Annotated in this window: 92 protein-coding genes and 1 tRNA gene (2 of these 93 cut by a window edge); 56 read left to right on the top strand and 37 right to left on the bottom strand. The window is 45.6% G+C overall.

Annotation, left to right across the window (positions count from 1 at the left end; genetic code table 11):
* From FHS57_RS15720 to FHS57_RS15670, 12 genes are all read left to right on the top strand, one after another.
* On the top strand, positions 1-499 hold the end of the coding sequence (locus FHS57_RS15720; RefSeq protein ID WP_183975249.1) for a porin. Its footprint begins 893 nt before the window's first position; the window shows 499 of its 1392 coding nt (coding positions 894-1392); the start codon falls outside the window, past its left edge; it ends in the stop codon at positions 497-499.
* Between the two features lie 47 nt (positions 500-546).
* The gene (locus FHS57_RS15715; RefSeq protein ID WP_183975247.1) at positions 547-2106 is read left to right on the top strand and encodes an MFS transporter; all 1560 of its coding nucleotides are present in this window, start codon (positions 547-549) and stop codon (positions 2104-2106) included.
* A gap of 28 nt (positions 2107-2134) precedes the next feature.
* Positions 2135-2353, top strand: a complete 219-nt coding sequence (locus FHS57_RS15710) for a DUF6814 family protein (protein ID WP_028522184.1) — start codon at positions 2135-2137, stop codon at positions 2351-2353.
* An 87-nt stretch (positions 2354-2440) separates the two neighbouring features.
* Complete coding sequence (locus tag FHS57_RS15705) at positions 2441-2650, top strand: hypothetical protein (RefSeq protein ID WP_122933860.1); 210 nt, start codon at positions 2441-2443, stop codon at positions 2648-2650.
* A complete protein-coding gene (locus FHS57_RS15700; RefSeq protein ID WP_183975245.1) occupies positions 2643-5342 on the top strand; it encodes a sensor histidine kinase in 2700 nt (899 codons plus the stop codon). Before FHS57_RS15705 ends, FHS57_RS15700 begins: the two co-directional genes overlap by 8 nt.
* A gap of 16 nt (positions 5343-5358) precedes the next feature.
* Positions 5359-5739, top strand: coding sequence for a response regulator transcription factor (locus FHS57_RS15695; RefSeq protein ID WP_183975243.1), 381 nt, complete (start codon positions 5359-5361; stop codon positions 5737-5739).
* Between the two features lie 126 nt (positions 5740-5865).
* Positions 5866-6000, top strand: coding sequence for a hypothetical protein (locus tag FHS57_RS31985; protein WP_255417943.1), 135 nt, complete (start codon positions 5866-5868; stop codon positions 5998-6000).
* A 24-nt stretch (positions 6001-6024) separates the two neighbouring features.
* The gene (locus FHS57_RS15690; RefSeq protein WP_310587002.1) at positions 6025-7968 is read left to right on the top strand and encodes a propionyl-CoA synthetase; all 1944 of its coding nucleotides are present in this window, start codon (positions 6025-6027) and stop codon (positions 7966-7968) included.
* 129 nt (positions 7969-8097) lie between these two features.
* A complete protein-coding gene (locus FHS57_RS15685; RefSeq protein WP_183975239.1) occupies positions 8098-9102 on the top strand; it encodes an Rpn family recombination-promoting nuclease/putative transposase in 1005 nt (334 codons plus the stop codon).
* Between the two features lie 179 nt (positions 9103-9281).
* Positions 9282-9767 carry a hypothetical protein gene (locus tag FHS57_RS15680; protein ID WP_183975237.1) on the top strand — a complete coding sequence of 162 codons (486 nt, stop codon included), beginning with the start codon at positions 9282-9284 and terminating at the stop codon, positions 9765-9767.
* A gap of 311 nt (positions 9768-10078) precedes the next feature.
* Entirely contained in the window at positions 10079-11968 is a 1890-nt protein-coding gene (acs, locus tag FHS57_RS15675) for an acetate--CoA ligase (protein ID WP_183975235.1), read from the top strand.
* A gap of 180 nt (positions 11969-12148) precedes the next feature.
* Positions 12149-13639, top strand: a complete 1491-nt coding sequence (locus tag FHS57_RS15670) for a DUF1501 domain-containing protein (RefSeq protein ID WP_183975234.1) — start codon at positions 12149-12151, stop codon at positions 13637-13639.
* Here FHS57_RS15670 and FHS57_RS15665 read toward each other — a convergent pair.
* The 3 genes from FHS57_RS15665 to FHS57_RS15655 are packed head-to-tail and all read right to left on the bottom strand — an operon-like array spanning position 13636 to position 17076.
* Positions 13636-15033, bottom strand: coding sequence for a M28 family peptidase (locus FHS57_RS15665; protein ID WP_183975232.1), 1398 nt, complete (start codon positions 15031-15033; stop codon positions 13636-13638). The two genes, FHS57_RS15670 and FHS57_RS15665, sit on opposite strands and share 4 nt — an antisense overlap.
* Positions 15034-15047: 14 nt before the next feature.
* A complete protein-coding gene (locus tag FHS57_RS15660; RefSeq protein ID WP_183975231.1) occupies positions 15048-16064 on the bottom strand; it encodes a glycosyltransferase family 2 protein in 1017 nt (338 codons plus the stop codon).
* 34 nt (positions 16065-16098) lie between these two features.
* Positions 16099-17076: a glycosyltransferase family protein gene (locus FHS57_RS15655; RefSeq protein ID WP_183975229.1), complete on the bottom strand. Its 978-nt coding sequence runs from the start codon at positions 17074-17076 to the stop codon at positions 16099-16101.
* 202 nt (positions 17077-17278) lie between these two features.
* Here FHS57_RS15655 and FHS57_RS15650 point away from each other — a divergent pair, with 202 nt between their 5' ends.
* The 3 genes from FHS57_RS15650 (at position 17279) to FHS57_RS15640 (ending at position 20936) form a co-directional block, all read left to right on the top strand.
* The gene (locus tag FHS57_RS15650; RefSeq protein ID WP_183975227.1) at positions 17279-18346 is read left to right on the top strand and encodes an NHL repeat-containing protein; all 1068 of its coding nucleotides are present in this window, start codon (positions 17279-17281) and stop codon (positions 18344-18346) included.
* A gap of 230 nt (positions 18347-18576) precedes the next feature.
* Positions 18577-18801: a hypothetical protein gene (locus FHS57_RS15645; protein ID WP_183975225.1), complete on the top strand. Its 225-nt coding sequence runs from the start codon at positions 18577-18579 to the stop codon at positions 18799-18801.
* Between the two features lie 80 nt (positions 18802-18881).
* The gene (locus FHS57_RS15640; protein WP_183975223.1) at positions 18882-20936 is read left to right on the top strand and encodes a putative phage tail protein; all 2055 of its coding nucleotides are present in this window, start codon (positions 18882-18884) and stop codon (positions 20934-20936) included.
* A 92-nt stretch (positions 20937-21028) separates the two neighbouring features.
* Here the strand turns inward: FHS57_RS15640 and FHS57_RS15635 are convergent, their stop codons facing one another.
* Both FHS57_RS15635 and FHS57_RS15630 read right to left on the bottom strand, forming a co-directional pair.
* A complete protein-coding gene (locus FHS57_RS15635; protein ID WP_183975221.1) occupies positions 21029-22591 on the bottom strand; it encodes a RagB/SusD family nutrient uptake outer membrane protein in 1563 nt (520 codons plus the stop codon).
* A 32-nt stretch (positions 22592-22623) separates the two neighbouring features.
* Positions 22624-25803 carry a SusC/RagA family TonB-linked outer membrane protein gene (locus tag FHS57_RS15630; RefSeq protein ID WP_229601362.1) on the bottom strand — a complete coding sequence of 1060 codons (3180 nt, stop codon included), beginning with the start codon at positions 25801-25803 and terminating at the stop codon, positions 22624-22626.
* Positions 25804-26641: 838 nt separating this feature from the next.
* On the opposite strand from FHS57_RS15630, the gene FHS57_RS32070 reads away from it, so the two are divergent.
* Positions 26642-28030 carry a TlpA family protein disulfide reductase gene (locus FHS57_RS32070; protein ID WP_221225642.1) on the top strand — a complete coding sequence of 463 codons (1389 nt, stop codon included), beginning with the start codon at positions 26642-26644 and terminating at the stop codon, positions 28028-28030.
* A 46-nt stretch (positions 28031-28076) separates the two neighbouring features.
* Here the strand turns inward: FHS57_RS32070 and FHS57_RS15620 are convergent, their stop codons facing one another.
* On the bottom strand, positions 28077-30182 hold the full coding sequence (locus FHS57_RS15620) for a S9 family peptidase (RefSeq protein WP_183975215.1): 2106 nt from the start codon (positions 30180-30182) through the stop codon (positions 28077-28079).
* Between the two features lie 148 nt (positions 30183-30330).
* On the opposite strand from FHS57_RS15620, the gene FHS57_RS15615 reads away from it, so the two are divergent.
* The 6 genes from FHS57_RS15615 to FHS57_RS15590 all read left to right on the top strand — a co-directional run bounded on the left by FHS57_RS15615 (position 30331) and on the right by FHS57_RS15590 (position 36266).
* On the top strand, positions 30331-31725 hold the full coding sequence (locus FHS57_RS15615) for an aldehyde dehydrogenase family protein (protein WP_183975213.1): 1395 nt from the start codon (positions 30331-30333) through the stop codon (positions 31723-31725).
* A 181-nt stretch (positions 31726-31906) separates the two neighbouring features.
* Positions 31907-32521, top strand: coding sequence for a hypothetical protein (locus FHS57_RS15610; RefSeq protein ID WP_183975211.1), 615 nt, complete (start codon positions 31907-31909; stop codon positions 32519-32521).
* Positions 32522-32533: 12 nt separating this feature from the next.
* Positions 32534-33271 carry a glutamine amidotransferase-related protein gene (locus FHS57_RS15605; protein ID WP_310586996.1) on the top strand — a complete coding sequence of 246 codons (738 nt, stop codon included), beginning with the start codon at positions 32534-32536 and terminating at the stop codon, positions 33269-33271.
* 55 nt (positions 33272-33326) lie between these two features.
* Complete coding sequence (locus FHS57_RS15600; protein ID WP_183975209.1) at positions 33327-33929, top strand: hypothetical protein; 603 nt, start codon at positions 33327-33329, stop codon at positions 33927-33929.
* Positions 33930-34021: 92 nt separating this feature from the next.
* Complete coding sequence (locus FHS57_RS15595) at positions 34022-34798, top strand: 3-keto-disaccharide hydrolase (protein WP_183975744.1); 777 nt, start codon at positions 34022-34024, stop codon at positions 34796-34798.
* A 91-nt stretch (positions 34799-34889) separates the two neighbouring features.
* Positions 34890-36266, top strand: a complete 1377-nt coding sequence (locus FHS57_RS15590; RefSeq protein WP_374758001.1) for a glycoside hydrolase family 30 protein — start codon at positions 34890-34892, stop codon at positions 36264-36266.
* A 49-nt stretch (positions 36267-36315) separates the two neighbouring features.
* Here the strand turns inward: FHS57_RS15590 and FHS57_RS15585 are convergent, their stop codons facing one another.
* From FHS57_RS15585 to FHS57_RS15570, 4 genes are all read right to left on the bottom strand, one after another.
* Positions 36316-36897 (bottom strand): helix-turn-helix transcriptional regulator, encoded by a 582-nt coding sequence (locus FHS57_RS15585; RefSeq protein ID WP_183975205.1) that lies wholly within the window; start codon positions 36895-36897, stop codon positions 36316-36318.
* 259 nt (positions 36898-37156) lie between these two features.
* Positions 37157-38122, bottom strand: coding sequence for a glycosyl hydrolase family 18 protein (locus FHS57_RS15580; RefSeq protein WP_183975203.1), 966 nt, complete (start codon positions 38120-38122; stop codon positions 37157-37159).
* Between the two features lie 90 nt (positions 38123-38212).
* Positions 38213-40777, bottom strand: a complete 2565-nt coding sequence (locus tag FHS57_RS15575; protein WP_183975201.1) for a GH116 family glycosyl-hydrolase — start codon at positions 40775-40777, stop codon at positions 38213-38215.
* Between the two features lie 23 nt (positions 40778-40800).
* Positions 40801-42564: an SGNH/GDSL hydrolase family protein gene (locus tag FHS57_RS15570; RefSeq protein ID WP_183975199.1), complete on the bottom strand. Its 1764-nt coding sequence runs from the start codon at positions 42562-42564 to the stop codon at positions 40801-40803.
* Positions 42565-42699: 135 nt separating this feature from the next.
* Between FHS57_RS15570 and FHS57_RS15565 the strand changes: the two genes are divergently transcribed.
* Positions 42700-43938: an MFS transporter gene (locus FHS57_RS15565; RefSeq protein WP_183975197.1), complete on the top strand. Its 1239-nt coding sequence runs from the start codon at positions 42700-42702 to the stop codon at positions 43936-43938.
* A 130-nt stretch (positions 43939-44068) separates the two neighbouring features.
* Positions 44069-45238 (top strand): cytochrome-c peroxidase, encoded by a 1170-nt coding sequence (locus FHS57_RS15560; RefSeq protein ID WP_221225641.1) that lies wholly within the window; start codon positions 44069-44071, stop codon positions 45236-45238.
* 141 nt (positions 45239-45379) lie between these two features.
* Here FHS57_RS15560 and FHS57_RS15555 read toward each other — a convergent pair whose 3' ends face one another.
* The 4 genes from FHS57_RS15555 to FHS57_RS15540 form a co-directional block, all read right to left on the bottom strand.
* The gene (locus tag FHS57_RS15555) at positions 45380-46744 is read right to left on the bottom strand and encodes an alpha-L-fucosidase (RefSeq protein WP_183975195.1); all 1365 of its coding nucleotides are present in this window, start codon (positions 46742-46744) and stop codon (positions 45380-45382) included.
* A gap of 160 nt (positions 46745-46904) precedes the next feature.
* Positions 46905-47963 carry an isoaspartyl peptidase/L-asparaginase family protein gene (locus FHS57_RS15550; RefSeq protein ID WP_183975193.1) on the bottom strand — a complete coding sequence of 353 codons (1059 nt, stop codon included), beginning with the start codon at positions 47961-47963 and terminating at the stop codon, positions 46905-46907.
* 69 nt (positions 47964-48032) lie between these two features.
* The gene (locus tag FHS57_RS15545) at positions 48033-49469 is read right to left on the bottom strand and encodes an alpha-L-fucosidase (RefSeq protein WP_183975191.1); all 1437 of its coding nucleotides are present in this window, start codon (positions 49467-49469) and stop codon (positions 48033-48035) included.
* A 95-nt stretch (positions 49470-49564) separates the two neighbouring features.
* A complete protein-coding gene (locus FHS57_RS15540) occupies positions 49565-50983 on the bottom strand; it encodes a glycoside hydrolase family 125 protein (protein ID WP_183975189.1) in 1419 nt (472 codons plus the stop codon).
* A 361-nt stretch (positions 50984-51344) separates the two neighbouring features.
* On the opposite strand from FHS57_RS15540, the gene sov reads away from it, so the two are divergent.
* Complete coding sequence (gene sov / locus FHS57_RS15535; protein WP_183975187.1) at positions 51345-58745, top strand: T9SS outer membrane translocon Sov/SprA; 7401 nt, start codon at positions 51345-51347, stop codon at positions 58743-58745.
* Between the two features lie 267 nt (positions 58746-59012).
* On the opposite strand, the gene FHS57_RS15530 is transcribed toward sov, so the two are convergent.
* Together FHS57_RS15530 and argB are read right to left on the bottom strand one after the other, a co-directional pair.
* Positions 59013-59477, bottom strand: coding sequence for a RidA family protein (locus FHS57_RS15530; protein ID WP_028522147.1), 465 nt, complete (start codon positions 59475-59477; stop codon positions 59013-59015).
* Positions 59478-59511: 34 nt separating this feature from the next.
* A complete protein-coding gene (argB, locus tag FHS57_RS15525) occupies positions 59512-60303 on the bottom strand; it encodes an acetylglutamate kinase (RefSeq protein ID WP_183975185.1) in 792 nt (263 codons plus the stop codon).
* 78 nt (positions 60304-60381) lie between these two features.
* Here argB and recO point away from each other — a divergent pair, with 78 nt between their 5' ends.
* On the top strand, positions 60382-61077 hold the full coding sequence (recO, locus tag FHS57_RS15520) for a DNA repair protein RecO (RefSeq protein WP_183975183.1): 696 nt from the start codon (positions 60382-60384) through the stop codon (positions 61075-61077).
* A 91-nt stretch (positions 61078-61168) separates the two neighbouring features.
* On the opposite strand, the gene FHS57_RS15515 is transcribed toward recO, so the two are convergent.
* Entirely contained in the window at positions 61169-61897 is a 729-nt protein-coding gene (locus FHS57_RS15515) for a metallophosphoesterase family protein (RefSeq protein WP_183975181.1), read from the bottom strand.
* 11 nt (positions 61898-61908) lie between these two features.
* Positions 61909-62547: a DUF4190 domain-containing protein gene (locus FHS57_RS15510; protein ID WP_183975179.1), complete on the bottom strand. Its 639-nt coding sequence runs from the start codon at positions 62545-62547 to the stop codon at positions 61909-61911.
* A 353-nt stretch (positions 62548-62900) separates the two neighbouring features.
* On the opposite strand from FHS57_RS15510, the gene FHS57_RS15505 reads away from it, so the two are divergent.
* The 5 genes from FHS57_RS15505 to FHS57_RS15485 all read left to right on the top strand — a co-directional run bounded on the left by FHS57_RS15505 (position 62901) and on the right by FHS57_RS15485 (position 67800).
* Positions 62901-63083: a hypothetical protein gene (locus tag FHS57_RS15505; protein WP_028522143.1), complete on the top strand. Its 183-nt coding sequence runs from the start codon at positions 62901-62903 to the stop codon at positions 63081-63083.
* Between the two features lie 74 nt (positions 63084-63157).
* On the top strand, positions 63158-63532 hold the full coding sequence (locus FHS57_RS15500) for a helix-turn-helix domain-containing protein (protein WP_183975177.1): 375 nt from the start codon (positions 63158-63160) through the stop codon (positions 63530-63532).
* Positions 63533-63615: 83 nt separating this feature from the next.
* Complete coding sequence (locus FHS57_RS15495) at positions 63616-65574, top strand: alpha-1,4-glucan--maltose-1-phosphate maltosyltransferase (RefSeq protein ID WP_183975175.1); 1959 nt, start codon at positions 63616-63618, stop codon at positions 65572-65574.
* A gap of 18 nt (positions 65575-65592) precedes the next feature.
* Positions 65593-67011: a pyridoxal phosphate-dependent decarboxylase family protein gene (locus tag FHS57_RS15490; protein ID WP_183975173.1), complete on the top strand. Its 1419-nt coding sequence runs from the start codon at positions 65593-65595 to the stop codon at positions 67009-67011.
* Between the two features lie 54 nt (positions 67012-67065).
* Positions 67066-67800, top strand: a complete 735-nt coding sequence (locus FHS57_RS15485; RefSeq protein WP_183975171.1) for a class I SAM-dependent methyltransferase — start codon at positions 67066-67068, stop codon at positions 67798-67800.
* 187 nt (positions 67801-67987) lie between these two features.
* On the opposite strand, the gene FHS57_RS15480 is transcribed toward FHS57_RS15485, so the two are convergent.
* The 4 genes from FHS57_RS15480 to FHS57_RS15465 all read right to left on the bottom strand — a co-directional run bounded on the left by FHS57_RS15480 (position 67988) and on the right by FHS57_RS15465 (position 70304).
* Positions 67988-68061, bottom strand: a tRNA-Asn gene (locus FHS57_RS15480).
* 129 nt (positions 68062-68190) lie between these two features.
* On the bottom strand, positions 68191-68466 hold the full coding sequence (locus tag FHS57_RS15475) for a PH domain-containing protein (RefSeq protein ID WP_028522138.1): 276 nt from the start codon (positions 68464-68466) through the stop codon (positions 68191-68193).
* 30 nt (positions 68467-68496) lie between these two features.
* Positions 68497-69117: a 16S rRNA (guanine(527)-N(7))-methyltransferase RsmG gene (gene rsmG, locus FHS57_RS15470; protein WP_183975169.1), complete on the bottom strand. Its 621-nt coding sequence runs from the start codon at positions 69115-69117 to the stop codon at positions 68497-68499.
* An 11-nt stretch (positions 69118-69128) separates the two neighbouring features.
* Entirely contained in the window at positions 69129-70304 is a 1176-nt protein-coding gene (locus FHS57_RS15465; protein ID WP_183975166.1) for a glycosyltransferase, read from the bottom strand.
* Between the two features lie 137 nt (positions 70305-70441).
* On the opposite strand from FHS57_RS15465, the gene tgt reads away from it, so the two are divergent.
* The 4 genes from tgt to glf all read left to right on the top strand — a co-directional run bounded on the left by tgt (position 70442) and on the right by glf (position 75900).
* A complete protein-coding gene (tgt, locus tag FHS57_RS15460) occupies positions 70442-71575 on the top strand; it encodes a tRNA guanosine(34) transglycosylase Tgt (RefSeq protein WP_183975164.1) in 1134 nt (377 codons plus the stop codon).
* A gap of 171 nt (positions 71576-71746) precedes the next feature.
* Positions 71747-73258 carry an OmpA family protein gene (locus FHS57_RS15455; RefSeq protein WP_122933911.1) on the top strand — a complete coding sequence of 504 codons (1512 nt, stop codon included), beginning with the start codon at positions 71747-71749 and terminating at the stop codon, positions 73256-73258.
* Between the two features lie 110 nt (positions 73259-73368).
* Entirely contained in the window at positions 73369-74658 is a 1290-nt protein-coding gene (locus tag FHS57_RS15450; protein ID WP_183975162.1) for a nucleotide sugar dehydrogenase, read from the top strand.
* 141 nt (positions 74659-74799) lie between these two features.
* Entirely contained in the window at positions 74800-75900 is a 1101-nt protein-coding gene (glf, locus tag FHS57_RS15445; protein WP_183975152.1) for a UDP-galactopyranose mutase, read from the top strand.
* A 72-nt stretch (positions 75901-75972) separates the two neighbouring features.
* On the opposite strand, the gene FHS57_RS15440 is transcribed toward glf, so the two are convergent.
* Positions 75973-76254 carry a GNAT family N-acetyltransferase gene (locus tag FHS57_RS15440; protein WP_183975150.1) on the bottom strand — a complete coding sequence of 94 codons (282 nt, stop codon included), beginning with the start codon at positions 76252-76254 and terminating at the stop codon, positions 75973-75975.
* A 6-nt stretch (positions 76255-76260) separates the two neighbouring features.
* Positions 76261-77592 carry a 4Fe-4S dicluster domain-containing protein gene (locus FHS57_RS15435; RefSeq protein ID WP_183975148.1) on the bottom strand — a complete coding sequence of 444 codons (1332 nt, stop codon included), beginning with the start codon at positions 77590-77592 and terminating at the stop codon, positions 76261-76263.
* Between the two features lie 137 nt (positions 77593-77729).
* Between FHS57_RS15435 and FHS57_RS15430 the strand changes: the two genes are divergently transcribed.
* The 3 genes from FHS57_RS15430 to FHS57_RS15420 all read left to right on the top strand — a co-directional run bounded on the left by FHS57_RS15430 (position 77730) and on the right by FHS57_RS15420 (position 83634).
* The gene (locus FHS57_RS15430) at positions 77730-81644 is read left to right on the top strand and encodes an AAA domain-containing protein (protein ID WP_183975146.1); all 3915 of its coding nucleotides are present in this window, start codon (positions 77730-77732) and stop codon (positions 81642-81644) included.
* A 77-nt stretch (positions 81645-81721) separates the two neighbouring features.
* Entirely contained in the window at positions 81722-83005 is a 1284-nt protein-coding gene (locus FHS57_RS15425; RefSeq protein ID WP_183975144.1) for an LVIVD repeat-containing protein, read from the top strand.
* An 11-nt stretch (positions 83006-83016) separates the two neighbouring features.
* Positions 83017-83634, top strand: coding sequence for a hypothetical protein (locus FHS57_RS15420; RefSeq protein ID WP_183975142.1), 618 nt, complete (start codon positions 83017-83019; stop codon positions 83632-83634).
* A 114-nt stretch (positions 83635-83748) separates the two neighbouring features.
* Here FHS57_RS15420 and FHS57_RS15415 read toward each other — a convergent pair whose 3' ends face one another.
* The 5 genes from FHS57_RS15415 to nadD form a co-directional block, all read right to left on the bottom strand.
* Entirely contained in the window at positions 83749-84090 is a 342-nt protein-coding gene (locus FHS57_RS15415; protein ID WP_183975140.1) for a hypothetical protein, read from the bottom strand.
* A gap of 812 nt (positions 84091-84902) precedes the next feature.
* Positions 84903-85649 (bottom strand): ribonuclease III, encoded by a 747-nt coding sequence (rnc, locus tag FHS57_RS15410; protein WP_028522124.1) that lies wholly within the window; start codon positions 85647-85649, stop codon positions 84903-84905.
* A 12-nt stretch (positions 85650-85661) separates the two neighbouring features.
* Positions 85662-86915, bottom strand: coding sequence for a beta-ketoacyl-ACP synthase II (fabF, locus tag FHS57_RS15405; protein WP_028522123.1), 1254 nt, complete (start codon positions 86913-86915; stop codon positions 85662-85664).
* A gap of 31 nt (positions 86916-86946) precedes the next feature.
* Positions 86947-87183, bottom strand: coding sequence for an acyl carrier protein (locus FHS57_RS15400; RefSeq protein ID WP_028522122.1), 237 nt, complete (start codon positions 87181-87183; stop codon positions 86947-86949).
* Between the two features lie 57 nt (positions 87184-87240).
* Positions 87241-87813, bottom strand: coding sequence for a nicotinate (nicotinamide) nucleotide adenylyltransferase (gene nadD / locus FHS57_RS15395; RefSeq protein WP_122933924.1), 573 nt, complete (start codon positions 87811-87813; stop codon positions 87241-87243).
* Between the two features lie 107 nt (positions 87814-87920).
* Here nadD and FHS57_RS15390 point away from each other — a divergent pair, with 107 nt between their 5' ends.
* From FHS57_RS15390 to FHS57_RS15380, 3 genes are read left to right on the top strand one after another with little or no spacing between them, the layout of a single operon-like run.
* Complete coding sequence (locus FHS57_RS15390; RefSeq protein WP_183975138.1) at positions 87921-89108, top strand: M20 metallopeptidase family protein; 1188 nt, start codon at positions 87921-87923, stop codon at positions 89106-89108.
* A gap of 4 nt (positions 89109-89112) precedes the next feature.
* Entirely contained in the window at positions 89113-89577 is a 465-nt protein-coding gene (locus FHS57_RS15385; protein ID WP_183975136.1) for a hypothetical protein, read from the top strand.
* Between the two features lie 38 nt (positions 89578-89615).
* Positions 89616-90389: a glucose 1-dehydrogenase gene (locus tag FHS57_RS15380; protein ID WP_183975134.1), complete on the top strand. Its 774-nt coding sequence runs from the start codon at positions 89616-89618 to the stop codon at positions 90387-90389.
* 42 nt (positions 90390-90431) lie between these two features.
* Here FHS57_RS15380 and FHS57_RS15375 read toward each other — a convergent pair whose 3' ends face one another.
* Positions 90432-91436, bottom strand: a complete 1005-nt coding sequence (locus FHS57_RS15375; RefSeq protein ID WP_183975132.1) for a 4-hydroxyproline epimerase — start codon at positions 91434-91436, stop codon at positions 90432-90434.
* A 187-nt stretch (positions 91437-91623) separates the two neighbouring features.
* On the opposite strand from FHS57_RS15375, the gene FHS57_RS15370 reads away from it, so the two are divergent.
* Entirely contained in the window at positions 91624-93141 is a 1518-nt protein-coding gene (locus FHS57_RS15370) for a P-loop NTPase family protein (RefSeq protein WP_183975130.1), read from the top strand.
* A 208-nt stretch (positions 93142-93349) separates the two neighbouring features.
* Here the strand turns inward: FHS57_RS15370 and FHS57_RS15365 are convergent, their stop codons facing one another.
* Positions 93350-94339: a hypothetical protein gene (locus FHS57_RS15365; protein ID WP_183975128.1), complete on the bottom strand. Its 990-nt coding sequence runs from the start codon at positions 94337-94339 to the stop codon at positions 93350-93352.
* Positions 94340-94626: 287 nt separating this feature from the next.
* On the opposite strand from FHS57_RS15365, the gene FHS57_RS15360 reads away from it, so the two are divergent.
* Both FHS57_RS15360 and FHS57_RS15355 read left to right on the top strand, forming a co-directional pair.
* Entirely contained in the window at positions 94627-95661 is a 1035-nt protein-coding gene (locus tag FHS57_RS15360) for a tetratricopeptide repeat protein (RefSeq protein WP_221225640.1), read from the top strand.
* A gap of 54 nt (positions 95662-95715) precedes the next feature.
* Positions 95716-96633 carry a DMT family transporter gene (locus FHS57_RS15355; protein ID WP_183975124.1) on the top strand — a complete coding sequence of 306 codons (918 nt, stop codon included), beginning with the start codon at positions 95716-95718 and terminating at the stop codon, positions 96631-96633.
* 17 nt (positions 96634-96650) lie between these two features.
* On the opposite strand, the gene FHS57_RS15350 is transcribed toward FHS57_RS15355, so the two are convergent.
* A complete protein-coding gene (locus FHS57_RS15350; protein ID WP_183975122.1) occupies positions 96651-97178 on the bottom strand; it encodes a hypothetical protein in 528 nt (175 codons plus the stop codon).
* Positions 97179-97226: 48 nt separating this feature from the next.
* On the opposite strand from FHS57_RS15350, the gene FHS57_RS15345 reads away from it, so the two are divergent.
* A complete protein-coding gene (locus FHS57_RS15345; protein ID WP_183975120.1) occupies positions 97227-98045 on the top strand; it encodes an endonuclease/exonuclease/phosphatase family protein in 819 nt (272 codons plus the stop codon).
* Positions 98042-98917, top strand: a complete 876-nt coding sequence (locus tag FHS57_RS15340; RefSeq protein ID WP_183975118.1) for an AraC family transcriptional regulator — start codon at positions 98042-98044, stop codon at positions 98915-98917. Before FHS57_RS15345 ends, FHS57_RS15340 begins: the two co-directional genes overlap by 4 nt.
* Here FHS57_RS15340 and FHS57_RS15335 read toward each other — a convergent pair.
* From FHS57_RS15335 to FHS57_RS15320, 4 genes are read right to left on the bottom strand one after another with little or no spacing between them, the layout of a single operon-like run.
* Positions 98911-99285, bottom strand: a complete 375-nt coding sequence (locus tag FHS57_RS15335; protein WP_183975116.1) for a DoxX family protein — start codon at positions 99283-99285, stop codon at positions 98911-98913. The two genes, FHS57_RS15340 and FHS57_RS15335, sit on opposite strands and share 7 nt — an antisense overlap.
* Positions 99282-99701 (bottom strand): VOC family protein, encoded by a 420-nt coding sequence (locus tag FHS57_RS15330; RefSeq protein ID WP_183975114.1) that lies wholly within the window; start codon positions 99699-99701, stop codon positions 99282-99284. The genes FHS57_RS15335 and FHS57_RS15330 overlap by 4 nt, the downstream gene beginning before the upstream one ends.
* The gene (locus FHS57_RS15325) at positions 99698-100114 is read right to left on the bottom strand and encodes a transcriptional regulator (protein ID WP_183975112.1); all 417 of its coding nucleotides are present in this window, start codon (positions 100112-100114) and stop codon (positions 99698-99700) included. The genes FHS57_RS15330 and FHS57_RS15325 overlap by 4 nt, the downstream gene beginning before the upstream one ends.
* A 12-nt stretch (positions 100115-100126) precedes the next feature.
* A complete protein-coding gene (locus FHS57_RS15320; RefSeq protein ID WP_183975111.1) occupies positions 100127-100588 on the bottom strand; it encodes a VOC family protein in 462 nt (153 codons plus the stop codon).
* Positions 100589-100716: 128 nt separating this feature from the next.
* Between FHS57_RS15320 and FHS57_RS15315 the strand changes: the two genes are divergently transcribed.
* Positions 100717-101691 carry a GlxA family transcriptional regulator gene (locus FHS57_RS15315; protein ID WP_183975110.1) on the top strand — a complete coding sequence of 325 codons (975 nt, stop codon included), beginning with the start codon at positions 100717-100719 and terminating at the stop codon, positions 101689-101691.
* A 112-nt stretch (positions 101692-101803) separates the two neighbouring features.
* Positions 101804-102709, top strand: coding sequence for a dihydrodipicolinate synthase family protein (locus FHS57_RS15310; RefSeq protein WP_183975109.1), 906 nt, complete (start codon positions 101804-101806; stop codon positions 102707-102709).
* Between the two features lie 141 nt (positions 102710-102850).
* On the opposite strand, the gene FHS57_RS15305 is transcribed toward FHS57_RS15310, so the two are convergent.
* Positions 102851-103861, bottom strand: a complete 1011-nt coding sequence (locus FHS57_RS15305) for a helix-turn-helix transcriptional regulator (protein ID WP_183975108.1) — start codon at positions 103859-103861, stop codon at positions 102851-102853.
* 571 nt (positions 103862-104432) lie between these two features.
* On the opposite strand from FHS57_RS15305, the gene FHS57_RS15300 reads away from it, so the two are divergent.
* The 8 genes from FHS57_RS15300 to FHS57_RS15265 form a co-directional block, all read left to right on the top strand.
* Positions 104433-105533 carry a slipin family protein gene (locus tag FHS57_RS15300; RefSeq protein WP_183975107.1) on the top strand — a complete coding sequence of 367 codons (1101 nt, stop codon included), beginning with the start codon at positions 104433-104435 and terminating at the stop codon, positions 105531-105533.
* Between the two features lie 179 nt (positions 105534-105712).
* Positions 105713-107152: a sulfatase family protein gene (locus FHS57_RS15295; protein WP_183975106.1), complete on the top strand. Its 1440-nt coding sequence runs from the start codon at positions 105713-105715 to the stop codon at positions 107150-107152.
* 149 nt (positions 107153-107301) lie between these two features.
* On the top strand, positions 107302-108159 hold the full coding sequence (locus FHS57_RS15290; protein ID WP_183975740.1) for a sugar phosphate isomerase/epimerase family protein: 858 nt from the start codon (positions 107302-107304) through the stop codon (positions 108157-108159).
* 279 nt (positions 108160-108438) lie between these two features.
* Positions 108439-111453, top strand: coding sequence for a SusC/RagA family TonB-linked outer membrane protein (locus FHS57_RS15285; protein WP_229601361.1), 3015 nt, complete (start codon positions 108439-108441; stop codon positions 111451-111453).
* Between the two features lie 15 nt (positions 111454-111468).
* Positions 111469-112842 carry a RagB/SusD family nutrient uptake outer membrane protein gene (locus tag FHS57_RS15280; RefSeq protein WP_183975104.1) on the top strand — a complete coding sequence of 458 codons (1374 nt, stop codon included), beginning with the start codon at positions 111469-111471 and terminating at the stop codon, positions 112840-112842.
* 159 nt (positions 112843-113001) lie between these two features.
* Complete coding sequence (locus FHS57_RS15275) at positions 113002-113559, top strand: RNA polymerase sigma-70 factor (protein ID WP_183975102.1); 558 nt, start codon at positions 113002-113004, stop codon at positions 113557-113559.
* Between the two features lie 31 nt (positions 113560-113590).
* Positions 113591-114601 (top strand): FecR family protein, encoded by a 1011-nt coding sequence (locus tag FHS57_RS15270; RefSeq protein WP_183975100.1) that lies wholly within the window; start codon positions 113591-113593, stop codon positions 114599-114601.
* Between the two features lie 184 nt (positions 114602-114785).
* On the top strand, positions 114786-115343 hold the beginning of the coding sequence (locus FHS57_RS15265) for a TonB-dependent receptor (protein WP_229601360.1). It continues 2787 nt past the right edge of the window; the window shows 558 of its 3345 coding nt (coding positions 1-558); its start codon is at positions 114786-114788; the stop codon falls past the right edge of the window.

The raw sequence follows: 115343 nt of genomic DNA, 5'->3' as shown, positions 1-115343 counted from the left end.
CAAACACAACGTAAACCTAATGTCAGTAGATGCTTTCTTGGATATGCCCATTGGTAAAAAAGAAAAAAACACGGCTATTACCGTTTATTCGGGCTTTTTCAAGTATAATTTCGGTCCAAACTACTTGAGAAATATCGGCATCATGAACATCGGTGCCATTGATCCTAACTACACAGGAACTGATAAACTCTTGGCTGGCGCTGGAAATGCTCAACCTATGATTGGAACTGGAAAAATCTTCTATACACAGGTAGGCTTATTGTTGCCTAAAGCCACCGACAAACCTAAAATGCGCGTACAACCCTTCATGGCATATACCAGCAAGAACTTTGATGCGCTGTCAAAAACAGTTTCAAACTTTGATACGGGCATCAACTGGCTCATCGACGGCCACCATGCCAAAATTACCACGCAGTATTCGCTTCGCCCAGGCCTGACGGCGGCGGGTGTAAGTAAGAAATATGGAGAGTTTATTGCCCAACTTCAAATTTACCTCTAATACCTTTTAACCTAATCAAATTTAAAAAACTTACAACCTTTTCAATCATGTCTGAGAAAAAACAAAGTTTAGCGTACATCATCGGAGCCTCGTCGGTTGGTACGCTCATCGAATGGTACGATTTCTACATATTCGGAAGTTTGGCGACCGTAATCGCTACCAAATTTTTCCCGCCCGATAACCCAACAGCGGCTTTCCTTTCGACCTTGGCGACGTTTGCGGCAGGTTTTGTGGTTCGTCCCTTTGGAGCTTTGTTCTTTGGCCGCCTGGGCGACCTCATTGGTCGTAAATATACCTTCATGGTGACCCTTATTTTGATGGGTGGAGCGACGTTTTTGATTGGGTGTATCCCGAGCTACGAAACCATCGGCTTTTTTGCTCCCCTTTTGGTATTGCTACTTCGTTTTTTGCAAGGACTTGCCTTGGGTGGAGAATACGGCGGTGCGGCGACCTACGTAGCGGAGCACTCACCCGCCGAAAAACGCGGATTCTGGACATCATGGATTCAGACGACAGCAACGATTGGCTTGTTTGTGTCGTTGTTGGTTATCATGGTCACTCGCAACACGCTTGGTACCGAAGCTTTCAACGATTGGGGATGGCGTATTCCGTTTTGGGTATCATTGATTATGGTGGGGGTATCGTTTATTATCCGTCGTAATATGCACGAGTCGCCACTTTTTGCTAAAGCGAAAGCCGAAGGGAAAACATCAGCGAACCCATTGAAAGAGTCGTTTGGCAATAAATATAACTTCAAATTTGTATTGTTGGCGCTTTTTGGAGCCACGATGGGTCAAGGGGTAGTTTGGTACACGGGTCAGTTTTATGCCTTGAGTTTCTTGCAAAAAATCTGTAACGTCGATGACAACCAAGTGAACGTTATCATTGCTTTGGGGTTATTGTTGGGTACGCCGTTCTTCGTGATTTTTGCTTCATTGTCCGACAAAATCGGCCGCAAAGGCATTATGTTGGCAGGTATGTTGTTAGCGATTATTTGCTATCGCCCGATTTTTGAGAAAATTTACCAAACGACCAACCTCAAGAACAAAGAAGAGATTGTGGCCAATACCAAAGTGGAAGTAAAGCGTGCGCTTGCTTCTGGGTCTGAAGTCGATTCGCTCATTACGACAACCACAACCAAGGAGTTTACGGATGGAACAAAATACAAAGAGGTAAAGAAAGTGACGATTTTGGCCGATGCGAGCAAAGAAGCTCCTAAGCCCGACGTGAAAAAAATAACTACAATCAACAACAGCGACCGCAACACGCTTGTCTTGATGGTCTTTATCTTGTTGCTTTTTGTAACGATGGCGTATGGCCCTATCGCGGCCTTCTTGGTCGAAATGTTCCCAACCCGTATTCGTTATTCGTCGATGTCGTTGCCGTATCACATTGGTAACGGGGTGTTTGGTGGATTGATGCCTGCGATTGCTACCTATTTAGCAACTCGTGCGAAGGACATCAACGATGCAGCTGAAAAAGCAGGAGAAGCGATTGTGAATACCCAACCGTACTTGGAAGGGCTTTGGTATCCAATTATCCTTGCTGGGGTAAGTTTTGTGATTGGTTTACTTTACATCAAGGAAGACAAAAACGCTAACGACTAATCTTTAACCTTTTAAAAGACAACGAATTATGAACGCAATAAAAAGAATATTAGGAATTGTTTGGATAGGTATTGGTCTATACGCAGGCTACTATCTCTTCATCAACCAAGCATTGCCAATGTGGGATAAAGGGGGTACAGACCTCGTACCTGCCATCATCTATACCTTCATTTTGGCACCAATCATCGCTGGCGGGATGTCGATACTCGGGTATTATGCGCTCTCTGGCGAATACGACGAAAAATAAATAAGGTTAGGTTTAGGGTTTATAATTAGGAATGGTTGTCGAGCGTGTTAGAAACCCTCGGCAGCCATTTTTCACATGCTTAATTATATGTCAAAAACGCGAGAATTGGCCTTGGTGGCTTTGAGTTTACTGGCTTGGGCGTTGTACAACAACCCCATTTTGAGCATTTTCAACCGCTTGAGTTTCAAGTGGCGCACGCCTGTGTTGTACATGGGGATTTTTGGAATCTGGTTTTTGATTATTGTTGTCACTTTTTTGATTGTTAATAATACCAACAACCACCATTCTGATGAATAGCTTTTGGTTGATTTTCTGGTCTATATCGTACTTGTTGGTCTTGTTTTTTGTGGCCAACTGGGCCGAACAGCGCTCGGCCAAAGGGCGGAGTTTGGTCAGTAATTCGTACGTGTATGCGTTGTCACTGGCGGTTTATTGTACGGCATGGACGTTTTACGGGAGCGTCGGGCGGGCAGCAGAGTCGGGAGTGGATTTTATTGCCGTTTTTATTGGGCCTACCATTACGATGCCGCTTTGGTGGGTTATTTTTCGGAAAATCATCCGTATTTGTCAAGTTCAGCGCATTACCAATATCGCCGATTTTGTGTCGGCACGTTACGGAAAAAGCCAAGCGTTGGGCGTCATTGCGACGATTTTGTGCGTTGTTGGGACGATTCCCTACATCTCGATTCAACTCAAAGCAATCTCTAGCGGGTTTGGTATTTTGACCACGGCCAACGACGCAGGCAATTCGCTTTGGCTGGATAAAGCCTTCTATATCTCAATCGTCCTGACGATTTTTACCATTCTATTTGGGGCGCGCAAACTCGATGCCAACGAACGCCACGAAGGAATGGTGGCCGCCATTGCATTTGAATCGTTGTTTAAGCTATTTGCCTTTTTGGCCGTGGGTGTTTTTGTGACATTCATCGTCTTTGATGGATTCGATGATATTGTTCAGAAAGCATCGAAACTCGTTGATTTACAGCGGATATTTACCATCAAAGAAGAAAAAACAAGCGATTGGTTTTGGTATTGCTTATTGGCTTCTTTGGCCATTATGTTTTTGCCAAGGCAATTTCAGGTAACGGTGGTGGAGAATGTAAACGAAAATCACCTTCGTAAAGCGCTCTGGATTTTTCCACTTTACTTATTGGTTATCAACATTTTCGTCGTTCCGATTGCGTTGGGAGGGAAAATTTTGTTGGGTACAGCCGTGAAAGCCGACCAATTTGTGTTGTCGATACCTTTGCATTTTAACGAAAAAGCACTGGCTTTTGTGGCTTATTTGGGAGGGTTTGCGGCTTCTACGAGTATGATTATTGTGGAATGCACGGCCTTGACGGTGATGTTGACCAACAACTTGGTTATGCCTTGGCTGGTCAGTCGCACCGATTTTCAGCGGCGTTTTGGCGGAGACATGGGGCAGGTCGTCATTACGTTGCGGCGTTTGTTTATTGTCCTGCTGATGGCAGGGTCTTATTTATACTATAAAAACGTCAGCGATAAATACAGTTTGGTGTCGGTCGGGATGGTGTCGTTTGCGGCGGTAGCGCAGTTTGCGCCTGTGGTACTAGGTGGAATTTTTTGGAAACGTGGGTCGTTAGCGGGAGCCGTGGGCGGACTTTTGGTTGGAGGAGGCGTTTGGTTTTATACCCTGATTATTCCGTCGATGGTGTCGGCGGGGTACATGTCGTCCGATATGCTCAGTAAAGGCCCTTGGGGGATGGATTTGTTACGGCCTGAATCGTTGCTGGGAGTAACGGGACTCGATAATATTTCTCACGGAACGTTTTGGTCGTTGTTGTTGAACTTGCTTTTTTACGTGGGAGGGTCGTTGTTGTCGCAGCCTACGGCGTTGGAACACAACCAAGCGGTATTGTTCGTGGATGTTTTTAAATACTCAAAAACCTACGAAAGTGCGGTAGCTTGGAAGGGGAAAGCGCTGGTGACGGATATTAAGTCCCTGTTGACCATTTTCTTTGGGAAAAGCCATACGGAAGAAACGCTGCAGTTGTACGCCAAACAGAATAAGCTGGATTTGAATACGAGGTACGCCGACTCCCAAGTGGTAAACTATGCCGAAAAGATGCTGGGCGGAGCCATTGGTGCCGCTTCGGCGCGTATTTTGGTGTCGTCGGTGGCAAAAGAAGAGCAAATCAGCGTCGAAGAAGTGATTGATATTCTGAAAACATCGCAAGAGTTGAAGACGGTGAATGAAGAATTAACGCGAAAGTCGGAAGAATTAGAACAACTGACGCAGCAGCTAAAACAAGCCAATGAACTGTTGCAAATTGCTGATATTCAAAAAGATGACTTTTTGTCAACGGTCACGCACGAAATACGTACGCCATTGACGTCGATACGAGCTTTGTCGGAAATTGTACACGATAATCCCGATATGGAAGAAGACCAACGGTCGCATTTTGTCAATACCATTACCAAAGAATCCGAACGTTTGACCCGACTCATTAACCAAGTGTTGGCCCTTGAACGTTTTGAAACTGGAAAACAAGAGTTGGACATCGACGAATTTTTGATGGAAGACATTGTGGAAGAATCCTTGGAAGCGCTCGACCAACTGGCGAAAGAAAAAAACATCAAAATTGACGTAGCTTACGAAGGTATTTACGGCCCTATCCGCGCCGACCGCGACCGACTTATTCAGGTGATTATCAATTTGGTATCAAATGCGATTAAGTTTTGCCCCGCTGATACGGGAAAAATTCAAATCAATACCCTTCAAACCGAAGCATCTCTATCATTTAGCATATCAGATAATGGCCAAGGCATAGATAATAAATATCAAGAGCTTATATTTGAAAAATTTTACCAAACTCGCGACCAATCGGTGCGAAAACCAAAAGGCAGCGGACTTGGACTAGCTATCTGTAAGAAAATCATAGAACTGCACCAAGGAACTATCAAGGTAGAAAGCGAGCTAGGTAAAGGAAGTGTATTTACGTGCGAAATCCCACTGGGTAAAAACTAAAAATAAAATGACGGGCATGAAAATTTTGATTGTTGATGATGAGCCTAACATCTTAATGTCTTTGGAGTTTTTGATGAAAAAAGAAGGACATAAAGTGTTTATTGCTCGCGACGGTGCCGAGGCATTTGACATCATCGAGGCGAACATCCCTGATATTGTACTACTTGATATTATGATGCCCAGGGTAGATGGGTACCAAGTCTGCGAATTTATTAAAAAACACGATGCTTATAAACATGCTAAAGTGGTGTTTATGAGCGCAAAAAGCAAAGAAGCCGATATGGCCAAAGGGCTAGAGTTAGGAGCAAGCTTGTACGTTCCGAAGCCATTTTCTACCCGCGATTTGATGGCCAAAGTAAACGGATTGATACGGGATATTTCGGAAGCAGCAGCCTAAAAATCAGGACGTTATATTGTAAAATAGTAGCTATACCAACTTAGCGAAAAATATTACTATTCCTCGAATATTTTAGATTACTTTTGGATGAAAATTCAGTTATCCCAAACTTTAATCTTATTCGTCATGGAAGAAAGTAAGTCGTCATCAGGTATTGTTACCAAGGTAATCATTGCGGTTGTAGTGCTAGTATTTATTTATGGTATTTACTGGCTTTTGAACGGTGGTATGGACGGAGCTTCCCTCGAAGGAAGCCACTAAGGTTGTCTCAATTTCACCCTTTCAATTGCCTTTGCCATGTCTAGCAATACACAATCAACAAACTATACTTCCCTTTTTGAAGCGAGTTTAGCCAATCCCGAAACCTTTTGGGCCGAGCAAGCTGAGCAAATTGCGTGGTTCAAGAAACCCGAAACCGTGCTTGGAAAAGACGCCAACGGGCTTGACCGCTGGTATGCTGGGGGACAGCTCAATACGTGCTATTTAGCGATAGACTACCACGTTCAGCATGGGCGAGGAGCGCAAGTAGCGATGATTTATGACTCTCCTGTCACAAATACCATCCAGAAATACACATTTGCTGAGTTACAACACAAAGTGGCCAAATGTGCAGGGGCATTGCGGGCATTGGGGGTTGAAAAGGGCGACCGAGTGGTGATTTATATGCCCATGATTCCTGAAACGGCCTTTGCCATGCTGGCTTGTGCCCGTTTGGGAGCGGTGCATTCGGTTGTTTTTGGAGGTTTTGCACCACATGAGTTGGCCATACGTATAGAAGATGCCGAACCTAAAGTTGTGATTTCGGCTTCGTGTGGAATTGAGTTTGACCGCGTATTGCCTTACAAACCGCTGTTGGACGAAGCCATCGAATTGGCCGCTTTCAAGCCGAAACATTGCCTAATTTACCAGCGTTCGATGTGTCACGCCCCAATGCTAGAAGGGCGTGATGTGGATTATGAGGACGCCGTCGCAAAAGCCGACCCGACCGAATGTGTGCCCGTGGACGCAACTCATCCACTGTACATTTTATATACTTCAGGAACGACAGGAAAACCCAAAGGTGTCGTGCGCGACAATGGTGGGCACGCAGTGGCACTTAAATTTAGTATGCACCACGTTTATGATGCCCACGCAGGAGATGTTTTTTGGGCCGCCTCCGATTTTGGCTGGGTAGTAGGGCACAGCTATATTTTGTACGGGCCGTTGATTGCGGGTTGTACAACTATTTTGTTTGAAGGGAAACCCGTACGGACGCCTGATGCAGGTACGTTTTGGCGGGTGATTGCTGACCACCAAGTAAAGACGTTTTTTACGGCTCCAACGGCGTTTCGGGCAATAAAAAAAGAAGACCCTGAGGCGTTGTTGAAGGACAAGTACGATACATCAAGTTTGCAAAATATTTTTGTGGCAGGCGAGCGTTGTGACCCCCCAACGTTGGAATGGCTCCAAAAAATAGCCCAACTTCCCATCACCGACCACTGGTGGCAAACCGAGTCAGGCTGGCCGATGGTGGCTAATATGATGGGATTAGAAGCTTTTCCTGTCAAAGCAGGTTCGGCGACCAAGCCTGTGTGTGGGTATAATCTTAAAATTGTGGGAGAAAATGGGCAGGAACTGGAAGCCAACCATGAAGGCTATGTGTGTTTGAAATTGCCGCTTCCTCCTGGATTTACGCCCACGCTTTGGAACGACGACGCTCGTTTTAAAAGTTCGTACCTCAAAAAATTTGCAGGGTATTATCTGTCGGGCGACGGGGGCTATGTCGATGAAGATGGTTACGTGTTTATCATGGGACGCGTGGACGATGTCATCAACGTTGCGGGGCATCGCCTTTCGACGGGAGAAATGGAAGAGTTTGTGGCGTCGCATCCTGCCGTGGCCGAATGTGCCGTGGTCGGAATCGCCGACGAACTTCGTGGGCAGCGTCCTGTTGGTTTTGTGGTTTTAAAAGACGGTATTGGTATTGACGAAACGGCGTTGGAATCGGAGTTGGTGGGTATTGTGCGTGATCAGATTGGGGCAGTGGCGTTTTTTCGAACGGCTATTTTGGTGAAGCGTTTGCCAAAAACGCGTTCAGGAAAAATTTTGCGAAAAACGATTCGCCAAATTGCCGATGGAGAATCTTACACCGTGCCATCAACGATAGACGACCCTGTTATTTTGGAGGAAATTGCTCAAACGCTACAACGTAGAGCAGTTGGGCAAGCTTTTGAAAATCAGAGAATATGAATTGATAGTACCATCATAATGTTAGGTTAGTTTTCGAACGCCAGACTTGAGTCAAGTCTGGCGTTTTTGTTAGAGGGTGACTTTGCGTCGTGTTGTTCGTCTTTTGGATAGAACAAGCGTTTGGAGCTTATGAAACGAGACGACAGTTTGTGGAAGGCAATTTTGGAGGATGTTTTCGACGATTTTTTACGATTTTTCATTCCCAATGCGGAAGAATTATTCGATTTTTCACGACCATTTGAGTTTTTGGACAAAGAATTGGAGCAGATTTTGTTGGTTGAACGTGATGATTTTTCTCCTAGATATGTTGATAAACTGGTGAAAGTGTTCACGAAAGTAGGTGAAGAGCAGTGGATTTTGGTTCACATAGAGGTTCAAGGGAGCACCGACAAAGCGTTTTCACACCGTATGTTTCAATATTTTTACCGCATTTATGATCGGTATCAGAGGCCGATTACTGCTTTTGCGATTTTGACGGACCGCAATCGACGATTTAAGCCTGAGAAGTTTTCCCAAGTTTATTTGGGAACGAGTATTGATTATAAGTTCAATGTGTACAAAGTTTTTGAACAAGATGCTGAAGCTTTAGCGGCGAGTACGAATCCTTTTGCGATGATTGTATTGACGGTATTGGTCGCATTGCAGAAGGGAAAAGTAACGGAAGAAGAGCTTTTGCAACAAAAAGTAGAATTGCTCAAACGGTTGGTTAGTAAGGGATTTAGTCGGGGAAAGATAGAGGCATTGATGGGCTTTTTGAAGCTGTATGTACGTTTTGGAAAACGGGAAAATGATGTTAAATTTGACGAAGCGATAGAGTTATTGTTAAACAAACCGAAAGAAACGATGGGGATTGTTGAATTTGTGTTGGAGCGCGAACGTCGCTTGGGAGAAAAGCGAGGTTTAGCCAAAGGGGAGAAAAAGGGTATAGAGAAAGGCATTGAAAAAGGTATAGAGAAAGGTATCGAAAAGGGAGTTGAAAGAGGAATTGAGAAAGGCATAGAAACCCAAAAACTGCATTTTGTAACTACCCTGCTATCGGAAACGGACTTTGATGATGCTAAAATTGCGTCGTTGGCTGATGTGACTATTGAAACGGTACAGAAGCTTCGGAAGGAGAAAGGCAATGTTAGCTAATTTAGCAGTAGTTTACATTTGATTGATGCCAGACTTGAGTTAAGTCTGGCGTTTTTGTTAGAGGGTGACTTTGCGTTGTGTTGTTCGTCTTTTGGATAGAACAAGCGTTTGGAGCTTATGAAACGAGACGACAGTTTGTGGAAGGCAATTTTGGAGGATGTTTTCGATGATTTTTTGCGATGATTGTTTTAACGGTATTGGTCGCATTGCAGAAGGGAAAAGTAACGGAAGAAGAGCTTTTGCAACAAAAAGTAGAATTGCTCAAACGGTTGGTTAGTAAGGGTTTTAGTCGGGGAAAGATAGAGGCATTGATGGGCTTTTTGAAGCTTTACGTACGTTTTGGAAAACGGGAAAATGATGTTAAATTTGACGAAGCGATAGAGTTATTGTTAAACAAACCGAAAGAAACGATGGGGATTGTTGAATTTGTGTTGGAGCGCGAACGTCGCTTGGGAGAAAAGCGAGGTTTGGTTAAAGGGGAGAAAAAGGGCATAGAGAAAGGTATTGAAAAGGGGGTAGAAAGAGGTATTGAACAAGGCATAGAAACCCAAAAACTGCATTTTGTAACTACCCTACTATCGGAAACAGACTTTGATGATGCTAAAATTGCGTCGTTGGCTGATGTGACTGTTGAAACGGTACAAAAGCTTCGGAAGGAGAAATAGGATGTAGCTTAGTGCAGAAGGAATAAATAAAATTTTTTAACGGTAAAATTTCTAGAAAAATCGTTGAAAATCAGTGAGAATAAGGCTTAATAGGCATTGTTCGGTGGGTATCTTTTCAGACGCCAGACTTGACTCAAGTCTGGCGTTTTTGGTAGGTTTGAAGCATGATTTTTGTCACTTTCTATATTGAATTAGCAATTTTGTGATAATAATTTCACCTAAACGGGAAAATGTTTTGCTATTTTTATACCCACAATTCAGCAACGGACTTTCCTTTTAATAACCTTAATCAATCAAACACCTTTGAAATCATGCTTATCCGTACATTTGAAGAGTATCAGGCTGCTTACCAGCATAGTGTAGAAGACCCGGAAGGTTTTTGGGCAGAAGTGGCTCAGGAGTTTAAGTGGCATAAGCCTTGGAAGAAAGTATTAGACTGGAATTTCACTGGCCCTGATGTAAAATGGTTTGTGAATGGTAAAACAAATATTACCGAAAACGCACTTGACCGACACTTACGTGAACTAGGAAATCACCCAGCCATTATTTGGGAACCTAACGACCCACACGAACCAAGTGTGACGCTTACGTACAAAATGCTGCATGACCAAGTATGCCGTTTTTCTAACGTATTGAAACGCAATGGTGTTCAAAAAGGAGACCGTGTTTGTATTTATCTGCCAATGGTACCTGAGGCCGCGATTGCGATGTTAGCTTGTGCGCGTATCGGGGCGATTCACTCGGTGGTGTTTGGTGGTTTCTCGGCACAATCATTGACCGATCGTATTAATGACTCTGATTGTAAGGTGATTATTACCTCAGATGGTGCGGCACGTGGCCCGAAAAACATTCCAATGAAAGATACCGTGGATGATGCCTTGATAGGTTGTCGTTCGGTCGAAAAAGTGATTGTATTGACGCATACTCGTACACCAATTTCGATGATTAAGGGACGTGACGTATGGTGGGAAAGCGAAATGAAACAAGTGACGTCTGACTGCCCTCCCGAAATCATGGATTCGGAAGATCCCTTATTTATCTTATATACTTCAGGGTCAACGGGTAAACCCAAAGGGGTGGTTCACAGTACGGGTGGTTATATGGTCTATTCGGCTTATACATTCCAGAACGTTTTCCAATACGAATCAGGGCAAATTCACTTTTGTACCGCCGACGTAGGTTGGATTACAGGACATAGCTATATCGTTTATGGCCCCTTATTGAGTGGTGCTACTACCTTGATGTTTGAGGGAGTGCCAACGTACCCCGATGCTGGGCGTTTTTGGGACATTGTTGATAAGCACAAAGTAGATATTTTATACACGGCTCCAACCGCGATTCGTTCGTTGATGGGTTTTGGTTTAAAATATGTTGAAGGTAAAGACCTGAGCTCACTCAAAGTGTTGGGGTCGGTAGGGGAGCCTATCAATGAGGAAGCGTGGAATTGGTACAACGAAAACATTGGAAAAGGCCGTTGTCCGATTGTAGATACCTGGTGGCAGACCGAAACTGGGGGGATTTTGATTTCACCGATTGCGGGGGTAACAAAAACCAAACCTACTTATGCAACGCTGCCATTGCCAGGCGTACAACCAATCTTGGTGGACGAAAATGGCGTTGAGATTGAAGGGAATGGCGTGAGTGGTAACTTGTGTATTAAGTATCCGTGGCCATCAATTATTCGTACGACTTGGGGCGATCACGAGCGTTGCCGTCAGACATATTTCTCAACGTATCCTGGGCGTTATTTTACAGGAGACGGATGTTTGCGTGACGAGGATGGGTATTACCGTATCACAGGACGGGTGGATGATGTATTGAACGTATCGGGTCACCGTATCGGAACGGCCGAAGTAGAAAATGCTATCAACATGCACGCCGACGTCATCGAAAGTGCCGTGGTTGGTTATCCGCACGACATCAAAGGGCAAGGAATTTATGCCTTTGTGATTTGTGATAATGTTCTTGATGATGAAGATTTGTCTCGTCGGGATATTTTGGCTACCGTAACGCGCATCATTGGGCCTATTGCTAAACCAGACAAGATTCAGTTTGTGAGAGGATTGCCTAAGACGCGTTCGGGTAAAATCATGCGCCGTATTTTGCGTAAAATTGCCGAAGGAGATACGTCAAACTTAGGCGATACCACCACGTTGCTCGACCCAACGGTGGTAGAAGACATCAAAGAAGGGGCTTTGTAGATAAGTTGAATAGATAATTGAAAAGGGCTTGAAGCAATTTGTTTCGAGCCCTTTTTTGTTGGATTTGTAAAAAACGATAGCGCGATACTAACCACGAGAAGTAAGGGGTATATTTTCTGATTTTTTTTCTTTTTAAGTAGAAAAGCGAAGTTTTACAACGAATTGTATAGCACCTAGTTCATGGAAAAGTTATTGAAAGAACTTCAACAGGCAGAATTGGAACGTCAGACGCGTCGGTACTTCTTGCAAACGCTCGGCGCGGGTGTAGGTGGACTAGGCTTAGGGTCGTTGCTTGGAAGCTGTGGATATAGCTCAAAAGAGAAAATAGCCGCAGCTCCACTGGTATCTGCCGACCCAATGAACGTTCGGATGCCTCAGTTTGCCCCCAAAGTAAAACAGGTGATTTATATTCACATGGCGGGGGCACCTTCGCAGTTGGAATTGTTTGATTATAAACCAGAACTAGAAAAGTACCACGGAAAAGATTGCCCTGCTGAATTTTTAGAGGGAAAGAAATTTGCCTTTATCAAAGGTGTTCCTAAAATGTTGGGACCCAAAGGGCAGTTTGCCCAGCACGGACAATCGGGGGCGTGGGTTTCGGATTATTTGCCCTATTTGCAAACGGCGGTTGATGATGTCTCGTTTTTGAAAGCCATGTACACCGACCAGTTTAATCACGCTCCCGCTCAGTTGCTCATGCACACGGGTAGTGCGCGATTGGGGCGTCCTAGCTTGGGGGCGTGGACGGTCTATGGCTTAGGCTCAGAAAATCGAAATTTACCAGGATTTATCGTATTGGCGTCGGGCGGAAAGCAGCCTGATGCGGGGAAATCAGTATGGGGAAGTGGTTTTTTACCAACGGTGTATCAAGGAGTGCAGTGCCGTACGGGGGGCGACCCTGTTTTGTACGTATCAGACCCACAAGGGATGAACCGCGACATTCGTAAGCAGACGATTGAAGCCATCAACGAAATCAATAAACAAACCTACGAGGAAGTACGTGACCCCGAAATTTTGACCCGGATTAGTCAGTACGAAATGGCGTTTCGGATGCAAATGTCGGTACCCGAAGTAATGGATGTCAGCAAAGAACCGCGGTATATTTTGGATATGTACGGTGTGCAAGCGGGCGAAGGGTCTTTTGCGATGAACTGCCTGTTAGCCCGAAAATTAGTCGAAAATGGCGTACGCTTTGTTCAGCTTTTTGACTGGGGCTGGGACACCCACGGTACGAGCGAAGACGGTTCGGTAGAAGTAGGGCTTCGGAATAAATGTTTGGCATCTGACCAAGCAGTAACGGCCTTGTTGAAAGACTTAAAAATGCGTGGATTATTGGATGAAACGCTAGTGGTATGGGGAGGTGAATTTGGCCGAACACCCATGCAAGAAAACCGCGACGGACAAGTGCTCCCCTATTCAGGGCGCGACCACCACCTCGAAGCATTTACGGTATGGATGGCAGGCGGTGGAGTCAAAAAAGGGTTTTCAATGGGAGAAACCGACCCGCTAGGGTATGCTGGGGTCAAAGACCGTACGCACGTCCACGACCTGCAAGCGACGATTTTGCACTTAATGGGTTTCAACCACGAAAAATTCACGTATCCGTTTCAGGGGCGTAACTTTCGCTTAACGGATACCGCTGGCAAAATTATTACGCCCGTGTTGGCCTAAATCCCGTATTTATCCAATAAATAAATAATGGCTGCCATAGAAGCACTACCAAGGTCTAGCTCGCGTTTGTTTACGTTTTCAAAGTTATCGTTGGGAGCGTGGTGTACATCAAAATACCGCTGAGAATCAGGTTTATAGCCAAATAATACAGTTCCTGATTGTGCCAATGGACCAATGTCTGCGCCACCGCCTCCTGGGCCAATTTCGTGCAAACTATAGGGCGCAAGCAACTCTTTCCACGTTTGGATTTTAGCTTTTTGGTCTGGACGGCCTACGACCCCAAAACCTTTTGGCGTAAAGCCTCCGTTGTCAGACTCTACCGCCGCAATGTGCTTTTCATTGTTTTGTTTGGCCAAATCCGCGTATTTTACTCCTCCGCGTAGGCCATTTTCTTCGTTCATAAACATCACCGCGCGAATCGTGCGTTTGGGCTTGTAACCAATGGCTTTCAATACTCGCAGCACTTCAATGGATTGTACGCAGCCTGCGCCGTCGTCGTGGGCGCCTTCGGCCAAATCCCACGAATCTAAATGGCCGCCTACGACGATAATTTCATCGGGAAACTCACTCCCTTTTATTTCACCTACCACGTTGTGAGAGTCAGCATCGGGTAACGTTTCGCAATTTTGACGGAAATAAAACGTCAGCGTTGGGCTCTCTTTGAGCTTGTCACTGAGCAGGTTAGCGGCATTTGTGCTGATTGCCGCCGTTGGAATAAGGGGAGCGCCTGTGGCATAACGCATACTTCCCGTGTGCGGAAAATCGTCTTGCACAGTACTCACAGAACGGACAATTGCACCTACAGCCCCCAAATTCCCCGCTTCGCTGGCTCCGTTGGCGCGTTGTTCAACCGCACTTCCGTAAGCTTCAAACGTGTTGAGTTTGGTTGGATCCATCGGGCGATTAAAAAAGACAATCTTTCCTTTGACTTTTTCTTTGCCCAATTCCCGTAATTGCTGAAAGCTTTTCACTTCAATTACTTCGGCTTCAACGCCTTTCGCCGAAGTCGCAATCGACCCGCCGAGGGCAGCAATGGGAACGCTAATTTTTTGTTTACCTACGTGAATGTACGCTTCTTCTTTTTTGCCGCGTACCCAATGAGGGACTTTGACATCCTGCAAAAACACGCGGTCAAACCCCTGCTTTTGCATAAGCTGTTGGGTATAAACCACCGCTTTTTTAGCCCCTTCGGAACCACTGAGGCGGGGGCCTACTTGCTTACAGAGGTAGCGGAGCCATTCGTAGCCTTGGCCGTTGGTGAGTGTTTCGTTGTAAATTTTGCGAATGATGACCGAATCTTCGCGGGTTTGAGCTAGTGAACTACCAGCCAAAAGCAGGAGTAAAACAAGTTTTTTCAATGGGTGGTTGGTTAGAAGGTTGATGATGTGATTCATCACAAAAATACATTCTATTCCAATATGTCTCCTAGCGCTGTCAAAAGAATTCCCGTCGTAGTCGCATCTTGGTCGGCAAAACGATGGTAATTCCCTTTCTTCCATTGCTGTAACGTCGGCCAAATTCGTCGAAAACGATTGTCGGGTAAATGGGCGCGTACGTTGAGAAAATGCAATTTTGCGGCAACCACTTGCAGGTTAGGATGCGTAGCTGGAATGATTCGAGCCAAATGAGCATACACCTTCTGAAGTTCTTCGGCTTGTTTTTGAAGCGGAGCGAGTTTAGTGCTATGCGGGCGAGAAAAACGATTGCTCAACGTAACCGATTGGCCATTCTTCTGTTGGGTGCCTACTTGCTGAGAATTGTGTTGCCGATAATGGATAAGGACTTCTGGAATGAATTGAATTTGATTCAGGATAGAGGCGATGAAAGCCATCCAAGTATCGTGTAAAAACGCTGAAATATCGGTAGGGAAGGGTAAAATCATGTCCACGAACGATTTGCGTACGGCCATCGTACAACCCGCAACGCGGTTGCCGACGAGCAATACCTCGATACTTCGTCCCTGTTTCCATTGTTCCTGTTGAGGGGTGCCAAAGCGAACAACTTCCCAAAAGTGCTTTTGGAGGGAATGAGTATATTCATCTACCAAAAGAGCATCCGAAAAAACAACATTTACGGAAGGGTTTTCACTGAAGACTTTTGATAAATGGGCTACTTTTTCGGGTGTCCAACAATCGTCTTGATCGGCTAAAAAAAGAAGATTACCTTGGCAATGGGTCAATGCCTTTTCAAAGTTTTTGGTTACGCCTAGTTGATGTTCGTTTTGGAAAATACGGACGGGAAAGGGGGCTTTTTTTGCAAATTGTTCGACCAAGGCAAGGGTGTTGTCCGTCGAACCATCATCACAAACGACAAGTTCGTTGGGAAGTAAAGTCTGATTTTGAATGCTTTCCAGCTGTTCCGTTACAAATCTTGCACCGTTGTATGTACACATTGCAACCGAAATCAGCTGTTGATGGCTGGGCATAAAGTCGAATATCGAGGGTTAGAACAGAGTTTAATTAGGCGTCGAGTAAACGCAACAAACGTCGGCAGCCATTAATGAGCACTCTCCGAAGCGCTTTATTTTTTTGGTAAAAATACGAAGGTTTATGATATGCGTTTGGTAAACTTTTAAAATGAGCATCATTATTAGCTGTTAGTTCCTTTTGGTATATGTCAAAAAGCGGTTTTACGTCGGGACGAGCATTAAAAGAGAACCTATCTTGGTGAACAGACAAGTTGTCTGGACTCGAAAGCCGATAGCCACTAAAATGAAAAAATACCAAAGGAAAGGTGTCGTTTACCCAAAAGCCAGCATTTTTCTGTGACACTTTTCGCTCGTGCATGTTCCAGTAAGCCAAATTATAACCTAAATGTTGACTAACGAGAGCATTGGGATAAAACAACGGAACATAATTGAGCCATAGCTGGTCGCAGTTCATTCCTTCGGCAAAGTTGAAATAGCCTTCGTGCCAAACGCGGTCTTCCCACCATGCTAAAAAACGAGCGGTTTCTTCGGAGCGGCGAAGCGCAAAAAAGCCACCGTTGTACAAGCCCGCATTCAAAAAACTGCGCAGATGCGGAACCCCCTCGCCAGTGATGGGAGTGACCACGTGTGGAGTAATGACAATGCTGTGATTATCAAGGTCTTTTTCGATGGGAGCAACATCTCCAAAAAGGCGAATGTCAGCATCAAAATAGAGTAGTTTTTCAACGTCGGGATAAGTTTTGAAAAGCCAACTAGCCATAAAAGGTTTGGCCAAACAACTCAGCTCGAAAACAGTATATCGGTTAAAAAGATTGTGAAAATCGGGAACTTGCTGTTCATTAATTTCAACGATTGTATGCGCACTGACGGACGAAACATCACGGTCGTTGATTTTGTCAAAAAGGCCAATCACCACACGGTAGTCGGGGTTGTATTTTACCAAACTATCGGCCATCGTTTTGGCCAGTGCTAAATGACTTAGGGTACAGATTGTAAATGCAAGACGCATTAGAAAAGAAATAGTTTTGAGGCAAAAATACGCACTTCTTCTGAGTTTCAGTCGGAGAAGGTCGTTTTTTGATTTTATGGTAATGCTTCCTTTCGTTTTTTATAGATATTCGACACCTCTTTGAAAAAGACCTAGTAAAAACGAAAACGAAACCACTTATAGGACAAAACCCTTTGATAACTATTTAAGAGACGTTACACACATGAACCTTTCTAGCTCACGTCGCGATTTTATGAAAGCAACAGCCACTACGCTGCTCGCTCCTTCGATTTTATCAACTTCTTCTATGGCCAGTGCCGCCGACGGTGACATTGTTGGCCACGGTAGCCACCGCTACAAAATTCAGGCAGGCTGGGGCAAACTTGATGCCGCGCAATTTCCCGTTAAAAACTGCCATGAAATGGTCATGGACAGCAAAGGAAGGCTTATTATGGTAACGGACGAGACCAAAAATAATATTTTGGTGTATGACCGTTCGGGTAAATTACTAGAAAGCTGGGGGCACGAATACCCTGGCGGGCACGGCCTTACGCTCTGGAATGCCAACGGTGAAGAATTTTTGTTTATCTGTGATCCTAACTCTGGAAAAGTGACCAAAACCGACTTGAAAGGGAAAGTTTTGATGACGATTGAACACCCATCCAAAGTAGGGGCTTACAAGCCCGAAGATAAGTTTTTGCCTACTGAAACCGCCGTTGGCCCAACGGGCGACATCTACGTGGCAGACGGATATGGCTCGCAGTGGATTTTGCAATACACTTCAAAAGGGGAGTTTATTCGGAAATTTGGTGGCTCGGGCGACGAAGATGGACAATTTTCGACCGCTCACGGAATCACCGTCGATTACCGCAATAAATCGAACCCGACGTTATTGATTACTTCGCGCGCGCACAATGCCTTCAAACGCTTTACATTAGATGGGAAATACTTGTCAACCATCTTTTTGCCAGGAGCCTATGTGTGTCGCCCCGTAATTCATGGCGATACATTGTATGCAGGGGTATGTTGGTCGCGTTTGCGGTATTTAAACCAGACTCCTAACTCAGGTTTTGTGACAATTTTGGATAAAAATGACAAAGTCATCTCAAATCCAGGAGGAACCAAACCCGAATACCGTAACGGGCAACTGCAATTGATGGTGCAAGACAAAGCTGCGGTTGACGGGATTTTGATGCACTGCCACGATGTGTGTATCGACAACGACGAAAATATCTACATCTGTCAGTGGAATGCCAAACAGACGTATCCAGTGAAGCTTGCAAGAATCTGATAATAGAGTGTCGAGTGGAGAGTGTAGAATGTCGAATGGGATTTTTATTCGACATCGCACGGGCGACCCCGTCTGCACTCTCCACTCAACACTAAAAATAGCCCATTTTTATCGCAGGGCTCTTCGTAAGAGGCGTTAACACCGCCATTTCGACGAGTAATGGAATTGACATAAATCATTTTATTTGTACAATAATTGGATTTAATTGTATATTTCTAAACCTGTTTACGATGAAAACCTTTAATTCTTCTACCGAAAAAGAAGCGTATTACGCCAAACGCCGAAAGAAAGGCTTTGTCATTGGCGGAGTCGGAGCCGCGATTTTGGGCGGCGGATTTATTCTTCAGTACATTTTGTATATGACGGGCCACTCGTTTAATGGCGTCATGTATTCGCTCACTACCATTGGAATATGCCTCGTCATGTACGCTGCTGTTGAAATATTTGGGTGGTAAATTAGTCCATTGCTCCCTTTTTTTTGCTTTTACAGATAATTTTTTGGCATTTTGGAGTTCTAAAAGAAAAGACTACCGTGATGCCAAAAAGTTATATTGTTGTGGGGTGGATGTTGGGATGGATGCTGTTTTGTACCCCTGCGTGGGCACAGACCGAACGAACTACGTTACGGGCTATGCTTGCGCTGAAGACTCCCTCGTCTCAAAAAACATATTTAGTGACCGATGTGGGCAAAGAAGGAGAATGGCGCTACGACCCTAGCGACAAAGACTCTCCCGCCAACGGTGGAACGGTGCTGGAAAGCGCTAACCGAGCGGTGCAGGGACGATTCAAACGCCAATTTGACCCCAGCGCAGGAGTGCACCTTGATTGGTTTTTGGACAAGTCGATGGTGACAATCAACGGCGCTTTGCTGGAGGCCGTGAAAGTGAGCGAACGGGTAAATTTTGGGCCTAAAGTCTATGTCATTGCCCCAATGGTGTTAACCCCCGATGCGCTATGGTCGCCGCAGCGATTACGGTTGCATTTTCAAAATACGACCCTGCAAGCACAAAGTGGGGTGAAAGTCGTCAAAATCTTAGAACTGCAAGATATTACTGAGCTTACGCTTTCAGGGGGTGTGTTTTTGGATGGAAATGTCAAAAAAGCACAAATTACACAACCTTTGAACGAAGGAGGAAATGCGTTTTTGACCATTGTAGCGCCGTCTAATCGTGCGACTTCTCGTTTGGAAATTGGCTCGTTGACCATCCAAAATATGCCGATGTGCGGTGTGAACATTGTCACACATAACGATGAAATGGACGAAGGATACCGCCGTGTTTTGGTAAAAGCATTTCGAGAAATCAATGGTTATAACGGGCTCAATATCCAGAATGATGGATTTGCGGTGTGGGGTTTCAACGTCAAAGGAGCACATCGTTCGGTGGTGATAGACTCGCTGTATGCCCTGCAAGATAATGAACCTTGGGGCGACGCGCCGATTGAAAAATCGTTTTATACCTTCACGTTTGAGAACCAAGTAGATCCGCAAGTTCATAAGCGAAAAGATACCCTCTACATTAAAAACCTGTATGCCAAATACCCTTGTTCGTTGATTTTATACACCCAGGCAGTCAATAACGTACTGATTGACAACTACGTGATGGATGGGGTTCTTAGAAAGCCTGCGGTGACCGATGAAAAAGCGTACCCAACCATGCTACGAAAAAACTTGTCGTGGGTTGGTTCCAAACATACGTGGACATCGTTTAAAAGCCCGAAGAGTAGTTTTCGAGTCAAAAAATTGCGGATTCAGAACACCAATAAAGTGTTTATGAGCGAATCTTCCATCAGCGATATAACAGGTTTATGGCTCAACAAAGGCATTACGGGAGCCCTATTTGATTCCATCGAAACGGACGTTCGCATCAAACTCCACGGCGATGGCTATTACTTTGGCTTTCCCAATGTACCCGATGGTCGGCACCGAGTGGGGACGTTCATTAGTCATATTCCTGCCAAACGTAATTATGTTCAGCCATTGAGTGCCGATTTGACGATTGATAAATTACACATTGGAAATGGCTCAGGAGTAATTTTTGCGATGGGAAATGCTAAAATTGGAAGTATTACGCAAGACAACGATAGCCGTGGAATTTTTGAAAGTCGAGAAAATAGGTTTAAAAATACCGATATGTTGTACAATGGGTTTATTGTTGATAAGTGCCAAGCGACGGATATTCTGTGGCGTTTTAATTGGTTCGTTAACCAAAAACAATTGACGGATGAAGCGACCGTTCAGGCGGGAGAACGGTATGAGTTTAAGAATTTTACGGGCAACAATTACCTAGAATCACACACGACATTTACGGCTGCCAACGAAACTTCATCGTACGTAACTGCGTACCGCTACGATGGCGATGCGACGATTCAGCGCAACGTAGAGCAGTTTTTACAGTTTGTTGAATTTAATTGGACCAACGTCAAAATGAAATTGATTGATGGGGCGCCTAGCAATTTTGCACGGCGTTTTATGCCCACCAAATACACCGAAAAACCACTGCTTCTGAACCTGTCTCGTAAGCCTAGACCTGTGAAAGGCTGGAAGATGGATTGGAAAACCAGCGTGTTTACGCAATGCGTTATTGAATAACTGCCCATAAAAAAAGCTCCAATCGTTTTGGCGATTGGAGCTTTTTAACAACTTCCCGAAAGTTTTCAACTTTCGGGAAGTTTGCCAGATTCCTAGTTAGGATAACCTGGGTTTTGTGGTTTCAAGTTAGGGTTGTTAAGCATTTCTTGCTTTCCTAACGGCAACAACAAGTGTTTTTCTTGCAAAGCTTGGTTCGAGCTTAGGTTTACGTGACCAACGAAGTTGTCGAAACCGTTTGTCTTCTCGTTATATACTTTACGAAGACGTACCATGTCAAACCATGTGATTTGCTCATAGCACAACTCGTGCCAACGCTCTCTCCAAACCGCCTCGCGGAAAGTAGTTTGCGTATAAGTACCAAGTGCAGGAGTCGTAAGTTGGGCACGATCTCTGATGCGTTTGAAGGCATCGTAAGCCGCTTGTGTAGGCGCTCCTAGTTCGTTTTGAGCCTCAGCAAAAATCAACAATACTTCGGCGTAGCGGATTTGAGGCACGTTCAAGTTGTTTTGACGAGTACCTGCTGTACCAGAAGTTCCGTTTGCTGTCCGGTTGAAGTGCTTGAAGATATAAGGGGCACCCAAGTCGAAACGAGCACCGTTTCCGTTGGTAAAATACGTAGTGTAGAAATACCCGTCTTGGTCTTTGGCACGCAAGTCACCTGCTTCATACGACTTGTAGAAGAACGAAGTAGGTACCGTACTTCCTGTTCCTGATGGACCGTTGTAGGTTACAGGTTTGAAGTTGGGGAACATATTGTCCATTGGGTTACCAGCTACCGACGTGTTGTATTGAAGCATGAAAAGGTGCTCAATACGGTTCTTTGTGCTTTCCTTGTGAACGTCCTCGTAGGTTGTGAAGAGGTTAATCGTTCCAGGGTTTGCATTAGCGTAAGTGATTACTTCCAACGCTTTGTCTGCCGCTAGTTTATAGTGAGACGCACCTTTGCTAAGTGGGAAGCCAGCCATTGTTAGATATACGCGAGACAACTGTGCTTTTACCGCCGCCAAGTTAGCGCGTCCGCTGGCATCCATCCAAGCCAAACCAGCACCTTCTGCTGCTACAAGGTCATCTACAATAAGCTTGTAAATTTCTTCTTGTGGTGCACGGCCTGGTTGGAAATCTTCCGAGCTTGCTGTTTGAGGTTTTGTTACCAATGGAATATCACCCCACAAACGTACCGCCGTGAAGTAAGCAGTCGCTCTCAAGAAGCGAGCTTCTCCCAATACCTTCTTTTTCTGCGCATCTGGCATCGTCGTGATACCAGGTACTTTATCAATTACTTGGTTAGCTTGCGCAATTACTTTGTACAAACCATTCCAATAGTTGACAACGTGCGCAGTGTTTCCGTCGTGAACCAACCCGTAAAGGTTGTTCAAGTCAGAGTTTTGCGCCGTTTCGGTAGTTGAAGTTCCCGTAAGAGCTTCCAACAACTGCCAGTTTGATGAGAAAATCCCTGCTCCATCGCCCATGAAACGCAAGTCAGCATAGACAGAGGCCAAAGCCGCTTCTGCGTGGTCTGGAATGGTATAGAAGTTATCAGGAGTAAGGTTTGAAGGGGCTTGTTCGCTCAAGAAATCCGAACAGCTCGAAGGCCCGATGAGAACGGCTCCGATAAGTGCGGCTTTTCCTAGGTTCTTTATAATGTTTAGTTGCATGATAATGTTCAATTTAAGTGAAAGAGTGTGAATTAGAACCCAACCTGAATACCCAACATGTAAGTAGTAGGTTTAGGGTAGTTGTGCCAAATCATCCCTTGTGAGAAAGCACTGTTACCGTCTCCTTGGTTGGTTGGAGTAACTTCTGGGTCACCAACAATCTTGTCTTTCAATGCCAAGAAGAAGTTTTGGGTAGTAGCATACACTCTTAGACGGCTCAACTTCAATTTGCTTGTTACGTGGCTAGGAACTGTGTAGCCCAACAAGAGGTTTCTACCACGAAGGAACGAACCATCTTTGATCCACCATGAGTCAACGTTAGTTACGTAACCTGCACGTGTGTCACGGATTTCAGCAATCATCGAGTTTTGGTTTTGTGGAGTCCATGCGCCCAATACCGAAGTATAGCTGTTTGCCAATGCCTGACGGTCTTCACTTGCGTGAAGGTTCATCATCATAACGTCGTTACCGTACGAGAATTGAAGTTCAAGGGTAAGGTCGAAGTTATTGTAACGGAATGTGTTTGTCATTGCACCCCATGATTTAGGGCTACCATTTCCGATGATGCTACGGTCAGCGTCAGTAATGGCTTTGTCACCGTTTACGTCAAGGTACTTGATGTCACCAGGAAGAATTGTCAAACCGTTACGGTAGCTAGTGTATTTAGCCGCTTCTTCGCGCTCAGACTCGCTCCATACGCCCAAACGAGTAAGTCCCCAGAACGAACCTACTGGCTCGCCAATACGGATGACGTTGGTTGGGTTGGTAAAGTTAGGACCACCTACGTTGAAGATGTCAGAAGGCGTTGCCAACGAAAGTACTTTGTTACGGTTAAATGAAATGTTGAAAGTTGTATTCCACTGGAACCCACCACGGTCGATGTTTACAGTGTTGATACCAAGTTCAAATCCTTTGTTTTGCATCGAACCAACGTTTTTACGGATAGTTCCGTAACCGCTTGTACGTGGTACTGGAGCATCCAAAAGCATGTCAGTTGTCTTACGATAGTAGTAGTCAGCTTCGATTGATACTTTTCCTTTGAAAAGAGAAATTTCTGCACCTACGTCAGCTTGAGCTGTTTTTTCCCAACGCAAGTCTGGGTTTGCCAAACGAGAAATACCTGTACCCGACACACGTGAGTCGTTATAGATAGTAGCATAGTTAGAGCTCAAAAGAGACAAAGAAGAGTAAGCTGGGATTTCTGAGTTACCTGTCAAACCGAAGCTAGTACGTAATTTCAAATTAGAAATAAACGAGTTGTTTTTCAAGAACTCTTCTTCAGACACACGCCATGCCAACGCTCCTGATGGGAAGAAGGCAAATTTGTGGTTTTCCCCGAATTTCGACGAACCGTCGGCACGTCCAGTCACTGTTACCAAGTATTTGTTGGCCAATGAGTAGTTGATACGTCCAAAGTATGAGTTAAACGCAAAACGAGATGCTCCTGAGCCTACAGCAGGGTTGGTAGCACCCGCACCCAAGTTATTAAATTCAAAATAATCGGTTGCGAAGTTGTTGATGCTGGCACTCATAGAGAAGAGGTTCGTTTCTTGCCACGAAATCCCCAAAAGGGCTGTCAACGAGTGCTTGTCACCAAACTGTTTGTTGTACGTCAAGTAGTTTTCCAATGACCAGAAGCTCTCTTTACGGTTGCTAGTAGAGGCGTTACCGTTACCACCGATGTTGAGCGTACGCGTTTGTGACTGGTTGTTTTCTTGTGTTTGTACGTTGACACCAAACACCGTACGCATTTCAAGACCTTTAGCAAGGTTGATGTTTGAGTACATGCTTCCTACCGTAGTTTGGGTATTTAGGATATACTTACGACCCATCAAACGGTGCAACGAACTCATGGTTCCTTCGGCGTATGGATAATCGCGGTTGTTGGCATAGGTTCCGTCAGCGTATTTAGTAGGCATGAACGGGAAGTCTTCCACAATCTGACGAGCTACGGCATCACCTTGATCGACAATGTTTTCGCTTTGGTTATTGTAGCTCAATGTACCTCCAACTTTCAACCATTTTTTGATTTGATCGTCGATGGTAAAACGTCCAGAATAACGCTTCATGTACGAAGTTTTGAGGAGCCCTTGGTCGTCGCGGTAGCCCAATGAGAATGAGTACTGCGTGCGCTCGTTACCACCGCTGAAACCCAACTGATGGTTTTGAGAAAGGCTATTTTGTGACGTTTCTTTGAACCAATCGGTATCGTAAAGTGGGTTACCGTTGCTGTCAAAGATACGTGGGTCAGTGCGGCGGAGTTTAGGGTTTAAGTACGCCCATTTACCCGCTGCCCAACCTGTTGGGTCATACTTAGCCATGTTTGCCCATGCCAAATCTTCAACGGCAAGGTATTCTTTGGCGTTGAGTACTTGCGGACGGTTTGGCCCGATGGTGTTTACACTGAAATCGGCATTGTAGGTAACAGTACCTTCACCTGCTTTTCCTTTTTTGGTAGTTACCAAGATAACCCCGTTGGCGCCACGTGCCCCGTAAATCGCCGTAGAAGAAGCATCTTTCAATACTTCTACCGACACGATGTCGTTCGGGTTGATGTAGTCAATCGCTGAGCTAAATTGGTTTTGGTTTCCTTGTGGAAGCATCACCCCGTCCACTACATAAAGTGGGTTGTTTGACGAGTTGATAGAGCTAAAACCACGAACACGAATCGTAGTACGACCACCTGGGCGACCAGAGTTAGTGTTTACTTGTACCCCTGGCATACGTCCCGAAAGGGCTTGAGTCAACGAAGGCGCAGGACGCTCCATGAGTTGCTCGGCTTTTACCGAACCTACGGCACCTGTTAAGTCAGATTTCTTCAACGTACCGTAACCGATAACGACGATTTCTTCAAGTACTTTGCTGTCCACTTTCATGGTCAGGTTAAGCACATTTTGGTTGCCCACTAGTACCTCTTGTGGCTCATAACCAACAAAAGAGAGCACCAATGTTGCTTTTTCAGGTACATCAAGACGGAACTGACCGTTTGCGTCAGTTACAGTTCCTTTTTGAGTTCCTTTGATGACGATACTAACCCCTGGAAGAGGACTGTTGGTTTCATCCACAATTTTACCTGTGATGGCCTTGTCCACAGCAGTGGCTTCAACAAGAATGGCGTGATTCCGCGTTGGCACTCCTGCTACAGGAGCTGCATAAGCGAAATGGAGGCAGGAGAGAGATAATAGGAGGGGCGCCGAAGAATTTCGTGCCATCCTAACCACCCGCCGGTGTGGTTGTAGTTTTCTTTTCATACAAGTTAGAATTCTGTGCTGGTGTGAGCAGCGTTTAGGGTGGAAAATAGGTTAAAGATATAAACTATCACCTCATACAAGGGACAAAACTAGGCAAACTACTCTATTGTTTTATAAAAAAAGTGTTAATAGATATAGGTATAATTTAATAATTTTATTAACTGTATGTCTTTTTATTTTCACCCTACTTTACCTATTTTAAAATTTTATGGTTTAATAGATATGAGGGTGTTTTGGTATAAATAGTATAAGAAAAGAAGATAATGGGTTAAGAAAGTACATTGATATACCTTATTTTGATAGTGTTTTGAGTGTATTGGTTCTGTATTGCTCAAAAGGCAACAAGCAAAGTCTAGTGCTGGGTGTAATATTCTGAATTTTATTCGTCAAAATATGTCTTTTAGTAAGTAAAATTAGATAGCATTTTTTGCAAAAAAAGGTTGCATATTTTGCAAAGTGTAAGGGTAGATTGATTAATTAGTAGTTAAAGTATAGAATATTGTACAAAATGAAGCTAAGGCAGGTGAAATAGGAAGTAGAAGAGATTTATAAGAGAGTAAATTTTGCTAAAATTGGAAATAGCACTAAATAATATATGTCTTATAATTGGAGTTTGTGTAGAATAATAACCTATTCAAAAAATACTGTTATATTGATTTTTAATGAAAAATTAGAGGAAAAGCCAGTAGTCATTTATCGTTTCTTAACTAAACACAGGTTTTATATGAGGGTGAGGTTTGTCTTGTTGGCGGTTTTAATGGCATTTTTGAGGGCGGAACTAAAAGCCCAAGTGTCAATAGTGAAAATTCAATTAGAAACGCCCGAAAAAAATGGGAGAATGGTGAGTCTTCCTAATAGCCAAGGGGTTCAGAGAATTGTTGTGGTACAGGAAGGGAAAACGGCCGTTGTCCTCCGAACAGTGGATTCGACGGGGTATTTAGTAACGTATCAGTTTCAACAGATGAAGAAGGCTAGTTTGGTGTTCATCAGTTATTTTAAAAGTGAAACGACTCTAACAATGCAAAATATATTTCTGACCCCTAATGATACACTTGTATGTTTGGAAAGAAAAGGGCGGTTGGTTTTTGAAGGCAAAGGGTCAACGGTTGTGATCAATCGTTTTCTGCAAAAATACCAACTGTTGGAGCGGGATTCGTTGCAGCGGCGGCCATTGATGCGGAATGTTTCGGAAGAAATATACAGGAGCCTTATGCGAGATATTGCCGACCGACAGTGGGCGGAGTATCAGGGCCTCCAACGTAGTATAGGCGATGCTCAAAATGCGTTTGTTCAAGCAGCTATCGAAAGCCAGTATTATCATCGAGCCGCTTTTTACAATGCAACCAAAGATTGGACAGACGATATGTTTGATGACTTGCAAAGCATACGACAAGTGGAGAGTAGTCCCAAAAAATACAGAGAAGGTCTCTCTCCACGATTGAAATTATACATTGTTCCACATGAAGATGCGTGGATGTCATCCAACTACCGAAGCGCACTGTTGTCATTTTTGGGAGAAAAGTATGTGGTAGATGAACTTGCGCCTAAAGAGCCCTCAAAAATGATGGATTTTTATAATGATGCAGACAAAGCCCTCGCTAACTTACCCAAGACGCGGGAGGAAATTCTGAATTTGGCTTTAGCAGAAAAAGGTTTTTGGACATCGGAGTCAGAGAAAGGGCCTTTCATTGAACGTTTTGAGCGAGACTTTCCGCAGTCAAACCATTTGCCCAGTATTAAAATGAGGTATTGGAAGAATATACGAATGGTAGTAGGAACTCAAATTCCTTCCTTACCTGTCTTTGAACAAGACAGCACATCGACGACGCTTCAACGTCTTGTTGGGAAGAAAACCCTTTTACTACTTTGGAATACGTGGGAAGATAGCTGCCAAGCGGCACTTGCTGCATTCGGAACTTTAGGGCAAAAAATAAAACAAACAAATGTTCAGTTGGCTACGCTTTGTTCCAAAAATCGTTTTGAAAGTTGGAAGGATGCTTTGCGTAGCTATCCAATCAATAAGGCCAGTGAACATCATTTTTATGCTGATTATCTACTAGGAGATGTGCTAGAGGCAGTTTTTACGACTAAACGCCCATTGATGGTTCTATTGGATAAAGAAGGGCGATACTTAGATGCTGGAAGCCCCTTTGATGGTCAAAAAATAAGCCGATGGCTGAAAGAGTAATTGACTTACCAAGTTTTCAAATACTTGGTAAGTCGGTTACGCTAGGTTATAATTTCTTCAAAAAGAAGGCTGCAATGGCTTTGTTGACGTTGACCTGATTTTGGTGTTTCATAAAATGGTGGGTATCATCGACAATCACCAGGGTTTCGTGGTAAATGTCTTTGTCTTCTAATCGGCGAACAAGGTCGGTGCTTTGGCTAAAGCGTACATTGCGGTCGTCGTCGCCGTGAATGATAAGTACGGGCGATTTCCACGTATCCATATAAGCAATGGGTGATGATTTCCACGCCACTTCGAGGGCATATTGGGCATCGGGCGCGCGGTCGTATTGGTCGGGAAGTACTAGGTTACGCGTACGCTCAATGGTGCGGTCATGTACGCCGTGGACATCCACGCCCGCGGCAAAAAGCTGTGAATCTTTACCCAACGCCATTGCCGTCAGAAATCCACCGTAAGAACCACCATACACCCCAATTCGCTTAGAATCGACTTGGCTTTGTTTCGCAAGCCATTCGCCAGCAGTCTTGATGTCAGTGTATTCCGAAGCACCATAACCGCCTCCATTTTTGGGGTTATGAAACTCAAATCCGTACCCAATTCCCAAACGATAATTGACCGAAAGAACCACAAATCCCAAACTCGCCAAGTACTGATTCATGGCGTAGGCATTGGCATAGTAGTCGGAATAGTGCCAACCAAGCAGCATTTGGCGAGGTGGCCCGCCGTGAACATAAACAATGGCTGGTTTTTTGGAAGGCCCTCCTGCTTTTTCAAAAAGCTGTGCATGAACGGTAAAGCCATCGGGGGTTTTGAAGGTAACTTGTTTGGGCGTCACCAATGCCGAAGCTGGATATTGAGCAGGAAGTTTATCGGCCGCGAGGAGCTGAGGAGTGGCTGAGGGAGAGGTAGCAAGTACGTGGGGCATGGGGGGGCGTTGGGAAGTAGCGCCAATGAATGCTATCGCTGCGCCATCGCCAGTTAAAACAGGCGACCATTCCAAGCCTGAGCCTGGGGTAACGACTTGCATATCGGCGCGGTCAACGGATACTTTTACCACGTGGCGGCGGTCGATGTCGAGCGGGTCAGTACCTGCATTGGCCGTAAATAACAGCGTTTTTTTGTCAGAACTCAGTTGAATGTGTTCACACATAAAATTGCCAGGAGTGAGTAAAAGGGGCGCACCTCCTGACTCGGCCAACGAGTACAAATGTGGCCAACCGTCGTGGTACGATAAAAAAACAATGCGGTTGGCCGCCCAGTGCAAATTGGTAGTACCGTGGGTGGTGGGAAAGGTACCGTTCAGGCGCTTGGGCGATGTCCAGAGGGGCGTAGCTTTTCCCGTAGTTAAGTCAAAGGTAAGAATCGACCACAGATTCGGGCGGCGGGCCAAAATAGAATCTGGTTTTCCTCCTGAACCATTGGTGCGAACAAAGGCCAATTTCTGTCCGTCGGGCGACCAGCGTGGCGATTGGTCACGCTTGAATTGCGGGTCAATCCACCGAATAGGCGTTTGGGCATCGGTATAGACACCAATAAACTGGTGATCGGTACGGTTGGATTGGAAGGCAATGCGGCTACCGTCGGGCGACCAAACGGGCGAACTATTGGTGCCACGGGCCGTAAAAAGAACCGTGGCAGGTGCGGTGCCGTCGATGGGTACGGTGTAAATCTGCCCCCCTTTACTATAGGCTACTTTATCACTTTTGGGCGAAATGACGGGGTTTTCGCCTTCGCCTAGCGATTTGGGTTCCCCTCCCCCAAAAGGAATACTCCATACTTGGACTTTGGTAGGGACGGGATGAAAGCTAGGGTTGACGGGGAGGTCGTCGTTCCAGTTGGAACCGTGGTCGCCCCCGCGAACATAAATAACCCATTTCCCGTCGGGCGAAATCGCCACACTACTAAGTTCTTGCCCATCGTCTTGGAGATAATTAGTGAGACGGCGAGCGGTAAACGTTGGTCCTTCGGCGACGTAAATGTTGCGTTGACCTTGTTCGTTAAAGGCCCAAGCAATGCGAGCACCTGTGGCGGCAGCGGTGAGTTCGTTGGGAAACGGATACGCTTTGAGGGCGTCCATGTCAAGTTGTTGGGCAAAAAGGGCCATCCAGCCACCCAAAATGAGGTGAATAAAGAGGGTGTAGAAAAATTTCATACGATTAGGTTTGCGATGTTTTCAAATGTACAAAATAAAGTAGTACCATCGGAGGTAAATTCAACCCTTTGGGAGGTAGTATGCGTAGCGGCTTTGCTGTATTTTAAAAATTAAGCCGTATTTTTCGGACTTATATGTCACCAAACTGATGAAAACGTTTCAAGTCATTTCTCCTGTCGATGGCTCGGTTTATTTAGAACGCGAGTACGTTACAGCTTCCCACATCGAAACAGTATTAACTACTGCCAAAGCTGCCCAAAAAGTATGGAAAGCCGTTCCTCTGTCGGAACGAATTGCCATTTGTGAACGAGCAGTTGCTTATTTTATCGAACACGCCGACGCCATCGGTACTGAGCTAACGTGGCAGATGGGGCGCCCCATTGCTTACACGCCCAACGAAATCCGTCGAGGTTTTCAGGAGCGAGCGCGTTATATGATGCAAGCCGCTATAGGGGCTCTGTCTGACGTATCGGTCTCTGAAAGAGACGGTTTTCAGCGTTTTATTCGCCGCGAAGCCCTCGGGACAGTCTTTGTTGTCGCTCCTTGGAACTACCCTTATTTGACCTCGGTCAATGTGGTTATTCCTGCTTTGTTGTCTGGAAATACCGTTATCCTGAAACACGCGCAACAAACACCCCTTTGCGCCGAGCGCTACGCCGAAGCCTTCAAAGCGGCGGGCTTGCCAGAAGGCGTGTTCCAATATATTCATACGACTCACGACTACGTAGCACGAATCATTGCCGATTCTCGCGTTGATTTTGTGGCGTTTACGGGTTCGGTATCAGGTGGTCACGCAGTGCAGCGAGCGGCAGCCGAGCGTTTTATTGCAACAGGCTTGGAGCTTGGTGGAAAAGATCCTGCCTACGTTCGAGCGGATGGTAATGTGGCATTTGCGGTTGAGAACCTTGTGGACGGAGCGTTGTTCAATTCTGGGCAATCGTGCTGCGGAATTGAGCGTATTTATGTTCATGAAAAAGTCTATGACGAGTTTGTACACGGTGCGGTGGACTTGGTCAACAAATACATTTTAGGTAATCCGTTTGACGCAGGCACCCACCTTGGTCCAATGGTGCGTACGTCGGCGGCGGAGTTTGTGCGTGAGCAAATCCGCGAAGCGGTAAGCCAAGGAGCTGATGCACTGATTGATCCTTCGTTGTTCCCAAGCAATCAGGTAGGGACTCCTTATTTAGCACCTCAGTTGTTGGTCAATGTCAATCACTCGATGCGTATTATGACGGAAGAAACGTTTGGCCCTGCCGTCGGAATCATGAAAGTAAGCAGCGACGAAGAGGCGATTGCGTTGATGAACGACAGTGACTACGGGCTTACGGCGTCGGTGTGGACAGGGGATGCTGAAGCGGCACTTTTCATTGGCAATCAGATAGAAACAGGTACGTGGTTTATGAATCGTTGTGATTATCTCGACCCAGAATTGGCGTGGACAGGGGTGAAGGATTCGGGGCGTGGTTGTACTTTGTCGGCCTTAGGTTACGAAGCGCTTACACGACCAAAGTCTTTCCATTTGCGCGTGGGAGGGTTTTAGTGGTAGGTAAATGAGCAGCAGCAGCATGCCACGAACGTATAGCATCTTTAGCCCTGATTTTGAGTATATTGATATGAAAAAGTCAGGGCTGAAGCCTCGTTGAGATTCCTTTTTTAGCGACCCCAGTCTAAAGACATGGGGTTAAAAGAGGATTAGTGATAAAATGTCAAAAACAACTTCTATGAAACGGCTTTTGTTACTTTTCTGGATAATTGTCTTGGCGGAAGTGGGGCAGGCTCAACAGCGCACCACCCTGTTTTTTGAAGGTTTAGGAACTGGGGTACTTACGTCGATTGGGGTTGACCAGTTGGTAAAAATCACTCCTTCTTACAAAATAGCCGTCAATGGAGCGCTTGGCTTTTTTCCACTCAATGGACGAAAAATGTATTCTGTTCCTGTTTCGGGGAGTTTATTGTTTGGAAGAGCATCTCATTTCTTTGAGCTGGGAATTGGAATGGCATATGCGCAATTTAGACAGCATTGGAAAAACCCAATGATATTGTTGAATGATGCAGGCATGTATCCTACATCCGAGAAGTATCATGTGAATAAACTTGTAGAACGAGAACAGTATCTCTTCGTTACCACCCGTGTGGGGTATCGTTTTCAAAAGCCAGAAGGTGGATGGTTCTTTAAGGTTGGGATTACTCCATTAAGTTCTATTTTTTGGGAAGATAAAAGTATTTACAAGGGAGACAACCCATACCCTTCGATAACACATCGTAAAAGTTGGGGGAAAATCGACCGCACTTTTTTGCTGTGGGGTGGAGTGGGGGTAGGTTATACATTGAAATAAGTGATATACAAAGTGAAAAACACCATAAAAATCGGCCTTTTAGAGTGCGACCACGTTCGCGATGAATTTCGACACATTGCGGGAGACTATCGAAATATGTTCCCTGCTTTGTTTCTACCCCTTGCTCCCGAATGGGAGTTTACTTTTTATGACGTTTCCAACGGGCATTTTCCAGCATCGGTCGATGAGTGCGATGCGTACTTGAGCACAGGTTCTAAGTTTTCGGTCTATGACGACGAACCGTGGATTCATACCCTAAAGGCATTTGTAGCAGATTTGTATGCGCACCAAAAAATCTACGTAGGCGTTTGTTTTGGGCACCAACTTCTGGCGGAAGCATTGGGAGGAAAAGTACAAAAATCGTCGGTGGGTTGGTGCGTGGGTGTGCATCGGTTTACGGTTGACGGGTTACCTTTGGAGGGAAGTTATCCACAATGGATGCAGCCTTTTCAACAAAACGTCAATTTATTGATGATGTGCCAAGACCAAGTACAGGTGTTGCCTCCCGACGCACAGGTACTTGCTACTGCTGCCGACTGCCCAGTGGCGATGTTTCAAGTAGGCCAACGGATGCTCGGAGTGCAAGCACATCCCGAATTTACGGTTCCTTACGAAGAAGCGTTGATGCGGTCGCGGGTAGAGCGAATTGGCGAAACCAAGACCCAACAAGGAATAGAAAGCTTATCCCAGCCCTTAGATAGTGCCTTGGTGGCGCGTTGGATTGTTGAGTTTGTGGCGTCAAGGTTGTAAAAAAAGCGCGAAAGCGCGTTATTTGCCGCTTTAATTTGTCATAACACCCCACTACATGGTTTTTGCGCAATTTCAAGTCAGCGAGCTGGCAGAGTTTCTCAAGTACGGTATTTCAGGATTGAGCGCGATTGCGTTTATTTTATCGTTTTTTTTGCTCAATCGTGAAAGTAGCCGTCCTAAGCCACGCCCCGAAATGCTGCGTTCGATTCGGATGTTTATGGGACTGACGTTGGTGCTGGGGCTGGTGTCGGGCGTTGCGGCCATTATGAACCCCGAAAGCTCACCCAAACCAGAAAAAACAAAAACGACGACAACACCGACGAAAAAAGCCTCATTGATTAGTAAAATTACGAGTCCGCGCAAAGAGTGGGTCGTTGAAGTTTTTTATGATGCAGGAGCGAAACCCTTGGCCGATCAACTGGCTGAGGAGCTGGCGGCTTATAAAGAATATGAGGTGAAAACAACGCAGTTGTCGTCATCACGAAAAAAAGAATTAAAAATAACCCGTAGTCAAATTCGTTACGAACTCGTTGAAAAAGAGACGGCTACGCAGTTGCAAAAACGTTTGGTTAAAATACTTCCCCAAGACGTAAGCCTCAGTCTAAAACAGATTACTTCATCATCGCCCGATTATTTAAGCATCTTTGTATGCGATTAATGCGTAGAGAACGTTAAAAAGACCAACCGTTTGACTTTGTAGAAAAAAAGGTTGTTTGATTCGTAAAACTTTTAATTTTTAATACACCCATGATGAAAAAAACGCTCCTTACTGCGTCGCTCGTCGCTTGTGCTGCTGCTGCTTTTGCACAAGGTTATCCAAGTACTCCTCCTGCGGTTTCGCCCATGCCGATGAAACCCGAAATGACCGAAATTTGGGAGCCCGAAGTAGCGACTGTTACTCCAGCTAAAAACCTTGGCGAAGCACCTTCGGATGCTATCATCCTTTTTAATGGTAAAGACTTATCTCAGTGGGTTTCTGCCAAAGATGGTGGCCCTGCCCCTTGGAAAATTGTCAACGGCGATTACCTCGAAGTCGTGCCTAAAAGTGGTGACATCAAAACCAAAATGAAATTTGGTGATTGCCAGTTACACCTTGAGTTTAGCGCGCCTGATAAAGTAGAAGGCGTTGGACAAGGCCGTGGTAACAGTGGGGTTTTCTTCCAAGACCGTTATGAGTTGCAAATTTTGGATTCGTACCAAAACCGTACCTACCGTAACGGACAAGCAGGAAGTATTTACAAAGACCACGCGCCGCTTGTAAATCCAATGCGTAGCCCGTCGGAGTGGAACGTATATGATGTGGTATATACAGCACCGCGTTTCAAGCCAGATGGCCGTTTGGATTCACCTGCTCGCATCACCGTATTTTTGAATGGTGTGTTAGTACAAAATAATACCACCATCAACGGTTTGACGCTTTACATTGGCCTTCACCACTACCCAGAGGCGCATGGTGAAGATGTGATTCACCTCCAAGATCACAATAACGCGACTCAGTTCCGTAATATCTGGATTCGCAGACTGTAATCGTTACAAAAAAATACCTATGCAGCCCCGAAAAACGCATTTTTCGGGGCTGTCTTGTTTCATAACCTATCAATTTTAACCAACGATCATGATGAAAAAAATGCAGAGTATTGTGCTTTTATTGTGGGCACTAACTAGCCAAGCCCAACAAGCGGAATATTGGCTTACAAAGGCAGATAAATCGGTTCTTTTTCAAAAACAACCCGAGAAGTTGTCGTTTGTTACGACGACTAACACGCTTCCCAGTATTTACGTTGACGACACCAAGACGTTTCAACAAATGGACGGTTTTGGCTATACGCTTACGGGAGGGAGTGCTCAGTTGCTGGCGGCGATGAAGCCTACTGAGCGTGCAAAATTGTTGAAAGAAATTTTTGCCACGGATCAAAACAACATTGGCGTGAGCTACTTACGCATTAGCATTGGAGCATCCGACCTGAGCGATCATGTGTTTACGTACAACGACCTACCAGCGGGCCAAACCGACCCAACACTGACGAAGTTTACGTTGGCAGAAGAAAAAAAGGAACTGATTCCTGTGTTGAAAGAAATACTTGCAATAGCACCCTCGCTCAAAATTTTGGGCTCACCTTGGACGCCGCCCGCCTGGATGAAAACCAACGCGGCCTCGAAAGGAGGAAGTTTGAAGCCTGAATTTTACGATGTGTATGCCGGCTATTTGGTGAAGTATATTCAAGAAATGCAAAAAGAGGGGATTCGGATAGACGCAATGACGGTGCAAAATGAACCCCTCCACCCAGGCAACAATCCAAGCCTATTAATGCCGCAAGACGAACAAGCGGCATTCATTAAAAAGAGCCTTGGGCCAGTGTTTAGGAAGGCTAAAATTGCTACAAAAATCTTGATTTATGACCACAACGCCGACCGCCCTGATTATCCCATCAGCATTTTAAACGACCCAGAAGCGCGTCAGTACATCGATGGTTCGGCGTTTCATTTGTATGGAGGAAGCGTTGAAAGTTTACGCGATGTCCACGAAGCCCACCCTGATAAAAACCTGTATTTCACAGAACAATGGATAGGGGCACCTGCCAATTTTGGAGGTGACTTGATGTGGCACCTTAAAAATTTGGTCATTGGCGCTCCTCGCAATTGGTGTAAGACGGTCTTAGAGTGGAATTTAGCGGCCGACACACAGCAAAAACCCTATACCGAAGGTGGATGTACCGCTTGTTTGGGCGCCCTTACTATTGGCGAAACGATTGTTCGTAATCCAGCTTACTATATCATTGCGCACGCGTCAAAATTTGTCCGACCCAATTCTGTGCGTATAGCATCAAACGTCACAATGAGCCTATCAAATGTCGCATTTAAGACACCAGATGGCAAAACGGTACTCATTGTTATCAATGAAAGTGATAAACCAATGACGTTTAATGTTCGTCATAAAAACAAGCAAATAATGCCTACGTTGGAAGGTAAATCAGTGGCTACGTTTGTTTGGTAAATAATCAATAACTAATAACGGTGTGTGTAAGAGGAACGCTTAAAAGTGATTAGCTGGCGTATTGGAGCTGGTACTTTTTAGGCGTCATACCAAAGTGTTTTTGAAACATTTTGTTAAACTTGATGGCCGAATTACTACCATAGCCAACCATTTTGGCCACTTCATTGCACTTGAGCCCTTTACGGAGAAGTTTGCTGGCGTACTCCATGCGTTTTTCAAGGTAAAGTTGATAAAACCCTTTGCCGTAGATTTTCTTAAAAAGACTGCGGAATTGACTGGTCGCTATTTCTAACTGTGAAGCAATCTCCGTTTCCGCAGGGACGTTTTGGGTATGTTTTCGTTGAATATAATAGTCGTAAGCCCACTCAATTTTTTCACGTGTACTTAGGTGAGAAGATGGGATGGCGGATACTGATTCTTCCTTTGGTACATAACTAGCGGATGGAAATACAGAAGCTCCTCCTTTAAGGGACGACGAAAGTACAGGATGATAGACTAACTCAAACGAAATTTGTTTGGACAACAAGAATGAAAGAAGGGTCTGCGTGTCTTGTTGCTCAATCTGTAAACACACGGTTAAATCTTGATTTTTAGGAAGCTCATGGACTGATGTGATAGGGTGAGAGTTCATGGTTTTCAAAGTTTGGTGAAAAATAAGGCATAATCTATAATAGGTAGATGGATGACGTGGATTAGTATCTTTGGTCACATGAAACCAAAACTTTTTTTTACTATTTGTAAAAAAACTGATCTTGACATACCAAAAGAAATATGCCTATTATCTTGTCGTCCAATTAGATTTGAGGATATAAAAAACAAAAAGTCCCCAACAGGAAAATTTCGTTGGGGACTGAATAAGAGGGGGATAGTATAATTGAAGACAGGTAAGTTTATTTTTTTGACCCTCGTTTAATGGCCTGTAGCAGCGCGAACTCATCGTTGGTATCGCACGAAATTTCCCAAATCATGACACCGCCGCATCCTCGGTCTTTGGCCAGCTTGGTTTTAAGTTCAATCGTATGAATACCGTTATAAAAAGCGCCTTTCCAGTAGTCATCGTAAGGACTTGCGCCGTCTTTTAACAAACCTTTGTAGTCGGGGCCATAATTTCCCATTCCTTTTTTAGAATAAAATGGTAGTCCCAGAATGGCTTTTTGGGCGGAAACTCCGCGTTCTTTTGTCCAATAATCTAAGCTTTTAACGGCCAAAGAATAAGGAGAATGGGCACGGATGTAGTTGGGGCCGTAGTCGTCGTCGTAAGCCATCACGTTGACCCAATCCATTTTATCAAGGGCTTCTTTTTTCATTCCATAGCCTTTTTTGCCGTATGAAATCACCGCCGCCGTCAATTTTTTGCCTTGAGCGTGGAGTGCATCTCCCAGCTCGCTCATGAGTGCTACGTAGTGGTCGGCTGAGGGGGAGTCTTCGTCGGGGTATTCCCAGTCCAAATCCACGCCATCTACTTTATAAGTACGAACAAATTTCATGACGTGCTGAACAAACGTATGACGACCTTCGGCGCGTTCGGCCATTTTGTGAAAGCGGGTGTCATCGCCACCGCCGTCGCCAATACCCCAACCACCGATGGAGATAAACACTTGGATGTTGTGTTTGTGCAAATACCGTACTAAGCTGTGAAGTGCCTCGGGATTTCGGAGTGGTTCGAGGGAATCGCCCGTTTTGGCAGGAATTGCAAACGAAAAATTGACGTGGGTCAGAACATCCACGGGAATTTGTTCAGCAGGGATGTTGGGGACGTAATAGCCAATAACTTTAAAATCATTTGATTTTTTTTGAGCAAAAACGCCCAAACTTAGCGCTACCAAAGCGCTCGAAATAAAGGGTTTGATTTTCATAGAAACGGGATTTGTGAGAGGATAGTTGAAGATGAAATGGGTTTATACGCTCAAATTTAGCCTTTTTGGACGGAATTGGCTATTTCTTTCCTATTTCAATTGCATCGTCAACGTTTGTCCTTCTTTAAGCTGATGGTTTGCTTCAAAAGTTTTGGTTAGTTTACCAATTGAAAACTTTTCTAACGCAACGTCTCCGTTTAAACTGGAGAGTTTGATGCTAAAGCCATTTCCCATTTTTTTGCACTGAACGGTTCCGTAGGCATACCCATTTGACCAAAAGAAGGTCCCTTCTTGAGAATGAAAAGCCATCGTTTTTTTTACTCCCGAATACTGAAACCCTGAAAGAGCTAATACGGCCCCCCAGCTTGTCATGGCTCGTGCGTAGTGGTGACCACATTCGGCTTCATCAAAAGGGCTACGCTTAGCTCCGTCGTAACGGTCCCGTATATTTTTGATGCAGAGCAAACCCGACTCAGTCTGACCTTCGTAGAGCATTCCGATGGCAGCCGTATATTCAAATCCTGTCATGACTTCTGAAAAATAGGGAAATGGGATTTGCGGACGCTCACCACGCGGATAACTCGCCATCAACAAGGCGGCCTCGTCACCCAAGGCGTACGAACGCATATTGTTAAAATGATTCAGCATACTGGAGCGATAATTGTATTTGAGGATGCTTTGAAGCGTTTTTTGAGCATTTTCGGGCTTTATCAGATACCCAAGCCCATAGACGTGAGCCATGTATTGCCCAATGAGCTGGTCAACCAAACAGCCTTTTCCTAATTGATAGGGTGGGTCTTGGGTATAAGCGCGGCCGCTGGCTACAGTTGCCATCAAGATTTGGTCTTTATGAGCTGCTGTCTGAACGATTTGTTCGTAATATTCTCCATTGAATAGATGTTCATCGGCAAACTTTTTTCCTCGTTCAAAAAGCTGCCGACATTCTGCGGCAAACATAGGTTCGTTCATCGCATTAGCCATTTCTTCCATCGCACGTAAGGCTCCCAAGTACCAAATTTGCATTTGAGGATTAGGACCATAATATTCTACGTCCATCGTATTGTGTTGACACCCTTCCATGACGCCATCTTTGTCGCCGTCCCAACCTCCTTTAAGCCACGCAAATTGTAAGCTGCGTTTAACTGCGGGATAAAATTGTCGGAGAAATGACGTGTCGCCAGATAGCTGCCAATCGCGATAGAAGCGCATGATGGTGCCCATTTGCCCATCGGCGGCGGCGGCTTTGTAGCGTTGGGCGTTGGTGGCTAGCGGTAACCCCACCCGAAAACTCATAAAACCAGTTTCATCGAGGGCGGGTCCAAACTCCGTTTTGCGCATAGTTTGGGCCAATTGGCCAAATAAAAAACCCGTTGCCTGTTCGTAATTCCATACGTGAGTGCAGGAGCCCTGACACGAGCCGTAGTTGTCCATGCAGCCTTCCCAGCCCATCATGGTGCCATCTTTGATTCGGAAAACAGTTTGTGAACGTAGCGTGCTGAGGTTGAAGAGAGCGGCTTCTTTCACTACCTCAGGTAGCTTGCTTTGCATAAAAGCCCTGACAAACTCAACGGTTTTTTGCTCCAGTTGGGGTAATCGTTCGGCGGCTTTTTGGGCTACGTCCCAAGCGTCGGTGTATTGGGTAGCATAGTAGTTGCCTATATTCTCAGCCGACCAAGCAAAGCGGTTGGGGAAATGCCAAGTAATGTAAAATGTATAAACACGGCTTTGATTAGCAGGGATTTGCATCTTTACTGCTAGTGATGCCTGAGGGTCATTATCTACCAGTTTTTCCTTGTCAGTGAGTTCGCCATCAGCACTGAAATCATCCCAAAAATCCAGTAGGGCGTTTTCCCAGTCGTTGCTTCTGGACGAGCGTCGGTACGTGACTCCTGTTTGAGCGGGAGTTACCAGTGCCATTGTGCCCCATTGTTCTGCTGTTTTCTTGACGCTGTCAGAGTACATGAAAATTCCTTGCACTTGACCAGATGTACGGAAGCTATTTTGGTTGTTTTTGGCGCCAATCGGAATCAAATCACCTTTCCAATCCATCCGTGTTTTTGAGCCATCATTACCAATAAAATTACGCATCAAACCACATACCGATACCGTAATGGGCTGATTCGTGGTGTTTTTTACTTCGTATTTTAGTACGGCTAACGGCATTCCGCTGGCATCGGCATCGGTAGGAATCAAAGGGTTAAATGCTTTGAGCCGAACGCTGACGGGGAGGTTAGGGTCAGATAGATTGACTTGACCAAAAGGGTAAGTAGCATCAAACGAAGCGTTACGAAAACGCGGAATACCGTGGTTATCCACTGGGCGCCCCTCTTTGTCCTGATAATCGACGGGGTCGAGTGGACCCATTAGCCCTTTGGTATGCGTTTTACCGTTGGTTTCTCTAATAAAAATAGAAAAAAAAGGCACTCCATTTCCCATCTGCCCCCCACTAAATCCTTTGGCGGGTCGATTCATAATTTCCCAATCTCGGAGTTCGCCTTTGCCCGAAAGAGACACCGTTCCTGTGCCAATACCTCCGAGGGGAAGAGCGATTCGGTACAGGTGATTTTGGTCATAATGCTTCAAAATAGGTACATCTTGTGCGCATACTTGTGGAATAAAACTCCCCAAGAAAGCAATCAGAAAATAAGATTTCATTAGTGAAATGGGGGTATAAAATGTTACTTCTTCAACAACTCCTGCTCCAAACGTTTGCCTGCTTCTTCATAGCCCGCCGCATTGGGATGAAGTCCATCGGAGAAGAGGCTTTCATTGATTTTTCCATCTTTTTGTAAAAACACTTTACCAATGTCCGAAAAGCCTACTTTTTCGGCTTTCGTCATAGCTTGGATAGCTTTGTTAAGCGTTGCCACGCGGGCCTCTTGTTCGCGACGAGGATAAATGCCCAAGAGCGTAATCTTGGCTTGGGGTTGACGTGTATGAATGGCTTGTACCAAAAAACGAAGACCTTGCACAATCTCGTCGTCGGTATTGAGCTGGAGGTTGTTGGTACCAATGTTGATGATAATTTTTTCGGGGGTAATGCCGTCAAACTCATCGTGATAGACCCGCCACAGCACGTTTTCGACGCGGTCCCAGCCAAAACCAAAGTTGCGAACTTGGTAGGGTTCTACGTATTTCTGCCACGAATCAGCCCCTTTGATGCGGTTGTTGAGCGGTTTTCCACCCCAATTGTGGGTAATTGAGTTGCCTATCAACACCACTTTAGGGGCGTCAGTTTGGTTCAATCGGAGCATATCATAATGGCGGTCTTCCCACACGTAGCTGCCTGGTTCGCGGTTTTGGCGGGTGGGAATTTCTGTTTTGAGTTTTCCAGCGGGTTCCTGCATAATTTCCCGAAGTTTTTTCTCGTACGCCTCGGCGTAGCGCATCATCCCGATGTCGTTGGGGTGTGTCCCGTCCACCATTCCTTCGTGGTCGATGTTGATGTCGGAAATAGGCAACGAATACACGCCCGTAATTTTTTCGTTGGCTAATTGTGCCAAAGCTTCGCGCAGGTCTTTGTTGGCATCCTCAAACAATGGTTGGCGGTGAGGCATTAAATAACCTTCGGTGTAGCCGTCGTGGTCGGTGAGCAAAATCGGCGTGTTGGGGTGCTTGGCACGAAGGGCTTTTACCGATTCGACGATTCTTTTTTGAAGTTCTTGGTGGTCGACGATGGGGACAATCAAGTTCGGCAAACAATCCAACACAAATACTTTGGCGTCAAGCTCATTGATAAGGTCAATGACTTCTTTTTCCAAACGACCGTTGCCCGAAAATCCAAGATTGATGACCGTTCGGTCCAGCTTTCGAGACAAGATATTGGTCCATGCCATGCCTGGGCGGGTAGCGCAAGCGCCTTGGGCGATGGACGTTCCGTAAACCACAATCGGTTTTTCGAGGCGCTGAGGGAGTACTTTAAATAAACTGCCTTCGGGGACGCCGATCTCCAGATTGCGAACGCTGTTGTACAAAGGAAAAAAGAGGCGATATTCGCGGCCGAGCTTGTGGTAGTTGTCGTTGGGGCGAAGTTGGGCAAAAACGTACTGAACCGTGTCTTTGAAGCTGTATTTGCCATTGGCCCACTGCCAATTTCCATCGCTGTCGATGCCGTACAAATCGACGCCACTCACACCCGTCGAGGGCATGTGGGGCATATTGATAGCACCCGTCACTTTGTAGCGAACGACGATTTGGTCAGCATTACTTATAAAACGAATCGAAAGCCCTGCGCTGTTACGCGAGAGGTTCCAAACAGCCTTGCGGACGTTGGCTTCGGCGCGCGGTGGAAAACGTTGGATGGTGTCGCGCATTTCGCTAGACCAGGCTTGGCCGTCGATGACGGGAAAAATACTGTCGGAAGGTTTCCACCAAACCAATTTTGATTGGGCAGAGGCAAGAAAGGCGGTTAAACTGAATAGAAAGGTAATGAACAGGCGCATGGGCGGATGAATGAGGTAAGGGTTTAATTTCGGTAGCAATTTAAAGTAAAATACGCACTCAATAGTATTTACTAGGGGATGATGCGTATATTTTTAACGAACATCTTTTAACCTTCAACCTTTCTATTAAAACTAATGACGAAGTCTTCCCGTTACCCTTGGATTTTGGTCGGCCTGCTGTGGGTCGTTGCATTACTCAATTACATGGATCGCCAGATGTTGGCCACCATGCGGCCTTCCATGCAAATCGACATTGCAGAGCTTCAACAGGCAACTAATTTTGGCCGATTGATGGCCGTTTTTTTATGGGTATATGCGTTTATGAGCCCCGTAGCGGGAATGATCGGCGACCGATTGAATCGTAAGTGGTTGATTGTTGGAAGTTTGTTTGTTTGGTCGGGAGTGACATTTGCGATGGGGTATGCTACTTCTTTTTCGCAATTGTACGTTTTACGGGCCTTGATGGGGATTAGTGAGGCGCTTTACATGCCGACGGGCTTGGCCATGATTGCCGATTTTCACTCGTCACGTACCCGCTCAATGGCGATTGGAGTTCACCTTTCAGGAAACTACATGGGGCAAGCCTTAGGAGGTTTTGGGGCGACCATCGCCGATAAATTTTCGTGGAATACAGCATTTCAGGCTTTTGGGATGATTGGGATGGCGTATGCGGTGGTGTTGATTGTTTTTTTACGAGAAAAAAATAAAAGCGAACTAATCGAAGAAACGGCAAGCCTCAAAAATCAGGATAAAGTACCGTTGCTCAAAGGGCTCGGCGTATTGCTTGGGAACCCTGCTTTCTGGCTGATTTTGCTTCTTTTCTCGGTGCCAAGTTTACCAGGATGGGCGGTGAAAAACTGGTTGCCTACGCTCTTTGCCGATAAGTTACACATAGAAATGGGGCAGGCTGGCCCACTTTCCACGATAACTACCTCCTTGTCGTCGTTGATTGGGGTCATCATTGGAGGGTATTTATCCGACCGTTGGGTACAAAAGCATTTGCGAGGGCGTATTTATACAAGTATCATTGGTTTGGTGTTGACTATTCCTGCGTTGTTACTCATTGCCTATGGGACAACGATTACCCACGCGATTGCGGCAGGCATGTGTTTTGGGTTAGGTTTTGGGATGTTTGATGGCAACAACATGCCAATTTTGTGTCAATTTGTTTCGGCAAAATACCGTGCTACGGGCTATGGTTTTATGAACATGATGGGAATCATGGCGGGGGCACTTATCACCGAGTGGTTAGGCAAATCGACTGATTCAGGCGGCTTGGCAGGAGATTTTGCACTTTTGGCAGGGGTAGTGCTAGCGATTGTCGTGGTTCAACTTCTTTTCTTGCGCCCCAAAGTGCGTGATTTTGTGGATTAGATTAGATAGCTATTTTTCAAAGAGATAGGGTAGGAAGTTGGTTTTTGTAAAAAAAAATGCCTGAGGCCGCAAGTTTTTATATCGACTGGCATCTAAGGGTTAAGTGTTTACCTCAAACCAACTTCTATCTATGAAAACAAATGCCCTTGGAGTCGTCGTCGCGGCTGCGGTTTTTGGAGTAACCGTAGCTTGCCAACAAGAAAACGTCATGACCGAAGCGACTACTGGTATGAACGACCGTAACGCTCGGGCCGATGCTGTTCCTGTACTGCCAGCGACCCTTTTCAACTACGCGGCTCAAGTGCTGCCCGCTTACCTCACTAGTCCGCAAGTTGCTGGTCAAAACAACACCCCGCCTAACAACCCGATTACGGATCAGGGGGCTACACTCGGACGGGTGCTTTTTTATGATAAAAGCTTGAGCCTGAACAACACTACCTCGTGTGCCTCGTGTCACCAGCAGGCCAATTCGTTTTCGGACCCTGCTCGCTTTAGCCGAGGGTTTGCAGGAGGGCTTACTACCCGCAACTCCATGTCGCTCATCAATGCGCGCTATTATCCAAATGGACGCTTTTTTTGGGATGAGCGTTCGGCTTCGGCCGAAGCCCAAGCTTCACAGCCAATTATTCACCCCGTAGAAATGGGCATGACAATGCCAAGCGCCGTGGCAAAGCTCCGAACCTTGAATTATTACCCAAGCCTATTCCAAAATGCGTACGGAACACCGACCATCGACTCGGCTCGCGTCGTTAGGGCGTTGGCACAGTTTATCCGTTCGATGGTGTCGTACCGAACCAAATACGATACGGGTAGGGCGGCTTTAGCTCCTAATCAAAACCCGACAACGACGAATTTTGCCAACTTTACAGCTGAAGAAAATGAAGGGAAACAATTGTTTTTTGGGCCAGGCAACTGTGGTGCATGTCACGGAACGGAAACGTTTACGGCAGCAGGGGCTCGCAATAATGGCTTAGATGTAGTCTCAACCGACAATGGCGTTGGGGCAATTACCAAAAATGCCGCCCAAAATGGTTTATTCAAAGTGCCTTCGTTGCGTGGCATAGAAAAGTCAGCACCTTATATGCACGATGGACGCTTTGCAACCCTCGAACAAGTAGTTGAACACTATAATAGTCAAGTAAAACCTCACGCTAATTTGGCACCTCAGTTGCGCGGGCCAAACGGTCAGCCACGCCGTTTGAACCTGACGCAAGCCCAGAAAAACGCACTTGTTGCTTTTATGAAAACACTTACGGATACGGGCATTGCCTCCGACCCGAAATTCAGTAATCCATTCTAAGCTCAGGAGATGTCTGTTAAAAGTTATTTGTTATCCGTTAATAGGGTTGACGATTAGAGAGTATGGGGAAATACCTGTCTTAATTTTAACACGTACTTCCTATTAACGGTAAACAGATAAACTTACCAATAAGCAAAGCTTTTAGGGCGTTATTTCAAACGTCCAAGCGTATTGACAAGGGATGTTGCTTGGATTGACAGAAGGGGTTATAATCCGTAACACGTTGTTTTTGTAGCTATACTTCACCGCCCCTTTAAATCCTAACAATCGAATGTTAGATGGTTTGGCAACATTCTGAATCACAATTTCGTCTTGCCATTTTCGCGTGATGGCGTACAACGTAGTCCCTTTTTTGGTAAAATAAACCTGCGAATCTTTGGTGTACGGCGGGGCTTTTTCCCACTTGCGTGTTCCGTAAATGGCGTCTCCGTTTACATGTAACCAATTGCCTATTTCGTGCAGGCGTTCTTGCATAATCACGGGAATGCGACCGTCGGCGGTGGGGCCGATGTTGAGTAATAAATTGCCTCCACGGGCCACAATATCAATGAGTTGATGGACGAGCTGCTCGCCCGTTTGGTAGCTATCGAGATTTTCGTTGCGGTTGTATCCAAACGATTCGCCCATGCCTCGGCATTCTTCCCAAGGACGAACAAAGCCCGTTACCTCTTTGTTGTCAGCTCCGCCGTGCCCGTATTCGGAAGTGTAAAAACTCCCGTGTTGACTTTTGGTGTCATTGCCCCAGCGGTCGTTGACGACAATGCTGTTTTTAACGGGGGATTCGTTGTAGAGCCACGCCAAAAACTCCTCGCTACGCCACGTTTTAGCAGGATGATCCCACTCGCCATCGGTCCATAGAACATCGGGTTGATACCGCGACACCAGGTCTTTCATCTGCGGAATCATTCGCTCGTTGACGTACTGATTGACGTTCGACTTATAGACAGGGTTAAACCACTCGTACAGTGAATAATAATACCCCATCCGAAGATTACGGGCTTTGACCGACTTGGCCAAATCACCCGCTAAATCACGGTGAGGGCCTACATCAACGGCGTTCCAGTTCCACGACTGCGGGCTAGGCCACATCGTAAAACCTTCGTGGTGCTTGGAGGTGAGTACTACGTATTTGGCACCCGCTTGCTCAAACATCTTGGCCCAATCGTCGGGACTAAATAGCTCCGCTTTGAAGTCTTGGGAAAACTCTTGGTACGTTCGGTTGCCGTAGTTTTTTTTGTGAAACTCCACAAACTCAGGATGAATTTTGAGATTGGGCGCAAAAAGCCGTTGCCAGTACCATTCCGAGTAGCCGCTCCCAAAGCCATCGGCATTAGACTTGGTCGCCCAGGCAGGAACAGAAAAGACGCCCCAGTGAATAAATATCCCAAATTTAGCGTCTTCAAACCACGTAGGCGTAGGGCGCTGGTCGAGGCTTTGCCAGTTGGGTTGGTATTGGGCAAACGTAAATTGAGTAAGAAAAAGAGAGAAAATGAATAATTTTTTCATCGAAGAAACAGAAAAATTATGTGTTTTCTGTGAGACTCTATCTGTGGCTTTCTGTGTGGAAAGCTATTTCTCACAAATGCAGACAGAGATAGGGCACGCAGAGGGGGGCTAAAAATAAGCCGCCACTCATGCGAGACGAGCGACGGCTTTTGGGGTTTGATTAAGCTTTTGGAAAGTGGCTCTTGGCCATAAACACCTTGCCACCATCGTCGGCGAGAGTAACGGCATAGCTAAACCCGTGATGGAGAGAATAGGCACCGTATTCGCCTTGCTTATTGATAGCGATAAAACCTACCTGAAAATCTTTGGCTTTGGTGGGGTTGATACGTACAATCCGCTCTACTGCAATTTTACAGGCCTCTTCGGGGCTTTTGCCTTGGCGCATCATTTCAACAATCAAAAAAGCGCCTGCTACGCGAAGCACTTCTTCGCCTTGACCAGAACCCGTAGCAGCACCTACTTCATTGTCCACGTACAGACCTGCCCCAATAATGGGCGAATCGCCGACGCGACCGCGCATTTTGAAACCCATGCCGCTGGTCGTACAAGCTCCCGAGAGGTTGCCCGTGGCGTCCATTGCAATGGTACCCATGGTGTCGTGGTTAAAGCTGCCATCGTCGAAGAAATTAGGCGCAAAAGGCCCGTGGCCAGCTTTGGTTTTTTGGCCTTTACCCTGTTGCTGTTCGATGTTGATAACAGGCTTGTATTCCGATTTTTTAAGCCACTGTTTGTAGGTCTTTTCGGCGTCGGCCGACAGTTTACCTGATTCTTTCTGAAAACCACTTTCAAGGGCAAACTGAAGTGCTCCGTCGCCCACAAGCTGAACGTGAGGAGTCGTTTCCATCACTTTGCGAGCGACCGAAATCGGGTGCTTTATTTGCTCCAATGCCATTACCGACCCGCAGTTGAACTTGTCGTCCATGATGCTGGCGTCGAGCGTCACTTTGCCTTCGCGGTCGGGGTTGCCTCCCAAGCCAACGCAGCAATTGATGGTATCTTCAATCGAACGAGCACCTGCTTCAACCGCATCAAGGGCGCGGCTGTTGGGTTGTTTTAGTACTTTCCATGCCACGGCGTTGACGGGCAAGCCGCTGTCCCAAGTCGAAACGACGATGGGTTTGGTAACGACTGATGGCGATGATTTAGCAAATACTTTTCCCATTGATAAAAGGGGCATACTTAACGCCGACCAACGGAGGAAACTTCTTCTTGACTTCATGGTTTTAGGTTGATTTGGAACGTTTTACACCTGCAAGTTTTCAAAAACCTTACAGGTGTGCTTGTTTGCTTACTTTGTTATTTTTATTGTCCAAGCGTAACTGCCAGGCACTTTTTGAGCCAATTTTTGAGGAACTTGAACCGTAATTTTGCCGTCTTTCTGAACCCATTTTAAGTTGTCAGGAAAACCCAAAAGGCTAATTTTTGAAGTTTTGGTCAAGTTTATTTTTTCAAGGTCAAACGACAGCGGAAAGCTTTCTTTTTCGTCGGCGCAGTAAATGGCGTATGTCACATTGTCGCCTTTGTGCGTAAATACAAATTTCCCTTGTTTGCCAACCACATTGTCGCCGCGAGTTTCGTAAATCGCTTCCCCGTTTATCTTTATCCATTTGCCAATTTCTTCTAAACGCTGGTAGGCTTCGGCATCAAAATCACCTTCTGGACTAGGAGCGATATTGAGTAGCAAATTGCCATTTTTTGAAACAATATCCGCCAAAATGTGAATTAACTTTCGCGCTGATTTGTAATTTTCTTTTGGTACATAGCTCCAAGAGTCGCCCATGGTCATACAAGTTTCCCACGGAATGGGCATATAGCTGTCAGGAATCTGATGCTCAGGTGTTACGTAGTTTTCAAACTCACCTGATACCGTTCTATCCACAACCAAAAGCCCAGGTTGTAACTCACGGCCACGTTTGGCGATTTTGGCCATGTCGATGTCTTGGTCAAAAGGAATGGTTTTTTGCCACGAAATGGTCGTGTCAATCGTGCTAAACGGACGAACCCAGCCGCCGTCGAGCCAAAGAATATCCACCTTTCCGTAGTCACTCATTAATTCCTCAATCTGGTTGTAGGTAAACTTCTTAAAGCTTTCCCACTTCTGAGGATACTTTTTGGGATGGTACGATGGGTTACGGTCTTTAGGCGGGAAATACGACCACCAATAATCATCGGTATGCCAATCGGGTTTTGAAAAATAAGCCCCCACCATAAAGCCTTCGTTGCGAAACGCCCCGAAAACTTCCTTGGCTACGTTGCTACGAGGGTTGGTGCTAAACGGTGATTTGGTAATTTTATAATCGGTGTATTTAGAATCAAACATACAGAACCCGTCGTGGTGTTTGGTGGTAAAAACCACGTACTTCATCCCCGCATTTTTGGCGGCAGTCGCCCATTTTTCAGGAGCAAATTGGGTAGGATTAAACGTGTATTGGAGTCTTTCGTATGCTTTTTTGTACTCGTACCAATTGTCTTTGTACGGCCCACGGCGTTCGCACCATCCTTCGTCTTCGGGGCATAAGCTCCAGCTTTCCACGATGCCCCACTGACTGTACGTTCCCCAGTGCATGAGTAAGCCAAACTTTACATTTTGCCACTGTGCCAGTTTGGTTTTTACTTGAGGGTCAGAGGGTGCAATGTACTTGCTGTGGTTTTGTTCTGAGTGCTGCTGGGCCAAGGCGGTAAGGCTCAATACCGCGATTCCAATCGAGAAAAGTGATTTTTTCATAGGGCATAAAAGTCCCCAAGCCCCCAGAGGAGGCTTGAGAGATTGGGTGTTTATAAGTTAGGTATTGGGTGCATAAATGGCTAAAATTGAGCGGACTATGCTTTGAGTAAATGCGGGCGTTCTCGTTCAATTTTCAGGAGAAGTTCCCCAAAAAGTGTGTTGGCCCACGCAAACCACTTACGGGTAAACTTCGAGGCATCGTCTTTGTCGAACGACTCGTGCATGAAGCCAGTTCCTGCGTGGGTCGATTTTAAGAAACGTAGTTGGGCGGCTATTTCTTGGTCGTTGGTAGAGGTCATGGCTCGCATGATAATACTCATCGGCCAAATCTGATTCACCAGCGTGTGTGGACTGCCGATGCCTTCGGCTGCTTTTCCACGGAAGAAATAAGGGTTGGAGTCACTCAATATAAACCGCCGCGTATTTTGGTAAATCTTGTCATTGGCATTGACTGCCCCCAAGTAAGGCAAACCGAGTAAATTGGGAACGTTGGCATCGTCTTGGAAAAGGCAGTTGCCAAATCCGTCCACTTCCATCGCGTACATTGGCCCAAAAGTTGGGTGGTTGATAATAGCGTATTTTTTGATGGCCTGTTCGACTTCGTTGGCAAACGCACGGCATTCTTGGGCAAATGCAGCATTTTTATAAACGGTCTCCGCAATTTCGCCCAGTTGGCGGAACGAAACGACGGCAAATAGATTCGATGGAATCAGAAATGGGTACAGTGTCGCGTCATCCGATGGCCTGAAGATACTGTGGATGAGTCCGTTGGGTTTGGTGTTGTTGCCATAGCCATTACCTGGGACAGTATCCGTTGACCACGAGGTGGTTCGTCCAAAACTGTAGCGGCCACGTCCTTTTAAGCGTTGTTGTTCGCGGCAGGTAGCAATGATAAGCTGAGCGGCTTTGAGCCATTTTTCGTCAAAAATACTCGTGTCTTGGGCGGTTTTCCAATAGTGATAGGCGAGCCGAACCGTATAACAAAGTGAGTCCAATTCCCACTTACGTTCGTGCAATTCGGGCTTCATATCGGTGTGGTCTTTCAACCATTCGCTATGCCCTGGGCCATCGTTAAAAGCATTGGCATACGGGTCAATCAAAATGCACTCTGTTTGGCGATTGACTACCCCCGCAATGAGTTTTTTCAACGATTCATCTTGCTTAATTAACGGCAAATAAGGCCATACCTGAGCGGTGCTGTCGCGTAGCCACATGGCATGAATATCGCCCGTAATCACAAACGTGTCGGGGCGGCCGTCTTTTATTTTATGATGAACGGTGGTGTCGAGCGTGTTGGGAAAGCAGTTTTCAAAGAGCCATGCCAATTCGGGGTCTTTGATGACGTTTTTCATGCGACTGATGGTAGCCTCAATCGTCGAACTGTTGAACTTACGCTGGGCAGCTGGTACGCGAACCGTTGGGAAAGAGTTCGCAAAAAGAGCGGGAGCCATTAAAACTCCCGCGCCTGCCATTGAAGTGGTTTTAATAAAATGTCTTCGATTCAATGATGTCATGTGTGATAGGAACAGATCAATGGCATAAAAATAGTGCGAAACGCCGAAAAACGTGTGTAAAACTCGGAAAAATAAATGAAGTTTAAAAAAATATTTTAAAATATATGTTATTTTATTGTAAAAAAATCATTAAATAGTCATCTATGGCTAGTTTTTGAGCAGATGCTTATTTGTTAACCAAACTAATAGCCCAAATCTCTAATTAGACAGGCTTGAAATAGGGGCTTTTGACGAAGAATTTACTTTTTTCGACAGTTATATCTATCTTTAGCCCGCTTTCTTAAAAATATCCGTTTACTCAAAGACGATTGGCAAGGTTTTGGCCGTTAAGCTTTTGAGTACGTAAGACCGTTGAAGCATCGTGGGCATTATTACACAAAAATTCTATTCTAGTTCTGTTAAATCGTACGCTATCGCCAGTTTGTCAACCGCCTTGTGGCTGGGTGCCGAATCTGCTGAGGCTCAGACTTCTAACCAAAGTCGGAGAACAGCCGTTCAAGACACTAGCCGTGAGAACCGTCAAAGTCGGCGATTTCTGTACTCTCGTTGGGACGATCGCCCAAGCAATCGTTTCAATTATGTTCCTCCTCGTTCCTCACTTTTTTTACGTGAGCCTAAAAGCCTCACCAATGAGTTTCGATTAGACACCAACCGACGAATGTCGGTCTATGAGCGTATAGGTGATCCTAAAGCGCCGCCACTCAACTACCGTAATCCTCTGAGTATGACCTATGAGGATTTTCAGAAGTTGCAGGACCGTCGCGTTTTTAATTACCTCTGGCGTGATTATTCATCGAAGCAAGATGGAAAAGGGGCGTTGGGAGCCAAGGGCTTATTGCCTAAATTGGATTTGCCACCAGGGTTCGACCGAATCTTTGGTAGTAGTGGTATTGACTTTAAACCCAACGGGTTTGTGTTGTTGGATTTTGGCGTCATGCACCAAGAAACCGATAACCCGCTTATTCCCATTCGTCAGCGTCGGGCTACTAACTTTATTTTTAACGAACAAATCAACGTCAACTTCAATGGGAAGATTGGCGATAAATTGGGTTTGTTGACCAACTTCGATACCAAGTCGAGTTTCAATTTTGAAAATCAGCTGAAACTCGATTACCGTCCAGGGAAAGTGAACCAAAACCTGCCTAATGTGCCTAACATGCCCAACGGGGCGGGTTTGGGCCAAGGGGTACAGAATGGCTTAAATCAACAAGGGATGGGTGTCGGTCAAATGGGAACTGGCCCACTTGATTATATTCCCGAAAACGAAAGTATTATTCAAGGTATTCAGGCAGGGAATGTCAACTGGCAAATTCCTTCTCAGTTGATTCCTGGGGTACAGAATTTGTTTGGAGCAAAAGTTGACCTTCGTTTTGGACGTTTAACCGCGACGGTCGTAGCTTCACAACAACGCTCTCGTCAGCAGTGTATTACATTGCGGGGAGGAGCCCAAAACCGTCAGTTTGAAATTCGTGCCGATGCTTACGACGAAAATCGCCACTTTTTCTTAGGACAATATTTCCGCGAGAACTACGAGCGTTGGTTGGGTAACTTGCCAATGATTATGTCGGGAGTAACAGTTACGCGTTTGGAAGTATATGTGACCAACCGTACCAACAACACCGAAACCCTGCGTAACCTTGTCGGTTTGTCTGATTTGGGTGAACCTAAGCCGTTTAATACCGCCAACCCGAACGTTCAACCGATTGCGGCAACGCGCCCGTTGGACAATAAATCGAATGGGTTGTACCAAAAAATTACGACAGATGCCAACGTACGCCAAGCCGACCAAACAAGTACGGCCATGGAGCAGTCGTACAACCTTCGCCGTGGCGATGACTATGATGTGTTGCGAGGAGCACGGCGTTTGAGTGAGCGGGAGTTTAAGTTTCATCCCGAACTGGGCTATATGTCGCTTTTGACACCCCTTCGGAACGATGAAATTTTGGCCGTTGCTTATGAATATACCCTTAACGGACAAAAATATAAAGTAGGGGAGTTGACCGAAGATTACCAGGCTCGTCCTGAAGACCAAATATTGGTATTGAAATTGTTGAAGTCATCGACGATTCGTAACAATACCAATCATCCCATGTGGAATTTGATGATGAAAAACATCTATTCGCTCAATACCACACAATTGGGGAAACAGAATTTTCAACTTCGGGTCATTTATAAGGATGATATAACGGGGATGGATATTCCTAACTTACAGGAAGGGCCTATTGCCAATATCCCGTTGCTACGCGTGATGGGGCTTGATAAATTGAACCCCCTCAATGACCCCGTTTTGGACAATAACCGCAAACCTATTGGGGACGGAAACTTTGACTTTATCGACGGTACCACCGTTGATAGCCGTTACGGACGGATTATTTTTCCAGTGTTGGAGCCATTTGGAACAAATTTAGCCAAACAATTTACGGGCGATGAAGTGCTTGCCAACAAGTACGTTTTTAATGAACTCTATCGCTCTACCCAGATTGATGCACAGCAGATTACGGAGAAAAACAAGTATTTCTTGAAAGGTTCGTACCAAGGTTCGATGGGAGGGGCAACGGTGCCTTTGCCATTCGGGGTGTCCGAAAAATCGGTGATTGTGCGGGCGGGCGGCGTTCAACTTACGCCAGGCGTCGATTACATGGTCGAAGGACAGTCGGCGGTGCGAATTATGAACGAAAGTGTAATTAACTCAGGCCGTGATATTGAAGTTTGCTACGAACAGCCCGATTTGTTCCAAAACCAGATTCGTACCTTGTTAGGAACTCGTCTCAATTATACCATCAATCGCCACGTGCAAGTAGGGATGACGGCCATGCGCTTACGCGAAACGCCCGCAGGGTTTTTGACGCGCGCCGCTTTGGGTAACGACCCCGTCAGCAACAGCATTATTGGGGCCGACTTTACGTTCCGCAAAGACGCGCCGTTCTTGACAAAATTACTGGATAAACTGCCGTTGATTCAGACCAAAGAAATGTCAAGTATTCAGTTTCAGGGCGAGGTTGCGCAGTCATTTGCAGGTTTGCACCCACAGGTACGAAACCGTATTGTGGTCGATGACTTTGAGTCGGCACGTACTCAGTACGACCTTACCCGCCAGCCAACCCGCTGGCGGATGGGAGGAACTCCTCAACAATTTCCTCAGGGAACACTCGCTAATCCGCTAGAATATGGGCACAATCGGGCAAAAATTTCTGCCTATTCCATTGATATTTCGTTTTCTCCCAATGCCCAGATTGGCCTTCCGCAACGACCCAATATTGTTCAAGAAGATTTTAACAACGTGTATGAGCGCTTGTTTACACCGCAAGAAATCTTCACAGGACGGGGCTTGTACTTAGTGAATTTGCCAGAAAATATTCTCGACGTTGCCTACTTCCCAAGCGAGCGTGGGCAGTACAACTATAACCCAGACCTTGATCCTGACGGGCGCTTGCGCAATCCCCGTAAGAACTTTGGGGCTATTACTCGTGCCATTGGATCTGATGTGGACTTTGACAATGCCAACGTCGAAATCTTGGAATTTTGGATGATGGATCCATTCAAAGAAGGGGTGAATGGGGTTGTAAAAGATGGCTTTGTTAACAAAAATAACGTAACGGGAGGTAAGCTGTTTTTTAACTTGGGAGAAATTTCGGAAGACGTAATGAAAAACGGACGTTACGACTTCGAGAACGGCTTGCCTGTTGGAGAGAAGACGACGACTCCTACGGCAACTCAACCAACTGCAACGGTAGCTCAGACTCCTTGGGGATACAGCACTCGTCAACAGTTTATTATTAATGCCTTTACCAATCAGCCTGGCGCGCGAGAAAAGCAAGATATTGGGCTAGATGGTTTGAATAACGCCGAAGAACGTACCTTCTTTAATAATTATCTTCAAAGTTTGCCCGCTAATCTAAAGACAGAAGCCCGTCAAAGAATTGCGGCTGACCCCTCTGGTGACGACTTTGAGTTTTATTTTAGTGCCAAAGCCGATAGCGCCAATAAGAAAATTGTAGAGCGTTATAAAAACTACATGGGGACGGAAAACAATACCCCTGAGTTTGAACGTACTAACGCGATTACCGAAGCGGCTACTAACTTACCCGACGGAGAAGACCTCAATACCGACAATACCATCAACGACCAAGAAGCGTATTATGAGTATGAAGTTGATCTAAAACCTGGCCAACTCGACGTTGGGAAGCCATATATCGTTGATAAAGTAACCGCTTCCAACGGGGCAGGAGACAACGTTAACTGGTATTTGTTCCGTATTCCCGTACGCGAGTTTACGCGCAAGGTGGGTAATATCAACGGGTTTAAATCCATTCGATTTATTCGTCTGTACATGACAGATTGGGATAATCCTGTGGTACTTCGCTTTGCTCAACTTCAAATGGTGGCAACGCAATACCGTAAATATACAGGCGACCTCAATGCCAAAGGTTTGCAAGAAGTGCCTGAACCTTACGATGCTCAATTTAAGATTGCGACCGTAAGTGCCGAAGAAAACAGCTCGAAGGTAGTCGCAGGCTCAGATACGAAGAAACAAATCTATGCTGTGCCTCCAGGTTGGCAGCGTGACGTTGATTATACCACGCCAAACCAACGCCCATTGAACGAACAAGCCATGAGCTTGTGCGTGACCAACCTTCGTGATGGTGATTCTCGTGCGGCGTTCAAAAACGTGACAAGTCAAAACATGCTTTTCCGTGAGCGTTTGAAAATGTTTGTCCACATGCACAATGATCAAGACGAAGACGGTCAAGTGTCGGCTTTCTTGCGTTTGGGAACGGATGTGACGGAGCATTATTATGAAGTTGAAGTAACGAAATTACGCGCGACTCGCCCGAATACTGATATTCCAGAGCAAGTATGGCCCGAGCAAAACGAGATTGACATAGAAATGAAATGGCTCATTGAAGCCAAACAAGAGCGTGACAGACAAACGGCTCCTTCGCTGACCGTACCTTATACCATTACCAAAACCGATGCGTTAGGACGAATCTATCGAATTACGGTAGTAGGACGTCCCGATTTGAGTAATATCATGGTGACCATGATTGGCTTGCGAAACCCGCGTTCGGATGACCAGGCGGCGAAAAGTTTCTGTATTTGGGTGAATGAATTGCACGTGCAAGGGTTTGAAAACCAATCGGGAACGGCGGCTATCGCTAGGGCCGATATTAAACTGGCAGATTTGGGTACGATTCAAGTAGCTGGAAAATGGACAACTTTTGGTTTTGGTGGGGTTCAGCAAAAACTCGCCGACCGCTCTCGTGACAACACCACGGAGTTTAGCTTGTCGTCGGCGTTGGCTTTGGATAAGTTTTTACCACAGCAATGGGGCTTTAAAATTCCTGTGTATGTCAACTACGACCTGCGCGAAGTACGTCCTCATTTTAACCCTTACGACCCTGATACGCCTCTGGCGACTTCGTTGGCCAATTATGCCGAGAATGACCCCCGCAGGATGCAGCTAGAAAATTCGGCAGTCGAAAAAATGGAACGACGGGGTATCAACTTCTCAAACGTCCGAAAGACAAAAGTAGGGCCGAATGCCAAACGGCATCTCTGGGACATTGAAAACTTCTCGTTTACCTATGCTTTCAATGAGCAAACGCGCCGCAGTAGTTTGTTGGCAGATTATACCCAACGCCAATACCGAGGTGGAATAGTGTACCAATACAGCTTCCCGCAAAAACCTTGGGCGCCGTTTAAGACCGTCAAAAGCCTCGAACGTCCTTACCTAGAGTTGTTGAAAGAGTTTAATCTTTCGTTGTTGCCAACCCAAGTGGCAGTGCGTTTCGATGCCGACCGTAGTTTTGTTCGGACGTTGTACCGAACAGGTGATTTGACGTCATTGGGGCAGTCTCCGTTGTACGAAAAATACTTCTTGTTCAATCGTTCGTACGATGTGTCGTGGAACTTGACCAAGAGCATCATGTTATCCTACAGTGCGTTGGCCAATGCCGTGGTGGATGAGCCTCAAGGTGATATTGATACGCGAGCAAAGCAAGATTCAATTTGGAACAATTTGCGCCGATTTGGACGGACTAAAAACTTTGACCAAAAACTACGTCTGACTTACCGCTTACCGTTGGATAAAATCCCGTTGCTCGACTGGATGACGGCGGATTATAGCCATAATATTGGTTATCAATACCAAGCCAATTCACTCGGAATCAGCGATACACTAGGTGTTTTTTACGGAAATACCATTCGGAATAGCTTAGACCGAAGCATTCGTGGGAAAGTCGATTTTGTGATGTTGTACAACAAACTTCGCTACTTACGTTTTGCCAATACACCGTCGCCTAAGCGGAAAAACTTTGCGCGTAGCCCAGGGGATGATGAAGAAATAAATCGTGAACCGAGCAAATTGCTGAAAAACATTACGCGCTTGTTGATGACGGTGCGTGGTATCGATGTGGATTATTCGCGCCAGGAAACGACGACATTACCAGGGTTTTTGCCCGATGACCCTAACCGATTTGGGTTAGATGCGGCGATGAATGCCCCTGGATTACCTTTTGTATTGGGAAGTCAAGACCGCAATTTCCACCGAGAAGCTGCCGATAGAGGTTGGTTGACAAAAAGTACGATGCTCAACTTACCGTTTATGCAGACGCTCAATCGGACGTTCCGAATGAACACCCGTTTGGAACCGTTCAAAGATTTTCGGGTTCAGATTTCGGCGACCTTAACGCGAGGGGATGACTATCGAGAGTTTTATCGGCCATCGACTCCAGGCGGGCCTTACGAAGTCCAAAGCCCGATTCGTAACGGTAATTTCCAAATGTCATTTATGTCGTTCCGAACGGCTTTTGCCAAAATTAATAGCGATAATACGTCACCTATTTTCGACCGCTTCAAAGCCTATCGCGAAGATTTTGTGACGATTTTGACCGAAAAGCGCCTGCGTGAGAATCCTAATGAAAAACTGGGTGATTACAATGTTAATTCACAAGATGTACTGATTGCGGCGTTTTTTGCGGCTTACAATGGTAAAGATCCGAAGAAAGACCCCTCAAAAGTACGTACCAACCCATTCCTTGGTTTCCCAATGCCAAACTGGCGAGTGGACTACAACGGGTTGTCGCAGTTGGGGGCTTTCAAAAAGATATTTAGCTCATTTACCTTGGAGCATAGCTATCAATCGACGTATAGCGTGGGGAATTTCACGTCATCGCTCGACTATCAGTCGATGTATGTCAACCTTGCCGTGATGAACTATCCGTTGGCAATCTTACCAGGAGATAATGGTCAAGCCATTCCTGTGTTTGTGATGAGTACGATTTCACTATCGGAGAAATTTGCGCCTTTGATTGGGATTCGTGCCCGTACGCAGAATAAGATTGACATGCAGTTTAGCTACAACCAAGACCGTAACGTGGCACTCAATTTGTCGAACTCACAAGTGGCAGAGCTGTTTAACCGTGACATAACGGCAACGATTGGTTTCACGCGCAACAACGTACGAATTCCGTTCCGTATCAATGGGGAATTTAAGAAGTTGAAAAATGATTTGCAGTTCCGCTGTAGCTTTACCATCAGAGATACACGGGCGATTCAGCGCCGTTTTGAAGAGCCTCCTACGGCTACTCAAGGAAATTATAACTTCCAGTTGCGCCCGCAGTTGAACTATACAGTGAGCAAATTGTGGAGCTTACAGTTTTATTTCGACCGTACGTTTAACAACCCGTATGTACTTAACTCGTATCGCCGCTCGGTTACTTCTGGTGGTATTCAAGTACGATTCAATGTCGCAGAGCTGTAGTAAATACATGTGAGGTAGGTTGCTCACAACCTACCGTTTGACCTAAACAAAAAGCCCTCCGAAAGTTTTGATGCTTTCGGAGGGCTTTTTGTTTGTAGGATTTCCCGCTGTTGTTGTATCTTTTCCTTTTTGTCACCCCGACGAAGGAGGGGGCTAACTCTTTTAAAGGTGTTTTCTCAACGACCATCGGGGTTGTGAGCAACCCCGAACACAGCGAGGTTGTGAGTAATCCCGAACACGGCGAGGTTGTGAGCAACCTCGCTCACATTAGTCGGCTAACTCAAAAATAACTTCGATTTCGATGGCGGCCATGCGCGGCAATGAACCCATGCCTACGGCACTCCGTGCGCCTACGCCGCGCTCATCTCCCCAGATTTCAGCGAACAGTTCGCTGCAACCGTTCATGACGTAAGCGTGTTGTTCAAACTCAGGAATGGCGTTAATCATACCCAAGATTTTTACTACTTTATTGATTTTATCGAGGCTACCAAACTGCGAACGAAGCGTCGAAAGAAGTAAATAGCCTGTTTTACGAGCAGCTTCTTTGGCTTCGTCGGCGGTTAAGTCTCTGCCTACTTTTCCCGCAATCAGACTACCGTCAAGTTCCAAGGAGATGTGCCCAGAGATGTACGCTAAATTTCCTGTGACAACGACAGGCGTGTAAACACCCCCTTTGGCTGGCGGAGGTGGTAAAGTAATTCCAAGTTTTGCGAGATTTTGTTCGGCAGTCATAAAAAAATAGTATGGTTGTTAGAAATAGTTACTTTTATTCGTTGATGAGTTGGGTTCCTGCACTGCCATCATTGACGGCCGTAGCAAGTTGGTCGGCATGACAAATGGTTACTTTGGCCACGCCATTTTGGAGGGCGGCAAAGGCATTGTCAAGTTTGGGAATCATTCCTTTATTGATTACCCCTTCGGCTTTGTAAGCTTGGTAGGCACTTGGGGCAATTTGAGGAATGACGGCGTCATCGTTGGTAGGGTCAGACAAGACGCCTTTTTTCTCAAAACAATACACCAAGTTTACTTCAAACTGGGCCGCTAAGGCTACTGCCACCGACGAGGCCATGGTATCGGCGTTGGTGTTGAGCATACTTCCCGAAGCAGGGTCGAAGGTCAAAGGGGCAATGATAGGCACCAGGCCACCATGGAGAAAGGCGGAAAGTTGGTCGCTATTCACCGCTGCGACGTCGCCCACAAACCCGTAGTCGATTTCTTTTACGGGGCGTTTACGGGCCTTGATAACGGCCGCATCAGCACCCGTGAGCCCAATGGCATTACTGTCTTTTTGTTGGAGTTTTCCAACGATGGTTTTGTTTACCAAACCTCCATAGACCATCGTGACGACGTTCAGCATGGCTTCGTCGGTAATGCGTCGGCCATCGACCATCAAGGTTTCGATGCCTAACTTTTCGGCCACTTGGGTCGCGATTTTGCCGCCACCGTGGATTAATATTTTGTGTTGAGGCAAGCTCGCAAACGACGACAAAAAGCGATCGAGGGCTTCAGGATTATCAATGACGTTGCCGCCTATTTTAATTACTAGCAATTTTTCCATAAACTTGACATCTAATTTGGTCGGCAAATTACTGAAATTCCTACGACTCACGCCCCACTATTCGTCAGTATCTCCCTTATGATTCACAAAACCCGTGGCATAGCACTCAATTTCCTTCGTTACCGCGAAACGTCGATTATTGCCAAAATCTACACGGAAGAGTTTGGCATTCAGAGCTATATCGTAAACGGCGTACGGTCAGCCAAGTCCAAAACCAACCGAATTGCGTTGTTTCAGCCACTGACTTTGCTCGACTTGGTGGTGTACCATAAGAGTAAAGAACAAACCATCCACCGTCTATCCGAAATTAAATGTAGTTTGCCATTTAAAAGTCTCCCGTTTGATTTTGTAAAATCGAGCATTGCGCTTTTTATCACCGAACTTTTGGTTAAAACACTCAGAGAGGAAGAAACTAATAGTCCTTTGTTTGAATTTCTTAGCGAATCCATCACTTATTTGGAAGAAACGACGACGGGATACGAAAATTTTCACCTTCAATTTTTGGCAAAATTTGCGTTTTTTCTAGGTTTTGGACCCGAAACGGTCAAGGAAATTGAGGAGCAACTGGCGGAGAATTTATATCCATATACCCTCGAACCCGAAATGCGAGAGGCAGTACAAGTGTTTATACATTTACCCTACGAAGCCAGAGTCCATTTAGACCGCCTTCAACGTAGCAAATTGCTGGACGCACTCATTTTTTTCTACAAAGTCCACTTGGAAGGGTTAGGAGAAATCAAGTCACTGGATGTACTTCGAGAGTTGATGCGTTAGTTTTTGGGTTTCGGGTTTACGGTTTTGGGTTTTTCCAAAAATAAAAACATCAACCTCTAAACCCCAAACTTACAAACAGTAAACTTACAAACTACTTCTTCCCCCTTCCTTCTTCGCCAGGGTAGAGGGTTTGGACGATGTCGCTTTGCCAGTATTCTTTGGTGGTAGCATCCATTAAGGTGAGTTTTCCGTGAAAAGCGGCGCCTGTATCAATGTTCCAAATGTTGGCACGGTGCATGGGCAAATCAGTGTGGTAATTGAGGGTTGGCGTGTGGCCAATAAAAATTTCTTTGAAGCGCTTAAAACGCTTAGGATAAAGCGTTGAAGAAAGGTTTTTATCCATGCTGACTGCCGTTTCCCACAAGGTACGATCCCAGCAGCAAACGGTTTCATCCTCTTCTTGTTCGGGGCCATACACCGACGTAAAGCCACCGTGTACAAACAAACGGTTTTGAGAATCAATGTAGTAGTATTTCATCTGACTAAAAAAAGCCAAATGAGCCAGCTTTGCTTCAATGTTATAGCGTTGATAACTTTTGGCCGTGCTACTTCCGCCGTGTAGCAACCAATGGTGCGGGGCAAGGCCCATTTCAAGCCAGCCCTCACACCATAAATCGTGGTTTCCTTTGATGAAAATACAGGGTTGTTTTGCCGAAAGTTTTATCAAAAAATCAATGACTTGGGCCGATTCGCTCCAGCCATCGACATAATCACCCAAAAAAACGAGCGTATCCTCGGTCGTGACAGTAGCGCGTTGCATTACTTGCTGTAACGCACGTAAACCACCGTGTATGTCACCTATGACCAAGGTTCTTTTCATATAAAATAAGATTAAGCGCCAAAGCCGCTAATCAAAGCCGCAACAAACAAGACGCCAAGAATTAATAACAAGAGTTCGATAAAACCTAGAACAAGTCCTGCAATGGCCCAGCCTCTTCCTCCGAGTTGCCCGTTGCTATGACGAACGCGGCTGAGACCAATAAAGCCGAGGACAATGGCGGCGACCATTCCAATTAAAAATAGCCAACCCGTGGCAAATAAACCTACTATGCCAAGAATGGCGGCTAGAAATGAGGCGACTGATACCCCGTCGGTTTTGGTAGCTTTGGGTTGTGTATGTTTTAAAACGCCCATTTTTGTGAGCTTACGTTCTACCACTCGCTGGGCTATGCGTTGTTTTAATGATGCTTTTTTAGGCTGAAAGGTAGTGTTTGTGGTAGAAGCGACCTCTGTTGAAGCAGCTACTATTTCAGTAGAAGCGATTTCTTCAGGGAGGGTTGGAGAACTATCTTCCTGCGGAGCAGAAGCAAGGGCTTCGGAAATTAGTTCAGGGGTATGAGTTTGTACTTGCCCCTTTTGTGGGCTTGAGTGATACTCAAAAGTAGGAGCGGGGATGAAAGTGACGTATGCCCGCTTTTGGCAGGATGCAAGTAGTACAACGAGTGTAAAAAGGTAAAAGAGATTTTTCATTGAGGTTGAAAAGAGTTTAGAAAAATGGGAGATGAATGGTAGCAATTATACGTAAAACCCCCCTTGAATCAAAAAGTAAAATTGTTTCTTTGAGATTAATCAGTGAAAATTTTTTGAGAAGACAATAAAAATGAAACTGGTTAAACCAGCACATAATCAAAAAGTTAAGGGGAATTACTAGCGACTTTTGACCCTTTTTTACGTGCTCTAAAAAGGAAAAGCGTCAAAAAATTGTATTTTTCAAGGAATTAATTTGAACTTTAATAATTTTTTAATTTTTTTTTAAGGAAACCATTGCAAATATTAAAAATGTATTTACCTTTGTAACGGAAACCTTAAAAACATCACAAAAAATGAAAAAGGCATTTGCATTCTTATTTGTTGCTGGTATGATGACTCTAGCAGCATGTGGCGGTAAAACTGAAGAAGCTGCTACTACTGACACTACAGCTGCTGCTGCAGTTGACACTACTGCTGCTGTTGATACTACTGCTGCTGTTGATACTACTGCTGCTGATACTTCAGCTGCGAAATAATTTTCGCCGCAACAAACGAGTACAACAAATGAAAGCTTTGCGAACCTTCGCGAAGCTTTCGTCGTTTTTATAGCATGATGAAAACGATTGCTGAAAAAATCCGACTCCTTCGCCTCGAAAAAGGCTTTTCGCAAGAAAATGTGGCCGACATGCTCGGTATCTCCACCACAGCCTATGGAGATATTGAACGAGGTAAAACCGACTTGACCCTTTCTCGGCTTCAAAGTATTGCCCACGTATTTTCGACTTCATTGAGGCATTTAATGGGTGAAGAAGATGTTATTACTTCCCAAATTCAGCAGCTAGAGCTTGAAAAACTGAAAATGGAGAATGAAAAGCTACGCCTTGAAAATCAGCTATTAAAAGAAAAATTGGCAGGAAGAATCATCGTAGATTTACTGCGCGAACGTACGCAAGTACCCGCCGAACGACAACGGATTGGTTTTTAAGCCAAGAAATAATAAATCCCTACCCCGACGCTTGTTCACGTCGGGGTATTTTTTTAGGTTTAGGGCGTAAAACCAATAAACCTATGATGAATCTCGCCGAAATTGCTGGAAAAAACCGCGTTATCGTTGAAAAAGTAACTCCTGAGCTAGATGGGGGACAGTTTTATATTAAAGCTGTTCCTAACGAAGTGATTCAGGTAGAAGCCGATATTTTTTGTGATGGCCACGATAAAACGGCCGCACGCCTCTGTTTTAAGCATCAATCCGAAAAAAAATGGTCTGAAGTACCCATGCGGTTTGTTAATAACGACCGCTGGGAAGGGCAATTTATCGTCGAAAAAGAAGGAGACTACCTTTATACCATCGAAGCGTGGGTAGATCATCTCGCGTCGTGGGAGCACGAAATTACCCTCAAAATTCGCGATGCGCAGCACGTTAATAGTGAACTGTTGGTGGGGGCGAGTTTGTTGGAAAAAATCGTAAAAAATGCCTCTAAAGAAGATAAAAAAGCGATTCAGGAAGCGATAAAGGCATTTAGAGACGAAAAACGCTACAACGAAGCGGTGCTGTTGGCCATTGGCGAGCAAATGGCAGAATGGATAGAAAAGTACGCGTACCGTGAAAATGTGACTCGGTATAAAGAACTGCGCCTATGGGTTGACCGTCCGAGGGCAGGTTTTTCTACCTGGTATTCGATGTTTCCGCGTTCGGCGGCCAAAGAACCTGGGCAGCACGGAACTTTCCGCGATGTGATAGATTTGTTGCCTCGCATCGAACGTATGGGCTTTGATGTGCTTTATTTGCCGCCCATTCACCCGATTGGGATGCAGTTTCGGAAGGGGAAAAATAACAATGTGTTGTGTCAGCCTAATGAACCAGGGGTTCCGTACGGCATAGGTTCTGAACTGGGGGGGCACGATGCAATTCATCCCGACTTGGGAACACTTGATGATTTTAAAGCCTTGGTAGCGGCGTGCAAAGCCCACGGAATGGAGATTGCGATGGACTTAGCGATTCAGTGTTCACCCGACCACCCGTGGGCCAAAAATCACCCCGAATGGTTTAAGATTCGTCCTGATGGAACGATTCAATATGCCGAAAATCCACCAAAAAAATACCAAGATATTTATCCCATCAATTTTGAAACCGAAGCTTGGGAGAGCTTATGGTTGGAGCTTCGTCGCATTATTTTTGTGTGGGCCGAGTGGGGCGTGCGCATTATTCGGGTGGATAATCCCCACACCAAAGCGTTTGCGTTTTGGGATTGGGTGATTGCCGAAACCAAGAAAAAATATCCTGATATGATATTTTTGGCTGAAGCGTTTACGCGTCCAAAAGTAATGCAGCGATTGGCTAAAGGTGGTTATAATCAGTCTTATACGTACTACACGTGGCGAACGTCGAAGGAGGAGTTGGTAGCCTATATGACGGAGTTGACCCAAACGGAAATGAAACACTATTTCCGTCCAAATTTCTGGCCAAACACACACGACATCAACCCGCCATTGTTACAGTCAGGACATGAGCCAAATTTCTTGATTCGCTATTTTATGGCCGCAACGCTGTCGTCGAATTACGGAATTTTTGGCCCTACCTATGAATTTATGGTACATGAGGCTTTTCCAGGAAAAGAGGAGTATTGGAATTCCGAAAAATACGAAATCAAACACTGGGATTGGAATCATACCAATAAACTTACCTACGTCATAACGCAAGTAAACCGCGCCCGAAAAGAGAATGCGGCTTTGCAACAAACCAATAATATTATGTTTTGTGACATCAATGACGACCAATTGTTGGCCTATCTCAAAACGCATCCTGATGGCAATCGTATTTTGTGCGTGGTGAATTTGGACGGGTACAATCGTCGAGGTAATACGGTGCGGATTCCGTTGCATAAAATTGGGAAAGCAGGTTGGGAAGATTTCATTGTCCACGATTTGCTAACGGGGTCCAAGTACGTTTGGAAAGGGGAGTATAACTACATCGAACTTGACCCGTATTTGTTACCTTTCCATTTATTCCGAATAGAAGATTTGTAATTTTTTTAACCTAAGTTCATGCGTTTACAACAAGCGTATTCTGCCGAGCATTTTCGGGAAGAAGCCCATCGACTCGTTGACCAGCTCGCGGATTATTTAGCTGCTGCGCAAAGTCAGCAACTTGAGACGGTCATTCCCTACCAGTCGCCCGAGGAAAATTTTCTTTTCTGGCAACAGAATGCTCAAGAAGGCGCAGGGGCGTCGTCCGATTTTTTTGCAGAGGTAATCCAGCGTTCTACCCATTTGCACCATCCACGGTACATGGGGCACCAAGTGTCACCGCCGTTGCCGATGGCAGCCATGGCAGGAATGCTGACCAGCTTGTTGAACAACGGGATGGCGGTCTATGAAATGGGACTGGTGTCTAATCCCCTTGAACGCATTTTGAGTGAATTGTTGACGCATAAAATTGGCTTTGGGGCGGAGGCCAGTGGGCTATTGACTTCGGGAGGGACGTTGGCGAACCTCACTGCGCTGCTCACCGCTCGCGCTACCCAGACAGAAGTATGGGAAAACGGCCACGAACAACCTTTGGCGGTCTTGGTGTCAGAAGAAGCACATTACTGCATCGACCGCGCGGCAAGAACCATGGGGATGGGGAGTGAAGGTATTATTAAAATCCCGACCAACGCGCGTTTTCAGATGCGAACCGAGTTGTTGGAAGCGTATTACCAAAAAGCGGTTCAAAGTGGCCGCAAAGTGATTGCAGTCGTTGGAAGTGCCTGTTCGACCTCAACAGGCGCTTACGACGACTTAGTAGCCATTGCCGATTTTTGTGAAAAACACCAATTATGGTTCCATGTGGACGGAGCACACGGCGGAGCCGTGGTTTTTTCTGAACGCTATAAACCATTGGTCAAGGGCATTGAGCGAGCCGATTCGGTAGTGATTGATTGGCACAAAATGCTATTGACGCCCGCTTTGGCAACGGCTTTGCTCTTTAAGAGAAACCAAGATTCGTTTCAAACATTTCACCAAAAAGCGCAGTATTTGTGGGCAAACCAAGGCGCGCAAGAATGGTTTAACTCAGGTAAGCGAACGTTTGAGTGTACGAAGCTCATGATGAGTGTAAAAATATACGCCATTCTCAAAACCTACGGAGAGGAGATTTTTACTGAAAACGTAGAGACATTACACGACCTTGCCGTTCGTTTTGCGCAAATCGTACACGAACGGCAAGGTTTTGAATTGGCCTTAGCACCCGAAAGCAACATCGTGTGTTTTCGGTTTGTGGGAGAGGGGCGCACAGCGGAGCAAATCCAAATATTGAATGCGGCCATTCGCCAAAAACTGCTGGAAGAAGGAGCTTTTTATATTGTTCAAACAACGCTTCGCGACAAATTGTACTTGCGGGTTTCGTTGATGAACCCCCTGACGACTGAGAACGATTTGACGGCGTTGTTAGATGCGATTGAGCGTTTGGCGATGAAAATGTAGGGTAGCTATTGTAAAGAAAGAAAATATTGTCGTATTTTTCTGAAAACCAACGATATGGACGCTAACTCTTACGACACTATTGCCAACGAATACCGCGATTCGAAGCAATTGGACTTCCGCAAATACATTGAAGAATATACCCTTGAGCAACTGCTTGGTGATGCAACTGCGCTAAACATTCTTGACTTAGCTTGTGGGGAGGGTATCTACACTCGTAAGCTTAAAAAACGGGGGGCTGCCACCATTTTGGGCGTGGACCTATCCACTCGGATGATTGAACTCGCGCAAGAAACGGAAGCCAAAGAGCCATTGGGCTGCGACTATTTGGTGCAAGACGCGCTAACAATGTCATTAGAGCGTCAATTTGATGTGGTGGTGGGCATGTATTTGCTGAATTACGCGCAATCGGCCGATGACTTACACCAGTTTTGCCAAGTAGTGTACGAACATCTTCCGCCTTCGGGTCGATTTGTGGGATTCAATGATAATCCCCACAACGAACTTCAGCATTATCCTAATTATCGCAAGTACGGTTTTGTAAAAGAATCGACTAGCCAACGAAACGAAGGTGATTTTGTGAGGTATCGAATGTTCAATTTAGATGGGACGGAGTTTAGCTTCAATAACTTCTATTTTCATCCCCTTACTTATGAACGTGCTTTTGCCAAGGCAGGTTTTCGGGATTTTCAGTGGCAAGGTCCTTTTTTAGACCCATCACAAGCCTCATCTGACTACTGGTACGAGTTCATGACTCATCCGCCCTTGATTGGTTTCTCGGCGGTGAAATAGGGAGGCAAAATTAGGCTAGATTCAATCAACTCAAAGTTATCTTGGAAATTTTGACGATGAAAAGACCAAGGGTTTCTTGGGATGCTTTGTGGTAAAAGTGGATCAAAGCCAAAATTTGTGGAGCAACTTGTATTGCACGTAGCAAAAAAAAGCACCTAACATTTCTGCTAAGTGCTTGATTTAGAGGCTCTCGAAGCTGGGCTCGAACCAGCGACCCTCTGATTAACAGTCAGATGCTCTAACCGACTGAGCTATTCGAGAGTTTGACCGTTATCGTTTCCGATTTTGGTGGTGCAAAAGTAGTAGCTTCTGCAATTAGACGCAAGAGTTTTTTGATATTTTTTTGCTGTTTTTTTGATTAAACAGCCTTTTGCTCTTAAAATCAGTCAATTATACACGCTCTAAAATGAGTTCTTTGATGCGTTGGGCATCTCCTTTGGTGAAGTTTTCAATCACAATTTCGGGCCTTGCACGAGGAATAACGCGAATAGTGGCAAAAAACATGCCGCTGTCAATCTCTACGCCTGAAATGTCGCTGTAAAACACAAACTGCTCGGTGCCGCCAATGAGCTTCTTTAATTTGAAGCTTACTCCTTTGTCGGTCAGGTGTACTTCGTTGGGGCGAACAGGGTCTTTGATGCTACTTGATTTGAATATTTCGTTCATTTGGTCATTAAAATTACGGTGTTGACTATGTTAGTTTGGGACGTAAACGATTTTTTTTGTTTCAAAAAAATCTTCCTCAAAAAAGTCTTGTAAGTTGTAGATTTTGTATTTGCGCTTGAGCTCGCTCATTTCTTCGTCTAAATCTCCCCCCTTTAAAGCCAATACGCCATTGGAGATAGAATGAACGTGGTTGCGACTAATTTTATTTTTGACCCAGCCGTGTAAAGGCGTAATTCGGGCTACGGCACGCGTAACAACAAAATCATAGTCGCTATCGGCCTGTTCGGCGCGGCAGTGTTCGGCACGGACATTGGTGAGGTTAAGCGCTTCCGTCACGGCTTCTACCACTTTTATCTTTTTACCAATGCTATCAACCAAATGAAATTCGGCTTCTGGAAACATGATGGCCAACGGTATCCCAGGGAAGCCACCTCCAGTACCTACGTCTAGGATGCTGGCAAATTCGGCAAATTGTACCACTTTGGCAATCGCTAGCGAATGCAAAACATGGCGCTCATAAAGATTTTCAACGTCTTGCCGTGAGATAACGTTTATTTGGGCGTTCCAAAGAGCGTATAAGTCCTTCAAACGAGCAAAACGGTCGTGTTGAGAAGGAGTGAGTTGGGGAAAATATTTTTCGATGATTTCCATAATCAAATGGCTTACCGCCAGCGTACTTTTTTGCGTCGATTGGTCCACATCACCACCGACATAACGATGTAATAAATAAATAAAACAAAATCCATAAAAGGAATCGCAAACCAGCCTACAGATTTGTACAGCTTACGCGAAGCAACTCCTAAAACAATCCATTGGGATAATAGGCGTATTCCAAAAATAGCGGCAATGATAATAATATAGCCTAATTGCAAAGGTGGAAACGATACGCCTCCCCAGATTCCTAAACCAATAAAGAACACCCAACTGAGCACATGTGTTCCCGATAAAACTGATAGCCGAACTTTATTGGGAAATTTGTAGTACTTACTTACGGAGAGGTGGCGTTTCTTTTGCCAGTACCACGCCGCCCAAGTACTTTTGGGAATAGATACCATAAAGGCGTCGGGGTCAAGGCAAACTGCGGTGTTTTGGGCAGTTGCTATTTCGTTCATCAAAAGGTCATCGTCTCCTCCCGTTACCCGCAAGTGGCTATAAAAGCCTTTGTTTTGAAGAAATAGTGACTTACGGTACATCAAATTCCGCCCAACACCCATGTAGGGTTTTCCTGCCAAGGCCAAGGATAGGTACTGAACCGCCACGTAAAATGTTTCAAAGCGAATAAGTCGGTTGAGAAACCCAGGCTGCTTTTCGTAAGGGGAAAAACCTACAACGATTTGTTTGTCCGAAGTCAAACACGCAACCATCCCCTTAATCCACTGGTCGGTGGTAGGGCGACAGTCGGCATCGGTCAATAAAATAATGTCATGTTTGGCACTGCGTATGGCCGTTGTGATGGCGTATTTTTTAGGAGTGACGTGGTCGTATTCCTGCTCAATGTGCAAAAAACGAACACGTTTCCATACTTGGGCTTCTGTTTCGGCAAAATCAACCGTGCCATCCCACGAGCGATCATCCATCACAATCACTTCATAGTTGGGGTAGTCCTGCTCATTAAGCATTGGGAGCAACGCACGTAAGTTGTCGAGTTCGTTGTGTGCACATACTACGACAGATACCGCAGGGAGCTGGGCAGGGGGCTCGGTAGAGCGCCTAAAGAGCAGTCGTGTAAAAATGCCCAAAACGTAATAAAGCTGAACGACGACCACGGCGCCGAATATGCCTAACGATAGATTAACAACGGGATGTGAAGACCAATCAGGGAAATAAAGTATATCCATGCATTCTCAATAAGTGCGCAAATATAACGGGGTATTTTGGCATACAGAAAGTTGCGGAACTAGATAAACCAATATTGACCTTTATTTTTGCAGAAAAAGTGCACCAAGTGCGCAAAAAATTAATCAAACTAACACGGATGAAATTTGACTTAGTGACCAACGACCCGCATTCAAAAGCCCGCGCGGGGGTTGTGCATACTGACCACGGGGCGATTCAGACGCCTATTTTTATGCCAGTAGGTACGGCGGGAACGGTGAAGGCGGTACACCAACGCGAATTAAAAGAAGACATCAAGGCGCAAATAATTTTGGGGAATACCTACCACTTGTATTTGCGTCCAGGACTGGATATATTGGAAAAAGCAGGAGGGCTACACAAATTTAACGGTTGGGATTTTCCTATTTTGACTGATAGTGGAGGGTACCAAGTGTATTCGTTGGCAGGAACGGGGCGTAAGATTACCGAAGAAGGCGTGAAATTTAAGTCGCACATCGACGGGTCTTTGCACTTTTTTACGCCTGAAAGCGTCATGGATATTCAGCGGCGAATCGGAGCCGATATTATCATGGCATTTGACGAATGTACCCCTTACCCGTGTGACTTCTCCTACGCAAGGAAGTCTATGGAAATGACGCATCGCTGGCTGCAACGCTGCTGCGAGCGATTTGATGCCACGGAGTCGATGTATGGTTATAGCCAAACGTTGTTCCCGATTGTTCAGGGAAGTACGTACAAAGACTTGCGGCGTCAATCGGCCGAATTTATTGCGAGCATGGGGCGAGAAGGAAACGCCATTGGTGGGTTATCGGTAGGAGAACCTGCCGAAGATATGTACGAAATGACGGAGTTGGTGTGTGATATTTTACCCAAAGACAAACCTCGGTATTTGATGGGGGTAGGAACACCCGAAAATATCTTAGAGTGCATTGCCCTTGGTATCGACATGTTCGACTGTGTGCTTCCTACGCGCAACGCCCGCCACGGTATTTTGTACACCACGCAGGGAGTAATTAACATCCGAAATGAGAAATGGAAGGATGATTTTAGTCCAATTGACGAAACATTGGGCGGTTATGTGAGTTCTTTTTATTCAAAGAGTTACCTTCGCCACCTGATTAAATCGGAAGAAATCTTAGGTTCGCAAATTGCCAGTGTGCACAACCTAACTTTCTACTTGTGGCTTGTGGGTCAGGCTCGTGAGCAAATTTTGGCAGGTACCTTTGCCCAGTGGAAGAACGAAATTTTAAAGAAAATAAACCAGCGGCTTTGAAAATTGGGCAAAAAGAATTTTCTTTAGAAAGCCAAAACATTTTTGAAATAAAAATTGAATCTCTACTTTTGTTGTCGAATTTGGTTCGGAAAGACTATTTTTGCCGTAGTAGAAGTCATTAAGATAAAGATAAACGTATCCCCCTTATTCAACATTACAAAAAGGTTTATTATGAAAAAAGTATTTCTGCTTGTCACGTTCTTAGTGTTGGGAACATGCTTGCTTGAGGCCCAAGCACAGTATAATCCGAAAGCTCCTTATGAAGGTCCCTACAAAATGAACACTTGGTCATTAGGAGTATATGCGGGTCCAAGTCAGTTCTATGGTGACTTGCGTGAGTATGACTTTTGGCCCGTTGGGACGAACAATTTCGATAGCCAGTCGGAACGTGGAACCATGCACGTGGGTCTAACACTTGGCAAACAACTTACCTACCTTTTTGGAGCACGCCTCGATGTAGGTGGAGGTAACCTCAAGGGGATGAAACGCCGTATTTACCAGTCGTACTTCAATGCAAACTATTTCCAAGCGGATGTAGCTGCAACGGTTAACTTGAAAGGGTTGCTCTTTGGCCCTACCAAGATGAAGCGTTGGAAAATGGATGTTTATGGTGGTGCAGGCCAAATTTGGTTCCGTTCAACGGCGTATCAGTTGGGTTCAGGTCGTTTGCAACGTCGTTCGGATGATTCTCCGACTTTGCGTAACAACATCACTGAGTTGAACAAAAAAGCTTCTGCTTACACGCAGGAGTGGGTGATTCCTGTAGGATTCACTACTTCGTATGAACTGACGAAAAACCTTGATTTAGGTTTGGATTTCCGTTTGAACAACGTCAATACTGAAAAATTAGACGCTACCGTGGGTGGTGACCCATCGGCTATCTATGATGGCGGAGAAGGTGGACGTTTGTACCAAGGAGGAACTGCTACCAGTTTCTTAGGAACACCTAAAGGAAATTCGGCGCTTGATAAGTATGGTTTCTTTGCGATTAGCTTGACGTACAAATTGGGTAAAAACCCACTTCGTGTAGAAAAGAAAAATGGCAAATGGGCGTATGATTTTAATGCTTTGGATGCAGGAAAAGGCTTTTACCACTTGCGTTATACCGATCCTAAGTTGTTGGTTAAACCACCAAAAATCCTTTCATTGGCCGAAATCGATTCGATTGCTAAAGCTAATAAGCCAAAAGAAATCGACCCTCGTTTGTTGATAGATACCGACAACGACGGTGTGTCTGATTACTTCGATAAAGAGCCGAATACACCTGCTGGAAGTATCGTAACGGGTGCTGGTCAGAAAATTGATTTCGACAAATACGTGAAAGATGCCTTGCCAGGTATGGCTTGTTCAGAAATCTTTGCCAACGTATTGTTTGATACTGACAAAGCCATCATCAAACCTGAATTCTACGACTTGTTGAACAAAGTAGTAGAGTTGATGAACAAAACACAATGCCGCCTCCAAATGGCTGGTCACGCCGACCGTCGTGCATCTGACCGCTACAATGTAGCCTTGTCTGAGCGCCGCGTAAATGCCGTGAAGCAGTACTTGTCACAGGCAGGGTTGAAAGATCCAAACCGCATTGTGGTGGACGCTTACGGTGCATTCAAACCAATCGCTGACAATGGTACAGTAGATGGATTGAAGAAAAACCGTCGCGTTGAATTGAAATTGATGCCATAGACGCTCAAAATAGCATAATTTGAAACAGCCCTGGCCCGCAATGTCAGGGCTGTTTCATTTGGTACTCAGTGGAGTAGTATGCTATATTTGTGGATTGATTAAAGAACAAAATGTATCAACAACTCCTCAGGAAAGAAAATCAGATAGCTGTCATTGGTTTGGGGTATGTAGGTTTGCCTATTGCCCTCGAATTTGCGAAGTATTTTCGGGTCATTGGTTTTGACATTAACCATAGCCGTGTTGAGCTGATGCAACGTGGCATTGACCCTTCACAAGAACTAGAGGCGTCGGTGTTTGATGGGAAGGATATTGTTTTTACCTCAAATCTGGAAGATTTGCGGCAAGCCCAATTTTTTGTGGTAGCAGTTCCGACACCCGTTGACGATTATAAAGTTCCTGACCTAAAACCTTTAATTGGCGCATCGTACACCATTGGCAAAGTTCTAAAAAAGGGAGATTACGTGATTTATGAATCAACCGTCTATCCTGGGTGTACCGAAGAAGATTGTTTGCCTATCTTGGAAAAAGAATCTGGGTTGAAACTTGGAGCAGATTTTAAAATAGGCTACTCACCCGAGCGAATTAACCCAGGAGATAAAGAACGAACCATCGACAAAATCCTGAAAATTGTGTCGGGAAGTGATGCCGAAGCGTTAGAAGAAATTGCCCAAGTCTATGGCCAAATTATTTCAGCAGGTATTTATAAAGCCCCAACAATTAAAGTCGCTGAAGCGGCTAAAGTGATTGAAAATACCCAACGAGATTTGAACATTTCGCTGATGAACGAGTTGGCGATTATCTTTGACCGTATGGGGATAGATACCAAAGATGTGATAGAGGCGGCGGGGACAAAATGGAATTTTATCAAATTTTACCCAGGTTTGGTAGGGGGGCATTGCATTGGTGTTGACCCTTATTATTTGCTTTATAAAGCCAAAAAATTAGGTTACGACCCGCAAGTCATTCATAGCGGGCGTCGTATCAATGATGGAATGCCTGCCTTTATCGCCAAGCGTTTGATACAAATGCTGATTCAGAAAAGTAAGAGCCCCCAAAACGCGAAGGTGCTGGTGATGGGAATTACTTTCAAAGAAAATGTGTCAGACATCCGTAATTCAAAAATAGCGGACTTAATCAAAGAATTGATGAGCTTTTCGGTCAATGTACACATCGTTGACCCGTACGCTTCTCCCAATGAAGTAGCGCACGAATATGGCCTTACGTTGATGGACAAGCCCTCAAACGATTATGATGCGGTGATTGTGTCGGTCGGGCATAATGAATACAAAGTACTGGGTATTGATTACTTTAAACAAATCATGAAAGAAGCGCCCATTCTGATGGATTTGAAAGGAATGTATCGAAATACGGACGAGAAAATAACTTATTGGAGACTTTAACTTCAGTTGATTGCTGGTAGTCCATAGTTGATAGTCCATAGTCCACGGTTGATGGCTTACAGTGATTTTCTGTTGGCTGCTGACCACCGACTGTTGACCATCGACCATCGACCATCGAATTAACTGTCAACTTTAAACAAAATGTACGATTATCTAATTGTTGGTGCTGGATTGTTTGGAAACGTTTGGGCGCACGAAGCCACTAAACGCGGGAAAAAATGCTTGGTCATTGACCGCCGAAACCACATCGGTGGGAACACTTACTGCGAAAATGTAGAAGGAATCAATGTGCACTACTACGGCGCGCATATTTTCCATACCAACGACAAAGAGATTTGGGACTACGTGAATTCGTTTGTGGAGTTTAATCGCTACACCAATTCGCCCATTGCTAATTACTACGGGGAGTTGTACAATTTGCCGTTTAATATGAACACCTTTTACCAAATGTGGAAGGTGAAAACGCCTGAAGAAGCAAAAGCTAAAATTCAGGAGCAAATTGAGGCGGCGAATATCAAAGACCCTCAAAACTTGGAAGAACAAGCCATTTCGTTGGTAGGAACAGACATCTACGAAAAACTCATTAAAAGCTATACCGAAAAGCAATGGGGGCGTAAATGCGTGGATTTACCCGCTTTTATCATTAAGCGCCTGCCCGTTCGCTTTACGTTTGACAATAACTATTTCAATGATCGCTACCAAGGAATCCCGATTGGTGGATACAACAAGTTGAACGAAGCCCTGCTGGAAGGAACCGATGTGCGTTTGGGCGTAGATTTTTTTCAGAATCGTGCTGAGCTCGAGGCGTTGGCAAAACAAGTGGTTTATACGGGGCAATTGGATGAATATTTCGGGTTTCAATTAGGGTATTTGGAGTACCGTAGCTTGCGTTTTGAGCACCAAACGCTGGATACTGCTAACCACCAAGGCAATGCTGTGGTGAACTATACTGACGGCGAAACAGCCTTTACGCGAATCATCGAACACAAGCATTTTGAGTTTGGAACGCAAGAAAAAACGGTGATTACGCACGAATATCCGCAAGAGTGGACGCCAGGGCAGGAGCCTTATTATCCTGTCAATGACGATAAAAACGACCGTTTGTTGAGAGAATACCGCAAATTGGCAGAAGTTGAAACCAATGTGATTTTTGGTGGACGCCTAGCAGAATACCGCTACTACGATATGCACCAAGTGATTGGCTCGGCTTTAGTGAAAGTACGTAAACACTTCGGTGAATAAAACAGGGGTGTTTTACCCAACAAAAAAGCGGAGCAAATACTTGTTCCGCTTTTTTGTTGGACAATTTTCTGATTATAGAAAAGTAAGCTGCTGATATTCGGGGTGGCGTTGGATGTAGGTTTTGATAAACGGACAAAGCACGCGCACTTTTAAATGGTGTTTCTGCGCGTAATCCAATACGTGTTTAGCCAAACCTGACCCAATCCCTTTCCCTTCCAACGATGGTGGTACTTCGGTATGATAAAAGGTGATTTGCTCATCTTCGGTTTGGGCATAATCGACAAAAGCGACTTGTCCATCAATCCACCATTCAAAGCGGTTTTCTTCGGTATTATTTACAATAGGGACGTTCATTTGTTGTTATTTTAAGTTATCAGCCCAGTTGAAGCGGTCACTTGGTGAAAACTTCCACGGAGCTTGATTAGTTTCAAGGTTGTTAAACATGGCGTTCCAAGAACTTGGTGCTTGGGCTTCGTCCATGATTTTATAACGGCGCAATTGAAGGATAATGTCCAACGGACTAATAAGAACGGGGCATTCCTGAACGCAGGCGTTGCAGGTTGTGCAGGCCAAAATCTCTTCTTCGGAGATATAATCACCGAGCAGACTTTTGCCATCGTCTTTAAATTCGCCACCGTTGGCCAGCATGATTTTACCTACATCTTCCAAACGGTCGCGGGTATCCATCATGATTTTGCGCGGTGACAGGGCTTTACCTGTCATATTGGCGGGGCAAGAAGAGGTGCAGCGTCCACATTCGGTACACGAATAGGCGTCCATCAAGTTTTTCCAACTCAAATCGGTAACGTCTTTTGCGCCAAAACGGCCGATTTCGGCGGGCGCCTCGGTGGCGTCAGGCTGGTCTAAACCGAGCATGATTTTTACCTCTTTGGTGATTTCTGGCATATTTTGCATTTCTCCTTTGGAGGTGAGATTGGCAAAATAGGTATTGGGAAAAGCCAAAAAGATGTGAAGGTGCTTAGAGTAGGTTACGTATAAGGCAAAGGCGAAAATGCCTAAAATATGGAACCACCAAGCCCCCCGTTCAATGGCAATGAGGGTGCCGTCTGATAAACCTGAATATAAAGGCTGCAAAAAAGTACTAAAGAAGAAACCACCTACCAATGGATAATGCTCAGCGCCACGTTCTTGCAATAAGGCATCGGCTGCATTCATGCTCAAAATAGCGAACATCAAGACAATTTCTGTGACTAAAATAACGTTGGCATCCAGCGCAGGAAAACCATTTAATTCGCGGTGGCGCGTAGGTTGTAAGCGTTCTACGTTGGTGACATTGCGGCGAATCAAGAAAATAACGCAAACGGCAAGGACGCCAACGGCCAGAAACTCGAAGAAATTGATAAGTGTGTGGTAAAAACCTCCAAGTATGGGAGCAAACAAACGATGCGTACCCAGGAGTCCATCCAAGACGATTTCAAGCACTTCGAGGTTGATGAGCAAGAACCCCGCATAAACGACAAAGTGCATAATCCCTACAATGGGTCGGTCAAACATTTTCTTTTGGCCAAACGCTACGCGTATCATGGTACTCAGACGTTCGTTGGGGCGGTCAGTGCGGTCGTCGGATTTGCCTAGTTGAATCGTTTTTTTGATGATTCCTACCCGTTTTGACATAAGCCATGCCGTTACTCCTAACGCCACGGCAAAAAGAACTTGTTGAGCTATCTGCATTTCGGTTTTTAGGGTTGATTATATTTTGTCATATCGTCGGTGGTCTGCAAGCATACCATTGACAAATATCGTGAAAGTTTACTGAACTCAAACAAGGAGGTGTATATTTGTTTTACGCCCTATTTCTCCCTCAAAGAATGAATCTGACTCCTGATATTCTTAAAAAATACCTGCGCCGTTTGACCAATCTGAGCAGTCGAAACCGTTCGTTGTTGTTATCCACTCTTTCGGCTGATCAGTTTTTGGATTGGAAAGCGTTGGATTTTGTGGACAATCGCTCGGCATTTGATGTTTTGAGCGACCTGATTGCCCAGAAAAAAACGGTTCGGTTGGGCCAAGTGATTGACCCGCGTTCGGAAAAAGGCAATGAAGTAAGCAAGCGGTTGCGGAAATTGGCCCGTACGGAGCGATTTATCGAGGAAGAACGTGGTTCGGAAGATTTGTACGTGGGTTATCCATTTGTGAGAGGAAAATTGATGGATGGTACGGTGATACATGCGCCTTTGGTATATTTTCCCGTAACGCTTCAAAAAAACGAAGAAAACGTCGCTTACTGGGAGCTTCGTCGTCGCCCTGAGCCTACCTTACTCAACCGTAGTTTTTTGTTGGCCTATGGGTATTTTAATCAGGTAATTATCCCCGATGAATTACTGGAAAAAAACCTGGAAGAACTGAGCCGCGACTCGTTGGTGTTTCGGACGGAGTTGTACGAATTGCTCAAAGAAAGTGCGCTTAAACTCAACTTCAACCAAGCTATTTTTCAAGATACGTTGCAGTATTTTGATGAATGTTCAAAATCCGACCTTGAGCTTTTGGAACAAAATGGAGAGCTGAAACTATATCCTGAGGCAGTTCTGGGGATTTTTCCGCAGGCGGGAAGTTATTTAGCACCCGATTATGAAGCGCTTATTTCGCAAGAGGAAAAACGGGTTGACGATGAGGAGGCAAGTGCTTTTTCGGCTCCAATAAAAGAAGCCAATACGTTCACTGCGTTTCCGCAGGACGCTTCGCAAGAACAGGCGCTGCTGAGGGTAAAGCAGGGAGAGTCGTTGGTGGTAGAAGGGCCGCCAGGGACGGGAAAGTCGCAGTTGATTGCGAACCTCATGACCGATTTTGCTGCACGTGGTAAACGTGTGCTTTTGGTATGTCAGAAACGGGTTGCGTTGGATGTGGTGTACGAACGGCTTCGACAGGTAGGTGTAGCGCCTTTTGCGGCGCTTATTCACGATTTTAAGAACGACCGAGCGGATTTGTACGCCCAACTTGATGCCCAAATTGGCCAAGTCGATGAGTACCAGAAGCAGAATTATGCGTTGGATTCGATTGTGCTAGAAAGGCAATTTTTGCAGGTAAGTCGCTCGATTGAACAGCTTTGTAGTGAGCTCAACGCCTTCAAAGAGGCGCTTTTTGATGCTAATGAATGCGGTTTGTCGCCCAAAGAATTGTACCTCACCAGTTCGTCGCAGGCGGCTAATAGTCCCATTCCTCAATTTCGACAGTTTCGGTTTGACGACCGCTTGGAGACATTCTTACAGAAACTGCGTCGCTTGGAGCAATACCAGCGTTTTTTGCCTTCACCGCATCCTTGGGAAGAACGAGTTGACTTTTCTCGGATTGGTTTTCAGGAAATAACAGCGGTAAAAAATACCATTGAAGAATCCATCCAAACCTACGAATATACCCAAAAATCGACCAGTGAGTGGTTGGGACAAACCTTGAATGCGGCGCATTTACGGCAACTCCATCGGCTAGATACACAAGTAAGAGCATGGCAAGAACGCTTGCAACTGCCCATGAATTGGGATTTTTTTGAGCGTAGCGTTAGCGGAAAAATGACCAAATCGCTCGCACAATGGTTGGCCAAGGCACACAAAAGTGGGCAAAAATTAATGGGAGGGTCAGTTTTAATGGATGAACTTTCAACATCCGAACTGCCCCGTTTTGAACACCGCCTTCAGGCATTGATACAGGCCCGTCAGTCGGTGGTAAAATGGCTTTTTTATTCAGATAAAGACTACTTTCGAGACCTTACGGCTTCTCTAGGTTTATCCCTAGAGCTGACTGATTTGTACCAACTGCGTCAACGACTCGAAAATCGAAAAGCACTGGAGCAGTGGGTGGATGAGGTTGAAAATAAGTTAGCGATTTCGATACGAGAGAGAAATATGAGTCACACCCTGCTTCGGTGGGAAGAAGTAGTAGCCGCAATGGAGCAAGCGGCACAGCTACAGCTCGAAATGCAACAAAATGCCCCTTTTCTGGAAAATTTGGCTTTAAAAGGAAAAGATGAATGGGCGAGCGTGACGAAGCAGTTGTTGACTTTGGCTTCGGAGTTTTCGGGTAAGTACCAACGTTGGCAACGTTATTTGACTCAAGGGCAGTTGTTGCGATTGGAGGAGTCGGCTGCGTACGGAGCAGAACTAAAAAAAGCGCTTGAGGCAAATTTTGATGCTTTGGTAGAAATGGATTCGTTGAAAAATGAATTGTCCGAATCGGAACGAGAAATATACGAAAAGCTGCAAACCGAAACGTCGCATTCGTGGATAGACGTAGTTCAGAATTCGCTACGGCTGGCTTGGTTGGCGCATTTAGAAGAAAAAAATCCCGTGCTTAGGGCGGTTTCATCCTTAAAAATGAGTCAGTGGGAAGAAGAACTTCAGCAGTTAATTGAACAAAAACAGGCGCTGAGTCGGGAGATATTAGGGATGCAGCTTCGTGAGCAAACCTACAAAGAAATTAGCTTTAATCGCTTGCAAAACCGCACAACCTACCGCGAATTGCAGCACCAAGTGACCAAAAAACGGAAGATTTGGCCCGTACGAAAATTGATGGAACATCATGCCGAAGAGGTTTTTCGCTTGGTGCCATGTTGGATGGCATCACCCGAAACTGTTTCGGCCGTTTTTCCGCTTAGGCGTGGATTGTTTGATGTGGTGATTTTTGACGAAGCTTCTCAGTGCTATGCTGAGTACGGCATTCCCGCGATTTATCGGGCCAAACAAGCCGTGATTGTGGGCGATAGCAAGCAGTTGGCGCCGTACGATTTGTACCGTGCGCGTTATGAAAACGAAACCGAAGAAGAGCAGGTTGCGTTGGAAGTGGAGTCGTTGTTGGATTTGGCCAAACATTTCTATTCGGATACGTTGCTACAAGGGCATTACCGAAGCCGTTCTTTGGATTTGATTGATTTTTCAAACCAACATTTTTACAAAAATAAACTTCAGTTACTGCCTCATTTTCAGGATATAAACGAAAGCATCCCAGCGATTGAATACGTCAAAGTGGATGGAGTTTGGGAACAAAATCGCAATACGACAGAAGCTGAGAGGGTGGTAGAGTTGGTGAAAATGTTGCAAAACGAACAACCCAACGCGTCGGTGGGTGTGGTGACGTTCAACTATCCACAGCAACAGTTGATTGAACAGCTCCTGCAAGAAACGGTCGAACAAGGCGAGGTAGGATGGAAGAAGTCTTTTTTTGTCAAAAACATTGAAAATGTGCAAGGAGACGAGCGCGATATTATTATTTTTTCGGTGGGATACGCACCTGATGCCCGCGGGCGATTTCGTGCTCAATTTGGGAGTTTGAATGCCCGTGGTGGAGAAAATCGATTGAACGTAGCGGTCACTCGGGCGCGGCAAAAGGTGTATGTGGTGACGAGCATTTGGCCCGACCAACTTCAGGTAGAAACGGCCGTACATTCGGGGCCTAAACTGTTGAAGTCGTACTTAGCGTATGCGCTGAATGTGTCTTCGGGAACCTACCGTCCACGGCCACTGGAACTTCATAAACGACCGTCGAGTTGGCTTTTGAAACATCGTTTGCAGCAAACGGCATTGGAAAAGGGGGATACTGTGTTAGAAGAACTTCCTTTTGCGGATTTGACAGTGAAAAAGGGAGAGAGCTACGAAAAAGTTGTTTTGACGGACGATGAGTTGTACCAACAAGCGATTTCGGTCAAAGAATCACATGCGTACATTCCGTTGCTGTTGCGAGCCAAAGGGTGGAGTTTTGAGCGACGTTGGAGCCGTGAGTGGTGGCGAGAAAAGTGATTATTTTATTTGCGTTCCAACGCAATGAAATAGAAAAGCGTCATTGGGGTATAAACACCTTAAACCCCCCGTTTGCCATGAGACGTTTACTTTTACCTATTCTTTTTATTGTTGGCCTTGCGCAATGGTCGTGCACCGACCACTGCACCGAAACGCGTAAGTACAAACGCTTCACGCCCGTAACCATTTCATTGGCCGAAATTCGTCAAGGCGTACGTACCGAAACAGCACATGCCCTAGAAACCCCAGGGAAAATTTACGCCAAAGGAAATTATCTATTTATCAACGAGCAAAAAAAAGGCTTACACATCATTGATAATTCTAACCCTGCCGCGCCCAGAATCATTTCATTCATTACCATTCCAGGAAATGGCGACATGGCCGTCCGTGGGAATGTTTTGTACGCCGATAGCTATTCTGATTTAGTGGCGTTGGATATTTCTAACCCATTGGAAGTGAAAGAAATAAGCCGCCAAAAAGACGTGTTTCAGACGGGTCAATTTGATGGTGCTTGGTGGTCGCTCAACACAACTACGGGCGCGATTCATGACCAAAATATGCAGATTGTTACCGAAACCATTCAAACTAATTGCGAAAATAGCAATGGTTCGTGGTGGGGAGGAACATTTTTTGCGATGGATAACCGTAGTGCTTCTCTTCAGTCGAGCACTGTTCCTTCCAATTCAAATGCGCAAGGACAGGCAGGCTCAATGGCACGTTTTGCGCTGTATGACAAGTACTTATATACTGTAGGTCAAAGCGATATGCAGCTGTTTGACATTGGCATACCTTCACAGCCCAAGGCTTCAACAAAAATCTCATTGGGTAGGGGTATCGAAACCATTTTCCCCTACCGCGATAAGCTGTTTATTGGTTCTACGACGGGAATGTTTATTTATGACAATAGTAATCCAGAAAACCCGCAACACCTATCAACCTTCCAACACGCCATGTCGTGCGACCCCGTGGTCGTGACCGATAACCGTGCCTACGTGACGTTGCGGTCGGGTACTACTTGTAATCGTGGGTTAAATCAACTCGACGTGATTGATATTACCGATTTGCGGACTCCTCGCTTGTTGAAATCGTATCCAATGCAAAACCCCCACGGTTTGGGCGTCGATTACCCTAATTTATACTTGTGTGAAGGCACGCACGGACTTAAATCATTGAACATTGCCAATGATTTTGACGTAAAACAACTTCAACACCTGAAAGACATGGACGCGTACGACGTGATTCCATTGTCGAACAAAACGCTTTTGATGATTGGGAAAGACGGACTTTATCAGTTTGACGTTTCAAACGCTTCAGAGCTTCGTCAAATCAGTAAAATTCCTGTAAAACGGGTTGAAATTTAAACCACTTTGCCATGCTGGAAGCATCTAAAATAAATTCTTTGAAAAAATGGTGTAGTGTGCTGATACTCATCTGTACACTAGCGTGTACACTCACCACATCCGCGCAATTTAAGCCTCATTACGTCAACATGACCGAAGTAGGTGGGTTGTTTGGACGAGTGGTGTACGATATTCCGTGGAGCGTTCCCATTCAGCAACAAGTCCAAAATCGCCTTAGTTTAACGTTGCAAACGTTTAACGGAGTCCAACTAAAGCCACGCATGGCCGTGGGACTGACAACGGGACTGGATTGGTACCAATCGGCCTTATTGATGCCCGTTGCCGCAGGCATCCGCTACGACTTAGCCAAAAGTAAAAACAACGTGACCTTGTTGGGAATGTTGGATGCGGGTTACGGATTTCAATGGCTTCATGCCGACGCAACGGGCTACAAAACCGACGGCGGAATGATGATTAGCCCAGGATTAGGCTTAAAATTTGGCTTAAAATCAGGAAGTGCGTTGGTGCTTTCCCTCAGTTACAAGCGTCAACACGCCAAGTCCACCGAGCCTTTGGGCTGGGGTGAAATAGAGAAGTGGGAAAACCGCGTCTATAACCGAATGGCAGTGCGGTTTGGCTTCGTATTTTAAGTGCCAAAGCACAAGTTTGAGTAGTCGCTCGTTTCTCACGAGTGACTACTATTTATCCGATGGCGCGAGCGTCACCGCTCGTGTCGCTTATTCCAAGGCTTCCAGCCGATGCACTCAAAGCCCATCCCATCGAATTTTTACGCCGCCCCGCGAATAGGTCGCAAACATGACAGGAGGGTCAAATGATAGCATTGAAACTTCTTTCACTCCACCGCCTGCATCCTTTTCTGTATAACCCCACATCAGGTGTTTCTTCAATTTTTTCGTCATGTGTTTGGGAAATTGCTCATTTCCTTGAAACATACGGCCTACCCCGTTATCAATCAAAAAATAGTAGCCTTTGTGCTCGAATAAGAAAAAGGGCTTGTAATAATCCGTAATCGCTTCAAAAGTGGCAACGGCTTCAAAACGGTAATAAATCGTGTCTTTGACCGCCCCAATAGATACGTGAACCACTTTTTCTTTTTCCCTCTGTACTTTGTCAATGTACTGATTAAAAATGGTGAGTGTAACGCTGTCTTTAAGTAGTTGGGAAAAGTTTTAGAGTAATGCAAAGTAGCCTCGGTAGAGGCGCAATATTTGTAGTAGCAGCAGCAGTTTTTTTTAATTTTTGCTTCGGAGAAGCATAACTCGTTGGCTTTTGTTATGCTTCTCCGAAGCAAAAGGATTCTAACTTTATGGGCGGATTACTACAAAGGTTACGCTTCGCCGAAGCGAAATAAACTATTAATACACTAAAATTTATGCGCAACTACTCAATGGTCACTTCCCGAGAAAAGTAAGGTGCTTTATTCTTTTTCTGAGCAAAGCTATTTTGAATCATCAAGAAGCTGATAGAGAGAAAGATAATTATTTTCATGCTGTAAGTTTTACTAAATGTACCCAATTGCCGAGCTTACTATTTCCCAAGAACCATTGGTTTGCTTCTTTAAATTAGCTGAAAATGTTAAGCCAGTACCTTTAAACCTAAAAAATGCCGTGGCTTCATTTGGGGCTACCATTTTGAGTTTAGTGACTTCCAAGTAAAAAGCAGGTTTGTACGGATTCAGGAGGGTTTCATGCTTTCGTGTGTTGCTGATTACAACTCATTAATGTGAAGCAAAAAAGGGGAATGACAAGGTAAATGAAATATCTTTTCATGCGATGTAGTACCATATCAGTAGTCGTTACCGATGGCGCGAGCGTCGCCGCTTGTGTCGCTTATTCCAAGGCTTCCAGCCTTTATACAATGAAATAGCCTGCACGAGTACCAATCTCGTGTCCGTCCCTTATTTTAATTCCAAAATCTCGCAAGCTTTTTCGGCGGCCGATTGTTCGGCTTTTTTCTTAGAATAACCGTTGCCCGTTGCGAAAACTTCACCATCGAGGGTCACTTGTGAAATAAACTCACGGAAGTGACGGCTGCCATTTTCTTGGACAATCGAAAAACGCACTTCTTTGCCTTCGCGTTGCGCCCATTCGATAAGGCGACTCTTGAAGTTGGCGTTGTTATTGATAAGCGCGTCTAGGTCGTAGTGGGTGAGGAGCTCTTTGGTGATGAATTTCTTGGTGAACCGAAATCCTTTGTCCAAATATACTGCTCCGACGAGTGCCTCAAGGGCATCGCCATACATAGAAGAGTTGGGGGGCATTCCCCGACGGTTGCCGTCAAATTCAATCAGACGGTCGAGGCCGATTTTACGGGCAATGCCATTGAGCGTCTCACGATTTACGATGCGTGAGCGAATTTCAGTAAGGAATCCTTCGTCTTTGTAAGGAAATTTTTTGAAGAGATATTCCGCAATGACCATGCCCAATACCGAATCGCCGAGGTACTCAAGGCGCTCGTTCGATTCTCTAAATCCCTTAATCGACGTCTCCTTAGACGCGGAAGTATGGCGAAAAGCTAACTGGTAAACCTCTATATTAGAAGGTTTTGCGCCGATGATTAGCTCCACGGCCTTTTTAAACTTCTTATCTGGGGATAAGTTCCCAGGCTTGAAGAAATCAATTATGGGATTTAATACCGTAGGCAATTGGGATGAATTTTATCCTTCAAATTTACGAAATATGACGCAAGTATTATGTCCACCGAAGCCAAAAGTGTTGCTAAGTGCAATTTTCACTTCGCGTTCTTGCGCTTTATTGAATGTCAAGTTTAAGCGAGGATTGATGTCTGGGTCATCCGTAAAGTGGTTGATGGTTGGTGGGATAATTCCGTGCTGAATAGCCAGAATCGATGCCACCGCTTCTACCGCTCCTGCTCCGCCCAACAAGTGCCCAATCATTGATTTGGTTGAGCTAATGTTGAGTTTGTAAGCGTGTTCTCCAAAAAGTCGTTCAATCGCTTTAATTTCTTGAGGGTCTCCAATCGGTGTCGATGTTCCGTGGGTATTTACATAGTCCACGTCCTCAGGGTTGATACCAGCATCCTCAAGGGCATTTTTCATGCACAAGTAAGCGCCGATACCATCAGGGTGGGGAGCAGTGATGTGATACGCGTCCGAAGACATACCACCACCGATAAGTTCCGCGTAGATTTTAGCTCCACGGGCAATCGCATGGTCATAATCTTCGAGAATTAATCCTGCACCGCCTTCGCCCAACACAAAACCGTCGCGGTCTTGGTCATACGGGCGAGATGCCGTTAAATAATCGTCGTTACGTTCCGAAAGGGCTTTGAGGGAGTTGAATCCACCCACGCCTGCTTGCGTAACAGCTGCTTCTGACCCACCTGTCAAGCAAAAATCAATTTTGCCCAAACGAATGTAGTTAAAAGCGTCGATGATAGCGTTGTTAGAAGACGCACAGGCCGAAACGGTTACGTAAGTAGGCCCACGGAATCCGTGACGCATCGAAAGAATCCCCGAAGCGCTGTCGGCAATCATTTTAGGGATAAAGAATGGATTAAAACGAGGAGTACCGTCGCCTTTCCCAAAAGAAAGCACTTCTTCTTCAAACGTTTTAAGACCTCCAATTCCTGAACCCCAAATAACGCCAGCACGGTCGAGATTTTCCTTTTCAAGGTCTAGCCCGCTATCTTTTACCGCCTCATCGCCAACGACGACAGCAAATTGTGTAAAAAGATCCATTTTACGAGCTTCTTGACGAGGAATAAACTGGGCCATGTCAAGTCCCTTCACTTCGCAAGCGAAGCGGGTTTTGAATTTGGTCGCATCAAATCGGGTGATTGGGCCAGCTCCGCTGACACCGTTAAACAACCCTTCCTTGTATTCCGATAGTGTGTTACCGATGGGAGTCAACGCACCCATACCTGTCACTACCACTCGCTTTAGAATCATAAAATGGATCTATAAGTTACAAAAAATATGCTTATTTGACGTTTTCTTCGAGGTATTTTACTGCTTGACCTACAGTGCCGATGTTTTCAGCTTGGTCATCAGGAATTGATACGTTGAATTCTTTTTCGAATTCCATGATCAATTCTACCGTGTCAAGCGAATCTGCACCAAGATCGTTTGTGAAGCTTGCTTCATCAGTCACTTCGGCTGCATCTACGCCTAATTTGTCAACAATAATCTGTTTTACTTTGCTTGCAATCTCTGACATTTTTGTGAGAAGTTTGGTTCAAAATCGCTGCAAAGTAATGTATTTCAAAGCATATTGTCAAATATAAAATTTCTTCCTTGAAATCATTTCTTCGACAATGTCGGGCACCATGTACCGAATAGAACGATTGTTTTTGATACAATCACGAATATATGTTGCGGATATGTCGAGTAGCGGAGCCGAAATGAATTGTACGGCAGGGTGATTGCCAAATTCGTGAGGAGCCGAATTTGGGCGTGGATAAACGTATAAACCATAATATTGAAGGATGGCTTCGTGGTTTTTCCAGTTCTTAAATTGCGCTAAATTGTCTTCTCCGATGATTAATTTGAAGGTGTGCTGCGGGAATTTTTCTTGCAATTTGGTCAGAGTATCAATGGTATAGCTCGGACGAGGCATTGAAAATTCGATGTCGGTTACTTTTAATTTAGAGTTATCTGAAATGGCACGATCCACCATGTCGAATCGGTCAAACTCGTGCAGCAAACTCTTGTTTTTTTTGAACGGATTTTGGGGCGAAACCACAAACCATATTTGTTCGAGGTCGGTCGCGGTGGCCATGGTGTTGGCAATGATAAGGTGCCCCATGTGAATGGGATTAAATGAGCCGAAGAATAGTCCGATTTTCATGCGTCAGCGTATAGAAAAATAGAATTTATCTGCGAAAATCGCCCGTATTTGCGTCTTCCGATGTTCTATTTTGTAGTTTTGTCTGGTCAAAGTTAAGACTAATTACCATGTTAGAAAAAATCAAAGCCTTGTCGAAGGCCTACGCCGCCGCTACCGTGGCTAACCGACATTACTTACATACCAATCCAGAGTTATCGTTTCAAGAGTACAATACGGCAAAATTTGTGGCCAATGAATTGAAACAAATAGGAATTACGCCCCAAGAAGGGGTAGCTGCAACGGGGGTAGTAGCCCTTGTTGAAGGGCGCAACCCAAGTAGCCGAGTGGTGGCGCTTCGGGCCGATATGGACGCCCTTCCGATTGTTGAAGCAAACGACGTTCCTTATAAATCACAAAATCCTGGTGTGATGCACGCTTGTGGGCACGATGTTCATACGTCGTCGTTGTTGGCAACAGCGCGTATTTTGCACGAACTCCGCGACGAATTTGAAGGGTCGGTAAAGTTGATTTTCCAACCGGGCGAAGAAAAAATTCCTGGAGGAGCCTCGTTGATGATCAAAGAAGGAGTGCTTCAAAATCCTAGTCCAGCGAGTATTCTAGGACAACACGTTGCGCCCAATATTCCCGTAGGAAAAATTGGTTTCCGTGAAGGCATGTACATGGCCAGTACGGATGAATTGTACTTGACCGTCAAAGGAAAAGGCGGCCACGGTGCGATGCCCGATACGCTTATTGATCCCGTGTTGATTGCGTCGCACGTTATTGTTGGGTTGCAACAAGTCATTAGCCGCAACCGTAAACCCGCCGCGCCGTCGGTGTTGTCGTTTGGAAAAGTGATTGCCAACGGCGCTACCAACGTCATTCCTAACGAAGTATATATAGAAGGTACGTTCCGTTGCATGGATGAAGAATGGCGTGAAGAAGGCTGGAAGCGCATTACCAAAATTGCGCAAGGATTGGCCGAAGCCATGGGCGGAAGCTGCGACGTAGAAGTGCGTAAAGGTTATCCATTCCTCAAAAACCACCCCGAACTCACGCGTCGTACCAAAGCAGCGGCGGTGTCGTACATGGGAGCCGAGAACGTGATTGACCTCGATTTGTGGTTGGCAGGCGAAGATTTTGCCTTTTATTCGCAAGTAACTGATGCTTGTTTTTACCGTTTAGGAACGCGCAACGAAGCAAGAGGGATTGTTTCGGGCGTACATACGCCTACGTTTGACATTGACGAATCGGCATTGGAAATTGGCCCAGGCTTAATGACTTGGTTAGCGTTGGAGGAATTGAAACTTAGCTAAATGTATGAAGCAGTTATTGATTCTAGTCATTTTGATTGTGGGAGTAAGTTCAGTGGTTTTGGGACAAGAAACGTCACCGAGACCGACGCCCTTTGCCGTGTCAAAACAGCCTTTTACGTATGAAGGACAGCAGTTGATTGTGGGCCAAAGCATCGGAAATTTGGAAAAAGAATACCGCTTGTTGGAAGACGGAGGGATTTATCGCCGTATCAATTCCGCCAAAGAATTGGAGGTATTGGGCGGACAAACACCCAAAAATGTAGCTACGGCGTTTCAATCGTTGAAAGACATTGATTTTGAAAAAATAACATTTCAGCATCCGAGCCGTATTTCGTATTTCCTGATTTACAAAAAAGGAAAAAAAGAACATAAAGTAAGCTGGGGAGACCCCAAACACCCCGCACCTGAGGGAGTTGTACGGGTCTATAAAGCATTTATGGGAATGATTCCCAAAGAGATGAGACTTTAATAACACCAATCTAAATTCATAATTACATTTCTAAAAACATGCGCTTAAAAGACAAAGTAGCCCTTATTACTGGAGGAAGTAGCGGAATTGGCCGTGAGACGGCATTGTTGTTTGCCAAAGAAGGAGCAGCAGTTGTTGTAGCCGATGTCAATGACGCGGCAGGACAAGAAACGGCTGACCTCATCAAAGCCCAAGGCGGACAAGCGGTCTATGTACGTGCCGACGTGTCGAAAGCGGCGGATTGTGAAAACATGGTGGCGGTGGCTGAACAAACATTCGGAAAGTTGAATGTTGTTTTCAACAACGCAGGTATCATGCACAGCGACGACGACAACGCCGTTACGACCGAAGAATCAGTTTGGGACTTGACCATGAATATCAACGTAAAAGGGGTATTCTTTGGGTGTAAATACGCCATTCCTGCGCTTCGTCGTGCGGGCGGAGGAAGCATCATTAATACAGCTTCGTTTGTGGCCTTGTTGGGTGCAGCTACGCCACAAGTAGCCTACACGGCAAGCAAAGGGGCGGTTCTTTCGATGAGCCGTGAGTTGGCAGTGATTCACGCCCGTGAAAATATACGCGTAAATGCCCTTTGCCCAGGACCACTTCGCACAGAGTTATTGATGAAATTTTTGAGTACTGAAGAGAAAAAACAACGCCGTTTGGTACATATTCCAATGGGACGTTTTGGCGAAGCGAAAGAAATGGCCTATGCTGTTCTTTACTTAGCTTCGGACGAGTCTTCGTACGTAACGGGTACTGAATTCCTTGTAGATGGAGGTATCACGGCAGCCTACGTAACGCCTGAATAGTAAGTGGGTCGGGGTGCTTACACCCCGACTTTGCTTTAGCACTTAGATCACCTGAAACCCGTGTGCGTACGGGTCGTCTTCGTCGTCGATGGTGATGGTATTGAGGCCATATACTTTGGCCCAACCTTGAATGCCAGGTACAATGGCTTCAAAATCACCCACTTTGGCCGTATCTTCTACCGTGCCAATGAACTTGCTTCCAATGATGCTTTCGTGGATAAACGTATCTCCTTTTTTGAGTTTCCCTTGCGCCGCCCACTGCGCCATACGGGCAGAGGTGCCTGTACCACAAGGAGAACGGTCAATCGCTTTGTCGCCGTAGAAAACCGCATTACGAGCCGATGAGGTAGGGTCAATGACCGCCCCTGTCCACTCGATATGGCTCAGGCCATTGATCGTAGGGTCGTTGGGGTGTACGAAGCTGTATTTTTCGTTGATACGTTGACGCAAAACCCGTGCCCAACCGACGAGCTGTTCGGCTTTGAAATGCTCTAATCCAGGGAAATTTTCTTGCACATCCACGATGGCGTAGAAGTTCCCGCCGTAGGCAACGTCCATCTTTAACATTCCCAAATCAGGACATTCTACTTCAATGCCTTCGGCAGCTAGGTACGAAGGGACATTTACCAATTTTACCCATTTTACTTTGTTACCTACTTGTTCGTAGCTGATAAGTACCAAGCCCGCAGGTGCTTCCATCCGAACGATGCCAGGGGTTTTGGGTTGGATAAGCCCATGTTCGATGGCAATGGTAATGGTGCCAATCGTGCCGTGTCCACACATGGGGAGGCAGCCGCTGGTTTCGATAAAAAGTACCGCAACGTCATTTTCGGGGTCGTGAGGTGGGTATAAAATACTGCCCGACATCATATCGTGGCCGCGTGGCTCAAACATCAACCCTTTGCGAATCCAATCGTATTCACGGAGAAAGTGCTGGCGTTTTTCGCTCATGTTGCGTCCTTCCAATAAAGGACCGCCGCCTGCGACTAAGCGCACAGGGTTGCCGCAGGTGTGGGCATCAATGCAGAAAAAGGTTTTTGAAGACACAGCGTAACAGAAATAGTAGTAAAATATCTAAATGAATGTTTGTGTATGAGACCATCATACGAAGCCATAAAAGTAGCGAAAAAACATGACCTAAACGGAGGATGAAAAAACTTTAAACCGTGCGCCAAAACTATTCAAATACGATGGCTGTTACTTATCTATTGAAACAAACCAATCTTTAGAACGTATGGCCTACCGCGATTTAAAGCCTAAACAGCTTCTCCAACTCCACACGCTTGGCGAACTGAAAGCTGCGGGCTATCAGCCCAAATCTATTAAGCAAGAATTAAGAGATAACCTTATTGAGAAATTACGGGCCAAAGAATCTGTTTTTCCTGGCATTTGGGGGTATGAAGATACCGTTATCCCCGACGTCGAACGGGCTATTTTGTCGATGCACCATATCAACCTTTTAGGGCTTCGTGGACAGGCCAAAACCCGCATTGCGCGGTTGATGGTTAATTTGCTCGATGAATACATTCCTGTGGTGGCAGGCTCGGAACTAAACGACGACCCGTTGCAGCCGCTCTCACGTTTTGCGCGCGATCTTGTGGACGAAAAAGGCGACCACACGCCGATTGCGTGGGTACACCGTCAGGAGAGATATGCTGAAAAACTAGCCACGCCCGACGTATCGGTAGCCGACCTTATTGGGGACGTTGACCCCATCAAAGCTGCAACGCTCAAATTGCCTTATTCGGACGAACGCGTGATTCACTTCGGACTCATTCCGCGCTCGCACCGTTGTATTTTTGTTATCAATGAATTGCCTGATTTACAGGCCCGTATCCAGGTGTCATTGTTTAATATTTTGCAGGAAGGCGATATCCAAATTCGTGGCTTTAAACTGCGTCTTCCCCTTGATATCCAGTTTGTTTTTACGGCAAACCCCGAAGATTATACCAATCGCGGGAGTATTGTGACGCCGTTGAAAGACCGTATCGACAGCCAAATTGTGACGCACTATCCGAAAACGCTTGAAATCGGGAAGAAAATTACGGCGCAAGAAGCGGTGGTGAAAACCGAGCAAAAAGGTATGGTCAAAGTCAACGAAATTCTGAAAGACTTGGTGGAGCAAATTGCCTTTGAAGCCCGCGACAGTGAGTACGTGGATTCGAAAAGTGGGGTATCGGCACGTTTGACGATTGCGGCTTTTGAAAACTTACTTTCGGCAGCCGAACGTCGGGTGTTGCTCAACGGTGAAAAAGAAGCGTACGTACGTATTTCGGATTTGTACGGAGCTGTACCTGCCATTTGTGGAAAAGTAGAATTGGTCTATGAAGGCGAAGTAGAAGGCCCTGTTATTGTGGCGCAAAACCTGATTGGAAAGGCGATTCGTACGCAGTTTTTGACGTATTTTCCCAATCCCGAATCTCTAAAAAAGAGAAAGGGAGCGAAGAATCCATTCCAAAAAGTGCAACAGTGGTTTGGGGAAAACGAAATGGATATTTTGAGCGAACTCACCAACCGCGAATACGAAGCCCGTTTAAAGACAATTGAAGGATTAGACGATTTGGTGGATGACTTTCACCGTGGCTTGAGTCGGGAAGAAAAACTATTTATGATGGAGTTTGCCCTGCATGGTATGGCCGAACACTCGCTCATTGGTAAGCAGATGCTGGACCGTGGACTGCATTTCAAAGACTTGTTGAGCAGTATGTTTTCGGGTCCCGATGAGGACGAAGATGATGACGATGTTTTTTAGTGCTCGTGGATTCTCAAATCCACGAAAGCGGTTTCCCAAAACCTCGTGATGTCTTAGGTTTTTGATTCACGCGGTTTTGAGAAACCGCTGGGTTGGGTATGAGTACCCAACTACACAGGTGATGATGTTTTTTAATACCAACCTCCCGAAAGTTCTAACTTTCGGGAGGTTTTTTAGTGCTCGTGGATTCTCAAAACCTCGTGATGGCTCAGAATTTGGTCACAGCACTTACGATGGGGATAATTCCGTTTTCGTAACGCTGTTGAAGGAAACTCTGACGTAAGTACGAAGGCAATTCCTCAATCCACTGTTGATAGGCTTTTAAGCCCATTACTTTGGCCACATAACATTCGTGGATAAAGTTGAGGTATTTCACAATATTGAGCAATGACTGATGAAACTTAGGCACGTCGATGTCGGCTTCCACAAAACGCTCAATTTCTCGCTGGGTACCCGAAATTTTCAACCGACTCATGAGGTCAAAGTAGGTTGTTGGCCCCGTGTGTTTGGCGATTTCTTCCCAGTGTGTTGCCCCAAATTTGGTGATAATTTTTCCCGTTTTTGAGCGCAATGCTTTTTCGGGGTTTGCTTGTAAACGGCGGCGGTAAGCCCGTAAGCGTAAGTCACGCGTTGTCTTTAAAAACTGAGCAATGTGCGCTTCGGCTTGTTTCGGCGTTTCGAGCGGTTGGAGCAATGCTGGTTCGGTAGTTTGCGGTAATTGATGATAGGTATAGTGTCCTAGCGGCCCATCGACATAAAATCCAATGGATTCAGGATACCAACCTTTGGCAACGTACCCGTTAATAATTTGCCCCACGACGGCTTCAATCGGCACGTCGATTCCTTGGATGGCTAAAAACGCTTTGGCTCCGTACAAGACACTATAGTAGGCTTGCGGAAACGTCCAGTGGAGGGAGTGCTTTTGATAGTTTTCGTCGGCGTGATTGGCGGCGGTTCGGAGCGTATATTCGGCGCTCCATGCGTGCAATAACCATTTTTTTGCGGCACCTACGCGTGCTCCTTCTCGTTTGGGATTGAAGCGTTGAAGGGTACTTAATTGGCGAACCTCTTCTAATGGGGTGGTGTGGCGGATGTAGTAGTCTATACTACGAAAATGGTTCAAGAATACCTGCGCAGGAATGGACTTCTGCCACTCTTCGTGCGTGTTTGTTGGTATATTTTGTTGGTTACTTATCATGGCTTTTTGCATTATTCTAGTAATAGAATCTGTTACAAATAAAACGAAAATGACGCTGTTTTAGTTTGTAAAGTGGTGTCGATAAGCTGAGTTTAAGTGGTTGTATTCCATAATGTTGCTGACTATTGATAGACAATAACTGTGCCAAAAAGGTATGTCTAATTAAGGAATTTTAATTTTGGTATTTTTTTTATTTGAAATGCTAGGCACGTTAGAAGCCTGTATCTTTGCAGCCAAAAGTCTCTTTTTTTCTCACTAAGCCACTTTTTGTGATGATATTGTATAAAATGAAAGGGTTTCGCTGGAGCATTATGCTCTGTATTTTTTTTGCGATAAGTTGGGTGGGCTGCTCCGAACAAAGCCAAACGGAGGCTGCTCAGTTTTTTTTGAAAGGAAATCTTAAACTTGAAAAAAGAGAGTATGCCGAGGCGATTCGCTACTATGACGAAGCGATTCTAAAGCAAGGCGATATGGCCGATGCGTTTTGTAACCGAGGTATTGCTTATTTGCATGTCGGAGAAACGGAAAAGGCATTGGAAGATTTTAATAAAGCCATTGAACTCGATAAAAAACTCGACGAGGCGTATTTTAATCGGGCGGGGGCGTTGGTGGATCGTAAAGAGTTTACTCAGGCAGCTGCAGACCTCGAACAAATTCGTAAGAATTACCAAGACTCCACCAATTATTACCTCCGCTGGGGTGATTTGAAATTTAATCAAGGTTATTATGACCAAGCGTTGGCAGAATATGACCGCGCCGTAGCATTGAAAGCAACCAACGTACAGGCACTGGTTAACCGAGGCGTAGCGTATTTTGAAAAAAAAGACTTTAAATCTGCCCAAGTTGATTTTGAAAAAGCCCTCAAACTTGATTCACAACAACAACTTGCGTACAATAATTTGGCATTGATTTTTGCGCGGCAAAACCAACTCGACCAAGCCGTGAAAATGGTAGAACGCGCCTTGGATTTTGACCCTGTCAATCCTATTTACCTTAATAATAAAGGCTACATCTTACTTTTACAGAAAAAAACAGAAGAGGCGAAAAAGTTGGTTGAACGTGCTTTGGAAAAAGACCCTCAAAACAGTTACGCACACCGCAATTTGGGTTTGTACTGGATGCAAACGGGCAATAAAGCCGAGGCACTGGCTGAGTTGAAAAAAGCCTATGACCAAAACCCGTCCACCGACCAAATTCATTTTTGGCTGGGTAAAGCCTACGCTGATACTAATCGAAACGACGAAGCTTGCCGTACGTGGCAAAAAGGAGAAGCCATTGGCGACGCGGAAGCAGCCTCAGAACGGAAGAAAAACTGTCGATAAATACAACGACCTTAACAACTTTTCGAAAGTTTGAACTTTCGGAAAGTTCTACCAATGAAAAACACACTCATAGGAATTCTTTTTGCGATGCTTTGGGCATCAGCTTCCGTGGCAACGAAATTTGGAATTCGTTCGGCCGACCCGCTCATTTTGGCCAATGTTCGGTTTTTGCTGGCAGGTACGCTTATGTTGACCTTTGGATATACCTTTGCCAATAGCGAAAAAACACTTCCACGAGGGCGTGAATGGGGTCAATTGGCGATTTTTGCCCTGTTCAATACAACGTTATATTTGAGTGCCTTTGTGCTTTCGATGCGCGAAGTATCGGCGGGCATCGGAAGTTTATCCACGGCTACTGGGCCGTTGTTTGTCATTGTTTTATCAGCAATATGGCTACAGCGTAGTCTAAAGTGGAACGAAGCCCTAGGGGTTGTGTTGGGACTTTCGGGAGCGGGGTTGGCCACCTGGCCTTTGCTCCAGAATAGCTTTGCTACAACCAGAGGATTAGCTATTTTGATGGCAGGAATTGTGTCGGTATCGGCTGCGAGTGTGTATTATGCCCGCATCTCGTGGCGATTACCCAACGTGCTTATCAATGGTTGGCAAGTAATGTTAGGGGGAATTATGTTATTGCCTTTTACGGTTTATTTTGCCGATTGGGAACATACCCGTTGGGATGCGCAGTTTTGGGGAGCAGTAGGCTGGTTGATTGTTCCCGTTTCGGTCATTTCGTTGCAGTTGTGGTTTTATCTACTTCGCTTAGATGCCGTGCGAGCTTCGATGTGGCTTTTCCTTTGTCCCGTTTTTGGGTTTACCTATTCTTCTTTTTTTTTGGGAGAACCTCTTTCTTGGCATACGTTTGTAGGAACAGCACTCGTTGTGGCAGGGCTGTACGTAGCCCAGCGCATCCGTGCCCGTGCCAAGGGTTTCTCAAAACCCGCTTTTGACGCTGAAAAAAGGGAAAGGATATGAGTGCCTTTTCTCACGTGTCACATGTTCCAAGCGATTCCAAAACCTACTGCGGGCCGTGACAAGGGTGTATTTTGCAGCGAAAGGCCAATTCTGGGTTGTGCTAAACGGGTATTATAGACACTGACTGCTCGGCGAATTTTTAATGTAGAAATGATATTGGCCGTTAGCGATACGCCGATGGAGGCAAGGTAAGTAGCCCAAAAGGTCCGACGGCTTACGTTGGCCGAACCGCCTTCAAGCAAATAATAAAGGGTAGGAAGCACCGACACCACCGTACCGACCGTTCGGATGACGCGTGCACTTTTAAAATAATGATTCACCTCGGGGTCGTCGAGCTCGCCAAAAGGAATTTCTAACGAATAATTGCTACGCAGACGAACACCGCCGTAATAATACCTGCCGTTGGCGCCTACTACAATCGGTTTAAGGTGCGAAAACTGATACTTTTTGAGCAAAGCCGTAGTGCTGTCTATGCGAGAAACTTGGGCTTGAATGGCAAGACTGAACGTCAGGAAGAGGAAAAGAAGCAGATACTTTGTTTTCACAGCAGAGGTTGTATTTTTGTTGAATTACTAACGTTTTTTCTGTTATAAATGGTAAAGATACTAACGGTGAAAGTTCTCAAATATAGTCTTTATTTATTGATTTGCTGGGGAAGTCTGGCAGGTGTGGAGGCTCAAAAAACCAAAGCAAAGCCTGCCGCAAAGCCCATGACCCTAAAAGTGATGACGTTCAACATTCACCACGGCGAAAATAACGTGGGTAAAACCAACCTGACGCGAGTAGTGGAATTGGTGAAAGAGTACCAACCTGATTTTGTGGCGTTGCAGGAGATAGACAGCGTAGTGCCTCGGTCGGGGAAGTTAAATCAGATGCGGATTTTGTCGCTTCTTTCTGATTATCATTCGGCCTTTTCGGCTGCGATAGATTTGCAAGGAGGAAAGTACGGCTTGGGAATATTGTCAAAAAGGCCGATTGAGCACGTTCAAAAATTAAAGTTACCTAACCCTGATTCCACCGAACAGCGCATTTTGATGTGTGCATTGGTACCTTTATCGGAAGGGAAATCTATTCGATTTTGCAACACCCACCTCGACCACAAATCGGCTTTAAATCGTGGTTTACAGGCGGCGATTATCAACGAAAACCTCCAAAATAGCATTTATCCCGTGATTTTGGGGGGAGATTTTAATGCTACTGCCGACAATCACACGCTGGAGGCTTTGACCAAATATTGGAACGACGCAGGGGCAAACTCAGTCCAAGCCACGTACCCAGGCAATGGAAAACGCATTGATTATTTTTGGACGCACCAGTCAGCTCCTTTTAAAGTCGTAGAATATAAGGTGCTGGACGAGCCCACCGCGTCTGATCATTTACCCGTGTTGGTCACTTATTCGCTTGGCAAATGAAAGCAGTTCTATTTCGAGTTCCGACCGTGGACGACCGCTCGTTTCGGGTGCAGGTGGACGAAGGGGCGCATTTTTATGAACGACTCCATTTTCACCCCGAATTTCAGTTGACCCTCATTTTGGAAGGAACGGGTACGCTGGTAGTGGGCGACCGCATCGACCGTTTTCAACCGTTGGATTTGCTGTTGTTGGGGGCCGATGTGCCGCACGTCCTCCTCAGCGACCCTGCCTATTTTGAGCGAAACGCACAGTTACAAATCAAGGCGTGTACGTTTTTTTTTAGAGAAGAGTTTTTCTTGCAATTTTTTGAAAAAACGCCAGAGTTACGGCACATTCACGCCATCTTACAAGACGCAAAACGCGGGGTGCGGCTGCGGTTTGGGCAGCCTACTGACGTCACAAGTCAGTTTGAGCAAATAGCCCAAAAACGTTCTTTTGAACAATTTACGGCCTTACTGACCTTCCTTGATTTCCTGACGTTGTCGCAAGACTACGAACTTTTGGCGGGGGCGTCGTACCGAAAACCGAAGCAGCCTGTGGATCAACAGCGGCTGGAAAATGTCTTCAATTTTATCTTAGGGCACTATGCCGACCCCATCACGCTAGAGGACGTGGCCAATGTCGCTAATTTGACTTCGCCTGCTTTTTGTCGGTTTTTGCGTACCCACACGCGCAAAACATTTTCGGAACTATTGAGCGAAGTTCGCATTGAGCACGCGTGTCGTTTGCTCAAAGACTCCACCAAAAGTGTCAGCGAAATTGCCTTTGAATGTGGGTACAGCAATTTATCCAATTTCAACCGTCAGTTTAAACAAATCACCAAACTGACGCCCCGAGAATACGTAAAATCGGCGGGAGAATTGGGTCAATAAAGAGTAAGGTAACGTTTCCAGAGGTAGTAGTTGGTGGCCATAATGGCAAGTACTACCAACGGGAAAATGGCAAAAGCCGTATGCTCACCCACAAACGCCCACGAAAGGGCAGCGCAGATGAAATTGAAGGTAAAACCTGCATACGCCCATTCTTTCACGATGGACGAATAGGTTTGCAATAAGCCTATGACGCCGAGAAGTTTGGCCGAACCTACGATGAGTAGAAGGTACATTGGGTAGCCGAGCATTTTAAAGGCTTCTTGCCCATCTTTTTGTTGGGTGACTCCGCCAATGCCATCCATTGTCATAAACAAAACAAAAATAATTGTAGTGGTCCAGTAGCTGATTTTTAGGGCTTTAGGGCTCATGAGTTGGGGTGTTTAGAAAAGTGAAATATCCAGTGATTGCCAAATTTATCGGTAAGCATTCCGAGCGTTGCTCCCCAAAACGTTTGATGGAGAGGTTGAGTAACTACTCCGTTTTGGGCTAATTTTTCAAAGGCAACTTGTGTTTCGTTGAGCTGCTGAAAATAAATAGAAAGGGTGATGGAATTTCCTCCGACCCGTTTATTACCAAGCATATCTGAGGCCAAAAGTAAAATTTTGCCTTCTTTCTCCAAGACGGCGTGTAAGATTTGGTTTCCAGTTTCGGCGGGCATTTGGGCCGACATCGGCGACTCTGCCACGGGTTGTAGCCGTAATTCTCCTCCTAAACACTGTTGGTAGTACAGCATGGCTTCGCGGCAATTTCCCTCAAAGTTGAGGTAAGGTGTAAGCTGTATCATGACTCGGAAATCAATTTTACCATACAGTACACGTCATCGTCCCCTTCATATTGCTCAAGACAAAAACCATTAGGGTCGAGGCGGGGGTCGGTTAATAACTGTTGAAAAGCCTCTCCAATAGCAGCGATATTGCTGCGAAATTGGGGGATAAAGATACTTAAGTAATATCCTTTGGGGATAATAAAAGCCTCAAAACCAGTCAAAAGTGGTTCTTCGGGTGTAAGTTGTTCTGCTGCTGCTTTGTAGATAATTTTCCCAAGGTGCTGAGCATACGATATTCCGAAATAGCGACGATGGGTACTAAATGGAATTGCTGAATGTAGCGTTTGGTGGGCAGCTAGCACACCATCGGGAAAAGAAGTCGCAGTTACACAAAATGCTGGAATATCATTACTGAAAAAACGAGTGTCCATGGTAGTTAGTTTTTAATTTTCCGAAGCAGCTTTCAATTGAGCAATATCTATTTTTTTCATTCCAAGCAAGGCGTTTAAGACCCGTTGGGCTTGTTGTGGGTCAGGGCTACCAAGCATTTCGCTAAGCTGAGTAGGAACAATTTGCCAAGAAACTCCAAACTTATCTTTGAGCCAGCCGCACTGTTGGGCGTTTGGGTCAGCGTCAGCCGATAATTTTTCCCAGTAGTAGTCGATTTCGTCCTGCGTTTCGCCATTGACGATGAACGAAATAGCTTCACTAAAACTAAACTGCGGGCCGCCGTTGAGCGCTACAAAGGGTTGCCCATTTAGTTCAAAGCCAATGGCGAGTACTTGGTCTCCAGAACGGGTAATGCGCCCGACGCTTGAGGTAGTAAAAATGGCTGTATAAAATGCGACGGCTTCTTCGGCATTGCCGTTGAACCAAAGATTAATGGAAAGAGGGGATGTTTTCATGGGTGTTGTGCGATAAATTGATACTGCAAAAGTACAGACGGAATCTGTGACCAAAGCTGTGTAAAAACGACAATCTGAGGGGTTGATTCCGACATTGGCGGCTCGTACTTTTGTAAAAAACTTCTACCATGAAACACGTCTCGATTTTAGTGCCCGAAACGGCCGTATCTGCGGCTATCGTTGACCCACGGTATATGTTTACAGCCGTCAATGAATTTATTAAAGGTCAAGGACGCCCGCCGCTGTTCAATGTGCAATTGGTGGGTATGACCAAAGAAGTGCGACTCAACGATGGCCTAATTTCTATTCATTGCGACGCGGTCATCAGCCAACTCCTCAAAACTGACCTCATCATTGTACCCGCCATCAGTGGGCATATCGAACACGCCTTGGAGCGAAATCAGGCACTGCTGCCGTGGATTGTTGACCACTACAAACGTGGCGCCGAAGTAGCGAGTTTGTGTTTAGGGGCGTTTTTGTTGGCCTCGACGGGGCTGCTAAACGGTAAATCATGCTCGACGCATTGGCTTTTTGCCAACGAATTTCGACGAATGTTTCCCGACGTTACCCTCACCGACGACAAAATCATTGTGGAACACAATGGCCTGTATTCGAGCGGGGGAGCACATTCATATTGGAATTTGCTGTTGCACTTGGTAGAAAAATACGCAGGTCGCGAGATGGCTATTTTGGCAGCCAAGTTTTTTGTACTTGATATTGGGCTTGATAGCCAATCGCCGTTTAGCATTTTTAAGGGACAAAAAATGCACGAAGACCTCGAAATCAAGAAAGTACAAGACTTTATAGAAACCAATTACCAAGATAAAATTACGGTGGATGACCTCTCAGACAACTTTGGGATTGGCCGTAGGACGTTTGAACGGCGATTTAAGAAGGCAACCAACAATACCGTGGTAGAATACCTGCAACGCGTGAAAATCGAAGTCGCCAAGAAGCAGTTTGAACTCACCCGTAAAACAGTCAACGAAGTGATGTATGACGTAGGGTATTCTGATACGAAGGCATTTAGAGATGTATTTAAAAAAGTGACGGGACTGTCGCCCATTGATTACAAAAATAAGTATAACAAAGACGCGGCCTGATTTTGACCAAAATAGTATCAGAAAGTATTAATCTAAGCCAAAGCAACGAATGTATAGCTTGTACTTTTGTGTCGTAATTAGTGGAACAAGAAAAAAGAAATAGACCAAAAATATGAAACCAAGCTGGATTGGAGTTTACCCCGCCGTCACGACGAAGTTTTTCGAGGACGAAACATTAGACATCAAGATGTTTACGTACAACATCGACGAACAAATCAAGGCAGGAGTGCACGGAATTATCATCTGTGGGTCGTTGGGAGAAAACAGTACCCTAACGTACGATGAAAAACTAACGCTCTTGGCAGCGGCGCGCGAGGTGATTGCCGACCGTGTACCGTTGGTGATTGGCGTAGCTGAAAATAGCACCCGAGTAGCGGTGAATTTCGTAAAAGAAGCCGAAAAAACGGGCGCTGATGGCATCATGTTGTTGCCGCCGATGCGCTACCCTTCTGACGACCGCGAGACCCTCCACTTCATGCACACCGTCGCCGATGCTACTGACCTTCCGTACATGGTATATAACAACCCCGTGGCGTACAAGACCTTTGTAAGCATTCCGATGTTTAAAGATTTGGCTCAAAATGCGCACTTTGAATCCATGAAGGAGTCAACAGGTGATGTGCGTTACATGACGGATATTATCAACGAATTGGGTGGACGTTTCAAGATTATGTCGGGGGTAGATGACCTGGCACTGGAAAGCCTTTTGATGGGCGCTGATGGCTGGATTGCTGGATTGGTGGATGCCTTCCCACGCGAAACGGTTGTGATTTATGAATTAGCGAAACAAGGCCGTATCGCCGAAGCACGCGAGATTTACCGTTGGTTCTTCCCCCTATTGCACCTTGATGTTTCGACGAAGTTTGTACAAAATATCAAATTGGCCGAAGTCGCTACGGGCTTAGGAACGGAGTATGTTCGTCAGCCACGCTTGCCATTGGTAGGTGAAGAACGCGAGCATGTATTGAAAGTTATCAACGACTCGTTGGCAAAACGCCCTGTATTGCCACAGATTTAAGCATTTATACACTTTTTACCCTACCCTGAAAGGCAATAATCAGCAATGGTTATTGCCTCTTTTTTCGTGAATCAACAATGTCTTATGTGTTCTATGTGTGTGTATTCTATTTGTGCCCTATGTGTTTTAGAATAAAAGCACTTATTCGTAATTCTCAGCACCTTTCTTCAAACGCTGTTGAATGCGTTTACGGAGGGCATCGGGTGACAGGACTTTGATAATTTCCCCGAATCCTAAAATTTCTTTTTCTAATTCAAAGTTGAGTTGGACAAAAAGCTCAATCACAACCCCTTCTTGTTGGCGTTCCAACGTTACCTGTGAACTGTGCAGTGGCTTGGTTTCTAAGTAGGGAGCGTGGGCCGCAGCCACCCAAAGTCGCACCCGTCGGGGGCGCTGATTGGGGCTGACCGTCACGCCAATGACGTGTTGATAAAATGCTTCGGGCTGCAGGTGCTCGTTGGCTCGAAAGGGCTTGTCGTCGTCGATACTACATTCAATGATTCGGTCTAATGCCAAGTGAAGCACTTCAGAGAGTTGGTTTTTGATTCCGACAGCAAACCAACGGTTTTTGTACTCTTTGAGCCACCATACATGAAACGTAAATTGGTTGGCTTCTTTGGCTCGAAACGATTGGTAAGTCATCGAAACCGCCTTCTGCTGCACCACGGCTTGGTACAAGGTTTCTAAAAAAGACAATCCCCGCAGGTTTTCATTCTTCTCAAAATCAATGACGGTTTGCTGGTGGTGCTTGGCCGCATACACGTGCCCTTCTAGCTTTTGAATGACGTCTGTCAGCTGTTGAAAATGCGAGAACCCTTTGAATTGGCGCAGTACTTCCACGGCTTCGTTCATCCGTTGTAAATCCAATTCTGTCAACGGGGTTTGCGTAATGCTGTAAGTGGGATCTTCGTAGGTGTAGTATTTCTTATCCACGACGATAATGGGGGCAAAGTAGCCGAGCTTATCGCTTCGCATCATTTGAAGGTCGGCCTGAATAGTGCGGCGACTGATGCCTTTGTCCATGCCTTCATATTCATACATGGCTTCGGAGACTTTTTCAATGAGGTCTTCGAGCGTCCATTTGCGGTATCTATTACGTAAACAAGCGTCAATCGTCTTGTATCTTATGAGGGCGTTGCGGTTGGCGGGCATGGGATAAACCAGTTTTTTTGAAAATTTCCGAAAATAATTTCAACTGCGCAAAAAGACTGCGCAGAAGGTATAAACCTTTGTATCGTCAAGTTAACGATAACGAACCTGATGCTGGTGTTCATCGCCACATAGTACCGCCGACGTATCGCACGGTATGCTGTCGAAATCGCTCTAATTTGACTTTCACACTGTGGGTCGAGGGTTCGAGTCCCTCCTTGGTGCAAGCCATGTAACTCAGCTGGGTAGAGTAACAGACGTAGAAGAAGGCCGCTTCACCAAAAATGGTCACCATCGGGCTAATAAGGGCAAAAAACGCTTCTGTGACGGGGCAATCTCGTCACAGTTTGGAGAAAGCCAGCAAACGGGACAATGCCGTTTTTCGCGTTTGAAGTTCTTTTTGACGAACAAACTTGATTGGATAAACACAGTATTGTGCTGTTTGGAAAGTCAAGGTAAAACGTTTAAAAACAATCCTAAACAAAAAAGACAAAAACCCGCTTCCGCCTTCAAAAAACGAAGTGTTTTTTGTCCTGAAGCTAAACTGAAACAGTCATCATTAATGCTTTAAATCATGAAAATTGTTCGCATCAACGCCTATCAAGTAGGGCTAGTTTTTCGGGATGAAACGTACGTAAAAGCCATTACAGAGGGTACACACTGGTTGGCGCCTTTCAAGACCGTGAAAATATACAATACAACTCAGCCTTTCGTCGCGCCTTGCGCGTTAGATATTTTGCTGAAAGACAACACGTTGGCAGCTATGCTCGACGTGGTAGAGGTAAAAGATAACGAGATTGTGTTGCAGTACGAAAACGAGCTATTCAAAACGGTGCTTAAACCAGGGCGTTATGCGTTTTGGAAAAGCATCATCAACTATCGCTACGTTCGGGTGGACTTAAGCAAAGTAGAGATTACCGAAGAGATTGATTTGGCCGCACTTGCTGCCAAAGAGGTACTAACGTATATGCGTACTTACACCGTAGAACCTTACGAAAAAGGATTGCTTTTTGTGGACGGTAAGCTGCAAAAGATGCTAGAAGCAGGAACCTATTATTGGTGGCGAAACAACTTGTCGGTTTTTGTTTCAAAAGTCGATATGCGTCAGCTACAACTAGAGGTAGCGGGGCAGGAGATTCTGACCAAAGACAAAGCGTCGTTGCGCGTCAACTTTCATGTTCAGTACAAAGTCGCTGACGTGATGAAGGTACTTGTGGAGAACAAAGAAGTTGATAAACAGCTCTATATCCTCATGCAATTGGCGTTGCGCGAGTACATTGGGACGCTGTCTTTGGACGAATTACTTGAGAAAAAAGAAGTAATTTCTGAGTTTATTTTGGCCGCAACGGCCGATAAAGTAGCCAAACTAGGCTTCACTCTCGTAGGCTGCGGTATTCGGGATGTGATTTTGCCAGGCGATATGAAAGAAATTATGAATCAAGTGTTGGTGGCGGAGAAAAAAGCCCAAGCCAACATCATCATGCGCCGAGAGGAAACCGCTTCGATGCGTAGCTTGCTCAACACTGCCAAACTGATGGAGGAAAACGAAATGTTGTTCCGCCTAAAAGAAATGGAGTACGTCGAGAAAATTGCCGATAAAATCAACACCATTTCGATTGCGGGAGGGGGGCAAGTGCTTGACCAATTGAAGCAGCTTTTCGGAACGGCTAAGTAATGTCTTTTGAGCCATTGATTTTAAAACACATAGGGCACATGAGCATATACACATAGAAAACATACTATATGGCTATGTACCTATTGTGAAAACTCTATGTGAACTATGTGTTTAACTTAGGTATAAAAGGCGGTTTTGTACTTTATAAAATAAGAACCTTACCCCTTTCTTTCCTTCGTATGTTTCGAATTATACTTTTTGCGCTGGGCTTTTTTGTGGCCAATCAAACGTTGGCGCAATCTCCTAAAACCAATATTTTGTTTCTTTTTGCCGATGACCTCCGTGCTGACGCCCTAGGGTGTTACGGAAATCCTTACGTCAAAACCCCGCATCTGGACCAGCTTGCCCAAAACGGAACCTTATTCAGCGAAGCCCATATTTTGGGTGGTTTGCACGGAGCGATTTGTGCCCCGAGTCGGGCGATGCTGATGAGCGGAAAAGGGTATTTTCGAGTGACTGACCGGCTCAAAGGCGTAACGACCTGGCCTATGCTCCTGCGTCAGCAAGGGTATCATACGTTTATGACGGGCAAATGGCACAACGAGCCCGAAGCAGTTGGGGCAAGTTTTATGGAGGCCAAAAATGTCATGTTGGGTGGAATGGCGGATCATTATCAAACCCCCATGTGCGACCTCAAAGCCGATGGGACTTTCACCGAACCTGTAAAAAAAGGATTTTCAACGGACCATTTTGCCCAAACGGCCATTGATTTTTTGGATAAACAAACGGCCTCGAAACCGTTTGTGACTTACGTGGCATTTACGGCTCCCCACGACCCCCGCTCGCCTTTGCCCGACTACCTCAAACGCTACGGAACGTCGCCACTTCCGCCCAATTTTATGCCTGCTCACCCGTTTCATTTTGGCAGTAGCATGAGCGAACGCGACGAGATGTTGGCGGCTTTTCCACGTACGCCTGAGGTCATCAAAGCACAGTTGACCGAATATTATGCCATGATTACCCACCTTGACGAGGCGATTGGGAAGATTTTGGCTAAACTCAAAGAAAAAGGCTTGGATAAAAATACCCTTATTGTTTTTGCGGCCGACAACGGTCTGGCGATGGGAAGCCACGGGTTGTTGGGTAAACAAAACCTATACGAACACAGCATGAGAGTGCCGCTGATTGTGAGCGGAAAAGGCATCCCCAAAGGACAACGCAGTGATGCCTTTGTCTATTTATTTGACCTTTTTCCTACTTTTTGTCAGCAGTTAAGAATAACCGCGCCGAAAGATTTGGAAGGGAAGGACATCTCAGGCATTTTACAGCAAAAAACCAAATCGGTGCGAGAACAAGTATTTACAGCCTATCGGGCCTCCATCCGTACCGTCCGTGACCGTCGCTGGAAGTTGATTCGGTACCCGCAAGTGGATTATACCCAGCTTTTTGATTTAGAATCAGACCCTTATGAACTCAATAACCTAGCGGGAAAGCCAGAGTTTGCGGATAAAGTAAAAACGATGACCGAAGACCTACGGAAACATCAGCAGTTTTACGGCGATACGGCACCACTAACTGCTTCAGAAATTCTCCCTCAAACCTTTGATTATAAAGGCATCGTGCGTAAGCCTGACCAATGGCAGCCCAAGGAAGTGTTGGACAAATACTTCAAAGACTAACCTCCGCGTCCATCTGCGGGTATTCCATCTGCGCCAATCTGCGAGAAAAACATTTTCACACAGAAACCCACAGATGGAATGCACACAGAAAAACAGTAAACGTTACCAGAAAATACCTTTTGTAGTAAACGCTCTTAACTTCAAAAATGATGAAAAAATTAAGCTTAATGGGAGGCGTACTGCTCTCATTGATGGGCATTGTCGGCGAGAGCCTAGCCCAAAAAGGGAAATTATATTCATTTCCCGTTGGGATGCAAGCCTATACCTATCGGGCGAGTTTTCCTAAAAACGTAGCTGCGACATTGGATACCCTCAAATCACTTGGTATCACCGAACTCGAAGGCGGAGCACAAAAAGGCACGACCCCTGCCGAATTTCGTAAAATGTGCGAAGAACGCGGAATCAGCATTGTGGGAACAGGCGGAGGCTATGATGAATTGGTCAAAGACCCCCAAAAAGCAGCAGAAACGGCCAAGGTTTTGGGCTCAAAATTCTTGATGTGTGCTTGGATTCCGCACAAAGTAAAAGGAGGGTTTACGTTTGAAGAAGCAAAAAAAGCCGTCGAAGACTTCAACCGAATTGGCAAAGTTTTAAAAGAAAATGGCATCACGTTTTGCTACCACAACCATGGCTATGAGTTCCAGCCGTATGAAGGAGGAACGCTTTTTGACTACATCGTCAAAAATACCAACCCTGACTATGTGTCGTTTGAAATAGACATTTTGTGGGCATTTCACGGCGGAGCAGAGCCTGTGGGCTTATTGAAAAAATACGGAAATCGCTTCAAACTGGTGCACCTCAAAGACCTTCGCAAAGGAGTAAAAGGCGATTTGACGGGCGGCACGGCGCTCGAAAATGATGTCGTTTTAGGAACGGGACAAGTAGATGTGGCTGGGGTGATTCGCGAGGCAAAAAAGATTGGAATTAAGCACTATTTTATTGAAGATGAAAGTCCTACTTGGAGCCAACAAGTACCTAAAAGCATTGCTTATTTGAAAAGTTTGTAACTAAATTATGTCTTTTATTGTAAAGCGCCTTTGTTCAGACAAAGGCGCTTTGTTTTTTTTGCGTTTGCCATATTTTCTTCTGTTTGCAATACAAATTTAGTTCAAATCTTTTCTTAAATAGAATTATTTGAATATTATTGCCTCCGCAACTCTTCCGCAACAGCATAAAATTCTTCGATGGTTTAAAACCAAATGGGTGTTAAAACAATTAAGCATTCGCTATTGTTGTTGAGTTGACTATACTAACTAATTAACTAAACTAAATTAAACACCAAATCTATGTTCAAATCTACTGATTCCTCAGTGGCAAAACTTGCTTTTGCTATGGGGATGTGGCTGCTGTCGTTCGTTGCAGTAGCCCAAACCAAAATCGGCGGAACGGTCAAGTCATCGGATGGGTCGCCCATTCCAGGTGCAAATGTGGTTGTCAAAGGGACAACCGTTGGAACGGTCAGTGGGGGAGATGGTATGTACTCCATTACCCTAAATCAAAAGAATGCCATTCTGGTCTTCTCGTCCATTGGATTTCAGTCAAAAGAGGTGGCAGTTGGGAACAACAGCACCATTGATGTAACCCTGACGGAAGACGTGTCAAATCTCCAAGAAGTGGTCGTTACGGGTTTGGCATCGAGCATTAAGCGTTCTAATTTGGCCAATGCGGTGGCAACCATTTCGGCCAAAGAATTGATGGGAACCACCCAAATTCAGACGGTGGACAATGCTTTTTACGGAAAACTAGCAGGGGTCAACATGAACACCAACGGTGGTGCGCCAGGTGGTGGGGTGTCGATTCAGCTCCGTGGGATTTCGTCGCTTGTGGGGGCATCGCAGCCACTTTACATCATTGATGGAGTGTATGCCAACAATGCCGTAAACCGCTCTGGGCGCGCTTCGGTGACGGGCGCAGGGGCAGAAACCCAAGATGACGCCTCTAACCGTATTTCGGACTTAAACCCCAACGACATCGAAAACGTAGAGGTACTCAAAGGTCCGTCGGCGGCGGCTATCTACGGTACGCGTGCCAATGCGGGGGTTATTATTATCACAACCAAACGCGGAAGCGCGGGAAAAACCAAAGTGTCTTTTGCTCAAGACTACGGAATGGCGACGCCGCAACGTTTGTTTGGGGTGGACAACTGGAGTGAAGATAAAATCAATACGTTTTTTGCGGCTGCTCGTCGCCCCATCGAATTGGAGCGTTTTCGCGCAGCCAATGGCCAAACGTGGGACTACGAAAAGTATTTTTACGGAAACACCGCCCCACTTTCTAATACCCGTCTAGGTATTTCGGGAGGAAACGATAAAACGAAGTTCTTTATCTCAGGTGCGTTGACGGATGAAAAAGGGATTATTCGTCGCACGGGCTTTAAACGCTATTCGCTACGCGCCAATATCGACCACAAACTCACCAACGACATTACGCTTTCAGTAGGTTCAAATTACATCAATACCATTTCTGACCGTGGTTTTACGGGAAACCAAAACAACTCTGGAGCGAGTATCGGGTATAACATTGCGTACGTGCCAAACTATTTCAATCTGTTCCCAGATGCAAGTGGTCGCTATCCCGATAACCCTTATTTTGCCGAAAACCCCGTAGCAGTGACAGACCGCGGAATTAATAACACCAACGTCAACCGTTTTATTCAGTCATTCAACCTGACGGCAAATCTCTACAAATCAGAAAAAGCATTGCTCAAACTCGTGGGGCAAGGAGGTTTTGACTACACACAAGGTACGACGTTCGTCTATCTTCCAGAAGATTTACAATACCAACGCGCCCAAGGAAACCCTGGGGATGTGATTTGGGGTAAAACCGAAAACGTCAATACTAACTTGCAGGCAGCCTTAGTGTATAATTGGAACATAGGCAAGCTAAACCTCACGTCGCAGGTAGGCGCGGTTCGTCTCAATTTCCGTGAAGACCGTTTGTTGAACCGTTCGCGTGGATTGGCAGGGGGGCAAACCAACTTGCGCCAAGGAACGGTACAAGAGATTTTTGACCAACGCTTCCAGAGCATTACCGACGTAGGAGCATTTGTACAGCAAGAAGCCAACTGGGACGATAAAATCATCGCGACGGCGGGGGTACGTTGGGATAAATCAACCCTCATCGGTGATGCCAACAAGTTTTGGGCTTTCCCAAAAGCGTCGTTGGCCATCAACCTAGCCAACTTCGACTTTATTCGTTCTTCTAGTTTGTCTTCTGTTTTCTCGCAAATTAAACCCCGTGTAGCGTACGGTGAAACGGCGGGGGTACCAGGTTTTGGGACAACTTTTACGCCGCTTAACTCGGCAAACATTGGCGGCTTACTCGGCTCGGTCGTAACGACTGCGGCAGGAAACGCGGCCATCGAACCTGAGCGTGCAGGTGAGTTAGAGTTTGGATTGGACTTAGGATTGTTGAATAACCGTATCCAACTCGAAGCTACTTACTACGACAAACAAACGCGCAGTAATATCCAAAACCTACAGCTATCTCCTGCGGTGGGGATTAGCACCATTCCTACGAACTTGGCCCAGCTTCAAAACCGTGGGGTAGAACTTTCGTTGGGGGCAACCATTGTTCAAAAAGAAAAAATTCGCTGGAGCTCACGCGTATTGTGGTGGAAAAATGACATCCTTCTTACTAAATTGGGTATTCCTGCCTATAATTCAGGAGCGTTTGGGGTGTCACTCGGTACGTTTTTATACCAAGAAGGGTTCTCGCCTACGACCATCGTAGGAACGCGCCCCGCACGTGATGCCAACGATACTCCTACCGCTGAGGGTGTGCGTACGGGGGCTTATATTTTAGGAAACAACCAGCCTGATTTTCAGATGTCGTGGAGCAATGAAATCAACTTTTTGAAAAACTTTGATTTTAACATGCTTTGGCATTGGAAAAAAGGGGGTGATAATATTAATCTAACTGAGTTTTTGTGGGATGGTGGAGGAACCTCTCCTGACTGGTATCGCGACGACAATGGCGACGGTATTCCTAATGGCCGTCAGCGCGGTTTGGCGCCGCACAATGGAGCCGACCGCTGGGTACAAGATGCGACTTATCTTCGTCTGCGCGAGGCAGCATTGTACTACACCGTGCCTACCAATTCGTTGAGCAAGTGGTTCAATAACAAAATATCACGGGTGAAAGTAGGCTTCTCGTGCCAAAACCCATTGACATTTACCAAGTACCGCGGCTACGACCCCGAGACTTCTACGTTCGGGTTGCAGGCAGTAGCGTCAGGCGTTGACATTGCTCCGTATCCTACGCAGCGTCGCTTTTTTGGTCATTTAGTTGTTGAATTTTAAAACATGATAAAGACAATGAAAAATATAAACTCGGTTTTTGTAGGGCTGTTGTTGGCGATGAGTTCGTGTAACTTTTTCACCCTAGATACGCCCAACGACCCCAACAACCCTTCATTGGGAAGTGTGAGCCAAAATGCGTCGCGGACGCAAGTGCAAAACTTAGTAACGGGCCTTGAGTCGCGTCACCGTGATTACCTTTTTACCGTGACAGCGTTGTTTGGAACATTAGGGAGGGAACTTTGGTATCTAAACGCTTCTGACCCGCGTTGGCAAACCGACTGGCTCGGAATGAACGGCCGCCAGGCAACTGTCAATATGTTTGGGTATTTGAACACCTACCAGCAACCTTATTTCGCGATTCGCCAAGCACTGACAGTTATTGATGCGGTGAATAACACCAATACGTTTACGACCGAAGAAAAGAATGCGATTTCGGGCTTTTCCAAAACTCTTATGGCGTATCAATACCTGATTGTGGCTATGGGTCAATACGAAAATGGCATTCGGATTGATGTCAAAGATGTACAAAACCCAGGGCCATTTTTGCCATTGGCGGAGTCGTTTACGCAAATCAAGCGTATTTTGGACGAAGGAAATACCGAACTTGGTGCGGGTGGAACGGGTAACTTTCCGTTGCGTTTGACAACAGGTTTTACGGGCAACGGTTTCGGAACTATTGCGGCGCTTCGTCAGATGAACCGCGCGATTGCAGCCCGTTTGGCCGTTTATCGTCAAGATTGGCAAGGAGCATTGGACGCCGTCAACGCGTCGTTTTATAGTGCCACGGGTAGTTTAGAAGCGGGGCCTGCTCACACCTACGGTGCTCCCCCAGATGCGTTCAATCCGTTGTTTTTTGTAAGAAATGCCGCTGTAAGTACGCTAGTGGTTGTACACCCGTCGGTATTGCGTGATACAATCGCAGGAGATGCGCGCGTACGCACGAAGTTCTTCCGTCGTACGGCTGCTGTCTCGGTTACTTCCGACGGAACGCCGCTTGCGGGGCAGTACCAAGACAACCGATATGCAGCGAATACCAGCGAAATCAAGTTTTTCCGTAACGAAGAATTGATACTTATCGCTGCCGAAGCCAACGCCCAACTCAACAAAACGACCGAAGCAGTGGCGGCCATCAACCGCATACGTACGGCAGCGGGAATTGGAAACTACACGGGTGCTACGACCAAAGAAGCCCTTATCGACGAAATTTTGTTCCAACGCCGCTACTCACTTTGGGCAGAGCCTTGGGGACACCGTTGGGTGGATTTGCGCCGTTACGACCGCCTCAACGCCACCAACGTTGACGTGAGCCTCGACCGTGGAACTATCTTCAAACAATTGGCGCGTCCACAAGCCGAAATCAACTGGGATGAATACGTGAAAACGCGCTAGTCTTTGTAATACTTTGCTTACGAAAATCCCTGCTACTCGAAGTGGCAGGGATTTTTTGTGTGGTGTTGGGCGGGTATATATTAATTTTTGAAGATTTTTTAAAATCATTCTAGGGATTTTGACGACTTAATTGACTATACACTAACCGAACACCATGCGATGAAGTACCAAACCTTTTCCGATGACCAATTAGTCGATTTTCTGAGGAGCGACAGCCAAGGCGCTTTTGAGGAGATATACAACCGCTATTGGTATAAATTATTGGGAGTAGCCTACCACGAAACAGGCACCCGCGAAGAAGCAGAAGAATTGGTACAAGACCTGTTTGAAAGTCTTTGGCAAAAACGCCACGTGAGTGTGATACGTCATTTGAGTGCGTATTTGGTGGTTTCTATCAAGCACCTGAGCACCAATTACATCAAGTCGCAAATCACCCAGCGAAAATTTCAAGAATACCTGATTTTTAACGAAATCCGCCAGTCGTACGCGACCGACGAAAGCGTCCAATTTGCCGATTTGTCGAAAGCTGTAGAAGAAGCAATGAAAAAATTGCCCGAAAAAAGTGTGGAAGTCTTCAAGTTAAGTCGCTTCGAAAACCAATCGGTCAAGGAAATCGCTCGGCAATTAAATCTATCCGAAAAGGCGGTTGAGTATCACATTACCAAATCGCTCAAAGTGCTCAAAGAACATTTGAAAGCTTTTCATTCTGACAATTAATCCACCCATTTCTTCATAACAAACCAAACACATGAACCAACACGAATTTAATCAGTTGCTTGAAAAGTACCTCGCGGGGGATTGCACGCCCGACGAGGAAAAACTGATTCATGATTGGCAGGCTCATTTACTCCAGAATACATCGCTCACGTTGGAAGAACCAGAAAAAAACGGTGTTAAAAAACGGCTTTGGCAAAATATTCAACAAACAGTTTGGATGCCCGAAGCAGAGATTGTTCGTCCACGGTGGCGTTGGGTGAGCTGGGCAGCGGCGGCATCGGTGGTTGTCTTGGCAGGCGTTTTTTGGTGGAATACCCGTCGCATAGACGTAAACGATGTGGCGATTAGCCCACTAATAGAAACCCCCAACGGCATTGAAGTAAAAAACACGGCGGCCAATCCGCGAGAAATAAAACTGGAAGATGGCAGCATTGTGCTGTTGAAAACCAACAGCAGCGTTACTTATCCTGAGCATTTTGGGCAAAAAAATCGCAGTGTTTTTCTGAAAGGGGAGGCATTTTTTAAGGTAAAACACGACCCAACCAAGCCCTTTGTCGTACACGCTGGCGAGTTAGTGACCGAAGTACTTGGGACAAGTTTTACGGTAAAATCGTACGAAGAATCCCAGGCCATTGAGGTCGTAGTAGCGACGGGGCGCGTATCGGTCTATGAAAATTCAACCAAAAAACCACTCCAGCGAAACGGGGTGATTTTGACCCCGAACCAAAAAATTACGTTTGATAAAACCTCTCGGAAGCTCACCCCCAGCCTAATCGAACGGCCCGTGGTGATTCATGTGCCCTCCACCCCGTCTTTGTTTGTCTTTGAAGAAACGCCCTTGCCCAAAGTCCTCAAAAAACTGGAAAATGCGTATGGGGTACAAATAATCGTTGAAAACCAAACCCTTAATCAGTGTGTGTTCACGGCCGATTTGAACGAACTCCCACTCCATACCCAACTCGACTTAATTTGTAAATCAATCAATGCCACCTACGAACAGCGCGGTACCAGTTTGTTCATCAATGGCGAAGGTTGTAAGTAAGCGTTTTAAACAGACCTTATAGGTTTTCAAAACCTACAAGGTCTAAAAAAGCCGACAATGCTCGCAACACTGTCGGCCTAGAGTGACCCGCAACCGAATTGGCGTTCGGTCGGTGCAAATTCATTGGCGTGAAGCACCACCGCGGGTAGTTTTTGTCTTTCTAAACCAAAAACATGTTAAAACTATGCAAAAAAATGGACGAACCAAAGCGTTCTTGCTCAAAGCAATGAGAATGACGGTTACTCAACTTGCCATGCTAATCCTGTTTTGTGGGTTGGCCAGTGCCCGCGACACCAAAGCGCAGGAAGTACTGAACACGACCATCTCACTCAAAATTGAGGCGGTCGAAATCAAGCGCGTATTTAGTACCATCGAAAAACAAGCTGGGGTGAAGTTTGTGTATAGCCCCAACGCCATTCGAGCCGACCAAAAAGTCTCATTGGCTACGACCAACAAACTCTCCGAGGTGCTCAAAGAACTGTTGCAGCCTCTTCAAATTTCGTACGAGGTGGTGGGGTCACGGATTTTATTGCGCAAAAAAATGCCAGAAAAAGCCGCTCTTTTCGATGAAATATCCACACCAGTCCCAAACGCGACCGTTCCTTCCGACCAAGTCGTAAAAGGAACAGTGGTGGACAATGAAAAAGGGGAGCCGCTGCCAGGCGTTAGTGTTTTACTGAAAGGTACCCAACGAGGTGCTACCACCAACCCCAACGGAGAGTTTTCCCTCAGTGTACCTAAT

The organism is Runella defluvii (assembly GCF_014195535.1).
In the GTDB taxonomy this organism is placed as follows: domain Bacteria; phylum Bacteroidota; class Bacteroidia; order Cytophagales; family Spirosomataceae; genus Runella; species Runella defluvii.
This window is presented reverse-complemented; position numbering and strand designations above follow the sequence as displayed.

Bases quoted from the DNA above. Each gene is read 5' to 3' on its own strand.
- FHS57_RS15715 (WP_183975247.1), top strand. From the start codon at position 547: ATGTCTGAGAAAAAACAAAGTTTAGCGTACATCATCGGAGCCTCGTCG.
- FHS57_RS15710 (WP_028522184.1), top strand. From the start codon at position 2,135: ATGAACGCAATAAAAAGAATATTAGGAATTGTTTGGATAGGTATTGGT.
- FHS57_RS15705 (WP_122933860.1), top strand. From the start codon at position 2,441: ATGTCAAAAACGCGAGAATTGGCCTTGGTGGCTTTGAGTTTACTGGCT.
- FHS57_RS15700 (WP_183975245.1), top strand. From the start codon at position 2,643: ATGAATAGCTTTTGGTTGATTTTCTGGTCTATATCGTACTTGTTGGTC.
- FHS57_RS15695 (WP_183975243.1), top strand. From the start codon at position 5,359: ATGAAAATTTTGATTGTTGATGATGAGCCTAACATCTTAATGTCTTTG.
- FHS57_RS31985 (WP_255417943.1), top strand. From the start codon at position 5,866: ATGGAAGAAAGTAAGTCGTCATCAGGTATTGTTACCAAGGTAATCATT.
- FHS57_RS15685 (WP_183975239.1), top strand. From the start codon at position 8,098: ATGAAACGAGACGACAGTTTGTGGAAGGCAATTTTGGAGGATGTTTTC.
- FHS57_RS15680 (WP_183975237.1), top strand. From the start codon at position 9,282: ATGATTGTTTTAACGGTATTGGTCGCATTGCAGAAGGGAAAAGTAACG.
- acs (WP_183975235.1), top strand. From the start codon at position 10,079: ATGCTTATCCGTACATTTGAAGAGTATCAGGCTGCTTACCAGCATAGT.
- FHS57_RS15670 (WP_183975234.1), top strand. From the start codon at position 12,149: ATGGAAAAGTTATTGAAAGAACTTCAACAGGCAGAATTGGAACGTCAG.
- FHS57_RS15665 (WP_183975232.1), bottom strand. From the start codon at position 15,033: ATGAATCACATCATCAACCTTCTAACCAACCACCCATTGAAAAAACTT.
- FHS57_RS15660 (WP_183975231.1), bottom strand. From the start codon at position 16,064: ATGCCCAGCCATCAACAGCTGATTTCGGTTGCAATGTGTACATACAAC.
- FHS57_RS15655 (WP_183975229.1), bottom strand. From the start codon at position 17,076: ATGCGTCTTGCATTTACAATCTGTACCCTAAGTCATTTAGCACTGGCC.
- FHS57_RS15650 (WP_183975227.1), top strand. From the start codon at position 17,279: ATGAACCTTTCTAGCTCACGTCGCGATTTTATGAAAGCAACAGCCACT.
- FHS57_RS15645 (WP_183975225.1), top strand. From the start codon at position 18,577: ATGAAAACCTTTAATTCTTCTACCGAAAAAGAAGCGTATTACGCCAAA.
- FHS57_RS15640 (WP_183975223.1), top strand. From the start codon at position 18,882: ATGCCAAAAAGTTATATTGTTGTGGGGTGGATGTTGGGATGGATGCTG.
- FHS57_RS15635 (WP_183975221.1), bottom strand. From the start codon at position 22,591: ATGCAACTAAACATTATAAAGAACCTAGGAAAAGCCGCACTTATCGGA.
- FHS57_RS15630 (WP_229601362.1), bottom strand. From the start codon at position 25,803: ATGGCACGAAATTCTTCGGCGCCCCTCCTATTATCTCTCTCCTGCCTC.
- FHS57_RS15620 (WP_183975215.1), bottom strand. From the start codon at position 30,182: ATGAAATTTTTCTACACCCTCTTTATTCACCTCATTTTGGGTGGCTGG.
- FHS57_RS15615 (WP_183975213.1), top strand. From the start codon at position 30,331: ATGAAAACGTTTCAAGTCATTTCTCCTGTCGATGGCTCGGTTTATTTA.
- FHS57_RS15610 (WP_183975211.1), top strand. From the start codon at position 31,907: ATGAAACGGCTTTTGTTACTTTTCTGGATAATTGTCTTGGCGGAAGTG.
- FHS57_RS15600 (WP_183975209.1), top strand. From the start codon at position 33,327: ATGGTTTTTGCGCAATTTCAAGTCAGCGAGCTGGCAGAGTTTCTCAAG.
- FHS57_RS15595 (WP_183975744.1), top strand. From the start codon at position 34,022: ATGAAAAAAACGCTCCTTACTGCGTCGCTCGTCGCTTGTGCTGCTGCT.
- FHS57_RS15590 (WP_374758001.1), top strand. From the start codon at position 34,890: ATGAAAAAAATGCAGAGTATTGTGCTTTTATTGTGGGCACTAACTAGC.
- FHS57_RS15585 (WP_183975205.1), bottom strand. From the start codon at position 36,897: ATGAACTCTCACCCTATCACATCAGTCCATGAGCTTCCTAAAAATCAA.
- FHS57_RS15580 (WP_183975203.1), bottom strand. From the start codon at position 38,122: ATGAAAATCAAACCCTTTATTTCGAGCGCTTTGGTAGCGCTAAGTTTG.
- FHS57_RS15575 (WP_183975201.1), bottom strand. From the start codon at position 40,777: ATGAAATCTTATTTTCTGATTGCTTTCTTGGGGAGTTTTATTCCACAA.
- FHS57_RS15570 (WP_183975199.1), bottom strand. From the start codon at position 42,564: ATGCGCCTGTTCATTACCTTTCTATTCAGTTTAACCGCCTTTCTTGCC.
- FHS57_RS15565 (WP_183975197.1), top strand. From the start codon at position 42,700: ATGACGAAGTCTTCCCGTTACCCTTGGATTTTGGTCGGCCTGCTGTGG.
- FHS57_RS15560 (WP_221225641.1), top strand. From the start codon at position 44,069: ATGAAAACAAATGCCCTTGGAGTCGTCGTCGCGGCTGCGGTTTTTGGA.
- FHS57_RS15555 (WP_183975195.1), bottom strand. From the start codon at position 46,744: ATGAAAAAATTATTCATTTTCTCTCTTTTTCTTACTCAATTTACGTTT.
- FHS57_RS15550 (WP_183975193.1), bottom strand. From the start codon at position 47,963: ATGAAGTCAAGAAGAAGTTTCCTCCGTTGGTCGGCGTTAAGTATGCCC.
- FHS57_RS15545 (WP_183975191.1), bottom strand. From the start codon at position 49,469: ATGAAAAAATCACTTTTCTCGATTGGAATCGCGGTATTGAGCCTTACC.
- FHS57_RS15540 (WP_183975189.1), bottom strand. From the start codon at position 50,983: ATGACATCATTGAATCGAAGACATTTTATTAAAACCACTTCAATGGCA.
- FHS57_RS15530 (WP_028522147.1), bottom strand. From the start codon at position 59,477: ATGACTGCCGAACAAAATCTCGCAAAACTTGGAATTACTTTACCACCT.
- argB (WP_183975185.1), bottom strand. From the start codon at position 60,303: ATGGAAAAATTGCTAGTAATTAAAATAGGCGGCAACGTCATTGATAAT.
- recO (WP_183975183.1), top strand. From the start codon at position 60,382: ATGATTCACAAAACCCGTGGCATAGCACTCAATTTCCTTCGTTACCGC.
- FHS57_RS15515 (WP_183975181.1), bottom strand. From the start codon at position 61,897: ATGAAAAGAACCTTGGTCATAGGTGACATACACGGTGGTTTACGTGCG.
- FHS57_RS15510 (WP_183975179.1), bottom strand. From the start codon at position 62,547: ATGAAAAATCTCTTTTACCTTTTTACACTCGTTGTACTACTTGCATCC.
- FHS57_RS15505 (WP_028522143.1), top strand. From the start codon at position 62,901: ATGAAAAAGGCATTTGCATTCTTATTTGTTGCTGGTATGATGACTCTA.
- FHS57_RS15500 (WP_183975177.1), top strand. From the start codon at position 63,158: ATGATGAAAACGATTGCTGAAAAAATCCGACTCCTTCGCCTCGAAAAA.
- FHS57_RS15495 (WP_183975175.1), top strand. From the start codon at position 63,616: ATGATGAATCTCGCCGAAATTGCTGGAAAAAACCGCGTTATCGTTGAA.
- FHS57_RS15490 (WP_183975173.1), top strand. From the start codon at position 65,593: ATGCGTTTACAACAAGCGTATTCTGCCGAGCATTTTCGGGAAGAAGCC.
- FHS57_RS15485 (WP_183975171.1), top strand. From the start codon at position 67,066: ATGGACGCTAACTCTTACGACACTATTGCCAACGAATACCGCGATTCG.
- FHS57_RS15475 (WP_028522138.1), bottom strand. From the start codon at position 68,466: ATGAACGAAATATTCAAATCAAGTAGCATCAAAGACCCTGTTCGCCCC.
- rsmG (WP_183975169.1), bottom strand. From the start codon at position 69,117: ATGGAAATCATCGAAAAATATTTTCCCCAACTCACTCCTTCTCAACAC.
- FHS57_RS15465 (WP_183975166.1), bottom strand. From the start codon at position 70,304: ATGGATATACTTTATTTCCCTGATTGGTCTTCACATCCCGTTGTTAAT.
- tgt (WP_183975164.1), top strand. From the start codon at position 70,442: ATGAAATTTGACTTAGTGACCAACGACCCGCATTCAAAAGCCCGCGCG.
- FHS57_RS15455 (WP_122933911.1), top strand. From the start codon at position 71,747: ATGAAAAAAGTATTTCTGCTTGTCACGTTCTTAGTGTTGGGAACATGC.
- FHS57_RS15450 (WP_183975162.1), top strand. From the start codon at position 73,369: ATGTATCAACAACTCCTCAGGAAAGAAAATCAGATAGCTGTCATTGGT.
- glf (WP_183975152.1), top strand. From the start codon at position 74,800: ATGTACGATTATCTAATTGTTGGTGCTGGATTGTTTGGAAACGTTTGG.
- FHS57_RS15440 (WP_183975150.1), bottom strand. From the start codon at position 76,254: ATGAACGTCCCTATTGTAAATAATACCGAAGAAAACCGCTTTGAATGG.
- FHS57_RS15435 (WP_183975148.1), bottom strand. From the start codon at position 77,592: ATGCAGATAGCTCAACAAGTTCTTTTTGCCGTGGCGTTAGGAGTAACG.
- FHS57_RS15430 (WP_183975146.1), top strand. From the start codon at position 77,730: ATGAATCTGACTCCTGATATTCTTAAAAAATACCTGCGCCGTTTGACC.
- FHS57_RS15425 (WP_183975144.1), top strand. From the start codon at position 81,722: ATGAGACGTTTACTTTTACCTATTCTTTTTATTGTTGGCCTTGCGCAA.
- FHS57_RS15420 (WP_183975142.1), top strand. From the start codon at position 83,017: ATGCTGGAAGCATCTAAAATAAATTCTTTGAAAAAATGGTGTAGTGTG.
- fabF (WP_028522123.1), bottom strand. From the start codon at position 86,915: ATGATTCTAAAGCGAGTGGTAGTGACAGGTATGGGTGCGTTGACTCCC.
- FHS57_RS15400 (WP_028522122.1), bottom strand. From the start codon at position 87,183: ATGTCAGAGATTGCAAGCAAAGTAAAACAGATTATTGTTGACAAATTA.
- nadD (WP_122933924.1), bottom strand. From the start codon at position 87,813: ATGAAAATCGGACTATTCTTCGGCTCATTTAATCCCATTCACATGGGG.
- FHS57_RS15390 (WP_183975138.1), top strand. From the start codon at position 87,921: ATGTTAGAAAAAATCAAAGCCTTGTCGAAGGCCTACGCCGCCGCTACC.
- FHS57_RS15385 (WP_183975136.1), top strand. From the start codon at position 89,113: ATGAAGCAGTTATTGATTCTAGTCATTTTGATTGTGGGAGTAAGTTCA.
- FHS57_RS15380 (WP_183975134.1), top strand. From the start codon at position 89,616: ATGCGCTTAAAAGACAAAGTAGCCCTTATTACTGGAGGAAGTAGCGGA.
- FHS57_RS15370 (WP_183975130.1), top strand. From the start codon at position 91,624: ATGGCCTACCGCGATTTAAAGCCTAAACAGCTTCTCCAACTCCACACG.
- FHS57_RS15365 (WP_183975128.1), bottom strand. From the start codon at position 94,339: ATGATAAGTAACCAACAAAATATACCAACAAACACGCACGAAGAGTGG.
- FHS57_RS15360 (WP_221225640.1), top strand. From the start codon at position 94,627: ATGAAAGGGTTTCGCTGGAGCATTATGCTCTGTATTTTTTTTGCGATA.
- FHS57_RS15355 (WP_183975124.1), top strand. From the start codon at position 95,716: ATGAAAAACACACTCATAGGAATTCTTTTTGCGATGCTTTGGGCATCA.
- FHS57_RS15345 (WP_183975120.1), top strand. From the start codon at position 97,227: ATGGTAAAGATACTAACGGTGAAAGTTCTCAAATATAGTCTTTATTTA.
- FHS57_RS15340 (WP_183975118.1), top strand. From the start codon at position 98,042: ATGAAAGCAGTTCTATTTCGAGTTCCGACCGTGGACGACCGCTCGTTT.
- FHS57_RS15335 (WP_183975116.1), bottom strand. From the start codon at position 99,285: ATGAGCCCTAAAGCCCTAAAAATCAGCTACTGGACCACTACAATTATT.
- FHS57_RS15330 (WP_183975114.1), bottom strand. From the start codon at position 99,701: ATGATACAGCTTACACCTTACCTCAACTTTGAGGGAAATTGCCGCGAA.
- FHS57_RS15325 (WP_183975112.1), bottom strand. From the start codon at position 100,114: ATGGACACTCGTTTTTTCAGTAATGATATTCCAGCATTTTGTGTAACT.
- FHS57_RS15320 (WP_183975111.1), bottom strand. From the start codon at position 100,588: ATGAAAACATCCCCTCTTTCCATTAATCTTTGGTTCAACGGCAATGCC.
- FHS57_RS15315 (WP_183975110.1), top strand. From the start codon at position 100,717: ATGAAACACGTCTCGATTTTAGTGCCCGAAACGGCCGTATCTGCGGCT.
- FHS57_RS15310 (WP_183975109.1), top strand. From the start codon at position 101,804: ATGAAACCAAGCTGGATTGGAGTTTACCCCGCCGTCACGACGAAGTTT.
- FHS57_RS15305 (WP_183975108.1), bottom strand. From the start codon at position 103,861: ATGCCCGCCAACCGCAACGCCCTCATAAGATACAAGACGATTGACGCT.
- FHS57_RS15300 (WP_183975107.1), top strand. From the start codon at position 104,433: ATGAAAATTGTTCGCATCAACGCCTATCAAGTAGGGCTAGTTTTTCGG.
- FHS57_RS15295 (WP_183975106.1), top strand. From the start codon at position 105,713: ATGTTTCGAATTATACTTTTTGCGCTGGGCTTTTTTGTGGCCAATCAA.
- FHS57_RS15290 (WP_183975740.1), top strand. From the start codon at position 107,302: ATGAAAAAATTAAGCTTAATGGGAGGCGTACTGCTCTCATTGATGGGC.
- FHS57_RS15285 (WP_229601361.1), top strand. From the start codon at position 108,439: ATGTTCAAATCTACTGATTCCTCAGTGGCAAAACTTGCTTTTGCTATG.
- FHS57_RS15280 (WP_183975104.1), top strand. From the start codon at position 111,469: ATGAAAAATATAAACTCGGTTTTTGTAGGGCTGTTGTTGGCGATGAGT.
- FHS57_RS15275 (WP_183975102.1), top strand. From the start codon at position 113,002: ATGAAGTACCAAACCTTTTCCGATGACCAATTAGTCGATTTTCTGAGG.
- FHS57_RS15270 (WP_183975100.1), top strand. From the start codon at position 113,591: ATGAACCAACACGAATTTAATCAGTTGCTTGAAAAGTACCTCGCGGGG.